Below are 114,762 nucleotides of genomic sequence, written 5' to 3' on the forward strand. Positions count from 1 at the left end.
ACCGAAAAGGGCGTTGAATTCCTGGCCGTCTGCTCGACCAAGCAGGTATCAGATGACCGTGTTGCCCAGCTCGTCTTCTCCATGGAAGGCGCGGATTCCGCTGCCGGTCAGGAAAAGAAAGCCGAACAGCTCAGCGAGAAATATCTCAAGGAACTGCGCGAAAAGGCGACAATCGTCAATCGCTAAACTGACCTGACGGATTCATCCGTATTCATTGGACTATTGACGCGATGTCCGCAGCACCTGTTCCTCCCCTCGCCATCAGCATTGGCGATCCGTCCGGCATCGGCCCCGACGTTGCACTTGTCGCCTGGCTCCGGCGCGACGAGCTTGCGCTGCCGCCTTTCGCCTTGCTGGCAGATCCGCTTCAACTTGCAGAACGTGCGCGACATCTCGGACTTGAAATCGAGATTGCGGTTGTTCCCGCCATTGCTGAGGCAAGCCGCGTGTTTTCTCATGCATTGCCGGTACTTCCGCTCGACAACAAGCTGACGGATAGCGTCGGCAAACCCTTGCCGGAGAACGCTGCTGGCATCATCGAAGCCATCGAGCGCGCCGTCGAACTCACGCTGAAAGGTGAAGCTTCGGCAGTTGTCACCTGTCCGATTTCAAAGAAGCCGCTTTATGAAGCCGGGTTTCATCATCCGGGCCACACGGAGTTTCTGGCAGAACTGGCCAGCAAATATCTGGGCAAGCCTGTCACGCCAGTCATGATGCTGGCCGGTCCGCAGCTTCGCGCCGTTCCAGTCACCATACACATTCCGCTTTCCGAAGTGCCGGTCCGTTTGAATACTGTCGATATCATCGAAGTTTCGCGGATCACTGCCACTGAGCTGCGGGAACGGTTCGGCATTCTGTCGCCGCGTCTCGCCATATCCGGGCTTAACCCGCATGCGGGAGAAGGTGGGGCCATGGGGAAAGAGGATGACGCCATCATCCTTCCCGCAATCGAGGCATTGCGCCGTGAAGGAATAAACGCTCGCGGGCCCCTGCCCGCCGATACGATGTTTCACGCGCCCGCCCGCGCGACCTATGATGCTGCGGTCTGCATGTATCACGATCAGGCCCTTATCCCGGCCAAGGCACTTGCATTCGATGAGACAGTGAATGTGACCTTGGGTCTTCCCTTCATTCGCACGTCGCCGGATCATGGCACGGCTTTCGATATTGCTGGCAAAGGCATTGCCCGCCCGGACAGCCTTGTCGCGGCCATTCGTCTTGCACAGGAACTGGCTGAAAACGCAGCCAACGCACATTAACGAGTACAATGGCATGAGTATTGATGGCCTTCCCCCGCTTCGCGAGGTAATTGAACGGCACGATCTGATGCCGAAGAAATCGCTCGGCCAGAACTTCCTTTTCGACCTCAATCTAACATCGAAAATCGCCCGTCAGGCGGGTAATTTGCAGGATCAGCCTGTTATTGAGGTTGGCCCAGGCCCCGGCGGTCTGACCCGAGCACTTCTTGCGCAAGGCGCTTATGTCACTGCAATCGAACGCGATGAACGTTGCCTGGATGCGCTTGCGGAGATCGAAGCGCATTATCCGGGTCGTCTGCGCATCATTTCCGGTGACGCCCTTGAGCAGGATTTTGCAGCACTGTTTCCAAACGGGCCGAAGCCGCGCATCGTTGCCAATCTGCCTTACAATGTCGGCACGCAGTTGCTGCTTAACTGGCTGCTGGTCGAGCCGTGGCCGCCCTTCTATTCATCCATGACTTTGATGTTCCAACGGGAGGTCGCCGAGCGTATCGTCGCGACACCGGACAGCGATCACTATGGACGTCTGGGTGTGCTTGCCGGATGGCGAACAGTTTCCAAGATCAGTTTCGATGTGCCGCCGCAGGCATTTACGCCGCCGCCGAAAGTCATGTCGTCGGTCGTTCATATTATTCCGCGTGAAAATCCGCTGCCTTGCAACGCCAATGCGCTTGGACAAATTACGCAAGCTGCCTTTGGACAACGCCGCAAGATGCTGCGCCAGAGCCTGAAACCTGTTGGCGGCGCCGAGCTTCTCGAAAAGACCGGCATCGACGGAACGCGCCGTGCAGAAACGCTCAGCGTCGAAGAGTTTGTCGCGCTGGCAAACGCCCTTCGCCCACTCAAATAGTTAGTGATGACGGCTGCTTTTCCCCGAAGCTGACTTCGTGGCTTCGGGTGCAACGGGCATGACTGGCAGCTTCATTTCGTTGACGATCTGGCCCACATGGTCGATTTCTTCACGGAAGCTGTTCAGGGATGAGCCGGTCAGTTTTTCGCCAGCATTGAGACGCGCCGTCAACGGATCGACATATTGGTCGCCAACCTTGAGCTCGTAATAGAGGTGCGGGCCGGTCGAATAGCCCGTCGAACCGACATAGGCGATCACTTCTCCCTGCTTCACGCGATCACCGACCTTCAAGCCCTTCTTGGCCGATGAAAGATGCGCATATGTCGTGCTGTAGCCGCCCTGATGGCGTATGCGGACATACTTGCCATATCCCTTCTGATACGAGATCAGTTCCACCACACCGTCACCCGCCGCAACGATAGGCGAGCCGATCGGCGCATCATAATCGACACCATTGTGATGTTTGCGAACATGCAGAACGGGATGGATGCGCCAGCCGAAACCATCATTGAGACGGCCATTCGGCAGCGGCTTCTGCATGAGATATTTCGTCATGGACGAACCGTCTTCATTGAAATAGTCGGCACCGTTATTGCCTTCATGACGGTACAGGCGGCGGCTCTTACCGTCTGTCGTGAACTCGACGAAAACCAGTTCCGGTTCGGTCTCTGCGCTTTTGCGGAATAGAAGGTCGATCAAATCGGGCTTTTTGCCGTCATTCAGCGAAATACCATTCTGCGAAGCCAGCTTCTCGACTTCACCGACGATTGTTTTCGGTGCACCTGCCTGCTCCAGCCGCGATGAAATGGAGCCGCTATTGCTGACCGCATTTTGCGGATGATAGGCTGTCAGCATCGCATCGCGCGACAGGCGCGCAAAAAGGCGCTCATTGCCGGTGGCTCGGAAAACGCCATCGTCGGCGCGTCCATAGATCGCCTTGTCGATATCGCCATGCTCGAAGCGTGCAAGCGCGATATGCTGCTCTCCATCGGCGTGTTGCCTCGATTTGTCGACCAGTAGTTCAAGATTGTCTCCGGGCACCAGTTCTGTGCGTGCCAGGGCCTCCTCAAGCCGGTTGCTGTCTTCGACCGCAATCCCCGCCGCCTGCAACAATGCGCCCAGTCGCTCACGCGACTGCGGTGCGACAATAATCTCGTGAACCTTTGCGCCCGAAGCGACAGCCGGTTTGGCGAGGCTGACATTCACAGGAACACCCCGTTCCAGCTCTTCCTCTGGCCGTTTCGGCAAGGATTTCGGTACGGAAATCCCTCCGCGCAGCGTGTCGTCCAAGGCAGCACGGCTGGAACCTTTGAGATCGAGCACCACATGCTGATAGGTGTATAGACGCGCATCACCGTCCTCGACGCCTTCAGCGATGTCAATACGCCGCGATATGCGGCTGGTCGGATCGCCATTCACCGCTGGCGTCAGACGCGCCTCTTTCGTCGCGGCATGATGCTGAGCCAAGGTCGCCGGATTGACCATGACAGGTTGCGAAGCGTGACCATGGCCTACAAGTCGCCCGGTCGTAAACAGAAACCCACCTCCGGCTATGGCCGTTGCTGTGATCAGCGCCAGACAGAACCGTAGATGCGTATGCAGGGAAAACCGGACCTGCCGGAATGGTTTCAAACTGTGGGAAGAAAGCGGTTCGCCCTTCAGGGCCGACTTGAAGGCCGCAAAATCTGGCTCTGCCGTCGCAGCAACTTTTCTTTCGTTTGCTGGCGCTGACCAGAAGACCATTTTGAACAATTCTCCACCACTGGATTATCGGCGGATCAGTGGTAAAGACAGCGGCCAAAATAAGGCTTACGGCGGGATATCCACCGTAAGAGAATCACATTCTGTGAATTCTGAAGATCGGGTCTTCAGAGCGCCGTGCGTCCACTTGGACGCACAAAGGACGCTCTAACTTATTAATCTACGCATCGTTCTTTCCGAAAATCGATTACGATTTTCGAGCCGATGCCGTAGCCCGCCCCCGGCGATGTTCGACCAGCATCGACCACGTATAGAGCGCAAGCCCAGCCCAGATCAGCGCGAAAGCACCCAGCTGCGCATTTGAGAACGGCTCGTGGAAGATGAAGATCGCAAAGAAAAACAGCATCGTCGGCGTCATGTACTGCATGAGACCGAGTGTGGTATAACGCAGCAGCTTTGCACCACCCGCATAAAGGATCAGCGGAATAGCCGTGAAAGGTCCGGCCAACAACAACATCGTCACATTGAATGCCGGGCCCGTAGAGAAATGGTCCTGACCGTTTGCGGCGAGCCATAGCACATAGCCGAGCGCCGGAATACACAGGATGAGCACTTCGAGCGTGAAGCCCTGCAGAGGTGGCATGGGCAATGATTTGCGGAAGAAACCATAGAGGCCAAAAGTCAGCGGCAGCGCCAGCGATACCCATGGCAGACCGCCTGCATTGATCGTCAGCAAAAGCACAGCTGCAAAAGCGAACCCGACAGCGACATACTGAACCTTGGTCAGCCTCTCGCCAAGAAACAGACCGCCGAGAACGACATTGAACAGGGGATTGATGTAATAGCCAAGTGCTGCACCCATCACCTGATCGTGGGCAACAGCCCAGACATAGATCGACCAGTTAATGGTGATCAGTCCGGCGGTCAGGGCAGCCATGGCCAGCATGCGCGGCTGGCGCACGGCATTGAGAATATCCTTGAACTGCCCCAACACAAGAAGGAGCGCCAGCGCGACCGGAACCGACCAGATCACACGGTGCGACACGACTTCCATCGCCGGGATGTGACCGAGTGCCTTGAGATAGAACGGGAGAGCGCCCCAGAGCCCATAGGCTCCGATAGCCATCAAAAACCCGCGCGACCCGTCAGACAGGCGCGTATCGGTGATGGTTTGATCGGACATGCCTCTCTCCTCGGCGAACTAGAGCATTTCCAGCACAAGTGTGAAGCGGCTTTGCGTAGGATAATGCGACAAAACAAGTAGTTAGAGTGGTTCCGACGGTTCTGTTAAAAAACGGGGACAACTCTAAAGTTGCTCGCAAGCTGATTACGGCAGGCGAAGCATCGAACTTCACCTGCTATGCGCTCAACAATCCATAAAATCCATTCAATTAAACTGATCGAAGCATCAATCGTCGTGAACAGATGGATTTACTCGGCAGCAGCCAATCCGGCCATCGAACGGTTCTTCATCAGCTTGTAATTGACCGAATCCATCAGGGCCTGGAAGGACGCATCGATGATATTGTCCGACACGCCGACCGTGCGCCAGCGGGCGCCGGTCGCATCCCCGGATTCTATCAGAACGCGGGTGATGGCGGCTGTGCCGCCATTGAGGATACGCACCTTGAAGTCCACCAGTTCAAGATCCTCGATCTCGGCCTGAAAACGCCCAAGATCCTTACGCAACGCAATATCGAGCGCGTTGACCGGACCATGCCCTTCGGCGACCGACATGCGAACCTCGCCATCGACCTCCACCTTGACCACGGCTTCGGAAACGGTCTTCAACATGCCGTTGGCATCGAAACGACGCTCGACAAGGCAGCGGAAGGATTCGACCTTGAAGAATTCCGGCTGCGGCGTCAGCATGTTGCGCGCTAGAAGTTCGAAACTCGCATCCGCGCCTTCATAGGCATAGCCTTCCGCCTCACGCTCCTTGACCAGCGCGATCAACGTGTCGAGACGGACATCGTCCTTCGCAACGCGGATACCCCTGCGTTCCAGTTCGGCGATGAAGTTGGATTTTCCGCCCTGATCCGACACCATAACTCGCCGGCTGTTGCCGACTGTTTCCGGCGGTATATGCTCGTAGGTCTGTGGTTCCTTAAGCAGCGCCGAGGCATGAATTCCGGCTTTGGTCGCAAAAGCGGAAGTACCGGTATAGGGTGCCTGCTCCGTCGGCGGACGGTTCAAAATGTCATCGAAGGCACGCGAGATCCGCGTGATCCCCTTCAGCGCGGCAGGCTTGATACCCAATTCAAAACGCTCGGCCCAATATGGCTTCAACGCAAGTGTCGGGATCAGCGAAACGAGATTGGCGTTGCCGCAGCGTTCGCCGATACCGTTGAGCGTACCCTGCACGTGGCGAACACCCGCATCGATAGCCGCGAGCGAGACGGCAACCGCCTGCTCGGTATCGTTGTGCGCATGGATGCCAAGGCTCTCGCCAGGGACCACTGCCGTCACGGCAGTGACGATTTCGGCCACTTCAGATGGTTGTGTACCGCCATTCGTATCGCACAGCACAACCCAGCGCGCACCGGCTGAATAGGCCGCCTTGGCACAGGCCAGCGCATATTCAGGATTGGCTTTATATCCATCGAAGAAATGCTCACAGTCGACCAGCGCTTCCCGCCCTGCCATGCGTGCTGCGGTGACCGAAGCCGTAATTGACTCCAGATTTTCCTCATTGGTGCAGCCGAGTGCGAGACGGACATGATAGTCCCAGCTTTTGGCGACGAAGCAGACTGCATCGGCTGAAGCCTGCAGCAGACTGGAAAGACCAGGATCGTTGGATGCAGAGACGCCCGCGCGCTTCGTCATGCCGAAGGCCACGAACTTGGCGCGTGCAGTCTGGCGACGCTTGAAGAAGGCTGTGTCAGTCGGGTTGGCACCCGGATAACCACCCTCCACATAATCGACGCCCAGCTCTTCCAGCAACGCGACAATCGACTTCTTGTCTTCCACAGAGAAGTCAATGCCGGGCGTTTGCTGCCCGTCCCGCAGCGTGGTGTCGTAGATATAGATGCGTTCGCGTGCCATTGTGCCTGCCTGTCGGTGGGTCTGCGGTCCGGTCAACCTTGCTGTTGCGGCCAGCTTTCAGTGTCGTAGTCGGGATGCTGATAGGAAATCATGGTTCTTACAAATTCGATGCTCTCCGGATCACGCTCCGTTGCATAGCCGGGAAGGCTTGCAAGTTCCGGCACATAGGGAAGCTGCTTCTCGATGCCCCACTGGACTGTCGGCTCGATTTCCTCCGGCGCATCGAATGCGCCGATGGCGAGCGCGATCCCGTCGGGTGCCTCGTAAGTAAGCGGCGTGCCACACTCAGGACAAAAGCCCCGCTGCACATGATTGGACGAACGGAAGCGCTTAGGCTCGTTGCGCGTCCATTCCAGCTTCGCATCACTTACCGACACCAGAGGCGCATAGAAATTGCCGAACGCTTTCTGACACATGCGACAATGACAGATCGATGCGGAGCCCATCGCACCGTCAACGCGAAAGCGAACCGCACCGCACTGGCAACCGCCGGTATAGATCGGTTTGTTATCAAGCGTCATGTCATCCTCCCTATTCAACAGCCTGTTAGCCTACCACATCCCAACTGGTTGTGCGTTCGCCCGTTGCCGGGTCCTTGCCATCCTTGAGCTGAACACCTTCCTGAAGCAGTTCATCGCGAATGCGGTCAGCCTCGGCCCAGTTTCTCTCATTGATGAAGCGCAGGCGCTCCGCAATACGTGCTTCAATGGCCTCACTATCCACTTCGGCCTTTGCAAAGACCGGAATGTCTTCAGCCGAAACGAAATGCGGATCGAACAGGCCCAACAGAGCCATGCCCTCGCCCAATCCGGCAACATCGCGTGCCTTGAAAGCCTTGCGCAACGCCGTGATTGCCGTCCAGCTGTTCAGATCGTCAGACAGGGCCTCGACGACCTCACCAACTGCAGTCAGCGTTTGCGGCAATTCGAAACCCCTGTCGCGCAGCAAGCCATACCAGCGATGCAGTTCATCGGCAGATTCTGCCAGACGCTGCGCCGTCCAGTTGATCGGCTCGCGATAATGCGTCTGCAACATCGACAGGCGAGCCGCCAGACCGACCCAGCGATCGCGCGCATCGACGTCGTCCCAGACACCCAGTTGCGGCAGACCTTCGTTCAGCACATCGCGAATGGTGATGAAATTGCCGAGCGATTTCGACATCTTCTGCCCTTCGACCTGCAGGAAACCGTTATGCATCCAGATGCTTGCCATCCGCTCGGTGCCAAATGCGCAGCATGATTGCGCGATTTCGTTCTCGTGATGCGGGAAGACGAGATCAATGCCGCCGCCATGAATGTCGAACTGGTTCTTCAGCGGATCATCGCATTTCAGGCCACCGCCAAACGGCTCAAGCAGCTTGGCCATCGACATGGCCGAGCACTCGATATGCCAGCCCGGACGACCCAATACCGAGATCCCCGCTGGAGAGGACCAGCCCGGCTCGCCCTCCTTCGACGGTTTCCACAAGACAAAATCCATTTCGTCCCGCTTGTAGGATGCTACGTCGACGCGGGCGCCTGCCAGCATCTCATCCAGTGAGCGGCGAGCAAGCGCGCCGTAGCGCGGTCCCTTCCGTTCGTTCATTGCGGACGGCGAGAAGAGAACATGATCCTCGGCCACATAGGCCACACCGAGTTTCACCAAACGATCGATCATGGCGCGCATCTCGTCCATGTGCTCGGTTGCACGCGGCTGAACGCTCGGCTGTAGATTGCCGAGCGCGGTTACGTCAGCCTGAAACTGTGCGTTCGTGCTTTCCGTCACCCGACGAATGGCTTCATTGAAGGATAGATCAGGGTAATCGCGCGCGGCGCGTGCATTAATCTTGTCATCGACATCGGTAATGTTGCGCGCATAGGTGACGTGTTCCGCGCCATAGACATAACGCAGCAAACGGAACAACACGTCGAAAACGATCACCGGACGAGCGTTGCCTATATGCGCGAAGTCATAAACCGTCGGTCCGCAGACATACATGCGCACATTGTCGGCATCGATGGGAGAAAACTCCTCTTTCGTGCGGGTCAGCGTGTTGTACAGACGCAGTTGCGGCGCATAAGCCATTGTAAATATTCCCCAAAAAGACCTACTGGAACCGTTCCGCTCAAACAATATGCGGCACTGCTCCAGCTACTGTTTTCACGCATTATCCCACGCAAAACCGCTTCGCACTTTTGCTGGAAATGCTAAGCGCAACTGACCGCAGCCGACTGACCGGGGCGTTATCATCCAATTTTTATGAAAGGGAGACGAAAACGGCCGGGCCAGCAGGCTGCTAGCCAATAATAATCGCACAAATACAAATGATCGTGGTCGGCGTTTTCATGATTGCACTTATCCTCAGAGGGAGTGCCTCCGTCAAGAGCTTTCGCTAAGTGCCTGTTCCAAAAGTCACCCTGCCCTACCGCAAACACCCGGATCGCCGTGTTTGTTGTATTTTTGCAACCCGCGAGCGCCCTCTCCAGCGTTAACCGGAAAACCGCAAAACCGGCTCCAAACAGCCTTCATTCGGTCTCAATCAATCACAAAATGGTGAGCAGGCATTATCGAAAGGAAGGACCAATGTCTAAGAGTGAACTGCAACCTCGCCAAGACCGACTGGTTGATAAATACCGCGAAATCGGACCTGCCGTGCTTGTTGCAGCATTGCTGAACGCAACGCAGCGCAGCAGCGACGGTCGTAACGACAATCGCCGGCGTTCCATTCTCGCCGTCAAGAAGACAGGCTGAAGAAGCTGATATCGTTCAGCGCCTGGAGCATTTCCAGCAAAAGTGCGAAGCGGTTTTGCGTAGGATAATGCGACGAAAAAACCCTTGGAGCGCCGCAGGCTCGGCGATCAAAGTCGGTGGATGCGTAACACATAGCGCCAGTCCAGCAAGACTGGCGGTCACTGTCAGAACATCGAAAGCTGGCCGCCATTTCCGTCATCGGATTCGGGCTTGTTCTTTCGTTTCGGCACTGCACGCTCCGAAGAAGCCTGCTCCTCTACACGTTCCTGCAAATCGGGCGTCGTGTTGGCGACCTTGTTGACCTTGTCCGACACCGGTATCGCTTCAAACAAATCATCCTGCGCCGGACGCATGATATCCGCCACTTCTCGCGGCAGAAACCGCTTGCAATCAAGCCAGCGGGCAAAATCTTCCGGCTGCACGACGACCGGCATCCTTTCATGGATCGGCCGCAACAAGCCGTTTGCGCTTGTCGTCAATATGCCTCCGGTATCGATCTGCGATCCATCCACACTGCTCCATGTCTCGATCAAGCCGCCAAAAGCGACAATGCCGCCCTTGCGCGGCCGCACCCAATAGGCTTGAGCCTTATTCTTCCCTTCACGGCGCCACTCATAGAAGCCCGATGCCGGAATCAAGGCGCGCCGGTGGTTCAGCGCCGCGCGAAACGAATTCTTCTCCGCAGCCGTCTCGGAGCGGATATTGAACATGAGCGGCCAGTCGTTCGGGTCTTTGACCCAGGACGGAACAAACCCCCAGCGCACGAGCATACCGACGCGATCCGGCCTGTTGCTGCCCGGCGGCGGCGTTTCCCCGCCCAGAATGGTCAATATGGGCTGCGTTGGTGCGATATTATATCGTGGAGGAAAATCCTCTGCGATCAATGCGGCCACGAAGGCTTCCAGCTCTTCCCGGCTTGCAGTCAATGAAAAACGTCCACACATAGTGAGCATGTTCAAGCTTTTTGGTGAGCGGTCAAGGGGTGCTTTTCCATAGCCAACTGGTGTAGCTTGAGCATCATGAAAACAGTTCCCGTATTTCCGATTCCAGCCAAGGTTCATGGTGTTTCGCTGATCTGCAGACGCGAAGGGCGGTTTCTTCTGGTCGAGCGCGGGAAAGAGCCGTGGAAAGGCTGGCTTGCTTTTCCGGGTGGAAGTATCGAACTGGGCGAAACGTCCGAACAAGCCGCGATCCGTGAACTCAAGGAAGAAACAGCGCTTGATGCAAAGGCCCTGTCGCACGTCATAACCGTAGATCTGGCGCTTGAGGGGAAAGCGTATGACAAGAGCTATTACCTGTCCGTCTTCCGGGCCTGGCAGGTTTCTGGTCAGGAAGTCGCCGGAGACGATGCTGCATCGATTCACTGGCTGACGATAGAAGAAATGGCGTCTGCAAGGGTGACGGACAGTACCCTCGATGTCGCCCGCGCGGTGGCGGAAAATGAAGACAAGCGCTTGGATATTAATCCTGTTTAGCGATCTGCCTTGAAGAGGCCCCTATTTATAGCAATAGCTCATTTTCAGGTGAGAGGTTTTTGATTGAAAAGCATTCCGTTTTTTCGACCGGCTATCTGCTTCTCGATCGCTTTGTGGGTCGGGGCGGCATCTCCGGCTTTGGCTCAGGACGCGCCCTATGAAGGGAAGATGTTGCGGCTCGCAGAAATTCTCGGCTCGCTTCACTATCTGCGCAATCTTTGCGGCGAAGCTGGCAGCGAATGGCGCGATCGGATGGACGCGATTGTGTCGGCGGAAAAGCCTTCCGAAGCCGAACGGGTACGGCTCATTTCGAGCTTCAACCATGGGTATCGCGTGTTCAGCGACAATTACACCCGCTGCACCCCTTCGGCGCTTGCGGCGATAGATCGCTACATGAAGGAAGGCGAGGACTTGTCGAACGAGATCATCTCGCGCTATGGAAATTAACCAATCATTCACTCTTGTGCGGATTGACAGCATTAGTTCGTTCAAATCCGTGATAATCTGTTAACACTGTCTTAAGAAGGCAGTCACGTTGCAAGGTGGTAGAGCTCCCGCGAAACGGTGAGACACCGGCATTGCAACAGAAAGGCGAAAGCCAGGATGAAGTCTATGGAACATGCACCGGCCGATCTGGACGAAATGATTGCGCGCGAGAAGAAACTCGTCGCAATCGAATATCATAACGAGGCCTGGGCTGACGGTATCTCCGAAGGTATCGAACCGGAAATCCTTGCTGAAGCAGCCTTCACGACGGCGCTTACCGAACTGATCCGCGAAGCAGGCGACGACTGTGCGCTGGAGCTGATCGAGAAAATGCGTGAACAGATCGTAGCGGGAACCTTCCTGCCGCAGCGCATTCTTCAATAGCACTGGTAGAACGCCGGTCGCGGGACCAGACCGGCGCAGCAGTTCCCTCCCGGCGTCCCTCTTCTAGCGCCAAATGTCATTCCCGATCCGGAACTCCGCCTCTCCCCGAACTTTATTGGCCGGGATAATCCTTGCCTGCGGCATCGCCTTGCCTGCCGCTGCCGCCAGTTCATTTGACATTGCACTGGCCGATCAGTCAGATTTCCTGCCACGGCCAGGTGCCCGCGCGGTTGCGGATGAAGGCAACAACCCTTCCCCCATTCCAGCGCCCGGAGCACTTCCTCGCGCGGTGCCACGAGTATCGCCGGACAATGCGCCTGCCCCGGCTGCATCCTCCAAGCCCATGCCGGAAATCCACCGGGATTTCGACAAGCTGCCCGAACCCGTGCGGTTGACGCGTGAACGCATGCTGGAAGCAGCACGTTCCGGTGACATCGAGAAACTGCGACCGCTCCTTGGCGCCGAGGACAAGGCCACCCAACTCTCGCTCGAGGACCACGAGGAAGACGTTATCGATTTTCTCAAATCGCTCTCGGGTGACGAAGCGGGCCGTGAAGTTCTGGCTATCATCGTCGATCTGTTGGATACGGGCTATGTGCATCTGAATGCAGGCAAGGACGACGAGGTTTATGTCTGGCCCTATTTCTACGCCATGCCCCTCGACAGACTGACGCCGCCGCAGATCGTGGAGCTTTTCGAAATCGTCACCGCCGGTGATTTCGAGGATATGAAGAAAGCAGGCGGCTATATCTTCTACAGTATCGGTATCGGGCCGGACGGTAGCTGGCGCTTTTTCACTGCGGGTGAATAGTCAGACCCCGAAACGTACCCGGCTCGGCGGCTCGTTGTAGATGCGTTGCCAGACCCGGCGAAACTGCCGTGCGGAAGCAAAACCCGCTTGCGCCGCTACATTCTCGATATCGAGTTCGGAATTCAAAAGCATCTCGCGCGCAAGGCTGATCTTGAGACGATTGACATAGTCGGTCACCGTCATTCCGGCATATTCATTGAACAGACGCGAGAAGTTGCGCGGACTCGCACCGCCAATATCCGCCAGTCGTTCCACCGACCATTCCGCCGCCGGATCGTGTGCGATGGCATCCTGTGCGCGATGCACGACCGGGTTCATATGGTTCCGTCCCTCGAGCCAAGGCGATAGCTGTGGGTCATTGCCGCTGCGCCGCAAATAAACGACCAGATAACGCGCAACCGCCAGCGCCGTGGCGTGATCGGTCAGTCCGGCAACAATGTGCAGCATCAGATCGATGCCTGCGGTGATGCCCGCGCTCGTCAGCCTTTCACCATCTTCAACGAAGAGCCTGTTTTCATGAACACGCGCGGCTGGGGCCAGCCGTTCAAGTTCGCCAAGCGTCAAATGGTGCGTGGTGCAGGAATAGCCGTCGAGTAATCCCGCGCGCGCTGCGAGCAGCGCACCGGAACAGATCGTCACCAGCCGCACACCGGGACGCACCGCCTGGCGAAGCCATAGAACGATTTCTTTTTCCAGAACGGCATCAGCAGATCGGTCGATCTCCGCATTTCCGAGCGGAATGTCAGCCGCACCCGAAACAATGACCAGTGCGTCATGTGGCAGGGCCTCCGGCAAAGGTTCCACCCCCGCCACCGGCAAGCCAATGGAGCTGAGCGCGGTTGGGGCAGGCCCAATATAATGAACCTCGAACCGCACCTTATGCTGTTCAAGATTTGCCTTGCGCAAAACCTCCAGCGGTCCCGCCACGTCGAGCAGAAGCACACGTGGCGGGATGACGACATAAACCGGAACTATCCGGGTAATGTCCGCATGGTCACTCATGCTGCCTTCCGCTCTCCCGGCGCAGCCAGCGCCTGTTCCACGGTTACAATACGGGCAAAACGATTGGCCAGAACAAGCTCGGTGCGAGCCTTGATATCGGCAGCGCTCCACTCGCGACCGCTTGCGTCCATCATGGGAAAGGTCAAGGTCGCTTCACTGACGAAATCGACATGATATCCAAAATCTGATGCCTGCCGCGTTGTCGTCTCGCAGCATTGCTCGGTGCGAATGCCGGAAACCAGCACGCGGCGGATACCGTTGGCAACTAGCCACACGTCAAGCCCGCTTCCAACCAGTGCGCTGTGACGACGTTTGCGGAAAACTGCATCGGGTTCAATCGACAGGGGCGAAATCGCCTTCACCAGACCCGACGCTTCCGAGAACGGGCCTTCACTCTCGACATGAAAAATCTGCACCACCGGAATACCGGCACGCTTGGCGCCATCGATCAGCGCCTGCTGGCGTTCAATATAGGCACCAACCTCTTCGTCCCGGTAGTAAGGCCGGTGGCGGAATGACTCCTGAGCGTCGATAACCAGCAAAGCTGTATCTTGAGCGGACATTTTTGTTCTCCCGATAAAAGACTATAGGGAGAGAATACGCCTTGCAACCGGGATCAAAAGCCACCTGACGGACAATCAGGGGACAGATCACGCCAATATGTTACAAGCTCCGTATCTTAAAGAAGATCACCAAGCGGAGACGCATATTTCGCTGGCGTAAACTCGACGACATCATAGGTTGCCAGTCCGTGACGCCTGAAAGGGTCAAGCCTCAATATCGCGTCCAGTTCGCTCTTGCTGACCTTACCGCTTGCGAGGATCACGCCGCCGTCTCGTGGATTTTTCGGCCCGGAAGCCAGAAAAACGCCATCCGCATATTGCCGGTCCAGAAACTCCCGATGCGCTTCGAGGTGCCTCCCGATCTCCTCAAGAGGCTTGATGTAGGTCAGGTTGACAACGAACACGAGACGACCTTCAGCGATGCGGCAATGCTTCGAGGAATTCTACCGGCTCGCCCTTGTTGGCGTTCACGATTTCCGCTTCCCACATTACCTTGATGCCACGCACGAAAGTGCCAATCGGCCATCCTGTGACAGTCTTGCCGTGATAGGGCGTCCAGCCAGCCTTCGAACCCGCCTGCTCATGCGTGATCGTTTCGCGGCGCTTCATGTCCACGATGGTCAGATCGGCATCGTAGCCGACCGCGATACGACCCTTGCGGGCCATGCCGAAAATGCGGTTCGGGCCGTGGCTGGAAAGATCGACGAAGCGCTCCAGCGAAAGCCTTCCAGCATTAATATGGTCGAGCATGATCGGCACCAGCGTCTGCACGCCTGTCATGCCCGACGGGGAAGCCGGATAAGGCTTCTGCTTTTCCTCCAGCGTGTGCGGAGCGTGGTCGGAACCGAGCACATCGACGATACCCTGATCGATGCCCTTCCACACGCCGTCGCGGTGACGCTTGTCACGGACAGGCGGGTTCATCTGGATGAGGTTGCCGAGTGTCTTGTAATCGTCTGCCGACAAGGTGAGATGGTGCGGCGTTGCTTCGCAGGTCGCGACATCCTTATGATCTTTGAGGAAGTCGATTTCTTCGGCGGTGGAGATATGCAGCACGTGAATGCGTGCGCCGGTATCGCGGGCGATGCGCACAAGCCGTTCCGTGCACTGAAGTGCTGCAACTTCGTCGCGCCAGACCGGGTGGCTCGACGGATCGCCCTGCACGCGCAGGCCTTCGCGCTCCTTCAACCGGAACTCATCTTCTGAGTGAAAGGCCGCGCGACGGCGCGTATTCTTCAGGATCGAACGAACGCCATCATCGTCTTCAACAAGCAGATCACCGGTGGACGACCCCATGAAAACCTTGATCCCGGCAGCGCCCGGCAAGCGCTCCAGTTCGGCAACGTCGTTTGCATTGTCGCGCGTACCGCCAACCCAGAAAGCGAAATCGCAGTGCATGCGATGGCGGCCACGACGAATCTTGTCTTCCAGCGTCTCGGCGGAAGTGGTGAGCGGCTTGGTGTTCGGCATTTCGAAAACGGAGGTCACCCCACCCAGAACAGCGGCGAGTGAACCGGTCTCGAGATCTTCCTTGTGTTCAAGGCCGGGCTCGCGGAAATGGACCTGGCTATCCACCACGCCGGGCAGAATATGCAGGCCCGTGCAGTCGATCACCTCACCTGCCGTATGTGTGGAAAGAGAGCCTATGGCAGCGATGCGACCATTGCGAATACCGATGTCGCGTTGGCCTATACCGTCGTGATTGACGATGGTTGCACCCTTCAAAATCGTATCGAATGTTTCGGCCATAGTTGTCTCCTGCCAGATTGATAGGACTTGCGAGCCTTTCCATTGGGGCTTACGTAACGAGGGCGCGAAAGGCAAGGACGAAGCGATGACGACGGCAGTTGAAACGGTAAATCTTTCAAACAGGGCTTTGGTTCACATCACGGGCGACGACGCGGAAAAATTCCTGCAGGCCGTGATTACAACCGATCTCGACAAGCTTGGACCGGACGATTTGAAACCGGGAGCATTGCTCGCTCCGCAAGGAAAGATCCTGTTCGACTTTCTCATCTCACGCATTGATGGCGGCTTGCGTTTCGATCTCCCCGCAAGCATTGCCGCTGATTTTATCAAGCGTATCACCCTCTACAGGCTGCGCGCAAAAGCCGAAATAACGCAACTACCAGAATCGCTTGTCAGTGTTTCCTGGCAAACAGAATCACATCCTTCACAGAATGATTCAATCAAGCGGGACAGCCGCTTTCCGACCGAGCTGAACGTACACCGGATTTACGGTCCGGCCGATGGCACGACCGATGAAAGCGCATGGACAAAGCTGCGCGCAGAGTATGGCATAGCGGAAGGCGAAACGGATTTCGCTTATAATGACGTATTCCCGCATGACGTCAATTTCGACCAGACCGGCGGCGTTTCCTTCCCGAAAGGCTGTTTCATCGGGCAGGAAGTCGTGTCGCGCATGCAGCATCGCGGTACGGCTCGGCGGCGCGTTCTGGTGGCACACTCCGATGGAAATCTGCCTCCGATGGGTACGCCTATTACCGTTGATGGGCGCGAGATCGGCACGACAGGAAGCTCCGCTGACACTATCGGCATCGCGCTTGTGCGCATCGATCGCGCCAAGGATGCGATAGATGCGGGTAGTCCGATTCTGGCTGGCGAAACGCCCATAACACTCACCTTGCCGCCTCACGTGCGGTTCGGGTTTCCGGAAGCTGAAGCGGGTAACGCCTGATGGCAAGCGCCGACCGATCTTCCGGCAAGACACGTGCCTGGCAACGCATGTTGTCGGGACGCCGTCTCGACCTGCTTGACCCCTCGCCGCTCGATATTGAAATCGAAGATATTGCTCACGGCCTTGCCCGTGTTGCGCGCTGGAACGGTCAGACTGTTGGTGAGCATGCTTTTTCGGTCGCACAGCATTCGCTGCTCGTGGATCAGATATTCAACCGGCTGGTGCCCGATGCCAGCGTTGAATGGCAGCTATTGTCACTCCTGCACGACGCACCGGAATATGTGATCGGTGACATGATCTCGCCCTTCAAGGCGGTGATGGGTGGCAATTACAAGATAATCGAAACGCGGCTGGAAAACGCAATTCACCTGCGCTTCTCGCTGCCGGTAACTGTGCCTGCGCAGCTCAAGACGCTGATCAAGCGCGCGGATCAGGTTGCCGCTTTCTTTGAAGCCACGCGACTTGCCGGTTTCACCGAGACCGAGGCCGTTAAATATTTCGGGCGCCCGCGTGGCTTCGACCCCGCAGGGCTGGATATCGCACCGCGCCCCACACAAGACGTGCAGATGGATTTCCTGGCGCGATTTGCGGCATTGGACAAGGCACGACACCCCCGATGAGCCGGATCGTCGTGACGCCCTTGTCGCAACTGGCAACACAACTCGCATCGCACCAGCCCAGCCATGTCGTGACGCTTGGAAGCGAGGCCCCGGCGGCTCTGCCTGATGGCTACGATGCCGTCCGTCTGTCGCTGACATTCAACGATATTATCGAATTGCGCGAGGGGTTGGTCGCCCCCGATGAAACCCATGTGCGGGGACTTCTGAACTTCGCGAAGAGCTGGTCCATGGATGCGCCTTTGCTCATCCATTGTTATGCTGGCATTTCTCGTTCTACGGCCGCGGCTTATATCATCGCTTCGGCTTTAAACCCGGCGCTGGATGAAAGCGAGCTTGCCGCGCTTGTTCGCAGCCTGTCACCATCTGCGACGCCGAATATCCGGCTCATATCGCTCGCAGACGAAGTTCTGGGGCGAAACGGACGAATGACTGCGGCCATACGCGCAATCGGACGCGGAGCGGATGCCTTCGAAGGTGAGGTTTTCAGCTTGCCTGCGAGACATTGATCGCTCGCCCGAGAGCATTCAAAAACCCGCCGCGCGCATCAGGCGGTGTTACAGCACGCGGCTCCCAGACATGCCGCATCAGAAAATAGCCGGTCATCGTGAAGGCATGATCGATGTCGTCATAGGACGACGCGCGAACAGCAGTATTGTTGACGAAGCCGGGCAGCAGCAGCAGCTTGTCGGCCCAAGGCGCCCCGGCATCACGGCAGACCGCGCGCCCGGATTTCGGCGACACATAGATCAGGTCTTCCTTGACGCCTGTTGCCGCGCATTTCTTGAGATCAAGGCCGAAGCCCAGCTCTTCAAGCATCATCACTTCGAAACGCAGCACCAGTTCGCCAGAGGCCAACGGATCGTCAAAATGTTCGATGATGAGCCGCAATGTCTCATAGAGGCCGCGATGCGGATCGCGTTCCGGCAGGAGACGCAAATGGGAAGCCGCCAGTTGGATACCGTATAACGCCACTGGCGTTTCGATGAGGCGGGCGGCGGCAAATTCCAGCGGTTCGATGGTAAAACTGCCCATATGCTCGTCCAGCCGCGCCCACCATGTCACGTCCACATGATTGCCCGGCTGTAGCAAAGGCTGCATGCGGCGGGAACGCCCGCCGCGCACCATACCCATATGGCGGCCATGCTCACGGGTCATCACTTCCACGATGGCGCTTGTCTCGCCATGGCGTCGTGTCCCGAGAATTATGCCTTCATCGCGCCATTCCATGGCCGCCAGTCTTATAATTTAGGTTGGAAAATCAAGACCCATTTCACGATAGCGTTCCGGGTCGTTGCCCCAGTTCTCACGCACTTTCACGAAAAGGAAGAGATGAACCGTCTGTTCCAATATCTCGGAGATTTCCTTGCGCGCGGATTGCCCGATTGCCTTGATCGTCTCACCCTTGTGGCCAAGCACGATCTTCTTCTGGCTTTCGCGCTCGACATAGATCACCTGCTCGATGCGGACTGATCCATCCTTGCGCTCTTCCCAGCGTTCGGTTTCCACCGTCGACGAGTAAGGCAGTTCTTCATGCAGGCGCAGATAGAGCTTTTCGCGCGTGATTTCGGCTGCAAGCTGCCGCATCGGCATGTCGGAAATCTGATCTTCCGGATAATACCAAGGACCGTTCGGCACGTTCTCTGCGAGATATTTCGCAAGATCCTTGCAGCCCGATCCGTTCAGCGCCGAGATCATGAAGGTCTGGTCGAATGCGACCAGCTCGTTGGCCTTGCGGGCAAGGTCCAGCAAAACCGGCGGATCGACACGATCAACCTTGTTGAGCACCAGAACTTTCTTCTGGCGCACGTCCTTCATGCTTGAAAGCAGCGCTTCGGCGTTCTCGTTCAAACCGCCTTGCGAATCGAGAAGAACGAGAATGATGTCGGCATCTTTCGCACCGCCCCAGGCCGTGGTGACCATGGCACGGTCGAGCCTGCGCTTCGGCCGGAAAATACCAGGTGTGTCCACCAGGACGATCTGCGCCTGATCTTCAATGAATATGCCGCGCACAAGAGCGCGTGTCGTCTGCACCTTGTGCGTGACGATAGAAACCTTCGTTCCCACAAGCTGGTTGACCAGCGTGGATTTCCCCGCATTCGGCGCCCCGATCAACGCCACGAAGCCGGACCGGGTCTGGCCTGCCTCGTTTTCGCCGTCAGCCGGCGTCGTCCGATTGTTCATTTTTTATCCTTCCAGACGATATTTCCTTGCAGAACGCCGCCGTCCCCTGCGTACGGCATTCCGGATACGACAAAACCGCCGACGAAAGCGACACATCGTAATTGATTGATTATAACCGATCTCGACTTAAAAAACGCCAACTCTTGCATCAAGCGGAATCGTCGCGCTTCCAGACGCCTTCGCGATAAAGCATCGCTTCCGCCGCATTCTGTTCGGCTATTCTTTTGGAACGCCCCTCACCCGTTTCCGTGGCAAAGCCCTTGACCGTAACCTCCACCGCAAACAGCGGATCATGGTCCGGACCGGTGCGGCTTATGATGGCGTATGAAGGATGGACGTTGCCCTGCTGGTGTGCCCATTCCTGCAATTCCGTCTTGGCGTCACGGCGGGCAGCGCCCGTTTGCAGAGACCGCTTCTCCCAGTAGCGCTTGACGAAAGGCCGCACGGCCTCCAGTCCGCCATCGAGATAGATCGTGGCGATCAGTGCTTCGACAACATCGGCGCGGACATTCAAAAGACGCTTGTCATTCAGCGACTTGATATCGGAACCGGTATGGATGAGGTTAGCGAGACCGATCTCATCGGCAATCGCCGCACAGGTTTCTGCGTTCACCAGCGCATTGAGGCGAACCGACAGTTCACCTTCGGATGCGTCCGGAAACTCATCGAACAGCATTTCCGCGACGGTCAGTCCCAGAACGCGGTCACCGAGAAATTCGAGACGTTCATAATTTGCGCGCGATGGCGCCTGCACACTTGAGTGGGTGAGCGCACGATCCAGCCGTTTCAAATTGAGAAAACGGTGTCCGGTGCGCTCCTCCAGGATTGCTGCTGCCTGATTTGCCGAAGCCATTTCAGTTTCCGGTTACAGCTGTATGCGGCGCGGCATTGACTGAACTGAACAGTCGGCCAAAGCGAACATCAGTCGGCCATTTCCAGATTTCCAGCGGGCTCGCCTTGTCGGCAATGGAGAAGAAGATGATGTTTGCGCGCCCGACAAGATTCTCAAACGGAACATAGCCAACGCCGAAACGGCTATCGAGCGAGTTGTCACGATTGTCGCCCATCATGAAGTAATGACCGGCCGGAACCTCGAAAACACGCGTATCGTCACCGATGGAGTTTGGCGACAGATCAAGCGTGTCGTAGGTCACGCCGTCCGGCAAGGTTTCACGATAGACTTCGACGGGGCGGTTCTGTTCGGTGACATCGGGATTGTTGATCGTGCCGATGCGATCGCGCTTGACCGCCTGATCATTGATATAGAGCACACCACCGCGCATCTGCACACGATCACCCGGCAGGCCGATCACGCGCTTGATGTAGTCGACGGAAGGATCGCTCGGCAGCTTGAACACCACCACGTCACCACGCTTCGGTTCGGCACTCCAGATGCGACCTGAAAACAAATCCAGTCCGAACGGCAGTGAATAGCGCGAATAGCCATAGGCATATTTCGAAACAAACAGATAATCGCCTTCGAGAAGCGTGGGGCGCATGGAGCCCGACGGTATGCTGAAAGGCTGGAAAAGAAGGGTGCGGATGACCAGTGCCAGCAGCAGCGCCTGCACGATAACGCTGATGGTTTCGCCAAGGCCGCCGGATTTTTTTGTCTCACTCTTGCTGGACACGCTCATTGTATCTCCGCTTCCGATAACGCGATCTAATAACGACTATGAATGCATGACGCAATCAGGCCACCGGCAGAACGCCGGTTTATCGCACGATTATGAGCAGGAGTTTACCTGTCACAACCACAACTATTTCGTCTCTGTGCCTGATCCAAAAGTCGCTATGCCTTGCTGCAAATGGCATTTTTCTGCGCTTCCGGTGCTCATGTACCTTTAAGTACACTGCGCTCCGGTTCTCGAAAATCACCATTCTCGCTGCGGCCTGACGCATTTTGATTCAGACACTCAGGCAGGGCTTCGATGATCACGAACGCCTGCGCGAGAGGAAAATCATCGGTAATTGTCAGATGTATGGCGGGGCGTGTTCCGGCGGGCAAGAGTTTCTGCAGCTGCTTTGCGGCACCACCGGTCAAATGCATGGTGGGCTTTCCGGAAGGGGCATTGACCACGCCCATGTCCCGCCAGAAAACGCCCTGAGCTATGCCAGTTCCAAGCGCCTTCGCACAGGCTTCCTTCGCCGCAAAGCGCTTTGCATAAGATGCAGCACGCTGCTTGCGCCCGTCCGATTTTTTCTGCTCGACCTCGGTAAAAACCCTGTTGCGAAAGCGATCGCCGTGTCGTTCCAGCGCGCTTTCGACACGACGAATATCGATGAGATCGCTGCCTATACCGACGATCATACTTTCTGAAGCTCCTGTTCGCGGTGCAGGCGATGTTTTTCGGCAAGGCGTTCGATACGGCGACGGCGGAAGGCCGAAACGGCAAACCGGGTAACGAAATAGACCACGACAGCGAATGCTGCGCCCAGAATCGTTGAGCCGAATAGCATCGGCTTCAAAAGCGGCGTCCAGATTTCATCGAAATGCATGGTTTCCAGTGCCCGCCCGAGATGAACTGGCGGAGCATCGTCGATGCTTCCATTCATGATGAAGCGGCCCAGCTCGAATGTGCTGCCCCAGATGAATGGCAGGGTCAGCGGATTGGCAAGCGTCGTGCCAAGTGCCGCGGCGGCAATATTTCCGGCAAGGAAATAGGCCAGCACGATTGCGATGATGAGATGGAAGCCAAAGAAAGGCGTGAACGCCGAAAACACGCCCACGGCCAGACCGGCTGCGACAGCATGAGGCGAGGCAGTGATGCGCAGAATCCGCTTTCCACCGTACCGGAAGGAACGGGAGAAGGAGCGGCGCGGCCAGACCAGAAGCCTTAAGCGCTCTTTTCTGGTCGGAGGATTACGGCGTTGAAACAGCATGCGCTTCTATTAATGCTCTCCCATCGCGGAGACAATTGTTATTATTCGGCCAAAACTGCGGCGTTGTCGCTGCGCTCAAACGGAACAGTGTCCAGTCGAGGCAAATAAAACCGCGGCGAAACACCGAGCATCCTGCGGAACATCGTCGTGAAAGCGGAAACGCTGTCATAACCCAGATCCAGTGCCACGCTCGTCACCGCCTCCCCTTCTGCCAGGCGGGGAACTGCCGCAAAAAGACAGGCCTGCTGGCGCCAGACTGAAAGGCTTACGCCAGTCTCCCGTTGGAAATGCCGGGTGAACGAGCGCCGGCTCATCGCCATCCTGTCCGCCCAGTCATCAATTGTGGCGCGCGAAGAAGGCTTTTTCACGAATTCACGACACAGTTTCTGCAAGCGCGGATCCGATGGAAAAGGCAGGCCCAGCGAGCGTTGCGGCAATGTGTGAAGGTCCCGCAGGATCAGTTCGATTACCAGAGCATCGCGACTATCCGGTTCCGGCGTGCTGTCCTGCGTCGTTGCATCCGTTATGAGGCACGCACCGCATGAGATCGGTAAGCCCGACCACGTGGAGATAATCCGGTACGCCCGAGACGGCATCGACGCAGATGTAAATCGATCGCATAAAGACTTCGCCGAGGATTTCAACCGAGTGCTCCACACCTGCCGGTATCCACATGGCGTGGTCACTGGGAATCATCCAGCGTCCAGCATCCGTCGTCACCAGCACCACTCCTTGTGAGGCGCAGAGAAGTTGTGCCCGGCTATGGCGGTGGCGCGGCACAAAATAGCCGTCGGGATAGCGTGTCGGCAAGGCAATCACTGGCCCGCTCATGCCCTCCAGCATGGCAATACGCTGCTCGTGGAACTTCTGCAGCTCCTCGCTTCCCGGCAGTAAAAGCCCCGGCGGAGACTTTGGTTTCATTGCAGTTCTGCCCTGCGTTTGGCCCACTCTCGAAACTACTGGACCAAATCACGAAAGCGGGCGAGAGGCAATAGTCCTATTAATGGCTTGCTGAGAATGGGTCGCGACATTCGCTGGCGGAATGAATTTGACGTTTGAATCGGACAAGTACCGGTTCAGACGTCAAATTCATGAATTTTCGTTGGTTCCTCATCAACACCCCGTAATTTTCTTGAGGGTCTTGTTTCCTGTTTTCGGATGGTATCTGCAGGAAATATGCCTGAGAGCCTGGATCAAAAAGCGTCATGTGTGTGCGAAAATGGTGATCTTCGAGTACCGGAGCGCAATGTACTTCTAAGCATGGTCCCGAAAAGTTGCAGACTTTTCGGGTAAGACTACGCACCAGAGAAAGCTACATGAGCACCGGAACGCAGACAAATTGCCATTTGCAGCCACACAGGGCGACTTTCGGAACAGGCTCTGAAGACCGGCTTTCATCTTCGGAGAAGTAGTATGAGCATGAGTGCTGCACAGCAGCCATCAAACAGCGGCGCGGATAATACTGTCCTCGCTATTATTCTGGCCACAAGCATGGGCCATTTCCTGAACGACATGATGCAGTCGCTCCTTCCTGCCATCTATCCGATGCTGAAGGATAACTACAGCCTGTCATTCTGGCAGATCGGCCTCCTGACATTCACTTTCCAGATGACGGCATCGATCCTGCAGCCGCTCGTGGGTATCTATACCGACCGCAAGCCGATGCCTTATTCCCTGCCTTTCGGAATGGGCTGTACGCTTGTCGGGCTGATCTTTCTGGCAACGGCACATCACTATTCGATCTTGCTTCTGGGGGCGGCTTTTGTTGGTTTCGGCTCGTCCGTCTTCCATCCGGAAGCAGCTCGCGTGGCGCGTCTGGCCTCGGGCGGGCGTCATGGCTTTGCGCAATCCCTGTTTCAGGTGGGCGGCAATTTCGGCTCGTCGATTGGCCCGCTTCTGGCAGCGTTCATCGTTCTGCCTTTCGGCCAGATCAGCGTGTCATGGTTCTCCGTCGCCGCACTGATCGGCATGATGCTGCTCTGGTATGTCAGCAACTGGTATAATCGCTACCGGATTGCCAATGCCAGCAAGGCGAAGCCCGACAAGACCCTTCCGCTTCCACGCAACAAGGTTCTGGTGTCCGTTGGCGTTCTGGCAATGCTGGTCTTCACCAAGTACATCTACATGGCCAGCCTGACGAGCTACTACACCTTCTACACCATTAGCCATTTCGGCGTGACGGTGCAGGCATCGCAGCTGCTTCTGTTCCTGTTCCTCGGTGCGGTAGCTGCGGGAACGATCATAGGTGGCCCGATCGGCGACAAGATCGGTGCGCGCAAGGTGATCTGGGCATCTATCCTCGGCGTCCTGCCGTTCACGCTGGCCCTGCCCTATGCGAACCTGGAAATGACGGCGATCCTGACGGTTATCATCGGCCTGATCCTCGCCTCGGCCTTCCCGGCAATCGTGGTGTTCGCACAGGAATTGCTGCCGGGACGTGTCGGCATGGTGTCGGGCCTGTTCTTCGGCTTCGCTTTCGGTATGGCCGGTATCGCTGCTGCTGTCCTCGGTATTGTGGCCGATAACAAGGGCATCGAGTATGTTTACAACATCTGCTCGTATCTGCCCCTGCTCGGCCTGCTGACGATTTTCCTGCCTAAGCTGGAAAAGAACCGTCAAGCCTAATCCATATGAAAAGCGCACAGCCCGAAAGCCATTTAAGCTTTCGGGCTGTGCTCAAAATAGTGGAGCACCGCACGTCCCCCAACGGCGGTGCTCCCATGCTACTGACCTTTTGACGGCCCGGTGCAGCAGCATTCTCTTGATAGAGCATCTTCCGCTCTATCTCTTTGTTCCAACGCAAGTTCAGACGGCGAAACTGAAGCCGTGCATCGTCTCCCTGCGAAATTCATCGAAAGCAGCCGCAACCAGACGGATCAGCGGCTTGCCGTCGCTTGTTGCGCTGATGACACCACTGCGGACTTCCACCAGACCATCAGCCACCAGAGGCCGCAACAAGGCCAGCTCGTCGGAAAACTCCACGCCCGGCGCCGTGGTATTCAGATCGACCCGGAAATTGCACATCAGGGCTGTGATGATTCCGGCACGGATACGGTCACTTTCGCGCATGGCATAACCGCGAACCGTTGCAAGGTCGCCCGCTTCAACCCGCTTGGAATATTGCTTCACGTCCGAGATATTCTGGGCATAACCACCGGGGAATTGCGAAATCGATGACGGTCCGAGACCGATCAATGTCTGGCAGCGATCATCCGTATAGCCCTGGAAATTCCGGTGCAGCGTTCCATTGCGCGCAGCGACGGCCAGATTGTCATCCGGCAATGCGTAGTGATCGATCCCCACCGGCTCGTAGCCGAAACCGATGAAGCTGTCCGCCACCACACGTGCCTGAGCGAAGCGCTCGTCAGCATCGGGCAGAAGGCTTGCATCGATCAGGCGCTGATTGGCGCGCCGCTGCGGAAGATGCGCATAGCCATAGCAGGCAACACGGTCAGGCTTGAGCACCGCAACCTTTTCACAAGTCTCACGCAATGTCTCGACGGTCTGCAACGGCAGGCCGTAGATAAGATCGAAGTTGAGGCGATCAATGCCGACTTCCCGCAGCAGAGTTGCAGCCTTAGCAACCGTTTCTATCGGCTGAATGCGACCGATGGCTTTCTGAACCTCGGCATCGACATCCTGTACGCCGAGGCTGGCGCGGTTGACTCCCATGAGCGCAAGCGTTTGCACCAGCTGTGGGGTAACCGTGCGCGGGTCAAGCTCGATGGCGTGTTCCATCTCAGGCGCAAAATCGAACGCAACGCGCAGAGCGGCCAGAATGCTCGTAAACTGACGCGGGTTCAAAATTGAGGGCGTACCACCGCCCCAATGAAGATGGACGACACTGGGCCGTGCTGTCAGGCTCTTGCTGACAGTTTCGATTTCGCTGAGCAAAGAAGTGCAGAAGTTTTCGACCACGTCGTTGCGGACCGCCATCTTGGCATGACAACCGCAATAATGGCAGAGCTGCCGGCAATAAGGCACATGGATGTAAAGGGAGACGCTTTCTTCCGGCCCGATCTGGCGCAACCAACGATGAGTCGTATCGACCCCCACAGGCATGAAATCAGCAGCTGTCGGAAAGGACGTGTATCTGGGAACCGCCAACGCGGCGTAGCGTCTTATCGCTTCTTCATGCATAGCGCGTCCACCTTAAGCGTCGGGCGCTCCGGCGAGGCCCTGCCGGATATGCGCGCACCAGAACCGGGGCGACATTCCGCGGGGCAAGACGGCATGATGCGGCAAGGAAGCCCGCATGCATGACAGCCGATATTGCAATTCCCAGCCACAACAGCACCTGTTTTCCCCATTTTGAACGTGCAATCCTGCAACGGATCGCATCAATCTCTATGATCAGGAATAGGCTGTTCTGCCGGGTGCTGCATTGATTTGAATCAACGGAAATACACCCGGCTTTTAGGGATGGCAGCTTGAATTCAGAGGTTTTCCGGGTCCATTCCGGCAACGGCCGCCAAAGACCGGCGGGACAGGATCTCAACCGTATTGGCGTCAAGCAACTGGATCAGCCCCTGAGTCTTCAGCTTTGTGAAGCTCCGGCTGACAGTTTCAATGGTTAGGCCGAGATAATCGGCAATATCGGTACGGTTCATCGAGAGATGCACCGGGTTCGGCTTCTCGCCGCGCTTTTCAGCCCGCGCGGACAGCACCAGCAGAAAGCTCGCAAGCTTTTCCACCGGTGCAAGGCGCCCGAGAACCAGCTGATGGTCGCGCGCCGTGCGAAGAGCTGCCCGCGTCATCTGGTGCAGACGCTCCTTCAATTTCGGGAAACGCTCCATCAGATCATCCATCTCTCTGGTGGAGAAGGCGCACAAAACCGACGGTACGACCGCTTCAGCAGACTGGGAGTACGTCTCGTCGTCAGCCAGACCGAGATAGTCGCCAGGGAACATGAAACCTGCAATCTGCCGACGTCCATCCGGAAGCGACGTGTAGATTCGCAGCATGCCGGAGGTCAGGCTGAAGACACGGCGCTTCGGCTCCCCCTCTTCCACCAACTGCTCATTGGCATCGAGACGCTTAGACGTCATGATTGCTTCGAGAGCACCGAGATCGCCGTCGTCAAGTGCCGCACAAACCGCCGTTCGTCGGACATCGCAATCCACGCATACCCCACATGGCGCACGGTAAGGCGATCTGGGGTCGAATCTGATAGGCGCTACACTCACGATGGAACCCTGTTTGTGGAAGCTGGAAGAACGTTTTTGCAGTTACCCCTTAAATAGGTAACTAGAACGCGTCCCGCAAAGCGGAATTTCGCCGCAGGGGTGTATCGTCCCCCGCAGCGTTTCAAAAGCCGTCGGTGTACTTGTTTAAATGTTGCGGCTACCGGGCTTCACAGCCGGAATTGCAGCAAGCTCCGGCGGCAATTTATCCGCAGGATAGGCCGGAACTTCATATTCGGCGAGAGCAATCAGCCTCGTGCCAACATCCGCCTTGCCCGCCGAGCGGTCGACGATGCAGGCCGCAGCCACAACTTCAATGCCGAGGTCCTTCATGCAGTCGATCGTTTCGCGTATGGAAAGTCCGGTCGTGACGATATCTTCCACGATAACGACTCGCGCGCCCTTCGGCACATCGAAACGACGCAGGCGGAACACACCGTTCTCGCGCTCTACCCAGACCGACGGAACACGCAGATGGCGTGAAGTTTCGTAGGAGGGAATCAAGCCACCAATTGCCGGACCAACCACATAATCGATAGGTCCAAGATCTGCCGCCTGGATTTTCTCTGCAAGCGCTTTGCATAGCTTTTCCGTCTTGTCGGCATGCATGAAAACACGCGCCTTCTGAAGGAAAACAGGACTGCGCAGGCCTGACGTAAGAATAAAGTGGCCTTCAAGGATCGCTCCCGCTTCGCGGAAGACGGCAAGCACATCTTCGGTGTTCATCTTAGTCCTATCCGTTCACGCGTTTCGCGCCGCTGACGCTCGCGCTTTCTTTCAATTGGGAAATGATACGGTTGAGATGCTTGAGGTCCCAAACCTCGACATCGATAATCATCTCGGTGAAATCCGGTGCGGTGCGTACCATGGAGAGATTGTGAATATTCGCGTCGTTAGCAGCCACGATCTGCGCGATCTCCGCCAGAGAGCCGGGCGAATTGATGGCCGATACGCTGACGCGAGCCGGGAAACGCTCACTCATCTGATCATCGATGTCCCAGCGCACGTCGATCCAACGTTCCGGCTGATCGTCATAGGCTGTCAACGCAGGCGACTGGATCGGATAGATCGTTATACCGGCGCCGGGCTGCAGGATACCGACGATGCGATCTCCTGGCACGGCCCCCTCCGGGGCAAAGCGCACCGGCAAATCCGAGTTGGTGCCGCGTATCGGCAGCGCCTTTTTCCCGGGCTTCGCCACGGCATCCGCATCGGTCTTCGCTGCATCCTCACTGCCCTCAGGCACCTTGAAGATCATGCCGGCAGCGTTCTGGATGTTGAACCAGCCCTTTTCGCCAGTCTTCGCCGGACTATTCTGCGATGTGACGCGTGTGTCCTGATAGTCCGGATAGACCGCCTTGACCACATCGGTGGACGGTAGCTCTCCGCGTCCGACTGCGGCCAACACATCCTCTACATCCTTGCGTGCCAAACGCGGAAGTCCTGGCTTCAGAATATCCTTGCTGAACGGCTTACCGGCACGTTCGAATGCGCGTTCCAGAATGCGCATGCCAAGCCCCGAATACTGTTTGCGGACAGCCGAGCGGGTCGCGCGGCGAATGGCTGCGCGCGCCTTACCGGTTGCAACAAGCGACTCCCATGCCGCAGGGGGAACCTGCGCCTTGGAACGGATGATATCGACCTCATCGCCGTTCTTCAGTTCGGTCATCAACGGCATGATGCGACCATTGACCTTCGCACCGACGCAGCTGTCACCGATATCGGTGTGAACGGCATAGGCGAAATCGATCGGCGTCGCACCACGCGGCAGAGCAATGAGGCGGCCCTTGGGCGTGAAGCAGAAGACCTGATCCTGAAAGAGCTCTAGCTTAGTGTGTTCAAGGAACTCTTCCGGATTATCGCCTTCTGAAAGCTGCTCGATTGTCTGGCGCAGCCATGCATAAGCATTGGTCTCGGTCGACATTTTGTGCGGATTATTGGCGCTGCCACGATCCTTGTAGATCGAGTGGGCTGCGACACCAAACTCCGCAATCTCATCCATTTCGCGTGTGCGAATCTGCAGCTCGATACGCTGGCGCGACGGACCGATGATGGTGGTATGGATCGACCGGTAATCGTTCTGTTTGGGTGTGGAGATATAATCCTTGAACCGGCCTGGAACCATAGACCACGTCGTATGAATGAGACCAAGCGCCCGATAGCAATCCTGCGTCGCGTCGACCATGACACGAAAACCGAAAATGTCGGAAAGCTGCTCGAATGACAGTCCCTTGGTTTCCATCTTGCGGAAAACCGACCACGCCTTTTTCTGGCGGCTCTTCACACTGGCTTTGATGCCGTGCTTCTCGAAAATCTCGGAAAGATCCTTTTCGATCTTCTGCAGCAGCCCACGGTTTTTCTCAAGAAGCTCGGCCAGACGATCCGTTACTGCGCGCCATGCATCCGGATTGATATAACGGAAGGCCAGCTCCTCCAGCTCTTCGCGCATATCCTGCATACCCATGCGGCCAGCGAGCGGCGCATAGATATCCATCGTTTCCTCGGCAATACGCAGGCGCTTGTCTTCCCGCATTACGCCAAGCGTACGCATATTATGCAGGCGATCAGCCAGCTTCACCAGAAGCACGCGGACATCTTCAGAAATGGCAAGCAGAAGTTTGCGCAGGTTTTCCGCCTGCACTGCCTTCTTGGAAACGAGATCGAGCTTTTTGAGCTTGGTCAGCCCTTCAACGAGTTTGCCGATTTCAGGGCCGAAGAGCTGATCGATTTCCTGCCGAGTGGCCGTCGTATCTTCGATCGTGTCGTGCAGGAGCGCGATTGCAATCGTCGCTTCATCCAGATGCATATCGGTGAGGATCGCAGCGACTTCGAGCGGATGGGAGAAATAGGGATCGCCGGAAGCACGTTTCTGACTGCCATGCTTTTGCATGGCATAGACATATGCCTTGTTGAGAAGCGCCTCGTTCACGTCAGGCTTGTATCGCTGAACACGCTCCACAAGCTCATATTGGCGCATCATCTACGAGAACTCCCTTTCGAAACCGGTACTTGTACCTGCACACATACCGGGCATTGTGACCCAAAATCGCCGAAAATCGAATAGTTCTCGACGTTTAGGCTTAATTTTCTGCCGACAATATTAATTTCCGGCAGAAATCGCTCGTCATCTGGTCATTCTAACCGGCAACAAGCATTCAGAAACTTCTCGACCAGTCAGTGTGTAAACCGTCGGCGCATAAAAACATGCGCCGCGACTGGAAAGTCGCGACGCATGCACTATAGAGAAATAATTCGAACGACGATTAGAAGTCGTCGTTCTTCTCTGGTGCGACGAGGCCTTCGATACCGGCGAGCAGCTCTTCTTCCGACATACGGTCGAAAGCAACCACATCTTCCTCGGCAGCGTCTGCAATGCCTTCTGCAACTTCTTCCGAAGAAGAAGCAATCTGTGCAGGCGCAGCGGCTTCTGGCTCGTCGACTTCCACATGCTTCTGCAGAGAGTGGATGAGATCTTCCTTCAGATCATCTGGCGACAGGGTTTCATCAGCGATTTCGCGCAGCGCAACAACAGGATTCTTGTCGTTGTCGCGGTCGATGGTGATCTGTGCACCCTGGGAAATTTGGCGAGCACGGTGACCAGCCAGCAGAACCAGTTCAAAACGGTTCTCGACCTTATCTACGCAGTCCTCAACAGTGACGCGGGCCATGCGCGGTCCCTTTCATTTCTCGAACTTTATTGGATTTTCCCCACATAACGCTTGTGGAGCCAAATTACAAGCAAAAGCGGAATTGCTCGTGCCTCACCTCATGAAATCTGCCAAAAGAACGTCAATTTCATGGATTCACCCGATAAAACACGGCGGCGCGTCAAAACGGCACAATATTTTGTAAGCCAGAACGGGATTACTGAGACAAGACTCCCTTATAGGTAATTTTGTGCAGGTAAATAACAACCCATGGTTGCTTGTTTTTCTGTGATATATCCTTAGAAGGCAATAAACGCATTGGTAAAATTTGATACCACCCGCCGTTTAGAAAACAAACTGATAAGCGGTCGTCGGTCCACTCCCGTCCGGCCGTAGAGTGGATATATTGCACGATGTTCGATTCTCGTGAAAAAATTGCCCTTTTTATTGATGGCGCCAATTTATACGCCGCCTCGAAAACTCTGGGGTTCGATATTGATTATCGGAAGCTTTTGAAGGCATTTCAGAAGCGTGGCTATCTGCTTCGTGCATATTACTATACGGCATTGGTTGAAGATCAGGAATATTCCTCGATCCGCCCGCTGATCGACTGGCTGGATTATAACGGCTACAAGGTCGTCACTAAGGCTGCCAAGGAATTCACGGATTCCACCGGGCGTCGCAAGGTGAAGGGTAATATGGACATCGAACTGACAGTCGATGCCATGCAGCTCACCGATACAGTCGACCATTTTGTGATTTTCTCAGGCGACGGCGATTTCCGCTCACTTGCCGAAGCACTTCAGCGCAAGGGCCGCAAGGTTTCGGTTGTCTCGACCCTCACCACCCAGCCGGCCATGATTTCCGATGAATTGCGCCGCCAGGCCGATCATTTCATCGATCTGGTCTCGCTCAAGGCTGAGATTGGCCGCGATCCGTCGGAACGCGCACCGCGCCGCCAGGATGACGATCTCGACGACAGCTATTGACGCCGTCGTCGAGCCGGTTCATGCAGGGGCATGATTTCCGAACCATCTCCCAACTGTGATATCTGCCCCAGGCTGCACGCATTCCTGCAGGAATGGCGCCGCAAGGAGCCGTCGTGGCATAATTCACCGGTTCCACCGTTTCTGCCAGCGCATGATGACGATGTTCGGCTCCTGATTGTGGGGCTGGCGCCAGGTTTGCGCGGCGCCAATAGAACCGGACGCCCCTTCACCGGCGACTATGCCGGTGATCTGCTCTACAGCACACTGTGTGAATTCGGTTTTGCCACTGGCAAGTTCGAGGCTCGTCCTGACGACAGTTTGCGCCTGCTGGATGCCAGCATCGTCAATGCGGTGCGCTGCGTGCCGCCGGAAAACAAGCCCATCGGCGCCGAGATCAACAATTGCCGACAATTCCTGTTGCCGATGCTGACCCGATTTCGGAATCTGCAGGCAATCGTCACACTGGGAACGATTGCGCATCAATCGACGGTTCGTGCACTTGGTGCGCCGGTTGCGCGACATCCCTTCGGTCACGACCGGGCAAGCGACATTGGCAGCCTGCGCATTTTTTCCAGCTATCACTGCTCGCGCTATAACACCAATACCGGGCGGTTGACGGATACCATGTTCCGAACCGTATTCCGGAATGTACGCGACTATCTGAATCAAAAGAGCGCCTGAGGCGCTCTCATACTTTGCTGATCTTTATCCCTTATCCCGCATCAAGCGAGCCTTTTCACGATTCCAGTCGCGCTTCTTTTCCGTCTCGCGCTTGTCGTGAGTCTTCTTGCCTCGCGCCAGCGCCAGTTCCAGCTTCGCGCGACCCCGATCATTGAAGTAAAGCTTCAATGGCACCACGGTCATCCCGTCGCGTGATACCGAGTTGAACAGGCGGGACATTTCGCGTTTGCTGATGAGCAGTTTGCGCAAGCGCCGCGGCTCGTGGTTGAAACGATTGCCCTGCGTATATTCCGGAATATAGGAATTGATAAGCCAGAACTCGCCATTCTCAAAGCTCGCATAGCTCTCCGCTATGTTGGACTGATTGGCGCGCAGCGACTTGACCTCGGTGCCGGTCAGGACGAGACCGGCTTCGAGCGTATCTAGAATTTCAAAATTGAAGCGCGCCTTGCGGTTTTCCGCGATGATTTTGCGCACAGGAGAATTCTTGGGCTTGTTCATGATGGCACCATATAATGTGCAATGCCTGAAATGAAAACGCTCCCGAAGCTACGGGAGCGTAAAAATCAGCGAAAGCGGTAAACTTGACGGGTCAGTTGACCAGACCCGCATGCTTCATGGCCTGATCGATCTTCTCTGCCGTCGCGGCTTCCACAGTCACCATCGGCGAGCGCAAGACATTTTCCACGCGGCCGAGGCGCGACAGCGCATATTTCGGGCCTGACGGGTTTGGCTCGATGAAGAGTGCCTTGTGCAGCGGCATGAGGCGATCCTGCAATTCGAGTGCCTTGGAGAAATCGCCGGCCTGACATGCATCCTGGAATTCGGCGCAAAGACGCGGCGCAATGTTGGACGTCACCGAAATGCACCCTACCCCGCCATGGGCGTTGAAACCAAGAGCCGTTGCGTCTTCACCGGAAAGCTGGATGAAATCCTTGCCGCAGGTTGCGCGTTGTTCGGATACGCGCTCGATCTTGCCAGTCGCATCCTTGACGCCCACGATGTTCTTGTGATCGCGAACGAGTGCGCCCATCGTTTCCGGTGTCATGTCGACGATCGAACGACCGGGAATATTGTAGATGATGAGCGGGATCGAAATGGAGCGGGCCACACGCGAAAAATGTTCGTAAAGACCACGCTGGTTCGGCTTGTTGTAGTAAGGCGTGACGACGAGAACGGCATCAGCGCCAGCCTTTTCGGCATGTTGCGCCAGTTCGATCGCTTCCACAGTATTGTTGGAACCTGCACCGGCGATCACGGGAACGCGACCAGCTGCAACCTCAATGCAAACCTCAATGACGCGCTTGTGCTCGTCATGCGACAGGGTCGGTGTTTCACCAGTCGTGCCGACTGGGACGAGCCCTTTGGTGCCTTCTTCGATCTGCCAGTTTACAAATGCGCGAAAGGCTTTCTCGTCGAACGCTCCTTCGGAATCGAATGGCGTGACAAGCGCGGTAATTGAGCCCTTCAGCATTAGTGAACTCCTGAAAAAAGAAAGACTGGACCTCATTCCACCGATCAGCTTGGGATCACCCTGGGGCTTCTGACCGGGTTGAGGCGTTGCACAATAGTCTTGCCACACGAGTGGAGCAAGCGGGGTATACAGGCAAAACAAGGGCAATACGGCAGTTTTGCGACAAAATTTAAAGCGATCCCCAAGCTCCACCGGCTATTCGCTCGATTGCCTTTAGAAACATCGGCGGCCCGAAACAACCAAGATGCGGCAACACCGAAGCGATAACGCTTTAGTAAGGATAGATTCATTCCTTGAGCCTATCCTCATCATTGAAATAGCCAGTCAAAAACCGGGCTAAGAAAAGCCGGATTTCAACAACATATTGCACATCAACCAAGTCTTTGTTCTAGTTAGCCAATGTCAAAACAAGTCGCAGCGATATCCCTGAAAAGAAAAGCTCTCCTCGCGAGTTGCTTTGTTGCGGTTGCTCTGCAGCCGGTGATTTCGCTCGCCCAATCCTCGCTGCCGTCCGGCGTTCCCACCCCGCTTGCGCGTCCCTTTGCACCGACGACGACACACCAGTCGCCGATGAATCTGGTGACACCGAAACCGCGTCCGGCCACGCCTGATCCGGTCGTGACGTCAGCAGTCAGCCGCATGGAAAACCCGGCAGCGATTGGTGGAACGCTGAAAAGCGGGCTTGATGCCCTTTCCTCCCGTGACACGGCAAGTGCTATCGCATTCCGCAACGGGATGCCTCGTGGTTCGCTTGACCGCCAGATTCTGACGTGGGCTATCGCGACATCCGGTCTTGATGGTGTGCCGAGCGCTGAAATTGCAGCGGCGGCAACAGATTTGCGCGGCTGGCCGGGGACATCGGTTCTGCGCCGTAACTCTGAACGGGCCTTGTTCAAGGAAAATCCAGCTCCTGCGACCGTAATCGCAACATTCGGCAATACGCGCCCGCAGACTACAGACGGCATGATACTTCTTGCCCGCTCCTATGTCAGCACTGGAAATGCGGGCAAAGCGCGCGAACTGCTTTCACCATGGTGGGCTACACAGCGCTTATCAGCCGATGACGAGCAAAAGATCCTGAAAGAGTTCTCTGACGTTCTGACGCGCGAAGATCATCAGCGCCGTATTCTGCGTTCTCTTTATAATGACCGTATGCAGTCCGCAAAACTGCTTGCAGGTCCGGCACAGGCCCAATCGCTTCACAACGCTTATGCGGCAGTAGCACAGAAGTCTCCGAATGCCGCCAAGGCGATAGCGGACGTCGACCGCACGTGGCAGGGAAACGCCGCCTATCAGTTCCTGAAGATTCGCTATCTGCGTCGCGCCGAACGCTATAACGAGGCGACAGACCTCATGCTCAAGGCACCACGTCAGGCGTCGGCGCTTGTCGATCCGGATGCCTGGTGGGTCGAACGCCGCATCCTGTCACGGGAACTGCTCGACCTTGGCAAACCGCAGCTCGCCTACAAGCTGGTTTCGGCCCACGCCGCCGAATCGCCCACAATGGCCGCAGAAGCGGAATTCCATGCCGGATGGTATGCACTGCGCGCCCTGAACCAGCCGAAGACGGCTGCGCCACATTTTGCCAAGATCGCAGAAATCTCCTCGCGTCCGATTTCGGCGTCTCGTGCTTTCTATTGGCTCGGACGGTCGGCCGAAGCAGGTAGCGGTGGCGATGCGCGCGACTATTATCGCCGCTCCGCCCATTTCGGCACAACATTTTACGGACAGCTTTCGGCAGCCAAACTGAGCGAAAAAGCACCTGAGCTTATCTATCCAAGACCAACGGAAGCGGATCGCGCGCGGTTTGCGGGCCGTCCCGCCGTGCAGGCAATCAAGCGGCTGGAACAGGTCGGCTATAGCAGTCGCGCAACGACGCTCTACAATCAGCTTTCGCAGGAACTCGACAGTGTCGGCGAACTGGCTCTGCTGGCGGTCATGGCCGAGCGCAACGAGAACCACTATCTGGCGCTGCGCGTCGGCAAAAATGCTGCATTGCGAGGTCTTGATGTTGGTGCTCTCTCGCATCCGCTTGGCGCAATTCCCGCCAATGCCAATATAAGCGGATCAGGTAAGGCTCTAGCCTATGCTATTGCCCGGCAGGAAAGTGAATTCAACGTCGGCGCGGTTTCAAAAGCTGGCGCACGCGGTCTGCTGCAACTTATGCCAGCAACGGCCAAAAGCGTGGCGACCCGCAACGGCATGAGCTTCTCCGCGCCACGCCTCACGACGGATGCAGGGTATAATGCGACGCTTGGCGCCCATTTCCTCGGCGAGCAGCTTGACCGTTTCAATGGGTCTTACGTTCTTACCTTCGCCGGTTACAATGCAGGCCCTCGCCGCGCATCCGAATGGGTCGAGAAATATGGCGATCCACGTGGCAAGCCTATCGATCAGGTCGTCGACTGGATCGAACGTATCCCCTACTCCGAGACACGCAACTATGTTCAGCGCGTGATGGAAAACTACGAAGTCTATAAGGCCCGCCTGACCGGAAGTGCGGATATACAGACCGATCTGATTTACGGTCGCCGCTAGAGCGGTTCCGGTTAAAACGAAGTCGCTAGAACCGCTCTATCTCTTTGTTTTCACGCATGTCTTTATCCCAAAACCGGTTCCCACTTTTGGGAGACATGCTCTGAAATATCTCGCGCCTATATTGAGATGGTAGAAATGCTCTGAAATGAAAAAGCAGGCTATTCGCCTGCTTTTTTTGTCCGTCGTGATTTTGGTTTAGCAGCTGTTTTGCCGGGCTTTTCCGATTTCCTTGCGCTGGCTTTATTTGCTGCATTCGCCAGTTTCGTGGCTTGTGCGATCCAATCCTCGCGCTCCACGCGGCGTGGAAAACCTATACTCCGTTCGATCCAGCGTGATTCGTCATCGTTCCAGCTGGCAATCTGGTCGTAGTGAAACACGCCGATCCCGTTGAGCAGCCCCTGAACTGCCCCACCAATACCCTTAACGACTGTGAGATCATCAGGCTTTCCAAGGCGTGCAGCATCTAGAAGCTCTGGACGCCCCGGATCCTGATCCGGTTCCGTATTCACATCCGGCTTTTCCGTTTGCGAAGGCCAATTTCCGACGACTTCCGCGTCCGGCACGGCTTTCATTTGAGGCTTCTCTGGTTCGCTCGGCTGGGGCGAAGCCTTGGGTTCTGCAACCTTCTCCGGTATTTTGGTCTGCGTCACCGCTTCCGGCTTTTGATCGACAGGCAATGTAGCATGCGCCGCTGCAATGATCGTGCGCTCACGGTCTGGTATCGACGCACCTCTGCGCCGCACGAACCGGCCCAAAAGACAGCCTATAACGAAAGCGATGGCGACAAGAACAGCCAGTTGAACAATCAGCAACGGCATATGGTTTCCTCGTACTCCAAATTACTCAAATCCGACGAACATATTCGCCGTCAATTTTCCCCGCCCCAATTCGCCGCCACTACTTCGGACCGGTCAACCAGCCCACGCCCGCACCGATAAGAACCGCCGCAACGAGAACCGGCCAAAACGATACGGCTAGATAAAGCATTGTCAGGCCCGCCTTCTGTTCCGGAAACGGAAGATATGATCCGCTATGCCTATTCATAAAGAGAAAGGAAAGGCCCGAACAGGCGGACTGTCAATTCCGAACAGAAAACTAACGGGGGATGAGGATCCAAACTTGCTCAGCCTCACCGCGATTTAATCTACGGTTCGCGAATTTCGGCTCGTTCCAATTTCAGGCCAAAGGGCAGCGGCTGGTCCAATTGGGCTTGTATCTTTCGATAGCCGGCATTGTCTGCAGTCTCGCCCTTGATCGAGATATTGAGATCGGACATCTCGATCTCCCCTTTCGTCAGGTCAGAAACGAGTTGCAAAGCAAACTCCACCGAATCAACAAAGTTTGCGGGACTGCCTCGCCCTACAGCCATCTCGTCATCGAGCGGAATGCCAGGAGCCGCGTTTTCGGCCATCGTCATGATACGGTCTCTAACGTCGTTGTCCGGTACTGAACCAGACAGGACTATGCCGTCGGCACTCTTCTTTATCTGTAGCTGGTAGGGTGAAACGAGCGGCAGAACACTCGTCAGGTCGGTGATCTCCCGAAGCCCTCTTACCTTTTCAAGCGCATCCCGCGCAGCGGATTGCGTATCTGGATCGGGCGCTATGCCTTTCAGCGTGACGTCACGACCATCGACGTCGAAGCCGGTCCATATAAAAGGCGTGAGTGCTTCGCCAGTACGTGTTGCGATGTCCGTCTCGACCCGGTCTGCACCAAACCAGAGCGCAAGCGCTGTCAGCGCTGCGGTCCACGTTACACCGGGCCAAAACCATTTGAACATATCGTGGCGTCTCCACGCTGGAAATCATCGGATGCAAAGCGGCGAACACGTCCCGCTTTCTATTCGTACAAAGACCGAGTTTCCCGCAAAGGCAAGATCACAAACGTAAAAATCGGCAAACAAAAAACCCGGCAGCGATGCTGCCGGGTTTTTTTGAACAATCCCAAAGGGATTAGAACGAACGCTGGAAACGAACCATGCCCTGGAAGGCGTCTTCGCCGTTGAGGCTCGTGTTCTTGTCTTCCCACTTGGTGTACGAAACTTCCGGGGTGATCGTGAAGCCCGGAACCAGTTCGTAAGCAACATTTGCGGTTGCTGCGAAAGTTTCGGAGTCGTCATAAGCGAGCTGCAGGTTGAAGGTAGCCTTTTCGGTTGCCTTGAATGCAGCGCCACCCCAGACAGCCCAATCGCCGCCCCACGTGCCGTAGAACGAGTCGATTACGCGGTAGGATTCACCAGCAACGTTGGTCGCGTAATGGTCGTCGTTAGACTTGTAGCCACCCTGAACCCAGAGCGAGAAACGGTCGGTGATGTTTACGTCGCCGCGAACCTTACCGGCCCACTCTTCGTTACGAGCGTCGTAAGCTGCAACAGCTGCAATGGAACCCCAGCCGCCAGCGTACTTCAGACCGCCAACGATGTGCGGCGTGTAGTCGTTCAGCGTTACGTCAACGTCAGCGTCGCCGTTGCCGCCTTCTTCGAGCGACAGGATGGCCGAGAAGCCGTTGCCGCCGGTGAAGGTGTAGCTGATGAGGTTGGTGCGGTAGCCGCCAGCGAGGATCACGTCGTCGTTGATGACGTTGCCGAGGTAACCAGGGAAGGTCACGAAGGCCGATTCATCGAGACCAACGCGCAGGCCACCGAGCTGAATGTAAGCGTAGCGCAGCGAGCTGTTTTCGTTGCCCGATACTGGAGTGGTTGCTTCACCGTTACCGCCGCCGGTCCAGTTGTAACGCAGCTCGGTGAAGGTCTTCAGAGTGCCGAGTTCGGTTTCCGAAGCGGTCGAGAAACGGAGCGTTGCACGGGCCTGCTTATCCCAAGTGTCACGGTCCAGGTCGCTACGTACACGAGCATATACGTTGTCGCCGCCAGCTGCGTCGTAACGAACATAACCATGGATACGCAGGCAGGTTTCGGTGCCTGGGATGTAGAAGTAGCCAGCGCCGTAAGCATCGCAGACGCGGACATATTCAACGGCTTCTGGCTCTGGTGCGACGATTGCGTCGGCTGCCTGAGCGCCGGAAGCTGCAACCAGAGCTGCAGCGGAGCCAAGGAGAAGGCTCTTGATGTTCATTTCTGACCTCCAGTCAAAGTTAAAAATGGGTCTGGGCATTCTGATTTGGCTGAAGGACAACCTGTCCCCATCCCCTTTTGAAAAAGTCGCCCCGAAGCGCTCCTTCTTCTGGATGTGAAGATACTCGCCCGCTTTCTCGTTTCAACATCGAATGCACTCTCCCAACCTTTCTCGTGCTTCTATGAGGGAGGGTTGTTGCAGAAAAGACACGAAATTGCCCATTTCAGGGTGGGCTGTTTAGGGTTTATTAACATGAGTGAACGCGAATTAACGGGTCTTAACGCTTGAAAACACGCGATATTTGGCATCGTCCCCGTTTTCAGCCCGCGAATCCATGACTTCCCGTGCTCCGAGTGGAGAATATGTCAAAGCACCGTCGCGTACTGCCACATTAGCTGATTTGGGTGCGAATCTTTCTTGTTATACAGCTTGAAATGAGGCTGCCGACGCCTGGTGAAAGCGGCCGATTCCACGCATATTTCTGATTGCGTATATATAAAGTGCGATAATTCGCAGGAAATTTTACCAGTTGGCGCGCAATTCGCTTGAAATGACAAAGCGTACCGGCTATCTCGCCCTTACCGGAGAGGTGGCCGAGTGGTCGAAGGCGCTCCCCTGCTAAGGGAGTAGACCTCATAAGGGTCTCGTGGGTTCGAATCCCATCCTCTCCGCCAGCTGCCTCAAGCAAATCTCTTCACAAAAATCAGATCCAGATTGCCTCGCGATATGCGATTCCGTGCTTTTACGCACCGTTTTCGACGCATGTTGGATCACTTCCGATTTGCTGACTTTTTGAGTTTTGAATCCGCAAATTCCATAACGCATTGAAAATACATATTTATTGTAGAAGCCTTCGATTCTTGACTGGAGGTCAGAAATGAACATCAAGAGCCTTCTCCTTGGCTCCGCTGCAGCTCTGGTTGCAGCTTCCGGCGCTCAGGCTGCCGACGCAATCGTCGCGCCAGAGCCAGAAGCCGTTGAATATGTCCGCGTCTGCGATGCTTATGGCGCCGGCTACTTCTACATCCCAGGCACCGAAACCTGCCTGCGTATTTCCGGTTACGTTCGTTACGACGTAAAGGGTGGCGATGATGCCTATTCTGGCGTTGAACTGGGTGGCTGGGTGAAGCGTGCACGTTTCGCACTGCGCACGCATACTGCGACTGAAACGGAACTGGGTACTCTTCGTACGTTTACCGAAAACCGCTTTCAGTGGGACGCCGTTCCAGGAAATCTCGGTGACACCGGCTTTGAAGGCTATGGCGCTGATCGTCAGTCGACCACGCTGCAATTCGCTTATATCGAACTTGGCGGCCTTCGCGTAGGTCTCGACGAATCGTCGTTCCATACGTTCACTGGCTATCTTGGCGATGTCATCAACGACGATGTTGTAGCTGCAGGTGCTTATCGTACTGGCAAGATTTCTTACACCTTCACCGGTGGTAACGGCTTCTCGGCGACTGTTGCTCTGGAAGAAGGCGGCGAAGGCTATGTTGTCAACGACTATGTTCCGCATGTCGTTGGTGGCGTGAAATACGCCGGTGGCTGGGGTGCAATCGCAGCTGTAGTTGCTTATGACTCCGTTATTGAAGAATGGGCAGCCAAGGTTCGCGGTGACGTAAACCTCACCGACCAGTTCTCTGTCTGGGTGCAGGCTGGTTATTCCTCCGAAGAGTCTAACGATCAGATGTACGGTCAGTGGGGCGGCGACTGGGCCGTTTGGGGTGGCTTGAAGTACAAGGCCTCTGAAAAGGCTGTCATCAACGTGCAGGCTGCATACGAAGACTGGGGCAAGACCGCAGTTACCGCAAACGTTGCCTATCAGCTGGTTCCAGGCTTCACCATTACGCCTGAAGTCTCCTACACCCGTTGGGACGATGACCATCCTCTGCGTGTTACCAAGGATGCATTCCAGGGCATGCTTCGCTTCCAGCGCTCGTTCTAATAAGAGCGACGTTGAAAAATGCGCCAATGGGAAACCGTTGGCGCACATCCATTTAAAACACCGCTTACGATTAAGTGACACGATCCTTTCGAACAGGGAATTTCGAAAAGGATCGATAAACGAGGGGAATTCGGGGACGACAGAAAGCTGGGGGCAAACATGGTCTTTTAGAAAGGTCTAATCATGTCTCCGCATAAAGTTAGCTCACTTATCTTGTGCTCCGGGAATTATTTCATTAGTTGTATGCCTCATATATCAAAGGGGGGCGTGCAATGATCGTCGTTGGGGAAACGAAGATCGACACGGGCGACAAGTTTGCGCCGATAGTCGACTACCACTTAAAGTATACATCCAGCAAAAGTCCGAACCACCGGCTCGTCGAGCAATTTTCAGTGGCGGAACTGACGGGGAAATATATCAACATCCTGTGGGATGATGGATCACACAAGTATAATGTGAAGTCGTTTCTAGGCGAGATTGATGAGATTTTGAAGAGTGAACGCTTTTCAGGTTTCGATCAGCAAATGCTTGATTCCGTCATCGGTTCGCTTCGTGAGCGTGGCAACAGCAATGCAACCATCAATCGAAAGATGGCTGCGCTGAGCAAGCTGCTGCGAAAGGCGCACAAGATGGGAGATATCTTTAATCTACCGGAATTCGTCCGGCAGAAGGAGCGTGTGGGACGTATTCGATTCCTTGAGTATGAGGAAGAAAAGCGCCTTTTCGCCGCGATCAAGTCGCGCTGTGAAGATAGTTATCGGCTTTCCCTTTTCCTTGTCGACACGGGCTGCCGCCTTGGAGAAGCAATCGGTGTCACCTGGAACGATGTTCAGGATCAGCGGGTTACGTTCTGGCTCACCAAATCAAATCGCAGCCGCACTGTCCCACTCACCCGCCGTGCCCGCAAGGCTGCACATATCCCGCATGAGAAGCTCAAAGGCCCCTTCTCCATGCTCAATCAGGTCCGGTTCCGCCAGATCTGGAATGAAGCGAAGATGGAAGTCGGTCTTGGTACGGACGATCAGGTCGTTCCGCATATTCTACGTCATACCTGCGCATCCCGTCTCGTCCGGGGCGGGATCGATATCCGTCGTGTTCAGATGTGGCTGGGGCACCAGACACTCCAGATGACCATGCGTTACGCTCATTTGGCGACACATGATCTCGATTCATGCGTGAAAGTGCTCGAGGTCCACTAAAACGCATCTCGGAATGGGTAAACCGGTTTCGGACAAGGTGCGATATGGTTGAATGTTTGGAACGTCGATCTGGTTCAATCAGATCGACAGGCGTTTTTGATGGCTCCGGCACTGCGCGTTGGGCTTCTGGTTGTGAAACACCGACGGTGCGCACGCGCCCCTGAGGCGTGCAGATGTTCGGGTTCCGACCCGTTTCACTCTGCAGATCCTTATCGTTTAACTCGATTGGCGGACAGCAAGCCTGATCGTTCGCTTGGATTATTCAATCGACTAGAATCATTGTGATGGCACCAGTCACTGCAAGTTGCTATGCCTTCCGAGTTGGACAGGCGTAGGTGGATAAGATTTTCTCCAGCTCTTCGACTGCCCTCCTCACACGTTGATGGACTGAGAATCGACTGGAAATCGCCATGGGATCGCCTCGCCTTACACCACTCGTCGCAAGCTTGCCTTCTACTGTTCCTTTTATCGGCCCCGAAACGGTGGAGCTACAGCGCGGAAAGCCTTTCAAGGCACGGGTCGGCGCGAATGAAAGCAGTTTTGGTCCAGCGCCGTCTGTCCTTGATGCAATTCGGACCGAAGCGAGCGAAATCTGGAAGTATGGCGATCCTGAAAACTATGAACTGCGCCATGCCATTGCCGCACATCACGGCGTAAAGCCGCAACACATTATGCCGGGAGCAGGTGTCGACGCCTTGCTCGGGCTGGTAGTCAGACAATATGTTCAGGAAGGTGACAGGGTCATCAACTCGCTGGGCGGCTACCCAACCTTCAACTACCACGTTGCGGGTTATGGCGGAAACCTGGTTACTGTTCCTTATATCAACGACAAATCGGACCTCGACGGCCTGCTCGATTCGGCCCGCAAGCAAGATGCTGCAATTCTGTACCTCGCCAATCCGGACAATCCGATGGGAACCTGGCATATAGGTTCGGACATTCAATCCTTCATCGAGCGCGTTCCTGAAACCACCCTCCTCATTCTGGATGAAGCTTATTGCGAAACAGGGCCAGCGTCCGCCTTCCCGCCTTTTGAAACCGACCGACCCAACATTCTTCGGATGCGCACCTTCTCCAAGGCCTATGGTCTAGCGGGAATCCGATGTGGATATGTTGTCGGCAGCGCCGAAACCATCAAGTCTTTCGACAAGATTCGCGATCATTTCGCAGTGAATCGCCTTGCGCAGGCAGCAGCCATCGCCGCCCTCAAGGATCAGGCTTATCTGCGTGACGTAGTCGCGAAAATACAGGCAGGGCGCGATCGCATCGCTGCAATCGCTGAGGCAAACGGCCTTTCGGCCATCCCATCCGCTACAAATTTTGTCGCTATCGATTGCGGCAGGGGCGGAGCATTTGCCACTGCGGTTCTGAATGGACTGATAGCGCGTGATATTTTCGTACGCAAACCGGGCGCCCAGGTTCTGGATCGTTGCATTCGCGTAAGTGTTGGCATCGAGCAGCAACTCGATCTCTTCGAAGCAGCCCTTCCTGCCGCCTTGGAGGAAGCCCGGAAACACGCGGATTCTCGCGAAACTGCCTGAACGGTGGAGACCCATATGAAGATTCGATCCGACAGTCGGTCTCAGAACATTCTTTTCAGCACGCTTGCCGGGCTGTGCGGTGCCCTTGCAATTGCCGCTTATGCGGGAGCCGCCCATGGTGGAGAGAACCATCTGGGCAACATCGCTCCCCTGCTCCTCGGCCATGCGCCCGCATTTCTGGTGCTATCTCTCATTGTACCGTTCAGCCGTACCGCTTATCTGGGCGGCGCATTACTTGTGATCGGTCTCGCCCTGTTCTGCGGCGACCTCTTCATGCGTGACATGACAAGTGACCGGATATTTCCAATGGCCGCGCCGATAGGTGGATCGTTGATGATACTTGGCTGGCTCGCAGTCGCGGTCGCGGGCTGGTTCTCACGAACCAAATAAGAAGGGGAAAATAGGCCCCTTCTTATTCGAATAATCCTGATCAAATCAGGAATTGCCTTTCAGGCGTGCATTGCAGAGGCTGTAGTAACCGCCACCTTTTTGAATCCACTTCAAACCACCCAATGCATTGGCATCTTTCAGCCTATAATACTGCTCGAGGCAGGTGTGCATACGAGCCTTGCCAGCTGATTCGTTCGAAAACTTTGCAGAAACTGCCGTTGGAAATTTGACGCCTCTGGGCGCCGCAACCGTTGGGGCAGTTGGTTCACTGGTACCGTCGGTGCTGAAGGCAACTGGATCTGCACCAGGTCCGCATTCAGCCTTGCGGAAATCGTTCCATTTTGCAACATTGTCAACACCAGCGTCTTTTGCCGCCTGATACTTGGCGCTGCACTGCTTCATCGTTAAGCCCTTGGCGCTGTCATCAGCAGCAGTGCTTTTTGCCGTTTTCTTAGCTGGAGAAGCAGGTGCAGGAGCTGCGGCGGCATTTGCACCGCATTGCGCCTTGCGGAAATCGTTCCATTTCATGCCGCCAAGCGTGCCAGCATCTTTGGCAGCTTGATATTTCGCGCTACATTCCTTCATTGTCAGGCCCTTGGCACTGTCGTCTGCGGCAGGGGCGGCTGCACTCTTGGTTGCCTTTTTGGCTGGAGCTGACGGTGCTGCGGCAGCATCTGCGTCGTCTCCACATTGCGCCTTGCGGAAATCGTTCCATTTCATGTCGCCAAGCGTGCCAGCATCTTTGGCAGACTGATATTTTGCGCTACATTCTTTCATCGTCAGGGCGTTGGCGGGCGATGAAAAGGCAAATGCAGCAGCACTCATGATCATGGCGGTGCCGGCCATGGCGGTGATGGTTCGAATTGACATCTTGTCACTCCCTATCGAATGCAGCTCTTTCGATCACTCGGTACCTTTTACGCCTTGCGATCTTACTAATATAGAGGAACGGTAGATGTCATTGTTGCTCTGACCCGTTCCGTTTATACGCCAACATTGCGCTCCACAAAGTTGACTGTCAATCATTCGGTGAATATTACCTTCAGCTCAATACAAATTTTCTAACGGGCTTTCTTTGCTCGTTATGGTCATGCAGGTGGCATGAAGTAAAATTATAGTACTTCCTACCTCATGTCCGATTTTTATTCGAACAGAGTTAAAATCCGGAGACGATGCAGGTGATAGAGCGGATCATGATCATAGGCGGCGCCGGTTCGGGAAAATCAAGCCTTGCGCGTAGGCTAGGCGAGATTACCGGCTTACCGGTCATTCATATCGATACCCTCTACTGGCAACCGGGCTGGATAATGCGCCCGCGTGACGAGATCGGCCGTCTTACCAACGAAGCAGCAGATCAGGACACATGGATATTCGAGGGCAATCATAGCGAAACTATGATTTATCGTGCATCGCGAGCCGATACTCGTTTTTCTCGATATATCGACCGTGCGTCGCCTGTGGCGTGTATTCAAAAGAACCATAATCCATTACGGACGCTCACGCCCGGATATGGCGGAAGGTTGTGTGGAGCGTTTCGACTGGGGCTTCCTGAAATGGGTGGCAGGCTATCGCAAGAACGGTCGCATTCGCGCACTGGCCTTTCTGGAAGGTGCGCCTCAGCATCTCGCCAAGCGTCATTTGCGCAGCCCGCTTGACGTCAAACGCTTCCTCGCGCAGATGACGCACGAAATAAATCAAAACAAACAGCCGTCGCAATTGCGATAAATCTACAAACACGACCGTGAAATAACAATATTTCAAGCCGTGCGAAGCGTCGAAACGGCTGTTATATTTAACCGTCTCCCAAGACTTGACGCCGCGTGCTTTGACCCAACCCTCTGCACAGCGCGAATGCATGACAAGCCGGAATTCATTCCGGCACCGTAATCTATTTGCCGGATTACCGGCTTCTCGCTGTTCTGGAGTTTCCACGTGGCCGATATCGCTGATAACGCCGCCCCGCTCATCGATGCGTCGAAAGCCGCCGCATCAGACCGTCACCGCCTCTATGAAGATGCGATGGCTATGCTGATCGGCACGTCCTTCATTGCGCTCGGCATTACGCTTTATAGTCAGGCTATGCTGATGACCGGCAGCACGGCTGGTATCGCCCTTCTCATCCAGTATGCAACAGGCACGGAATTCGGATTGCTCTATTTCCTGATCAATCTGCCATTCTATTATTTCGCCGCGCGTCGAATGGGTTGGGCGTTCACCATCAGAACCTTTGTCGCAGTGGCCATGATGTCGGGCTTTGCTCGACTGATGCCCATGAGTGTCGATTTCTCAAGCGTCAATCCGCTCTTCGCAGCACTCATGGGCGGCACCCTGATGGGTATGGGGGTGCTGGCACTTTTCCGGCACCGCTCCGGCGTCGGCGGCGTCAATATATTGGCGCTCTATCTACAGGACGCTTATGGGATAAGAGCCGGCTGGTTTCAGCTCGGCCTCGATGTCCTTATCATGCTGATCTCGCTGTTCTTTATCCCGTGGGAAAACATGGTGCTTTCCCTGATCGGGGCGATTGCCATGAACCTCATCATCGCAATCAACCACAAACCGGGCCGGTATCTCGGTATAAGCTGAGTCAACAAAAAAGCCGCCTTGAAGGTGGCTTTTTTCATAACGACTATCTTGCCAGTCAGTGGGCGGTCATCCACTCACGCGCACCGCGCAGCGCTGCTGCCAGTTCGCCCTTGCTCATCGTCGCTGCCACCTGATTGCGCATACGGGCGGCCTTCTCGCTGCCGCGGATGGCGGCAATGTTCAGCCACTTGTGGGCTTCCACCACGTCGATCTCGCAATCACGGCCGATGGCAAATTTCATGCCCATTTCGAGAAGAATGCGATCCTGTGCGACTGCGTTGTGCGTATTCGAGAAGCTCTGAAACTGTGCCATTTTTCTCTGTCCCTGTTAAATCCCGAGAACCGTCCAGTCTTTATTTTCAAAGCCTGATTTCATTGCTTTGAAACTGCCGTCTCTGTCGTTCCGTTCATGCTCTCAAATCTACGGGAAAGGGTTGAAATGCGCGTTAAACCAGATGCTTAACGAGCAACCAACAAAATCCGAACAAGGGGTAAACTTGGGATTTTGTTAAACACGCAAGTGTCGCCGATTGCTGGATTTTTGCAAAAATTCGATTCAAATCCGCACGGTCGAACGAAACCAGTTGCTAACTATAGACAACATTCGAATGCGGCTGTGTGTGTAAAAAGGGCAGTATTTCAGGTGCCAAGCGAGACACAAATATCCCTCTTCCGCTTCGCCAAAAACTGGTTTACGTTTACGTTTGCGTAAGCTTGACGGATGTTCGAGGAGGGCTTCTGTCTCAAACTTCAAAACGCATCACAGCGGTTTCATCGTTGCGACCGGCAAAGCCGGGACTGGCGGCGATTTGGGAGGAAAGAATGATCCGCACACTTATTCTTGGAATGACGCTTGCAGCCACTTTTGCCGCCCCTGCCCTTGCCGACGAAGGGATCGTCGGCACGTGGAAGCGCCCGAACGGCACGATCATCAGCTATGCGTCCTGCGGCGCCAACAAGTTCTGCGGTACGGTGCAGACCGGCGAGTACAAGGGCAAGTCCATCGGCACGATGTCAGGCACGGGCGGCAGCTACAAGGGTGAGGTCAACAAGCTCGACGAGGGCAAAACCTATACCGGCAAAGCCAGCGTCAAGGGCAACACGCTTTCACTTTCCGGCTGCGTGATGGGCGGCCTGATCTGCAAGAGCGAGAGCCTCACGCGCCAGTAATATTCAGTGGCATCCAGAATAAGAAAGGGCAACCTCGAAGCTGCCCTTTCTTTTGATCGCTTATTCAGCGTGCCTGTTGGCCAAAGAGAATTTTCTGGGCTTCCTTGTCCGTCGCCAGATTGGATTTTTCTCGCTCTTCTTTCCCGACAAGCAGACCACGCTGAACCGCAGGGCGCGCATTCATTGTCTCATGCCAGCGCTTCAGATTCGGGAAATCATCCAGGTTCTGGTCGTAGTTCTTATGGGCATTGATCCAGCCGATCGAAGCCATGTCGGCAATTGAATATTCGCCTGCAATGTATTCCTTGCCTTCAAGCTGCGTGTTCAACACACCATAGAGACGGTTAACCTCGTTGGTATAGCGGTCGATGCCGTACTGAACCTTTTCCGGCGCATAGACACGGAAATGCCCGGCCTGCCCGGACATCGGGCCGAGGCCACCCATCTGCCACATCAGCCATTCGTCAACTGCGACGCGCTTGCGTTCGTCGGTCGGATAGAACTTACCGAACTTCCGCCCGAGATACTGCAGTATAGCTCCAGACTCGAACACCGAGATCGGCTGGCCGCCCGGCCCTTCCGGATCGATGATGGCGGGCATACGGTTGTTAGGAGCAATCTTCAAAAAGTCCGGCTGAAACTGATCGCCCTTGCCGATATTGACATACTTGACCTCGTAGGGAACGCCCAGCTCTTCCAGCATAATGCTGATCTTGAAACCGTTCGGTGTCGGCCAATAATACAACTCGATGGGCTTGGTCTGTTCGGCCATGGGCTCTCTCCCGCTGATCCTGACGTTGAGCGGGACTTATGTTCCCGCATTCCAATGATGGAAAACATAAGTCCCTTTCCAGCAGGCACAAGAGCCACACACCGCAATAAACGGAACATCAATATTTTTGAACGCCGCATGAACGACCCTCTCAGGGAGGGTTCAGGCGCAATGGCTAAATTGATGAGGGAGAACAGAAATCATTACGGCTTTGGGGGCCAACCGGTATGCTTCGACGTTTAACAATTGTCTGCCTGATGATCGCTGGCTTTGCCGCTGTTGCCAGCATTTTCGCTGACCAGAGGTACAACCTCTACCGGGATCAACCGGTAATCGGACCTGTCGCCGCGTTCACCCAGAAGCCTGTCGGAGAGCGGCCATGAAAAAAACCCGGACCATCGCCGCAATCGCCCTTCGGGTTTTCTTTTTCACCGCCATTTTCACCGGTCCGGCAGCCACCTTCGCCTACACGCAGATTGGCCAGCATTCCCAGATGAGCGGCGTCGGCCTCGTACTTTATGTAAGCCTGCAGCGCGCCGCATAAACTGGGTCATGTAACGGTCATCGGTTTTGCTATACTAGTGTCCTGATTCTGAAATTTGCATTGGGAATGATATCAAGCGAGATGCAAATTTCAGAATCAGAAGGACACTAGCAGCTTGGTTTCCTAGTGTCGTTTCGATCTCGAAGTTCGCTTACGACTACGATATCGAAACACAGGCGAACTTCGAGATCACGACACTAGGCCATGACACAGCGAATCGAACATCCATTTTTGACCGAGATCAAAACACCTCCGACTGTTGACCCGGAGGTTTTCAACGACGCCGGTGCGGCGGTTGCCGCCCTGCAAAAACTATATGATCGCAATACCGCCTTCCTGCGCGATGCGTTCGAGAAGGTTGCGCGCGGCGAAATTCCACCGCAGCGTTACCGCGCTTATTATCCCGAGATCTGTCTATCCACATCCAGCTTCGCTCATGTGGATTCACGGCTGGCCTATGGCCATGTCTCGACGCCAGGTGATTATTCCGCAAACATCACGCGGCCCGACTTGTTCGATCATTATCTGAACGAGCAGATTCGCCTCCTGATGCGCAATCACGGTGTGACCGTGACCGTGAAGGAATCGTCGACGCCGATCCCGATCCATTTTGCCTTCAAGGAAGGCACCTATGTCGAGGCTTCCGTCGCCAACGCCTTCACGCATCCGCTGCGTGATCTGTTCGATGTACCCGATCTGGCGGCGACCGACGACAAGATCGTCAATGCCGATTTCGAGCCCGCCCCCGGCGAACCGATGCCGCTTGCACCATTCACTGCCCAGCGCGTCGATTATTCACTGCATCGGCTGGCGCACTACACGGCGACAAGCCCGGCGCATTTCCAGAACTTCGTGCTGTTCACAAACTACCAGTTTTATATGGACGAGTTCTGCGCCTATGCGCGCGAATTGATGGCAGAAGGCGGCGGCGGTTATGAACAGTTCGTTGAACCGGGCAATCTGATTACGCGCGCGGGCGAGACCGAACCAAGCAGTGGCAGCCCTCTGCCCCGACTGCCGCAGATGCCAGCTTATCACCTGCAACGGGGCGACCATTCGGGCATCACGATGGTCAATATTGGCGTGGGACCGTCCAACGCCAAGACCATAACCGACCATATTGCGGTGCTTCGCCCCCACGCCTGGTTGATGCTTGGTCATTGCGCTGGCCTTCGCAACAGCCAACAGCTTGGCGATTACGTTTTGGCACACGCCTATATGCGTGAGGATCATGTTCTCGATGACGATCTGCCCGTCTGGGTGCCATTGCCGGCACTTGCGGAAATTCAGGTTGCGCTGGAAGAAGCCGTCGAGGAAATCACCGGTCTCGAGGGATATGACTTGAAACAGATTATGCGCACCGGCACGGTCGCGACCATCGATAATCGCAACTGGGAACTGCGCGACCAGCGCGGCCCGGTCCAGCGTCTTTCGCAGGCGCGTGCTGTCGCACTTGATATGGAGTCAGCGACAATTGCGGCCAATGGTTTCCGTTTCCGTGTGCCTTACGGCACCCTGCTCTGTGTTTCCGACAAACCGCTGCACGGCGAACTGAAACTGCCGGGCATGGCGACCGAATTCTACAAGCGGCAGGTGGCGCAGCATCTGCGCATCGGCATCCGCGCGATGGAAAAAATCGCGGCCATGCCGGATGAGCGGCTGCATTCCCGCAAGCTTCGCAGCTTCTACGAGACGGCTTTCCAGTGACACTAGGGGAATAGGGTAGTAAGGCAGTAGGGCCATATGTTGGTTAGCAACATATGATGCTCTTAGCATACTGCCTTATTTCCCAACTTCCCAATTGCCTTCAGCTCCATCATCGCGCCGTATTCGATAGCTAGAGGCATTTCATGTCGAAAAGCCGTGAAAACCTTTCATTCCTGTTGCTGCTGGCTGCTGTCGCGTTGTCGGTTCCGCTCGTGCTGGGATTTCTTGGAGCGGTGCACCCGGCTCTCGATTCCTTTTCGCATTTTCGAGCTCATCTGTCCGTCCTGCTGGCAGTGCTGACCATTCCCTTGCTTTTCACCAAGATGCGGCGTGAGGCGGCGATGCTGCTACTCTTTGCCGTCATGGCTCTAAGCACGACTGTTGGTGCTGCACGCGATTTCCTGAGCGGCTCCACCGGCGCCCATGCGCAGGAACAAGGCGGCGCACGCTACCGTCTCGTCCAGATCAATTTGCGCGAAGACAATCCCGAACCGAAACGCATTCTCCAGATGATCGCGCGGGAGAAGCCGGACGTCATCACCTATGAGGAGGCGAGCGACCAATGGACCAAGTGGCTCACCATTCTCCAAGGCTCCTATCCCTACCATCTCAATTGTGCTGATGATCCCAACACATGGGGCGTGGGCATCCTTTCGAAGCGGCCTTTCAGCGAAGATGCACAGACGGCCTGTGTCGGCGATGGTTTGCTCGCAATTGCGCCGATCAATTTCGGCGGAACGACCGTGCATGTCGCAGCACTGCACTTTTCATGGCCATGGCCGCGCTGGCAGCCCTATCAACTCCGCTACATCGAACCAGAACTGCAGAAGCTGAAAGGCCCTCTGGTCGTCGCCGGTGACTTCAATGCAGCGCCGTGGAGCAATGCCGTTCGCCGCGTCGAACGTGCCTCAGGCACCCGCCATATGACCGGTATTGGCGGCACGTGGATGACGCACCTACTGCCTGTTAAGCTCGCTCCTTATATCGGCCTGCCGATTGATCAGATACTCGTAAGCCCTGAAATCGGAGGGGCGGAGGTTTCGGCTCGCGAAGATGCCGGCTCCGATCATCTGCCAGTGCGGCTCGATTTTTCCGTTCCACCACCCGTTCGGCCAGATGAAGAAGAACCGGAAACCCAGTCCGTCATGCTGCAATAAAAAAGGCGGTCCCAGACCGCCTTTTTCTCGTGTCATCACGTAAACATTACATGTTCACGTAAACAGGTCCCTCACCACCTTGTGGCGGCACCCAGTTGATATTCTGGTTCGGGTCCTTGATGTCGCAAGTCTTGCAGTGCACGCAGTTCTGAGCGTTGATGACAAACCGCACATCCTTTGCCTGCGGATCAGCTGCGGAGTTGCCGTCGGCATCCACCCATTCATAAACACCCGCAGGGCAGTAACGCGTCGACGGACCAGCGAAGACGTCGTGTTCGGAAGTCTGCTGCAATTTCATGTCGCGAACCTGAAGATGCACAGGCTCGTTCTCGTCATGGTTCGTGTTCGACAGGAACACCGACGACAGACGATCAAAGGTCAGAACGCCATCCGGCTTCGGATAATCGATCTTCGCGTGTTTTGCAGCCGGCTCAAGCGACTGCGCATCGGTCTTGCCATGCTTCAGCGTTCCAAAGATGGAGAAACCGAAAAGCTGGTTGGTCCACATATCGAGACCACCGAGCGCCACGCCGGCAATCGTGCCGAACTTCGACCACAGCGGCTTGACGTTGCGCACCCGCTTCAAATCCGTGCCGATCAGGCTTGAACGCCAATTGTTCTCGATCTCGACCGGCTCGTCATTGGCGCGGCCTGCGGTAATTGCCTCGGCGATCTTGTCGGCAGCGAGAATGCCGGAAAGAACCGCATTGTGGCTGCCCTTGATGCGCGGCACGTTGACCAGACCAGCCGAGCAGCCGATGAGCGCTCCACCCGGGAACGACAGCTTTGGCACCGACTGGAAGCCACCTTCGGTAATCGCACGTGCGCCATAGGAAAGACGCTTGCCACCCTCAAAGACATCCTTGATGGCCGGATGCGTCTTGAAACGCTGGAACTCTTCAAACGGCGACAGATACGGGTTCTTGTAGTTGAGATGCAGCACGAAACCGACCGCAACCATATTGTCTTCCAGATGATAAAGGAACGAGCCGCCGCCCGTCTTCATGTCGAGCGGCCAGCCGAAGGAGTGCTGGACCAGACCCGGCTTGTGCTTGGAAGGATCAACCTGCCATAGTTCCTTGAGGCCAATACCGTATTTCGCCGGTTCACGGCCTTCGTCGAGCTTGAACTTGGTGATCAGCTGCTTGGCAAGCGAGCCGCGCGCGCCTTCGCCGACCAGCGTATATTTGCCGAGCAGCGCCATGCCGCGCGTGTAGTTCGGCCCATGCGTTCCGTCGCGCTCGACGCCCATATCGCCAGTGGCGACGCCGATGACCGCGCCCTTGTCATTGTAGAGCACCTCGGTTGCTGCAAAACCCGGATAGATTTCTACGCCAAGTTCTTCGGCTTTGGTGCCGAGCCAGCGGCAGACATTGCCCAAAGACACAATGTAATTGCCATGATTGCTCATCAGAGGCGGCATGGCGAAATTCGGCAGGCGTACTGAACCTGCGGGCCCCAGCACGAGGAAATGATCGGCAGTAACCGGCGTCTTGAAAGGGTGCCCCTCTTCCTCGCGCCAGCCCGGCAGAAGCTGGTCGATACCTACCGGATCAACGACAGCGCCGGAAAGAATATGCGCGCCGACTTCCCCGCCCTTTTCGAGGACGACGACGGACAGCTCTGGATTCGCCTGCTTCAAACGGATTGCCGCAGCAAGGCCCGCAGGGCCTGCGCCGACGATCACAACGTCGAATTCCATGCTCTCGCGTTCGGGAAGCTCCTGGTTTACATATTCTGGGGCTTCAGACATTCATCCCTCCGTCCGGTGTAACATCGTCTTCTCACTAAGGTAGCCCAGACGACGCATCCAATTGTTTTTGTGCATGATCTAATCGCGAATACCCATGAACCGACTGCCCGTCAGCACTGGCGGTACGAAAAGATCGCCGTTTCCCCGTATTCTGCCTTACCCTGTCGCAGAGTTGGAGACTGCCGCAAATGCGTCCAATTGTCCAAAACAGGCGTCCTACGTCCTCAAATTGATTTACCTTAACGTAAACGTCAAATTCATTCCATTCAAGAAGCCGCGATGAAGATTTGTTTGTGATGGTAGAAGAAGCATGTCCTCGTGTCATGTCAGGACCATGTTCGCACCTTGCCTGGCTATATGCGCATCAAACAGGGTATGAACTGTCACTAACAGGCCAAACGAACCCTAAATCTAAACCGGGCTCTTGCATTCACCTGCAAAATTCGCCACCTCAGAGGTGAGGTAGATAATGGCTGATAATCGCGAACCGCTGGATATTGAAGGTTTGCTCCGCTTCTATGCGGAGGCAGGCATTGACATGCCGCTTTCCGAAACGCCGATAGACCGGTTTGCAGAGCCTCAACGCCCTGCCTCTTCGCAGCCAACCGCGCAGATGCCGAATTCACCTGAGCGCGCCCGGCAGCAACAACCGCGCCCAGCGCCGGCCCCCGCCCCCACCAGCAAGCCTGTGCAAGCCGCAGCCGACCTTCCCGATACGGCGCAGATTGCGCTCGCACGCGAAGCGGCGGCACAGGCTTCAACGCTGGAAGAATTGCGGGAGAAGCTTGCGGCATTCGACGGCTGCAACCTGAAATTCACGGCGAAGAACCTTTGTTTCGCCGATGGTGATCCGTCATCCGACATCATGTTCATCGGTGAAGCGCCCGGACGAGATGAGGATATGGAAGGATTGCCGTTTGTCGGAAAATCCGGACAGCTTCTCAATCGCATGATCGAATCCATCGACCTGAAGCGAGAAAGCGTCTACATCGCCAACACGATCCCGTGGCGTCCGCCCGGCAACCGTACGCCGACGCCGCTTGAGACGGAACTTTGTCGGCCATTCATCGAACGACAGATCGAGCTTGCCTCACCAAAAGTTCTGGTTGCCCTGGGCGGTCCTGCGGGCAAGGCCCTCACCGGCGCGACGGAAGGCATCCTGCGCCTGCGCGGCAACTGGAAAATTCATCGTACGCCCAACGGCCTCGAAATTCCCGTCATGCCGACCCTGCATCCCGCATATCTTCTCAGGACACCTGCACAAAAGCGTTTTGCATGGCGCGATTTTCTGGCTGTGAAGCTGAAATTGGCCGAATTGATTAGTTGAAATCTCCGTAGTTCAGTGGCATCGGCAGGCGGTGCAGGCGGCATTGTCACCAACATGCCGCAAACTTGTTCTATTTCGCCGCTTGCCAAACCGCCTTTCGGCGACAAGTAGCCCTAAATTCAGTTTCCCCATGGGATTTCACTGTGGAGTTTTTCATGGCTGGCCAGCTCCTGCCCATAGCTGCTTTGCTTGCAAGCACCTTTCTTATGCTGCTTGCCGGTGGCCTTGCGGGTATTCTTTTGCCCCTGCGTGGTGGCATGGAAGGCTGGTCGACCACGACCATCGGCTGGATGGGCACGAGCTATTCCCTCGCCTTCACGATCGGCTGCATTGTGGTACCGCATCTGGTGCGCCGCGTAGGTCACGTGCGTGTCTTCTCATCGTTGGCGACGCTGCTTTCGATGGCGCTTCTTTTCCATGCTCTGGTCGTCAGTCCTGTCGCATGGATGATCTTTCGTGGCGTCGCGGGCTTTTCGCTCGCAGGCAGCTACATGATTATAGAAAGTTGGCTGAATGAGCGCGTGACCAATGAATCGCGCGGTCGCATCTTCTCGATCTATATGATCATCACCATGCTCGGCCTGCTGTGCGGGCAGTATATATTGCCGTTCGGCGATGCGGGAACACAGACGCTCTTCATCATTTGCGCCATCATTTATGCAAGCGCACTGCTTCCAACCGCCCTTTCAAGCGCGCAATCACCCAATCCGCTGACACAGGTCTCGCTCGATCTGAAAGGGCTTTACCGACGGTCGCCTGCTGCGGCCGTCGGTTCGCTGATTGCAGGTATCGTCGCAGGCACATGGAATTTCCTCGCCGCCATTTACGGTGAGATGAATGGCCTTTCCACCTTCGGCATCGCGACCATGCTTGCCTGCGCGATGGTGGGCGGCGCGATCTTTCAGTATCCGCTGGGTCGGGGGTCCGATTTTGTGGATCGTCGCTATGTCATGGTGATCGCCGGGGTCATCGGCTTTGCCTTGTCGATGGTGATGGTGCTGTTCCACCCCACATCGCCCTTGGCGCTCTACATCATGATGTTTCTGTTCGGCTCGGTGATCTATCCGATCTATAGCCTCAACGTTGCCCACGCCAATGACTATGCGGATGCCAGCGAATTCGTAAAGGTTTCCGGTGGATTGCTGATTATCTACGGCGTAGGCAGTGTCATCGGGCCCGCCCTTTCGGGTCCGTTGATGGACCTGATCGGTGCTCCGGGTTTCTTCGTAACCATGGCCATCGCTTACGCCTCGTATGGCCTGCATGCCTTCTGGCGCATCCGCCGCTTCGAGCGTCCGGCCATCAGCGACCAGAAGACCGAGTACAAGTTCCATACGCCAGACGGACAATCCACGCCGGAAACCATGCAGCTCGATCCCCGTGCTGAAGGCACACCCGGTCAAAGCTAAATTACTGCGTCTGCGGTGCGTTCACCTTGTGCGGCGCGATGGAAAGCTTGTGCTCGCGATAGATGATGAAACCGCCTGCAGCCATGACGACGGCGCTACCGGCCAGCATTTCGAAGGTCGGAATATCGCCAAACAGCAGAAAGCCGATGGCAAGTCCCAGCAGCATCGATGTGTATTCAAAGGGCGCAATCGTCGACATTGGGGCATGGCGATAGCATTCGGTCAGAAGAATCTGGCCGACACCACCGGCAAAGCCAGCACCGACCATCATGGCAAGCTGCGACCAATTCGGTACGATCCAGCCGAACGGAAGGCTCGCCAGAGAAATGATACTCGCGGATATGGAAAAATAGATCACGATGGTCGATGTGCGCTCCGTCTGAACGAGACGGCGCACAAGCATCATGGCCACCGCGGACGTGACCGCAGCACCCAGAGCGGCAAGTGCGCCGATGGCCTCGTCATTCCCCATGCCGCCGCCAGAGAACGCCGTCATCCGTGGCCAGATGATGACCATTACACCGCCAAGCCCGATGAGAACCGCGCTCCAGCGATAAAACCGCACCACTTCATGCAGGATGACTGCGCCCAGAATGACGGTAATCAGCGGCGAAGCGTAATTGATCGCGATTGCTTCCGGCAGTGGCAGCTTGGTGAGAGCGAAAAAGCTCATTGACATGGAACAAACGCCCACCAGCCCACGCCAGAAATGGCTGAAACCGTTCTGGGTGTGGAACACGCCGGAAAGTTGCCCACGCCACGCCAGATAGAGCAATATCGCGAAGATTGCGAAGAAAGACCGGAAGAAGATCAATTGTCCGACCGGCACACCTTCAGCCGCTTTCAGCAAGGTGGACATGGCGACAAAAACGGCAACGGAAGCGATTTTGAGACCGATGCCGAGCATCGGATTCGTTTCAAGATGGGCAGCCTCGACAGGCGCGCTCGCGTGAGCGTTCACAACGCAATTCCTTAAAACCATAAAGCGAAGGTTCGCCCAAAGTATCCGGGCGTGTTTTCTTATTCCTGTTTGTGACACAGCACCAGTAGCACAAAGGTCCGGCTGAAAATTATTTGGTAAAGCGCCTGCTGTGCCACAAAAGGCTGGTTACTTGTTCTGGAATTGAGTTTCCCTTGGTCTCAATTCCGGGTACGAATCCAGCATCGTGAGTTAAAGGAGAGAGTTTCGCTATGCGTACTGAAACCGGCCAGACATTCCGTCTCGAAGATTACCGTCCGACCCCTTACGCCATACCCGAGACGAAACTGGACTTCTCACTGGAACCGGAAAAAACCCTCGTCCGTGCGACCCTTACGATTGAGCGCCGCGATGGCACCCTGACTGGTACGCCCCTGATGCTCGACGGTGACGAACTGAAACTCGTCAGCATTGCCATTGACGGCAAGCCACTGGCCGATAACAGCTATGTCGCAACGCCTGACCAGCTTGAAATCAGCGACCTGCCTGAAGGCAAGCGCTTCACGCTTGAAATCGTGACGGAAATCAATCCGACAACCAACCGCCAGCTATCCGGTCTTTATCGTTCAAGCGGCGTTTATTGCACGCAGTGCGAAGCAGAAGGCTTCCGCCGCATTACCTATTATTATGACCGCCCGGATGTTCTGTCAGTTTATACGGTGCGGATTGACGCCGACAGGCAAGCTGCGTCCATTCTCCTGTCCAACGGCAATCCTGTCGACAACGGACCAGTCGAAGGTAAGTCGGACCGGCATTTCGCGATCTGGCACGATCCGCACCCAAAACCGTCCTATCTCTTCGCTCTGGTTGCGGGGTCGCTCGGCGTCGTGAAGGATCACTTCACCACACAATCAGGACGGCCGGTCGATCTGGCGATCTATGTCGAGCATGGCAAGGAAAGCCGCGCGCTCTATGCCATGGATGCATTGAAACGCTCCATGCGCTGGGACGAAGAGAAGTTCGGGCGCGAATATGACCTTGATGTTTTCAATATCGTTGCCGTTTCCGATTTCAACATGGGCGCGATGGAGAACAAGGGGCTCAACGTCTTCAACGACAAATATGTGCTGGCCGATCCTGAAACCGCTACCGACGTTGACTATGCGGGTATTGAGGCTGTCATCGCGCATGAATATTTCCATAACTGGACCGGCAACCGCATCACCTGCCGCGACTGGTTCCAGCTCTGCCTGAAGGAAGGCCTGACGGTCTATCGCGATCACGAGTTTTCCGCCGATGAGCGCTCCCGCCCGGTGAAGCGCATCGCCGAAGTGAAGATCCTCAAGGCGCAGCAATTCCCGGAAGATGCCGGGCCGCTCGCCCATCCGGTACGCCCACGCGAATATCGCGAGATCAACAACTTCTATACGGCGACCGTTTATGAAAAAGGTTCGGAAGTCGTGCGTATGATCCGCACGGTCATCGGGCCTGAGCTGTTCCGCAAGGGTATGGACCTTTATTTCGAGCGCCATGACGGGGAAGCCGCGACGATCGAAGATTTCGTCAAGGTTTTCGCCGATGTTTCCGGTCAGGACTTTTCACAATTCGCACTCTGGTACGATCAGGCTGGAACGCCGAAGGTGGAAGCCGCTTTCGCCTACAATGCGGCTAATGAAACCTATACGATCGAACTGACACAGTCGCTGGGAGCCACGCCCGGACAATCGGTCAAGAAACCAATGCACATCCCTATTGCCTTTGGCCTTATCGGACCCGATGGCAAGGATATGGTTGCAACGTCCGTGGAAGGCGGCGATGTGCGCGGCGATATCATCCATCTGCATCGCTCATCCGAAACAATTGCCTTTCATGGCATCAAGGAACGCCCTGTACCGTCATTGCTGCGCGGCTTCTCGGCTCCCGTAAATCTGACAGCGCCTTTATCGGACGAGGATCGTGCTTTCCTTGCACTGAACGACAGTGATCCGGTTGCCCGGTGGCAGGCACTAACCGGGATTTTCAGTCAGGCTCTGCTTGAAGGTGCCAAACGTGTTCGCGGCGGTCACGCAGCGGTCGTTGACGACAAAACCATCGAACTTGCTGGAAACGTAGCATCCGACGAAACGCTTGATCCGGCCTTCCGCGCGCTCTGCCTGACCTTGCCAAGCGAAAGCGACATCGCACGCGAAATGGGCAGCAATGTCGATCCGGATGCGATCTTCGTCAGCCGGAATCACTTCGTCGACGTCATTGCCGCCCGTTATGCCGGTAGCTTCGCCAAGCTCTACGATGCTCTGAAACAGGATGGGGCTTTCTCGCCAGATGCAGGCGCAGCGGGCAAACGTGCCTTGCGGAATGTGCTGCTCGATTATCTGAGCCGCAATGAGAAAAGCCAGCAACGCGCTGCCACTCAGTTTGCCGTCGCAGACAATATGACGGACCGCTTTGCAGCCCTTGCTGTGCTGGTGCACCGCTTTGGCGATACAGACGAAGCAAAGGACGCACTGGCAAGTTTCGAGCGCCAGTTCGGCAAGGATGGTCTTGTGATGGACAAGTGGTTCAGCGTGCAGGCGAGCCGTCCCGGTGTTGAAGCCTTGCAAGCTGTGCGTGATCTCACGAAACACGCCCTCTTCTCGCTCGACAATCCGAACCGCGTCCGCTCGGTGATTGGTTCGTTCTCCGCATCCAATCCGACCGGCTTCAACCGCAAGGACGGTGCGGCCTATGAGTTCTTTGCAGATACGATCCTGTCGATAGATTCCGAGAACCCACAGCTCGCGGCCCGGCTATTGACGGCGCTTCGCTCCTGGCGTTCGCTCGAAGATGCTCGTCGCGAGCATGCAAGAGCAGCTCTGGCGCGTATTTCGGCTGCGGGCAAACTGTCGACCGACCTGCGCGATATCGTGGACCGCACTCTCGCCTGATTCGCGACCTATCCTGATCGTCGTGATGATTCGTTCGTTCCGGTTGTTCAGCCAATCATCGGAACGAACCTTTCATGCTAACAGACGCAGAGGCGGCGACCAGTCCGCTTTCATGAGTCTTTTCATGCCTTTATCCGAATCAGATGCTATGCCGATTCCACTTAAGAGCTTGAGATTCATGAATAAATCGACTGATAAAAAGCCCGATTTTTACGCCTCGTTAACGAATTCGCTGGACAGCGCGAATCACTTTTGATTCATTGATGACATTCGGAGGTGGCGTATTCCGAATCACTTCACTCGCAGGGAATTCACGAGGGACCACTATATGGCGAGCACCGACGCGTATGGCGCGCCGGCGGGGACGCATTGCGAATCCGGTCGGAAAAGAAGGAAGGGCAAGCTCTCGGGCCATGTCAGTCTTCTTGCAGGTCCGGCCTATGGCAAGTTCGTCTCAATCGAGCCTATCCTGCGCCGTCTCGTTCCGGCACTCATCATCATTTTTCTGATTATTCTCGGCGTTGCGCGCGTCTTCTCGATGCTGGCGTGGCGCGAAGATATCGAGCAGCAGCATAAGGCCTTTCTGTCGGCAGCGACTGCCAATCTTGCGCAGATGATCGAACGTGTTGCCAACGGCACCGACGCCGGGGCGCAGATCGCCGCCAAGGACATTCAGGACACGATGGCGGAATTCCGCTCTCGCGGGCTGTCCTCGTCCGGCATGACACTTGCCGTGATCGATCCTCAGTCTTCAGTCGTAGCGATATCAGGTCCGATATCCGATCTATCCGGCAAGCCGGTCGATACGATCCTTGCAGAAGCGCAGCCACTATTCCTGTTTGCAGAACGCGCAGGCGTGCTGAAAGTCATGCTGCAAGGTGAACCGGCTTTCGGCGCCTTGTCGAAGCCGATGACTGTGCCCTATTCCGTTATCGCTATCGAACCGGAAAGCACGATCTTTGCGGAATGGCGCCGGGCGGTGTCACTCAACGTGACGCTGTTTGCGGGTACGACCGGCGTGATGTTCGCCATTCTCTATGCCTATTTCAGCCAGGCAGCGCGAGCCCGCGAGGCCGATGATCTTTCCGGCCAGATCCAGCGCCGTATCGATATGGCGTTGGGTCGTGGTCGCTGTGGCCTGTGGGATTGGGACATGGCACGCGGTCGCATCTACTGGTCGCGCTCCATGTATGAAATGCTCGGCTACGAAGCGCAGGATGCCGTGCTGCCGTTCGGCGATGTGGCCGCAATCATCAATACGGAAGATGGCGACCTCTATTCCATCGCCGAACAGGCCGCTTCAGGTGATATTTCGCATGTCGACCGCGTTTTCCGCATGCGTCATGCCGACGGTTCATGGGTCTGGATGCGTGTTCGCGCCGAAATCGCCGGCGAAGGCGATCTGCATCTGGTCGGCATCGCCTTCGACGTCAGCGAACAGCACCGTTTCGCGCAGCAGACGGCGGAAGCCGACATGCGCATCCGCGAAGCGATCGAGAATATTTCGGAAGCCTTCATCCTGTGGGACGCCAACAATCGACTCGTCATGGCGAATTCCAAATTCAGCGAATATGCAGGTCTTCCGGTCTGGACGCTGAAGCCCGGTGTACCGCGTAACGAAGTCGACGCCCATACGCGGCCCTTCACTTTCGAACGCCGCATGGCCAATGAACACAATCGCGCCGGTGGCCAGACTTTCGAGCGCCAGCTCAGCGACGGACGCTGGCTTCAGGTCAACGAACGTCGAACCCAGGACGGTGGTCTCGTTTCGATCGGCACTGACATTACCCAGCTCAAACTGCATCAGGAACGCCTGGTCGACAGTGAACGCCGTCTGATGGCAACCATTCACGACCTGTCCATTGCACGCAAGGGTGAGCGGGATCGTGTGCGTGAGCTGTCCGAACTTGCGCGCAAGTACGGTCAGGAAAAGGAACGCGCTGAGGCCGCTAACCGCGCCAAGTCCGAATTCCTCGCCAATATGTCCCACGAGCTGCGCACGCCGCTCAATGCGATTATCGGTTTCTCGGAAATGATACAGGCAGGCACGTTCGGTCCGCTTGGCTCCGACCGCTACGAGGAATATATCAACGACATCCATACCAGCGGTAACTTCCTGCTTAACGTCATCAACGACATTCTCGACATGTCGAAGATCGAGGCTGGACATTTCTCGCTGGACCGCGAGGAGATGGATCTCTGTCCGCTCATCAATGAAACGGTGCGCATGATCTCGCTGCAGGCGGATGAGAAGAATATCGCGGTCAATACACGTATCGAAGATGCGATGCAGCTTTATGCCGACCGGCGCGCGATCAAGCAGGTGCTGATTAACCTTCTCTCCAATGCGGTGAAGTTCACATCCTATGGTGGACAGATTACGGTACGTGCGCGCAAGACCGGCTCGGCCCTTTTCATGACGATTCAAGATACCGGTGTTGGCATTCCAAAATCGGCGATCAAGAAAATCGGCCAACCCTTCGAGCAAGTGGAAAACCAGTTCACCAAAACCCATACCGGCTCCGGCCTCGGACTTGCCATCACCCGTTCACTGGCTGAGCTTCATGGCGGCTGGCTTCGTATTCGGTCAACCGAAGGCGTCGGCACCGTGGTTTCAGTCTGCATCCCAGATCGCAAGCGCGGTCATGCTGGAAATAGTGCGGAAATTCACGCCGCCTAGAGCGCGTTTCGATCTGATTGAATCAGATTGGCGCTCTAAGTATTTGTTTTAACGCACACTTTTTCCGAAAACCGTTTCACACTTTTTCGGGATGTGCTCTAATCAGATATCCAGGAGCTTCTCGAAGCTCGCCCGCACTTCGACGGCGACTTCTGCCAGATGATGCTCCACGCGCTTGATATCTGGCATGTCCGCTGCACGGCACAACAAGTCGATCATGCCGGGAATGAATTCGTCGCGGCGGGCATCACCTCCAAGACACAAACGGATCGTCTGGCTCAAATTGGTATAAAGACGGTGTGCGCCGACAAGATTATCGGCGAGCGCCGGATCCGCAAAGGATGGGTCGAGGGCCGACAGAATTTCCTCGGTCTCCAAAGGTCGCGGCTTTCTGTCGATCTTGTTGGCCAGCACGGCAAATTGCGCAATGAATTCCAGATCGACAATGCCACCGGGCTTCAGCTTGAAATCCCAGTCATCGGCGGGTGGCTTTTCCTGATAGATGAGCTCGCGCATCTCACGCACATCCTTGGCGATCTTCTTCAAATCACGGGGCGAGACAAGAACCTCGTCGATCACGCTTCTGATGTGATCCATAAAGGCTTCGTCGCCATGGATCGGGCGCGCGCGGGTCAGGGCCATATGCTCCCAGGTCCAGGCTTCGCTGCGCTGATATTTGCCAAAGGATTCGATATGGGTCGCGACCGGTCCCTTGTTGCCGGAGGGACGCAACCGCATATCGACTTCATAGAGCACACCTTCCGCCGTCGGCGCAGAGAGTGCTGCAATAAGCCGCTGCGTCAGGCGGATATAATATTGCGAGGGAGCCAGCGGCTTTTCACCGTCGGATTCGTCCGTCTCCTTGTCGTGATCGTAAAGCAGGATCAGATCGACATCGGAGCCAGCGGTGAGTTCGTGGCTGCCAAGCTTGCCCATGGCAAGAAGAGCAACCTTGGCGCCCTTCACCTTGCCGTGGCGCCGTTCCAACTCCGCTTCCACGACCTCGAAGGCCTTGCCAATCATCAGTTCGGCGAGATCGGAGAAAGCGCGACCAGCGCGCACACCGTCAATGGCGCTCGTCAACAGGCGAATACCGATCAGGAAGCGATGCTCGGCAGCGAATATGCGCAGCCGGTCCAGCACTTCCTCATAATCGGTCGCGGGTCCAAGGAACACGCGAAGACGCTCTTCCAGATAGGCACGCGTCGGCATTTCGGAGAAAATCGCAGGATCCAGCAAACCATCGAAAACATGAGGGTTTCGCGTGATGATTTCGGCAAGCCTGGGTGCTGCGCTCATAATCATCACGAGGAGATTCAGGAGGCGGACGTTGGATTGCAGCAGGCTGAAAAGCTGGATGCCTGCAGGCAACCCTTTCAGAAAACCATCAAAGCGCAAGAGCGCTTCATCCGCACGCTTGGTCTCGGCAAAGGCCTTGAGCAGAGCTGGCGTAAGCTCGGTCAGGCGTTCACGGGCTTCCGCAGACTGTGTGGCGCGATAGCGCCCGAAGTGCCAGGTGCGGATCACCCGACATATATCGCTCGGACGCTCATAGCCCATGGCAGCGAGCGTCTCCAGCGTGCCCGGATCATCCACATCGCCGGTAAAGACCAGATTTCCGGATGAACTTCCAAGTTCGGGAGCCTGCTCGAACAATGCCGCATAATGCTTTTCCACGACCTTGAGCGCGTCGAGAAAAACATCGGAGAAGGCCGCCGGATCTGCATAACCCATCATATGGGCGACACGCGCAAAGCCTTCATCATCTTCAGGCAGGATATGTGTCTGCTCGTCGGCAATCATCTGGATGCGGTGTTCGACGTCGCGAAGGAAATAATATTCCTTCGCCAAAGCATCGCGTGCCTTGTCGGTGATCCAGCCCCGCTCTGCCAGTCGTGCAAGCATCGGCACCGTCTGGTTACCGCGCAATTCTGGAAAGCGCCCACCCGCAATGAGCTGCTGTGTCTGAACGAAGAATTCGATTTCGCGGATACCGCCTCGCCCGAGTTTCACATTGTGCCCACGCACAGCAATATCGCCATGGCCTTTGTGGGCGTGAATCTGACGCTTGATCGAGTGCACGTCGGCAATGGCCGCATAGTCGAGATATTTGCGCCAGACATAGGGGGAGAGTTCCGCCAGAACCTGCTTTCCGGACTCGCGATCCCCGGCGACCGGCCGCGCCTTAATCATGGCCGCGCGCTCCCAATTCTGGCCGCGCCCTTCGTAATAATGGAGTGCCGCACCAACAGGAATGGCCAGCGGCGTGGAACCGGGGTCCGGTCGAAGGCGAATATCGACGCGGAAGACATAGCCGTCGCCGGTGCGGTCCTGCAGAATGCGAACAAGGCGACGTGTCAGCCGCGAAAAGGTTTCGACGCATTCATACGGATCGCCAATGGCCGGTCTGGTTTCATCAATGAAGACAATGAGATCAATATCGGACGAATAGTTGAGTTCACGTGCGCCGAACTTGCCCATGCCGAGAACAATCCAGCCGCTGTGCATGTCAGGATGGTTTCGGTCCGGAAGTTTGATCTTGCCGGCACTGTCGGCATCGAGCAGCAGAAACCGAACGGCAGTGCCCGTGCATACCTCGGCCAGATCGGTGAGCCAGCCGGTGGTTGCTTCTGTATCGAAAATGCCCGCCAGGTCACAAAGTGCAATGAGGACATGTGCCTCGCGCTTCAGAATGCGCAGGGTGGTCATGAGGGAGGCTTCCGTCACGTCTGCACTTGCAGCACTGGCCGATATTTCCGACAAAATATCCTGAAGCGCCGCCTCTGGCGTTTTCGATTCAATGCGATCAAGAATACGCGGATGGCGGGTCAGTGCTTCGCGAATGAATGGCGAAAGATCGAGAACAGCGGAGAGAAAACGCGCGGCTTCCGCCTTTTGCAACAAAGCGACAACGCCCGGAAGCTCGTCTTCTCTAGCGCGTGCAACAAGATCGGCGAGGAAGGATTCCGCCTTTGAAGGATCGAGCGGCTTCAAAGCACGAATCTCTCTCTCGAAGAATAGTGCTTTTGCGTTTTCTGCCGCCATGATCCCCTCTTATGTCACGCCATTATTCGACCTTGTCCGATGGCAACGGGAACTCCAGCACAGCGCGCAGGCCCGGATCGTTGCCTTCAAGACGAAGTGCGCCACCGTGCAATTTCATTACAGCCTTGGCAAGACTTAAACCGAGTCCCGAACCGGGCTGCGTTCGGCTTTCCTCAAGACGGACAAAACGTTCTGTCGCCTGTTCGCGCTTTTCTTCAGGAATACCGGGACCGTTATCGGCAACGATAATACGGACCCAGTTCTGGTCTCGCTCCATCGACAGACTGACGGTCGCCGTCCGCTCTTCGCCACCCGCATATTTGCCCGCATACTTAACTGCATTGTCGACGAGATTGGAAATCGTCTGCCCGACCAGTTCGCGATTGATGTGAAGGGTCACCTCGTCGAGATCGCCAAGTGTCAGGCTCACGCCCGCATCTTCAGCGACGGGTTCATACATTTCAGCCACATCCCGGAGGATCGGCGCCACCGGCATGTTTTCCAGATTCTCGGATGAATAGCCTGCCTCAAGGCGTGAGATCATGAGGATGGCGTTGAACGTCCGGATCAATTGATCCGACTCGCTGATAATGTCTTCCATCGCCGCACGGTATTCGGGCCCGGCCTTCTTACCGGAAAGAGCCTCTTCCGCACGGTTGCGCAGGCGCGTCAGCGGTGTTTTGAGATCATGCGCGATATTATCGGAAACCTGTTTCAGCCCCTCGTTCAGTTCCAGAATTTTACCCAACATGACATTGAGATTGCCCGACAAGCGGTCGAATTCATCGCCGGAACCGTTGACCGGAAGCCTGCCGGTCAGATCGCCGTCCATGATGCGCTGCGATGCCCGCGAAACTTCATCGATACGCTTCAAGGCGCGCCGACCGACAAAGAGCCAGATCAAGAGTGCTCCAACGCCCATGATACCGAGGGCCAGCATCAGCGACCGGCGAACGACGTCCCGGAATTGTTCCGGTTCACCCAGATCGCGGCCGACCAGAAGCCGCATACCGTTTGGCAATGCGATCACAACCGCAATGGCGCGATGCTCCGTCTCGGTGCCCTGCTCGCCATAGCGCCTGTATTTGAAACCGCGCTCGATGACACCGTCGGTGTCCAGAACACCAGGCTCGACGCTTTCCACATTGCCCGCAAGGATGCGACCGGTCGGATCGGCCACCAGATAGAGATAGGCGCCAGGCTGGCGTGAACGATAGTCGATTGTGCGCACGAGCTGCGGAATACCGCCTCGTGCATAGCTTTTGCCGATGCTGCCGATTTCTTCGCCCAGAGACTGCTGGGTCTGCGCAGCCAGCATGGAGGCCGACAGATTGGTCATGTAGAAGACCAGCGCTACGGCGCCGACGATGAACAGCAGCAGGTAAAGCGTTGATAGTCGAACGGCGGTGGTGCGCATGAGCGCTGAAAAGCGGCTCATCAATCCACCTTGGCGGCTGCGGATTGTTTTGCTCGTCCGGCCTTCAGCATGTAACCAGCGCCACGCACCGTATGAAGCAGCGGAACGTCAAAGCCCTTCTCGATCTTCGAACGCAGACGCGAAATATGCACGTCGATGACATTAGTCTGCGGATCGAAGTGATAATCCCAGACGTTTTCGAGCAGCATGGTGCGCGTGACGACCTGTCCGGCATGACGCATCAGATATTCGAGAAGACGAAATTCGCGGGGCTGGAGCGTGATGTCCACATCCTGGCGGCGCGCCGTATGCGCAAGCCGGTCAAGCTCCAGATCACCGACGCGGTAGATCGTATCCGCCTCACGTGGGCTGGAACGACGCTGCAGGACTTCGACACGAGCCAGCAGCTCGGAGAATGCATAGGGCTTGGTCAGGTAGTCGTCACCACCAGCGCGCAAGCCGGTAACGCGGTCATCCACTTCGCCGAGCGCGGAAAGGATCAGGACCGGGGTCTCCATACCCTTGGCGCGTAAACCGGCCACGACAGACAAGCCATCGCGCTTCGGCAGCATGCGGTCGACTACAAGGACATCGTAGCTTCCATTTTCGGCCAGCGTATAGCCGGTCTCACCGTCACCGGCGATATCAGCGGAATGTCCGGCCTCGGTGAAGGCCTTCTCCAGATAGCGGGCCGCTTCGCGGTCATCTTCAATAACGAGAATCTTCATGGCGCTACTATAATACCGTTTGATGATAAGGCGATGCCAGGCGGAGAGCCGCCTGGCATCGAATTGCTCAGAGTCTTCACGGACTGCCGGTCATCATCCCTGATCGATCGGCAGGGCCACGAAGCGGCTCTGATCGTTGCTTTGCAATTGCAGCAGCACTGCCTTGCGACCCGACTTGGCGGCTTCGCTGATGGCGTTGTTGATATCCTTTGCGCTCTTCACCGTCTGGTTGTTAACGCTCATGATGATATCGCCGGAACGAACACCGCGGTCGGAAGCATCGCTGTCAGGATCGACATCGGTGACCACCACGCCGTTACCATCTTCGGATGGCGTCACGGTCAGGCCATAGGAGTCGAGTGTCTCGCTCTGGCTGCCGCTGCCATTGTCGCCCGAAGGGCTGGCCGCCTTGCCAAGATCGCCAGGCATCGCCTCGATGGTGATGTTGATTTCCTCGGCCTTGTTCTTGCGCCAGACGGTCACTGCCGTCTTTTCGCCCGGAATGATGCCAGCAACCTTGCGGGCAAGATCGCGCGGATCCTGCACGGTTTCACCGTTGACAGCCGTAATCACATCACCGGCCTGGATACCGGCCTTGGCAGCCGGACCATCCTTCTGCGGCGAGGCGACGAGTGCGCCCTTTTCCTCGGCAAGACCAAGCGACGATGCAATATCCTTCGTCACCGGCTGAATCTGGACACCGATCCAACCACGTTCCACAGAGCCCTTCTTGATGAGCTGCTCAACGACCTGCTTCGCGGTCGATGCCGGAATTGCGAAGGCAATACCGACGCTGCCGCCGGAAGGCGAGAAGATGGCGGTGTTGATACCGATGACCTGACCGGACAGGTTGAAGGCCGGACCACCGGAATTGCCCTTGTTCACAGCCGCGTCGATCTGGATGAAGTCATCGTAAGGACCGGCACCGATATCGCGGCCACGAGCCGAAACGATACCGGATGTCACTGTACCGCCGAGGCCGAACGGATTGCCGACAGCCACGACCCAATCGCCGACGCGAATCTTATTGTCATCGCCAAACGAGACGTAGGTAAACTTCTTCTTCGGATCATTGACCTTCAGCACAGCCAGATCGGTGCGCGGATCGGTGCCGATCAGCTTGGCGTCAAGCTCGGTCCCGTCGTCCATCACAACGCTGTAGGCATCGCCATCGGAAACGACGTGGTTGTTGGTCACGACATAACCATCCTCGGAGATGAAGAAACCGGAGCCTTGGGCGACAGGCCGTTCATGTCCAGGACGCGGACCACGCTTGCCGGGGCCACGGCGATCAGGACGGGCGTCAGGGCGTGCATCACCACGCGGGTCCATTCCGAAATCGCGGAAGAAGCGCTTCAGCGGATGATCGTCCGGAAGCTGGTCGAAGCCGGGAGGGCCCGAGAACTGGCCGCCGCGGTCAGCGGTTTCCTGCACGTCTTTCTTCACGCGGACGCTGACGACAGCCGGACGAACTTTCTCAACCAGATCGGCAAAACCGACGGCTTGCAACGGCGGAGTGACTTGCACGGCGTCGGCACGCGCGTCATTGAGCGCGCCGAGCGGGCCGGTAGCGACAAAACCACCGGCGAGAGCAGCCGACAGTGCAATCGCGGCAACGCCCTTGCGATAGTTGGAAATCCTGGCTCTGGACATTTATTTCTCCTTACGAGCAGTAATCCGGCCGCGCTCCGATCTTTCGGAAACGCAACCTGTGAAACCTTTATAGAGCGTAAGATAGCTGGGGCTACCTTACCGCGGCGTTTCCACAACATGAAAGTTTCGTAAGGTTGCGAATAACAATCGCAGATGACGGAAGGTTATTTGCCGTCCAGCAGACGCGAGAGTTCCGTCTGTTCGCTCTCCGTAAGCGGCTTAGGTGCTTCGCCTGCCTGCTTGCGTCCGCGAAAAGCAAAGACCAGCGCTGTGGCACCGATCAGAAGCACAACAACGGGGAAGCTCCACAGAAGAACAGTGCGCGCATTGAGACGCGGTTTCAAAAGCACGAATTCGCCGTAGCGGTCGACGATGAAGTCCATCACCTGTGCGTCGGTATCGCCTTCTTTCAGCCGGTCGCGAACGAGAATGCGAAGATCACGGGCAAGTTCAGCATTGGAATCGTCGATGGATTCGTTCTGGCAGACCATGCAGCGCAGTTCGCCCGAAATTGTGCGGGCGCGCTTTTCAAGCGCTGGATCCGGCAGGACTTCATCCGGATTGACCGCAAGCGCCGCCGTCCCTTGAAGAGCCAGAGCGGCGCCGAGCAGAAGTGCCGCAAATGCCGACCGCTTTCTCATGCTGCGGCCTCCGCTTCTTTCGACGCGGACTTGCGACTGCGTGACGGTGCGCCCACCCGCAGGCGACGATCTGCCAGCGAAAACAGCGCACCCACCATCATGACAAGGGCGCCATACCAGATGAGCGTCACGTCAGGCTTCCACCAGATGCGCACCACAACCGATCCATCACCTGGTTCATCTCCAAGCGCGACGTAGACCTGACTGAACCACAGCGTTTTGATGCCTGATTCAGTTGTCGGCATCTGGCGCGCCGGGAAAAATCGTTTGGACGGTTCGATTTGTCCGAGGGTGCGCGCGCTGGAATCGAGCAAGGTGAAAGTGCCTCGATTTTCGGTGAAGTTCGAGCCGGTCAATGGGCGGAGGCCCTCAAAGCGAAGCGTATAATCCTGCACCTTGGCTGTGTCGCCCGGACGCATGATCAGCACATTCTCCGTGCCGAAGGTGGTCACGCTCACAATACCGAGCAGCGTCACGCCAAGCCCGATATGGGCAAGTGCCGTGCCGAAAACCGAACGCGGCAAGCCCTTGAAACGGGCAAACGCCTTGCCCGCGGAAACCTTGCCGATGCCTGCCTTGAGGACGAGGTCGGTCAGGCTGCCGAAAATCAGCCATGCGGCAAGTCCGATTCCACAGGCTGCCAGCACCGATTTCGCCGATGTGCTCCACAAAACAATTGCTGCGGCCAGAAGCGAAAGCGCGAAGGCGGCCATCAGCCGTTGCGACACCCCGTAGAGATCACCACGCTTCCAGGCAAGCAGCGGTCCGAAGGGAACCGCAAACAGAAGCGGGATCATCAGAGGGCCGAACGTCATGTTGAAGAACGGCGCACCGACGGAAATCTTGTCACCGGTCATCACTTCCAGCAGCAGCGGATAAAGCGTGCCGATCAGCACGGTCGCGGCAGCAGTCGTCAGGAACAGATTGTTGAAGACAAGCGCGCCTTCGCGCGAAATCGGATGGAAGATGCCCCCCGCCGTCAGGCTCTGTACGCGAAGTGCGAAAAGCGACAGCGACCCGCCAATGAAGATTGCAAGGATCGCCAGGATGAAAAGACCACGTCCCGGATCGGTGGCGAAGCTGTGAACCGAGGTGAGTACCCCGGAGCGAACAAGAAAGGTGCCCAGCAGCGACAGCGAAAAGGTGAGGATCGCAAGCAGCACGGTCCAGATTTTCAGCGCCGAACGCTTTTCCATCACAAGTGCGGAATGAAGCAGCGCGGTACCAACCAGCCAAGGCATGAAGGATGCGTTTTCAACCGGGTCCCAGAACCACCAGCCACCCCAGCCAAGCTCGTAATAGGCCCAGTAGGACCCCATCGCGATGCCGCCGGTCAGGAACATCCAGGCGACCAGTGCCCACGGACGTACCCAACGCGCCCACGCAGCATCGAGACGGCCCTCCAGCAGAGCCGCCACGGCAAAGGAGAAGCACACCGAAAAACCGACATAGCCGAGATAGAGCAGCGGTGGATGGATCGCGAGGCCGATATCCTGAAGGATTGGGTTAAGGTCACCACCCTCCATCGGAGCCGGGAAAATGCGGGTAAACGGGTTCGAGGTGAACACGATGAACGCCAGAAAGGCAACGCCGATCCAGCCCTGCACGGCAAGGACATTGGCGCGCAGTGTTTCAGGCAGATTGCCGGAAAATGCAGCCACCAGCGCACTGAAAAAGGTGAGAATGAACACCCACAGCAGCATTGAGCCTTCGTGATTGCCCCAGACGCCCGTGATCTTGTAGAGAAGCGGTTTTTGCGAATGCGAGTTCTCGACCACATTCAGAACCGAGAAATCCGACACGACATAGGCATGAATCAGGACTGCCGATGCAAGACAGATCAGCGCAAAGACAGCAATTGCGGTTGGCGCTGCAACTGACATGAGCTGCGTATCCCGGCGATGCGCGCCGACCGCCGGCACGATCGATTGGATAATCGACAGGGCCAGTGCCAGAACCAGAGCGAAATGACCGATCTCGACACTCATCTGCAGTCTCCATTAAGCACCAGCCGGATCATGGGTCCGATACGGGATGCCCTAATTTTTATTTGCCTTCCCAGACGCCCTTTTCCTTCAGGCTGTCGGCAAGGTCCTTGGGAACGTAATTCTCGTCATGCTTCGCCAGCACATTGTCGGCACGGAACACTCCATCGTCTCCAAAGCGCCCTTCGGCGACCACGCCCTGCCCTTCACGGAAGAGGTCAGGCGGAATACCTTCGAACACGACTTTCACGGTCTTGATCGTATCGGTCACCGTGAAAAGCAGTTCGCTGCCCTCGCGACTGACGGAACCTTCCTCTACCAGACCGCCGAGACGGAACCGGGAGCCGGAAGCCATATCCTGCTCCGTCAGATCGGCAGGCGTACGGAAGAAACGAATATCCTGGCTGAAAGCCATCAGCATCAACCCGACCGCCACAGCCAGAACCACCAGCGCGCCGCCGATCAGGATCAGGCGCTTCCGTTTTCTCTGGCTGACGGTACGGGCAAAATTGCCGGTCGGTTTCATGCCGCGTGCATTGTCGTCTGCGGTCGCGCTCATTGTTGTGCGTTCCCTGTCTCTAGTCCAAGACCGGCTGCGAAACTTTGAAGGTTCGACCGGCTTTCGCCCTGAAGGGCAGTCATTCCGCGATTGAAAGCGTCCAGCGCTGCATCGCGGCGGTTGAGGATCATATAGGAGCGCACCAGGCGCTTCCAGCCTTCGACATCCCCGCTATTCTGGCGAAGACTTTCATCAAGACGTTGAACCATGCCTTCGATCATCGCCTGCCGGTCTTCCGGGCTGAGCGACGAAGCCGCATCGACGTCGTCCGCCGTCGGTCCCTTCGACTGCTGTTCGCCGCCGGTAGCGGGATCGCGAAGCCGGGCGATAGCCTGTTCGATCTGACCGCGCCACGGCGCATCGGCGGGCGCTTTGTCGAGAAATGCCTGCAGGCGATTGGCAGCCATATCCATACGACCGTCCTGCATCTCGCCCTGTGCAAGGTAGAATTGCGGGCGAACATCATTCGGTTCGAGCTCGGCGGCTTTCTTGAAAAAGCCTTCAGCCTCGGCGGTCACAGTACCGCCCGAAGCGGTCGCCAGTGCTTCACCCAACCCCAAAACGCGCGGAAAATTCTCACCGGCGATGCGAATGGAACTGCGATATGCATTGACTGCATCAGCGGCACGCCCCAGCCGCAAGTAGATCGGCGCCAGCACATCCCATCCGCGCACATCGCCGGGGTTCTGCGCCAGATGCGCTTCGGCGCGCGCCACCAGCTCATCGACAGAGCCACGATCCGCATTGGCCGAAAGCCGTTCGGCGAGCGGCATGGACGGCATGTCCGGTTTGCCGAAAAGCGGATAGATACCCCAGGCGATCAGCGGCACGGCGAGCACGGCCAGGAAAGCCAGCAACCGACCCGGTGCAGCCTTGCCTGCGGCCTCGGCTGCTTCCTTGCCTGACTTCTCAGCATTCAAAATGCGACGTGATATTTCAATGCGCGCCTGTTCGGCGCTCTGCGGATCGATCATGCCCCGCGCAGCATCGGCCTCGACCTCGCGCAACTGATCCCGATAGACCTCGAGATCGTTCTTTTCAGCGGGCAAGATTGCCTGCTTGCGCCGCGTGAGAGGCAACAAAACAGCCAGAGTGGCTGCCAATGTCAGTAATGTTGCAATAAGCCAGAATTCCATGGCTACGACTTAAGCGCAGCCAAGGGAAAAACCAACCACTACCTTCAGTAAGTGAGCGCCTAGGGCAATTCGCCGCAAAGGCAGGGTTAGGAATTGGAACGCCTTTCAATCTGATTCGATCAAATTGAAAGGCATTCCAATTCTTTGTTTTGGCGCGCATCCTGTCCGAAAACTGTCCCGCACTTTTCGGGATGCGCTTTAGGTGAGCGGCGTCCAGCTACCGTCCGGATTGCGACATGCCGTTCCACGCGCAGTCTGCTGTGATCCGCCAATATTGAAGCTGTGCGAATACTGGCGGCAATTCTGCGATCCGACCTGATAGGGCTGCGCCGCGGTCACGTCACCAGAATTCGATCCGCTGCCGTTCCAGGACACGGCCTTGCCTGCCGGTGAATATTCAAGCGCACGATATTCCGCCTCCAGCGCCTTCTTGCGATCGGCTGCGTTCAACTGATTTGCAGAGCTGCCGAGAAGGCCGTTGCCGAGCGACGTCAACAGGCTGGTTTCGGGCTTCTGTGCTGATGAACCACCGCCCAGCGAGCCGAGACCAGTTCCCTTGCCGCCACCCGTTGTGCCGCAGGCAGACAATGCAAGCGACAAGGCGAGCATCATCGAAGTAACTGAAATTGGGTGAGAAAACCTGGATACCATCATCATAACAACCGGCCTTCATAAACAATTAGCATGCACACTATATCTGCATACGGCTTTTCAATTTAATCTTCTAGTTCGCTTTCAGGCAAAAACAATCGTCAATCTTGTGTCAACGGCAACACGACCCGGACACCCAAGCCACCGAACGAACTCTTGCCAAGATGCAGGCTACCGCCATATTCGCGAACAGTGTCCTGTACGATCGCCAGCCCAAGCCCCGTTCCTGGTTTCGTTTCATCGACACGGCTGCCGCGCTTCAGCGCCGCCTCGATCTTGTCCGATGCCAGACCAGGCCCGTCATCTTCTATCAGGACTTCAAACTGTCGTTGTTCCCCAGAAGTAGGGGCAAGCCTGATGTTGATACGTTTACGGCCCCATTTACCTGCATTTTCAAGGAGATTGCCGACCATCTCTTCCAGATCCTCCCGTTCCCCGGCAAAAACCGCGTTGGGCAGGTCATTCCTGAAGGTAACGCTGAAAGCTGGATTGAGTTTCGCGGTCACGCGCTGCATACGTTCGAGAACCGGGGGCACGGGCGTGCGAAAGACCACGCTGTCCCGTTGTGCCGCGATGCGCGCGCGTTGCAGATAATGCTGGATCTGAACCTGCATCGCCTCGCTCTGCTCCTGAACGATGCGCCCGTGTTCGCCACCCATACTCCGCGCCTCGTTGACCAGCACGGAGAGCGGGGTTTTGAGAGAATGCGCAAGGTTGCCGACCTGCGTTCTCGAACGCTCGACAATGCGGCGATTGTTTTCGATCAGCGCGTTCATTTCACTGGCGAGCGGTGCAATTTCGACAGGCAGCGAGGCGTCGAGCTTTGACGAGCGTCCCTCGCGAATATCAGCCAACGCCTGGCGCACCTTGTCGAGCGGGCGCAGGCCGAACAGGATCACGGCTGCATTGATGAGAATACTCCCGATACCGAAGATCGCCAGATAAGTTGCGAGGCTGGTTCTGAAATCGGATATCTCGTTCAGAACCTCGCTGAGATTGCCCATGACGCGAAAGCGCGCCACGCGGTTGGCATTGTCCAGAACCACTTCAGTTTCGACGATGAAAAGCTCCTCGCCGTTAAGGCCCGGCAGGGTGTAGCTACGCATGAAGGAGCTGTCGAAGGGTGCCTGCGTGATCGGCATTTCCGGAACGAAACGCCCGATCAGCGAGGGCGACTGCAGTTTTCCGGTCAGGTTTGGCGTGACGGGATCGACTGACCAATACCAGCCGGAGAGCGGACTGGAATAGCGCAACTCACCCAGTTCCGGACGTCCCTGCAACGAGCCCTCGCCCGACGTGCTGACGGCACCGACAAGGCTGAAAAGATGGGCGGTCAGCAGGCGTTCGAAATTGCTGCGTGCCGCATCGCCATAAAGCGACCCGATGAAGGTGGCCACCACCACAAGTGCTACGATGACCCAGATCGTCGAAAGGGTGACAACGCGGACCGCGAGCGAACGAAGAGGAGGAAAGACGCGAAGAAGCTTCTTCAGTTGTCGTTGCCTTTCGTTTCGCCCTCGACCTCCCCTTCGGAGCGGATGCGATAGCCCATGCCGCGCACCGTCTCGATCAGGTCGACACCCATCTTTTTGCGCAGGCGACCGACAAAGACTTCAATCGTGTTGGAATCGCGATCGAAATCCTGATCATAAAGGTGCTCGACCAGTTCAGTACGCGAGACCACCTCGTCCATATGATGCATCAGATAGGATAGGAGCCGGTATTCGTGCGAGGTAAGCTTGAGCGCGACGCCGTTGACACTCGCCTTCGACGTTTTCGTATCGAGATAGAGCGGCCCGCAGACAAGTTCCGACGAAGCATGTCCCGCGGCACGGCGGATCAGCGCGCGCAGCCGCGCCAGCACTTCCTCGATATGGAAAGGCTTGGCCACATAGTCGTCGGCACCCGCATCGATACCGGCGACCTTGTCGCTCCAGCGGTCGCGGGCAGTGAGCATTAGAACGGGCATGGTGCGCCCGCTGCGCCGCCAGCGCTCCACGACGCTGATGCCGTCCATGCGCGGCAGGCCGATGTCGAGCACCACAGCATCATAAGGCTCGGTATCGCCGAGATAATGTCCTTCTTCGCCGTCATAGGCGCGATCAACCACGTAACCGGCCGCAGCCATCGCTTCGGAAAGCTGCCGGTTCAGGTCCTTGTCGTCTTCAACGATCAGGATACGCAAGCGGACATTCTCCCTCAATTCATGAAAAACAGCAGTAAATGCCGTTGTTATTGAGCGGGAACGGCCACTTCAACGCGGCGCGGACGCTCACCATCACGGCCCGGCACGAGCACGACGACCACGCACATGGGGCGGCCGTTCTGAGTCGTGGCGGTTGCCTTGGCAAGCTGGCCGCCCTGCTGGGCAGCCACCTGTTCGCCGACCGCCGCACAATCTCCGGCGGCAGCGACTATGAGATTGGACTTCTGCGGCGCAGTGATCGGCAAGGCACCGGCATCGACCGGCAGCAAGCCAATACTAACCGCGAGAAGCGCGAAAACTTTGAGTACAGAGTTCTGTTTCATCATGCCGCCTTATATAGCGCCCGAGAGCTGAACGATGCATGAACAACCATTCGTCTTCCGGGCCCAAAGGAAAATTCAGCCTCTGACTATCACGCTTTGTGAAATTATGAAATGCGTGAAGTTGCCCCGATACGCCCGATTATCGTAACAATTCCGGCAATTGCGGTCGCCAGTTGCAGCAGAACATCCGTTAAGGCACCCTGATCGATCACATCGGTCGCCACGCCGAAAATGCCCGCAAGTGAGAGAAATAGCGCGACGAGACCAGCCCAGACCGTGCGCGAAAGATACCATGATTTATCTGCGTTCATATTTTATCCCTATCAGTTGATGGTTGCAGCAACGTCCAGATGCGCAAAATCGCCCGGACCGCTCTTTGCGCCGATCATTGCGACACGAAACTGGAATGCCGTATTGCCGATATCGACCTGCCTTTCGGCCAATCCATAAATCCATGAAGGCGCCAATGTCTGGGTACTTCGTATCAACGTTCCATCCCGCCAGATTTCGATGCGATAGGCCTCACGCTCTTCGCCAAGCGGAATATCCTCGCCAAGCCAGTCGTCGGCATCGATACGCCCGCGCCTGATCCAGCCAAAAGACAGATCGCCATTCGCCAGCCGCCCCCCCTTCGGATGAACCGGGCTGAGTGGACGTAAGCCGCGCATGCCGCCGCTCGACCGAACCGTATCGAAATACTCATCCGAAAAAGCCTTGCCAGCCGTTCCCACACGCCAGTTGAGTTCAAGGCTGATTTCTGACGCCTGCAGACCGACAGAAACAACCGAGCCATCCAGCAATATGAAGGGTGTCTCGGCTTCCTTCAGGACCGACGCGGCCCGCTCTGTCCCAAGCTGTCCGCGCAAGAGACGGCGAAGCTTCCAGCGGTTGAGACCGATTTCCTCCGCATCCAGAAACTGGAACACTTCCCATTCACCATCAGGTGCTCGCAACAGAGCCGTGTTGGCTCCGTTCAGTATCTGCGCCATTGGCCGTGATTGTAGCTCGCCCGAATAAAGCACAACCTCAACGGACTGCCCCTCGATCAAGCGTCCGCTCGGAGCGCCTTCAAGCGGTGCAGTCAACTCGCCCATGATTGCCCGGTCCTGCACGATGGTGCGTTCCGTGAAACCATCTTCTGAAGGTGACGCGAACACAGCCGCGCCGCGCCATGGCTTTGCATGACAGGCAATGCGGAATTGTCCGGCTGCCTCCTCCGCGCCGGGCCAGAGCGGCAAATCAATAAGATGAAAGATCGGCTTCATATCGAGAGCCGGGCCGCCGCCGGGGCTGGTCGGCGTTTTGCCGTGATCGGCAAAGGCGATGTTCGGTGCCAGCGCGATTGCGCGGACAGTGCGGATTTCCCCGTCGTCCAGACCCGTGACAACATAGTTGCGCTCGCCGCCCATAATACCAAGCCGTACGCGATCTCCCACGTGAAGCGCGGCCATCGACCATGGCAGCGCAAAATCCACCGAACGCCGCTCCGCATAGCGCCGCGCTATCCAGGCTTCGGCGAGCGCCGTTGCCTGCCCCTGTTCCATGACACCGGAAAGGCTCAGCGTTTCCGTGCCCTGCCCCTCCTCACGGCGGACCGAAGCACCAGTAATCTGGAAATCGCGCAGCGGATCGTTGCAATAAAGCTCCGCCACGGAGGGCAGGTCATCGCGATCTTCGATCGTGACCGTGAGCGCTTCCCGGTCATCCGGCTGAACGTAATCAGACAATTCGAGCCCCGCGCCCGCACGCGTGATGCTTTTGAACACGAAGCGCCCAGCCTGTTCATAACCATGAACGCCAAAGACATTGAGCAGTGGCTCCAGCACGCCCCGCGCGCTCGATGGCTCACTGATGATAAACCCTGAAAGATAGCCATCGGCACCGGCGCAATCAGCTTCCGGCAAGCCAAAATCCTTGAGGATGCCTGCAATCAGTTCGTCCAGCGATACACCGCTGATGCGCCCGTTCAGCCAATGGCCGAGACGCCAGTTTTCCGTATCGCCCCACGTGTCGGCAGCCAGCGGGAATTCTGGAAACGGCCTCGTATCCCAAGACCAGAGATAGATGCGATCCTTATCCAGCATCCGCCCGCCATAGAGCGGGGAAACCGGATTATTGTCCTGCCAGTGGCGATAATGCGCGCGCAGAAAGCGATCCATGCCGATATCCGCGCGTGACCCGTTGGAAAAATACGGTGTTGCGTTTTCTGATGATTTCGGGTCAGGGAAAACATTCGGCTGGTTCGGCCCCTTGTCGACTGCGGGACAGCCAAGTTCAGTGAACCAGAACGGCTTCGACTGCGGTATCCACGCCGTCGGTTGCGCAGCTTCGGCCCCTGCAATGCGGTTATAATGCCGGTTGCTCCACCAGCCTTCGAGGTCTTTGTAGCGATAGACCCATGGCTTGCCCGCCAGACCATCCGTAATAGGCGAACGCCTGCGGGCCTCGCGGTCTTCGGCATTTGCGTAATACCAGTCATAGCCCTCGCCTGACGCGACGTGACCCGCCAAGCCATCCAGATCATAGGCCGTATCGAACCCATCCGGATTGCCATTGTCGAGATCATGATCGCGCCAGTCGGCAAGCGGCATGTAATTGTCGATACCGATGGCATCGATGGCCGGGTGAGACCATAGCGGGTCAAGATTGAAGAACAGGTCACCGCTGCCATCCTGCGCCTGATAGCCGAAATATTCCGACCAATCAGCGCCATAGGTGATCCTGCAGCCAGCACCGAGCCTTGCCCGCATTTCGGCGGCCAGCGTGCAGAGATGCGCGACGAAGGGAAAACTGTCCTGTCCATTGCGGATGCCGGTGAGCCCACGCAGCTCCGACCCGAGGAGAAAGGCGTCCACGCCCCCCGCCTGTTGGGCCAGCTCGGCGCAATGGTTGAGGAAGCGGCGATAGCCCCATTGTCCATCGACAAAGGCCTGCACCTGTTCGCCAGCAGCGGGTGTCTTGTCCGGCGAACCGGCGACGCCAACGGCAGGATGACAGGTGATGCGCCCGCGCCATGGATAGGCAGGCTGGCCGATGCCGCCATAGGGCGACGACAACTGATTGCCTTCCGGCACATCCATCATGATGAAAGGGTATAAAGTTACCTTGAGGCCACGCGCTTTCGCATCGCGAATGGCGGCGATCACGCTTTGATCGGATGGCGTTCCACCATAGGCCGCCCCCTCGCCGATTCTGGAGATAAGATGCGCGTCGGCTCGCGACACATTTTCTACCTTCCAGACATGGCTCGGCTTGCGGGCTGAAAGCGCGGTAACACCGGGACGAATGCGGCAGGAACCGGCACGCAAATCGTCGCCGAACCATGGCAGCACAATCGCAACATGGCGCAGGTCAGGACAAAGCGTTTGCAGCTCGTCCATTGAAGCGTTCCAGTCGCTGTGCGCGCGCAGAATATTGCGGTTGATCCAGCGCTTCTGACCGGCGAGCGGTTCGTCACTCACCGGATCAGGCGAGAGTCCGAACTCCGTCGAACCGGGGATCAGCGCCACCGCCCGGACGGATTGCGCAACCTTGCCGATGGGCCGCATCACTTCGAACTGGAACTGCGGCAGACGATTGCCGAACCGGTCGAGCGGAATGCGCTCGAACACCACATAGGCCGTGCCGCGATAGGCAGGCGCGTTTCCTGCCCCCTGTTTCGCCTCGATCAGCGGATCGGGAGCCTGCGTATCCGTGCCGCGATAAACACGCATTTCAATCTCGGTGAGATCGAGTTCCTGTCCGTCGGCCCATATGCGGCGAATGCTGGCTATCGAACCTTCCGCGACAGCATAGGCGGCATTGCCGAAATAGCTGTAGCTGGTGACTTTCGGTCCGCCCTTGCCGCCCTGGCGTTCCGTGGTCTTGTGTTCCTCGAAGCGGGTCGCCCAGATGAGCGTGCCGGAAACCCGGACAGTGCCATAGACGAAGGGCAGAGCCGCGCCTTCTTCGGCGGTGGCGACACGCCCGCCGTTCAGCCGCGCACCTTCGACATGACGTGTGGAATTGATGAGCGCATTGTCGATGGCATAGCCGCCCATCGCGCCAAGACCCGCGCCGATAGCAGCACCGACAGGTCCGAAGATGCCGCCGACCGCAGCACCTACCGCTTGCAAAACGATTGTGGCCATGAATCAGATTTTCCGTTCGGGAAAGATGAAAATTCCAGCGATGCGATTGCGCCATTGCGGCACCAGCACTGAAGCCATCACGCTATGCCCCTGATAGGCATGGATGAAACGGTTATCATGCGCCATGATGCCCAGATGCTTGGCCGCAAGTCCGGCCCGCCAGCGAAACACAACAACGTCGCCGGGCATTGGTACGGGAGAAGCCCGCCGGATCATGTGGCGGGACGCTGCCTCCAACATGGGATCGCCGGTCGAGACTTCAGCCCAGTCAGGCGCATAGACGGCGGGTGCTTCGGGTTCGTCCCCGTAAAGCGCCCGCCACACACCGCGCACCAGACCAAGGCAATCGCAACTGATACCGCGCGCAGAAGCGCCATGGCGAAAGGGCGTACCGATCCACCGTTCCGCCTCGGACAGAATACCTTCCGCGATTGTCATGGAACGAGTGCGCTCCCGTCATATTCATTGCCGCCATTGACATAGGCATAGGCCGCGTCATTGCCCGGAAGATGGGGGAAACCGCGAAAGTTCGCACCATTCGCGAACCTGGCCTTGCAGGTCGCAAAGCTCTTGTCGCAACCGGCTATGATGCGAAATGTATCTCCTTCGGAGATCGGCAGCACAGGCGATTCGGCCAGTTTGAGAACTTGCCCGGCATGAGCGGTCACGCGGACGCTCCGATCAGCATTCGCACCGTCAGTCCAGCAAAGCATACCTCCCGAAAACCAGCCGGGCGCGAAGCTGTCCAGACCTGCCACAGTCAGGCTCAGACCATCCGCCGCCAGCACTGTTCCTTCCGCAAAGTAACGCGGATCGTTGACATCGACGCCGCAACGGCTGTCGCCCAGACTGGTATCGCAATGGCGCAAAACGCGGCGCCCGCGCACCGCGTCGAACGCTGCTGCAGCCCCTTTCAGTTCCATCACAAACCGACTGCCGGACCGGCTGATCTTGCCCGCCGTCCACCGACGCAGAAGCATATGCTGTCCGGGTTCCGACCAGTTCACCAGATAAGCCTCGATGGAGGCACCGTCATAGCGGCCCTGCTCGATATCGCTATCGCTGATCTTCGCTGACGACAGAACACCCTCGACCTCGCCGCCTGCCGCCGACAGGCCGAGCGCGGTTGAGGCTTCGCTGCTGTTGAGACCGGTCAAGGGTTCGCAGGCAATTCCGCCCACCAGCAATGTGCGATCATGATCGGTAAAGCCCAGAACAACGCCGTCGCTTCGCCTGATAAGCCAGGCGAAGCAATGGCTTGTCACCTCACCCTGCAAATGTGATTCAAGTTCTGCCGGAACCGGGATCATATCTTCACCTCTATGATCGGGATCGAAGGAATTTCGCCCGCCTGAAACGAGGCGATGCTTGCCGTCAGGCGATCCGTATCGAAACGCACCGGCACATCGAACAGAAATCCGGCGGTGATGATTGCGCCCGGCGTCGGCACGTAATCCGGTGAAAGTGTCACCGTTCCAGCGGTGTGATCGACCGTGAAAGCTTCGCCTTCGGGCAGGATCACGCCATCTGCTGCAACCAGCACGGAACCGGCAACGGGATGTGTGATCGGGCGATCGTAACTCTCATAATGCTTGGCAAGCTGAAAACTGGCCTTCGCCCCATCGCCGACACCGATCGGCTGATCGCTCGCTTTGGGCGGGGCGCTGCTAATGGCTGACGAAAAATCGAAAGGATCGCGAAACCGGAATGCATGAAGCGACCCGCGCCGCGCTTCGAAGAAGGCCAGCACCTGCCTCAAATCATCCAGCGAGCGCAAACCGGTTCCGGCATCAAAATGCCTGCGGGAATGCGCCCACCGGGCATTACGCTTTTCCATGCCGGAGGTGAGTGTCACGATCTCATTGCGCCATTCCGGCCCACCCGTCGCCCCAAAGGAAACGCCGAGCGGGAAGCGCACATCATGAAAGGCTTCGATCATGCTCTTGTTTCCTCACGCACGATCTGGTCCGAAAACCGGTTCCCACTTTTCGGGATTATGCTCAAAGTCTCCTTGCGCCGCGACGCACTGCGCCTGCCAGCATCGTCGAAAGCTGCGCTTCCGACTTACGGAAGGACGAGGCATCCGGCGACGTCATGTTGAACACGACCTGCACCGGCTTGCCGCCACCGCCCGTCGCGACGCCCAGGCGACCATCCGCCCCACGTGCAAGCGGCAGGATGGCTTCGGCACCCGCCTCGCCCGTCAGGCCGAGCGAGCCGTTGCCCATGCCGAAATAGGTCGGGCTCGACACCACGCCGCCCTTTGCAAACGGCATGATGCCGCGAATACCGCTGAAAAGCCCGCCCATCATCGATGAGGTGAGGCTTTGCAAGGGCTGCGTGCCTGCTGAAAGCGCAGTCCCGGCCAGATTGCTGGCGAGGCCGCGCAGCACGTCTTCCAATCCCTTGCCGGATGTTATTGCACCTTTCAAAGCAGAGCTCAGGCTGTTCCCGAAGCTCGACGAGCGCTTTTCGAGATCGGTCAAAGCGCGGTCGAAGGCGCTCGTATCCGCGTTGACGGATACGGTAACGGTTTCATCTGTCATAATTCACCTGTCGGGAAAGGTGCGCATCAGCGTTTCGAGTGACTGGCGCGAAGGCGCGTCGAAAACCGGCGCGGCTGGGCCGAGTGCGGCGTTCAGTTCACGCGGCGTCATCGACCAGAATGCCTGTGGGGAAAGCCGCAGTAGACCGAACCCCGCCCGCATCACCTCATCCCAGGGAAATGGCTTTTGCGATGAAGGTTTCGATTCAACTGCGGCACTCAAGGGTTTGGCGCGGAATCCTTTTCAGGCGATCCGAAAGTAACTGTCAGCAGCGAGGCGACAATACGGGCAAAGCCTGCGGCACCGCCTTCTGTGCGCATGTCGGCCACGTCATCCGCGCTGACCGTATGACCGCCACCGCGAAGCCCAGCGCAGAGAATGCGCTGCATGTCGCGCGCCGACAGCCGCCCCGTTGAAAAGCGCGCTGTCAGATCCGAGAGATTATCGACCTCAAATGCCGATTCCAGTTCCGCCAGAGCGCCAAGCGTCAGGCAGAGCGTCCAGTCACGGTCATCCAGTCTGGCCGCGACTTCGCCGCGATGGCGATTGACCATCACAGTGCTTCACCGAAGGTGATGAGGCTTGCCGATTCCAGCGCGATCTCGAAGGTCACTTCCGCATCGTGATTGCCGCCATATTCCAGCGCCGTTATCTGGAACGGCCCGCTGATCGTGCCGAAATCCGGCAGGACGATCTGCCAGTCGCGGATCTCGCCCTCGAAGAATATCCGGCGGATCAGCGCATCGGAGGCTGCATCCTTGAAGATGCCCGATCCGCTGACCGATGCCCGCTGAACCCCGCTGCCCGCAAGCAATTGCCGCCAGCGCCCGGCGGCGTCGGCGTCCGTCACATCCACGGTTTCGGCATTGAACGCGATACGCTTGGTGCGCAAGCCCGCGCAGGTTTCAAACGTGCCGTCGTCGCGCGCCGTTTTCAGCAAGATGTCCTTGCCTCTCTGTGCTGCCATTCAAATCTCCCTGAAATTCAGTCTGCCGGTTCGGTCACGGCGCGGTAGCGCATGGTGCCGAGATAGCTGCCCAGTCCATCGGTATTGCGCGCCAGAACTTCGGTCAGCATCAGGTTCACAAGCCGGTGCCCGTTCACCTCGACCGGCTTTTCGTCGAGCGCCGTTGCGATCTTTGCCGCAATGTCCAGCACACGCTTGCGGCCGCTTTCCTTCGCCCAAATCTGGATATTGAGAAAATGCTCGCCACCCTTTTCGGTCGACGTATCCCAATCGCGGCTGGCGGTCTCGCCGAGCGTCACATAGGGAAAGGGTGTTTTCGGCGGAACATGGTCGTAGATGCGTTCTCCGCCAATCGATTCAATGAGTTCGTCATCCTTCTTCAGAGCCTCAAACAGAGCCTTCTGCAATGCTGCTGCGCCATTCCTCATGCTTGCCCCCGCCTGCATTTTTGGCTTTAAGAATGCCGGTATCGCGTGATCCCGACGCCTGTTGAACCGCAATGGCTTCCCCAACCGACAACGCTTTCCAGCGCAGCGCGCGGACGAGACCATCGAATGTAAGTTGCATTGAAATATTCATCGCCCCTGCTCGTTCGCCAGACAGACGAGATAGCGTTCGCTTTCATCGGGATCGTGGATCGTGCGGAGCGAAAAGACCCGTCCGGCCTTGCGCAATCGCATGGCGGTCGAGACATCCCGGCGGAACCGCAACAGGATGCGGTGAGTCACTTCCGGTTGCGGGCGTGTACCGAAATCCTTCTGCGATGTGGAAAGCGGTTCGATCCGCCCCCAGACCATGCCGACCTCGGACCAGTTCTCGACATAACCGCCCATGCCGTCTGCCACCGGCTGCATCGCCTCCAGCACCAGCTCGGATGTGAGCTGGCCCGGATCGATGAAAAGGACGTTGTTCATAAAGACACCCTCTTCCAGCTATCGATCATCTGGCCGATGACCGGCGGGAAGGAGCGTGATGCGGCATCAGCATCAACACCGGCGCGCGATTCGTAAAGATGTGCCACGAGTGTCAGGATCGCATGTTTGAGAGCGTCCGGAACCTCGACACCGCTTTCCCCGAAACCGGCCACAAAGTCGACTTCAAGGCCGATAAATTCGACTGCATCCGGATATTGCGCCATATAAAGACGCTGCGGCCTGCGCCCGTGATGCAGGACGAACTCTTCTGGAGAAAAGCTGATTGCGGTTCCGTCCGGCCTATACGCCACAACGGTCGTCACCGACTTGACGGGATATTTGAACAGGGCAAGGCGACTCGAGCGCGGCCAGCGATCGACACGCAGGCGCCAGGTCTGGTCGATCAGCGACAGGCCGGTTTCAGCCTCGATGATTTCGCGGGCGGTCGCGATGAGACGATGCAGAATATCGTCTTCGCTATCAGTGGAAATTCGCAAAAATGCGCGCACGTCAGCTATCGTCACCGGCTCCAGCACCGGTGGCGTGACAAGAAACATTGTCATGGGCTTTCCTCTAAATGATAACTTTCAAATCAGACAGTTAAACACGAACTCCGGGTGGAGATTCACCCGCTTTGGAACTGGAAACTACCTGCCAAAACCGGCAGGATAGGCCCGAAATCCCCTGAGAAAACTGACAGCTTCGAAGCGGTCAGGCGGCGAATTTCAGCAATTTGATCGCTTCGAAATCCTGCACCCCGCCACCGACGCGCTTCGTGGTGTAAAAGAGCACGTAAGGTTTGGCCGAATAAGGATCGCGCAGCACACGCACGCCGATGCGATCCACCACCAGATAGCCGCGTCCGAAATCACCAAAGGCGATGGCCGTGCTGTCGGCTGCGATATCCGGCATATGCTCGGCCTCGACCAGATCGAAGCCCATCAGCGAAGCCTTTTCGCCAACAGCGGATGGCGGCTGCCAGAGATAATTGCCGTCCTTGTCCTTGAGCTTGCGCAACACGCTCTGCGTCTTGCGGTTCATCACGAAGTTCGCATTCTGGCGATAACCGGCCCGAAGCCCATAGATGAGTTCGATCAGCTTGTCCGACGGGTCTTCTTCCGGCAAGGCACCCGCAACGCCGGTTGAAATATGGCCGATCTTGCCCCACGCCCAGGCATTATCCGCCACGCTCTCGTAATTGAGGAAGCCGCGCGGCTTGTTGACGCCATCGCCATTGACGAAGGCTGCCCCTTCCTGTTCGGCGAAGGCTGCTTCCACTTCCTCGGCAATCCACTGTTCGACATTGATCGCCGCATCGTCGAGGAGCGAGGAAGTCGCCGCCGGCATGGCGTAGATTTCCATGGTCGGGAACTGCAGTTCGGCCAGCTTTGCCGATGCGGTCTGCGGACGCGCATCGGTTTCACCCACCCAGCCCGTGGCCGGGCCGCTGACCGAGAACGGTTTTTTCAGAACCGCACCCGAAACCTGCCGCACACTGGAAATGCCGCGGATCGGCGACAGCACTGCAAGCCTGCGTCCGATCTCGGTTTCCAGTTCTGCAGGCACCAGATAGCCGCCATCCGGACCGGATGCATAAGAATGCGCCTTCTGCTCGATCCCGCGCAGCGTCTGCTCGTCGCCACGGCGAACATAGCCATCGAAAGCCTGCTTGTGCTCGACATTTACAAGCGGTGCACCGCCGCCCAGCGGCGGACGCGCCTGCTTGAGAACATGCTGGTCGAGCGCCGCTTTCTGCTCGTCAAGCGCGCGGTTGATGCGGTCAACCTTGTCGCGCAGCAGCACATCAGCATCCGCTCCCTTTTCAACCCTCTTCAGCCGTTCGTCATTGGCCTCGCGAAACGCCGAGAAGGCCGTCATGAACTCGTCGAAAGCCTCGGATACGTCGCCGTCATTGTGGCCAAGCGCCTTCGTTTCCACGCTCTTGGTTTCGAGCGGGATGGTCTGGTTTTCTTCCATTTAGGTCCTGTGGTTTCGTTGTTTCAGATCGTTCTTGCAGCATCGCGCATACGTTGCGCGAGACCTTTATCCCCAGACGACAGGCGAGCGTCCCGCCCCTGCCCCTGACCAGCAAGCGCCGCAAAGCCCTTGGCTATGACGGTTTTTGCGGCAGTTCGGCTCAGCCCCGCATCCCGCGTGAGCCAGCGTTCGAATTCACGGATCGTCGGCAGTGTCGCCTTGACGCTGCTGACCCGCGCCTGCGGCAGCATCGGAAAGGTGACGACCGAGATTTCCCATAGATCGGCTTCGATGATATGGCGCAGGCCGGTACGGGCATCCTTGCGCGCCTTGACGGTGCGAAAGCCGATGGACAGGCCATCCAGCCCGCCGCCGCGCATCAGTTCCAGCGCATCACGCGCCCGCGCCACGCCCTTGGCCAGCCTGCCCTCGACATAAAGGCCACGCGCATCCTCGCGGATCGCGGTCCAGACACCAATCGGCTCGCTCGCATCGTGCTGCCAGAGCATACGCACACCCGACACGCCACCCTTGGCAAGCGAGCGGGCGAAAGCGCCCCGTTCGATCACGTCATTGCCCAGATCCGGCAGGCCGAAGACACTTGCGTAACCCGAAAAGCTGCCATCCAGCTCGACATCTTCGATGGCGAGAGCGGCTTGTTTCGTTTCCAGCCGCATATCATGCATCGCCATTGAGCCCCCTTTCCTCGGGCAGAATTCCGGGGATAGGCGCGTATTTCAGCCGTTCGGAGAACCGCTTGAAGATGCCGAGCGCCGACCAGGCAGCAAGACTTGCCGCAGCCGATCCCATCAGCATCAGTTCCGCCCGGCCGAGCAATCCGCCGAGCGCCAGCGTTTCGGAAATCTTGACGCCTGCGGCACCGCCGAAAACCATGCCGCAAATGATGCCGACTGCAAAACGGATCGCCGCTTCCCGCTTTCCGTGCGGCAGCATATAGGCGAGCGAGACTGCGGAACCGGCCACCGCGCCCGCCATCTTGGCAAACCATATCCATGTCGTCTCCGACGCAAGCACTGCATCTTGCAAGTTGGTCATGACGGTCTCCTTTCCGGACGCGGCTGATAACCGACCGCATCGCGTTTTTCTTCGTCGGTGAGGAACGACGCATCCGAAATGCGCCGCCACAGCGATTCCCGCTCGGATGACAGCCCTTCTATGCGGTCGATATCGTGATCGAGCCGAAGATCGTCGCCAAAATGCGGGCCGAGCCAGCCGCCGAGAGCCTTGGCGGCACGGCCTATCAGCGGCAGCACCGTCAGCCGGTAAAAGGCGCGATTGGCCTCGGCATAGTTGGCAAAAGTATTGTCGCCCGGAATGCCGAGCAGCATCGGGGGCACACCGAAAGCAAGCGCGATGTCGCGGGCCGCACCATTCCTGGCTTCGATGAAATCCATGTCCTGCGGGCTGTAGCCCATCGCCTTCCAGTCCAGACCACCTTCCAGAAGCAGCGGACGCCCGGCACCCGATGCACCGGTATAGCCCTCCTCCAGTTCTTCCTTGAGACGCGCGAACTGTTCTTCCGTCAGATTGCCGCCATCCTTCGGCGCATAGACCAGCGCACCGGAAGGCCGGGCCGAATTGTCGAGCAGCGCCTTGTTCCAGGCGCCTGCCGCATTGTGAAGGTCCAATGCCATGAGGGCTGCTTCCAGCGGCGGAAACCCGTAATGGTCATCCAGCGGGTGAAACAGCTTGAGCTGCAGGGCAGCAGCCCCTTCGCTTCCAAGCGAAAGCCGCCTGCCCGCATTTCCCGAGCGATAAACCAGCGCCTGCGGCCAGCCGTCAGTGTCGGTCTCGACGCTGACCCGCTCCGGACGCAGGAGATGCAGTTCCATACGACCGCTCGGCAGATCGACACGCTCGATATAGGCATTGCCGGAAATTAGCAGATGTCCGTAAAACCGCTCGAAAAATGTCGCACCGTCCAGCCCGCATTGAGGGCGCGCAACCAGATCGAGCAGCGGATGCGTTTCATGTTCGGTTGCGCCTTCATAAAGCAGCCACGGCACGCTGCTGGCCGCTTCCGCAATCATGCGCACACAGCGATGCGCGACCGGATTGCGCATGAAGCCTTCACGCGCCAGCGACGTATAATCCCGCGCAATCCACGACGCGCCATGATCCATATGCAGTGCGACAAAGCCGTTCGCCATTTTGGTCTGACGCGGGGCGTCGGACTTTATGGCTGATACGGGCGTGTTTCGTCGCCCCGGCCATTTTCGGACCCAGTTCCATGCCATTTGATGGCTTCTCCAATTGTACGAGCCTGTTCCAAAAGTCGTCCTGCGTGGCTGCAAATGGCAATTTGTCTACGTTCCGGTGCTCACGTACCCTTAAGTACGCTCCGCTCCGGTACTCGAAAATCACCATTTTCGCGCACACATGCCGCTTTTTGATTCAGGCTCTTATGAGTATTCAGCCAAACCGGCGAATACGCGGTTTGCGTTCGGTGCCGAGCATCAGTTCGCCCAGCGCCCAGACCAGTGCATCCAGCCGGTCCGGCGACCGCCCGCTGGAAAGACCACTGGTTGCGAAGTCGCACATTTCATCCTCCAGCGCCGGAAACCGTCCGGCATGGCGAATGCGTCCCTATTCGTAGAGAGCGGCCACAGGCTCAGCCCGCAGAAACTTGCTCCGCGAGGCGTGGCGCTTGAGAACCGGCACGCTGGCATCTTCCGCAGCCAGCACCGCCGCCACCATATCGCCGCCCTGATTGACCTCCGCGACGATGGCGTCGGCCTGATGCGCGTGAAAAAGCGCAATGGCCTTTCGCGCCCATTGATGCGGCTTTGCGGCGTTCATGCTGGCATCGCCAAGCACATGGCCGTTTCCTTCATCATCAAGACCGGCTACGACAATGCCACAGGCATCCGACGCCTTGCCCGACGAGGCAGGCGGGTCGATCGCCACCACGATACGCACCAGTTCCGGTGTTCCGGCCTCGAAACTTCGCTCGATGAGGTCGCGTGACCAAAGGGCGTCGGCGCGCTCCTCAATCAGTTCACCGTCGAGTTCCTGTCGCCCGAGACGCGTCCCGGCATAACGTCGGTTGATGGTCTGCATGAAGCCCTGCGCCAGATTGGCCGCGTTTTCTTCCGTCCGCATATGCGTCATCGAAACAGAGGCGTCGCTGATCAGGGTTTTCAGGAGCGGAACCGCACGCGGCGTCGTGGTTACGACCTGGCGGGGAAAGGTTCCCAGACGCAGGCCGAATTGCAGCATGTCCCACGTTTCCTGTGGGTTTTTCCATTTCGCAAGCTCGTCGCACCATGCGGCGTCGAACTGGGGTCCGCGCAGGCTGTCGGGGTCTTCCGAAGAATAAAGCGACGCCACCGCGCCGTTCTCCCATAAAAGCCTGCGGCGTGTTGCTTCATAGCGGGGGCGCGCCAGCCGCGACACGGCCAGAATGCCGGACGGTCCGTCCACCATCACCTCGCGCGCATCGCCAAGGGTTTCACCGACCAGCGCGATCTGCCCCGATGCTGTCCGTGCGAAAGGCGGCAGCCCCAGCGCCATGCCGGATGTCCATTCCGCCCCTGCCCGCGTCTTGCCGGAGCCGCGCCCGCCCATGATAAGCCATGTGCGCCAATCGCCATAGGGCGGCAATTGCGCATCACGCGCCTGGAACAGCCACTCCGTCTCCGCTGCTTCCACTTGCTGCGGCGTCAGGCCCGCCGTCCAGAATCTCCCGCGCCCGCCTTTCTGCAAGTTCGTTTATCCTCCTGTTTAATCGCGTCAGCGCCTTGCGTGTTTCGCTCAACGAGGCAACCGCATTGCTGGCGGAAGGCTGGGCGGTCGTCTTCTCCTCGGCAGTCAACTCACCGACGGATTTGACCGCGCGGGCAAGTGCCATCAGCGCTTCCGAGTTGCTCTTGTCCGGCAGGTCCCCGCCTTCGAGCAGCCGTTTAAGCTCCGTCTGCAGACGCTCCAGAATGGCATCGCGTGCCCGCTTCTCCGCATCAGGCTTTGCAGATGAACAGGCCAGGTTCAGACGATTGAGACGATTGAGATATTGGCTTACCGAGACAGACAGCAGTTCCGCCATGTCCGCGGGGTCTATACCGTGTGCAATCTGCAACTGATGTGCCAGGCGAATGCGCGCTTCTCCGCGCGCCGGCTTTTCCACAATTTTAAGCTGCATGTCCACAATTTTCACAATTGCTTTAAAAGACATAACCCCAGAAAGCCGATATAGCCTTCTGGGGTTATGCACACCGGTATCGGCTGGGGGTATATAGCGTAACCAGCGCCAGTCACAATTTTTCGACTGTACATGAAACCTATCAAAGCACCGTTACGCCGTCAAGGACTATTTTCCTATTATTTGAATTTTATCCTACATACAAAAAGCCGCCAGCGTTTTAACCATTTCACATGAGGTATAGCTTATTTATCTGCTATGATAGATGGGCGAGTTCCGCCTGTCTCCGAAACCAACCGTGCCGAAGTCAGTGTTCATGCGTAAAACGGCAGAAAAAGATTCCGGAAGCTTGAAGCGCAAGCCATTCAGGGTTTCGCGCCTGATCGGGCTCGACGCATGGATCGATTCCACCCTCTACAGCCTACGTTACAATCTTGGCGAATGGTGGGAAAACATCACCATTTTCTCACGCCGTTTTCGCGTGCGTGGTTTCCGGCGTTTCGTGGTCGAAGTTCTCGATGAGGGGTTCACGCTCGGCGTCGGCGGTGCGGTTCTGATGCTGGTTCTGGCCCTGCCAGCATTCGAGGAAACCAAGAAGGACTGGCGCGCGCAGGACGATTATGCCGTCACTTTCCTCGACCGTTACGGCAATGAAATCGGCCAGCGCGGCATTCTCCATCGTCAGGCCGTGCCTATCGATGAATTGCCGGATCATGTCATCAAGGCCGTCCTCGGCACCGAGGACCGGCGCTTTTTCGACCATTACGGCATCGACTTCTGGGGCCTGACGCGCGCGTTCAGCCAAAACATGCGCGCCAATGGCGTCGTTCAGGGCGGCTCGACCATCACCCAGCAGCTCGCCAAGAACCTTTTCCTCTCCAACGAGCGCACTATCGAACGCAAGATCAAGGAAGCCTTCCTCGCGCTCTGGCTGGAAAGCAATCTCAGCAAAAAGGAAATCCTGCAGCTTTACCTCGACCGCGCCTATATGGGCGGCGGAACCTTCGGTATCGCAGCCGCTTCGGAATTCTATTTCGGCAAGAGCGTGAAGGATGTCTCGCTGGCGGAAGCCGCGATGCTGGCCGGTCTGTTCAAGGCGCCGGCCAAGTTCGCGCCGCATGTCAATCTGCCCGCAGCGCGTGCACGCGCCAATGTCGTGCTTTCCAATATGGTTGAAAGCGGTTTTCTGAGCGACGGACAGGTGGCCGTTGCGCGCCGTCACCCGGCAAGCGTCATCGACCGTGCCAAGAATGAAAGCCCGGACTACTTCCTCGACTGGGCTTTCGAGGAAGTGAAGAAAGTCGCCGCCCACATTCCGCAGCACACACTGATCGTTCGCACGACACTCGACCGCAACCTTCAGAAGGCAGCGGAAGAATCGCTCGAATATCATCTGCGCCAGTTCGGCAAGGATTATAATGTTGCAGAAGCGGCAACCGTCGTCATCGCCAATGACGGGTCCGTCCGCGCACTGGTCGGCGGGCGGGACTATGGCGAAAGCCAGTTCAACCGTGCCACCAAGGCATTGCGGCAGGCCGGTTCGTCCTTCAAGCCTTATGTCTATGCAGCGGCGATGGAAAAGGGCCTGACGCCCAGCACCATCGTTTCGGACGCCCCGATAAGCTGGGGCAACTGGTCCCCGCGCAATTATGGCCGCAGTTTTGCGGGCCGTGTGGACCTGACGACAGCCCTTGTCCGCTCGTTGAACAGTGTACCCGTCCGGTTGGCGCGCGATTATCTGACCACCGCCCCCATCGTTGCCCTGACCAAGGCAATGGGCGTGGAATCGCCGATCTCCTCGCACAAGACCATGGTGCTCGGCACATCGGAAATGACGGTTATGGATCAGGCCACCGGCTTCAACGTGTTTCCGAATGCGGGAATGGCGGGCAACCGGCATGGCTTTACGCAGATCGTTTCCTCTGAAGGCAAGGTGTTGTGGGATTTCAGCCGCGATGCCCCGAAGCCGCACAGAGCGCTATCGGAAAAGGCGGCACTCGAAATGAATTCCATGCTGGTGCGGGTGCCCGAACGCGGCACCGGACGCCGGGCGGCATTGCCGATGACGCGGGTGGGCGGCAAGACCGGCACGACGCAGAATTATCGCGATGCATGGTTCGTCGGCTTCACCGGCAATTTCACGGCCGCCGTCTGGTTCGGCAACGACAATTTCACCCCGATGAAGGAAATGACGGGCGGTGTTCTGCCTGCCATGGCCTGGCAGCGGATGATGGCCTATGCGCATCAGAACATCGAACTGAAACCCATACCGGGCGTGACACCACCGTTCCCGGCACCGCCCAAGAAAAGCGAGCCGCAAGTGGCGAATGCCAAGCCGGAAGAAACCATGGCCGCACCGCCACGCGTACTCTCGCCCATGTCGACAAAAGTTATCAAGGAGCTGCATGACCGCTTCCTTGCGGCCCCGCCTCTGCCTAAGATCGCCGAGCGCACGAAAATTTCGGTACTCTGAGGGGCGATGTTCAAGAGGATATTCAACACGGCGATTGTGCTTGTGCTGGCGCTGGGCGGCGGCATCTGGAGCGTCGACAAGGTTCTCGACCGCTTTGAGGGTTTCGGTGAACTCCGTGTCGGGGTCTGGGGTGCCTATCCCGCAGCGGGCACGCCCGATGCCGACCCCTATTCCAAGGCCCGCGCAGCTCGCAAAGCCTATCTGCCGCTCGGAACTGCAGAAGGTCTTCCCTTCTATGCGCGCAGCGACAATAGCGGGCGCACGCTGCAGCGCGGTTGTACCTATCGCCTGAACGGCATGACCCCGCCTGCCCGCTTCTGGACCCTCTACCCCGCCACGCCTGATCTCGAGCCGATTAAGCCGCGCGAAGGATTGCAGGAAGCATTACATTCCCGCGAAGTGCTTTACGGCGATGACGGCAGCGTCACGATCACAATCGGCCCCGATGCAGCACCGGGCAACTGGTTACCAGTCGAAGGCAGCGGCGACTTCGTTCTAGTCATGACGCTCTACGACACGCCTGCCGCATCATCCTCCGGGCTCTCTGATCTGGTGATGCCAGGCCTCGCTCGTATCGCGGGTGCAAACAAGGGAGCGTGCCGTGGCTAGAATTGTCCACCTCCTTCTCCTCGGCATCGTGGGCGCTGCGATTGTTCATATCGCGGTTCTTTTCCTCGTTCCCTTCTATTCAGACAAGAACGCATGGTCACGGATCGAAGCTGGAAGCGAGCCATACCGTTTCCACCGGCTGGACGAGAAAACCGGCCCGGTCAGTGACAGCGATCCGCTCGTCCAGCAAGCCACCTGCCGCTTCGATCTCGCCGATGGCCCCGTACACATCACGACAGGAGCAAATGTGCCCTATTGGTCGCTGTCGATCTATGCGCCGAATGGGGACAATCTCTATAGCCTGAACGACAGCGTTTCCAACGAACGCAAGCTCGACCTGATTGTTGGTGCCGACCCGATCGGCATGGCAAGCCTGCGTTCAGATGGAACGCAGGCTGACGCCCGTTCAATCCTGATCGAGCAGAATATCGGCGAAGGTGCCGCCGTGCTGCGTGTTTTCGTGCCTGATGTGACTTGGGACACGGAAGTGCGGCGCTTCTTCAACGACGCACAATGCGCGCCCTTCGAAGGGCTCTGAAAACCGAAGCCAATGGCGTGTCTTTATGGCACGGTTAATGAGTTGCTAAGGCTTCATCGCTACTATTCGGAACACCGACCCATGCGGGGAGCATTTCCACGCCAACCGGCTGCTGCCGGATTCGTGATCTGCAATTTGGGGCGGGCGAGTTGTGTGCCTACCGGAGTATTCTGCGTGACAAATGAACAGTTCCGCGCCCTGGAGGATATTTCAGGCCACCGGAGCCCGTCGAATTCAAAAGCGGGGAAAGCCAAGGCGGACGACCTTCTGGCGGCCGCGATTTCGGCGTTTGCGGGTATCATGCGCCCCGGACGGCAGGATATGCAGCAGCTTGATGATCTTGCCATGCCGCTTCTCCAATGCGCTTCCACCCGAGGCAAGCGACACGCAGCCAATGCGCTGGCACAATTGGAGGACGCGCCCCGTCGTCTCATTCTGGCACTGGCTGACGAGCCCGTCGAAATCTCCGCGCCTATTTTGCTGCGCTCTCCCCTTCTACGCCCTTCCGACCTCGTCGAAATCATCGGCAAAAACGGTCTTGCCCATGCGCGCGCCATTGCGCGGCGCCAGTCCGGCGACGTTCTTCTGCAAGGCGTGCTGCGCAGTTTTGCCGATCCGGTCATCGACCGCACACTGACGCTTCAGGAAAACCTCGCCAATATCGAGGCCGAACCGCTCGAAAGACCGGACGTGCCTGATCTTTCCGCAGCCAGCACACCGCTGATGAAGGAAGACAGTTCCGAACGGCTGGCGCGCGCCCTGCAACAGCCTTTCTTCGAGGCAGGCGCCATCACCGGCTCGCAGCATCTCATCGATACCGCGCTTCTGATCGATAGCCAGTTTTTCCGCAATGCGCTGGCCGATGCGCTCGACCTGTCCTTCGAACGGTCCGACGCGATCATCGGACAGTGGCCGGATTCGCACCTGCCGATTGCGCTCAAAGCGCTCGGACTGTCGCCTGCGGAATGCTATCTCGTCATGACGGCCATTCTGGGCCCTATCGACACCAATCGCGATAGCCTGCGAGAGTTTGTGCATATTTATCGCTCCATCGACCGCGAAAAGGCGATGGCGCTCGTGCGGCGCTGGAAGGCGGAAGACATGTCGGCCATGCTGCGCGGCAAACTGCGTGAAATGGCCGAATCCGAAGACGACACCCCGCTCGTGGATGCCGCCAATTCCGATCACCCATCGCTTCAGCGATCCGTGAAATAGCCTGTACCGATTAGCGTTTCAGTACGCTTCTCCGTCCTGCGAAATCGAGAACAGTTCCGACGCATCGGCAATGTCTTCCAGTTCGACCAGCCACAGGTCCGGGTCGAAGCGGGTTTCCCGCGCCATGCGGTCGCTTGCCGCCATGTCATCGGCGTCGTGAAGAATGCGCAGAAACATGCGCTCCCCGTCATTATCCTCTTCATAAGAGGTTTGCGGTGCAGGCGAATATAGATCGCAGGTGCCGAAGCGCGAGCTTACCTTGATGAAGATGGCGCCCGCCTCCGGTGAACCGCGGCGGGCGAGATAGGCAAAGCCACCCGCGCCCTGCACCTTGCGGATCAATGCCGAAACCCAGAAATCGGATGTCAGGCGCATCGGGAACCCATCAGCTTATAAGGCCGATCTCGCGCATCTTCGCGATGAGTGTCGCGTCGATTTCGCCGGTCACAGGCATGCTGAACAGTTTCTGGAATTCGCGCACAGCTTCCTGTGTCGTCTTGCCCGGCTGACCGGTCACCGGCACGGTGTCATTGCCGAATGCCTTCAACCCGGCCTGCACGCGAATAATATCCTGTGAGGTCACTTTCCCCGATTGTACGGCAGGCGTTACTGCCACCTGCTTTTTCGGTGCCGGTTTTTCATAAGATGCGAGAGCGGGTTTCGGCTTTGAATCCGTTTCCGTCTTCAAGACCGCGGGCTGCGGACGCGGCGTCGGAACCGCGACCTCGATGGCTTTGGCAACCTCGTCCTGAGCCGGGACACTGTTTTGTACACCGGCCCGCAATTGCGCGGGGATGTTTGCCTCCTGCACGCCAAGCTTTTGCTGCAGGGCGCGCCAGCGCTCCACTGCTTCGCGAGTCTGTGGCCCGGTGAAACCATCCACCGGCCCCTTGTAGACACCAAGCGTCGACAGCCTCTGCTGCAGACGTGCGATTTCAAGATCGGCATTGGGCGCAAGTGCCGGCAGCATGTCGTCAACCGACGCGCTCATATTCAGCCGGTCTGCAGACAGGCTGGCCGCCTCCAGCGTCGGGGCCGCCTCATTGTTTACGGGTTCGACAGAAGCAGTTCCGGTCGATTTCGGCACGCTGTCGCTTGCTGCTGTTCCCGGCAGGACTGCGCGCGGCGTCGGTTTGAACACGAAATCCGGTCTGGTGCGGAAGAACACGGCGTTGTGCGCCTCCGGCTGATACCAAAGCGCATTCGCAGAGACGAAACTCATCACCACCAGAAACGCTGTTGCCCCGCCGGTCAGGACGGGGTTGCGGACGATGAAATCTCCGGCAGCAATCGCCAGCACCGAAGCCGATGTAAAGAAGGAGCGGAGGAGCCGCGATCCGAGACTACGCCGTTTTGCGGGTTTGCGCATTTTTCTGCTCCCGGATTTCGTCGTTCTGCCAGTCATTAAGCCTTTCCCCCTGGTGACGATGAATATCGATCACCGTGCCAAGTTCCTGATATTCGTCTTCTCCCATGACAAATTGCGGACCTGCCACCGGAAGGCGGATCGTGACGATCGTGCCTTCGCCGGGGCAGCTTTTCAGCAGCATCGTTCCCTGATGCAATTCCACCAGCCCCTTGACCACCGAAAGTCCGAGGCCGCTTCCCTCCTGTGCGCGCGTATAGTTATTGTCGGCACGCACAAACGGCGTGCCAATGCGCTGCATATCTTCCGGTTCGATTCCGATGCCCGTATCCGACACGCTGATTTCCAGCATCGGGCGACCGTCAGTCATCACGCGGGTCGCATCGATGGTGACGCAGCCACCGCTTTGCGTAAACTTCACCGCATTTCCGGCCAGGTTGAGCAGAATCTGCTGGACGGCCCGACGATCCGCTACCAGTTCACCAATGCCGGTGCCGACGCGATGGCAGAAGGCAACGCCTTTCTTTTCAGCCTGCGGCAGCATGACGGCGGTGCACATTTCGGCCGCCTCGAGAAAAGCGAAGTGCTGCGGGTCGATGCTGTAATTGCCGGTTTCCAGACGCGAATTGTCGAGAACCGCGTTCACAAGTTCCAGCAGATAGTGGCCGGACTGGTGAATGAGGCCCGCATATTCGCGCTGCTTCTCATTGGCGAGCTTCCCGCCCATTTCATGCGACAGCATATCGGAAAAGCCGATGATCGAATTGAGTGGCGTCCGCAGCTCATGGCTGACGGCGGCAAGCAGGCGGCCCTTGCCGATACGCTCTGATTCCAGTTCCGCTTTCAGCGTTGCGATCTCGTCCAGAAGCTTCTGCTCCCCTTCGAGCGAACGGCCGATCAGCGTAATGGCGTGGGCGCTTGCAGCCCCCTCAAGGCGATAGGTGCGGAAGAGCATATTGCCATCTTCGATGGAACGCAGGCGCACATCGATCTTGCGCGAAGCAGTGCCCGCACGAAGATCGGCCAGAAGCGAAAGATACTGCACACGGTCAGCCACATGAACGCGGTCGATCAGGGCAGTACCTTCCAGCATTTTAGGCTGTACGCCCAGAAGCTTCGCCGAATTCATATCGACCGAAGACACCACGCCATCCGAATCGAGACCAAACTGCACGTCGCCTGCAGCAATTGCGACTTGCGGCGCGCTGACATTGATCTGCGCGGGCTTGGAGGCACTCGCAAAGCCACGCGCAACAAGGCTCGCCGCATAGAATACGAGAACAGCGACGGACACATAGCTGCCGCCGGAAATGGCACCACCGCTTGCCGTCGCAAAATAGCCGAGAATCATGGCCGCGAATGCAGCACCTGCTGCGGCAGCGCCGGGCTTGCGGGTCACAAACCAGACCTCAAGCGGCAGAGCGGCTGCCATCAGCCACAGAACCGCATTGCCGGACGAAAAGGCGCCGATAGCGGCAAGACCCGCGCCATAGGCAGCGAAGTTCAGGCCAGCCAGAGCAGGCGCAGCGACGCCCATCAGCGACAGCGCACAAAGGATCATGGCGATGCCTGCAAAGCTGACGCTGAGAATCGCAAATTCCGTAAAGCCGGGTGTTACAGCGGAAGCAAGCAAGGCGGCACAAAGCAGGACCGGCACGGTGATGACCGAACCGATGACACGTATGGAGGCCGCATCGGGATTGGATACCCAGCGGCGGCAGAAACGTTCGAAAAAACGGCTGATCGCCTGCACGCTGGTGCGGGCGGCATCGGCTGTTTTCAAAAGAATGGCGTTCAACGTGCCGTACTCACTCAATACTCTTGCATGATCGAAACCGGAAAACCGTTCGCCGTGACGACACTCTTCCAGCCAGCAACAGATTGCAGCCGAGGCTTTAAAGAAACGATAAAACGGGACCGTCCAAAGCGGATAAGTGACGCGCCGGGTCTGCTTTTCTGCCTATGGTAAACAGAGAGTAGCGATCAGGTGGGTGAAACTACCACGATCACACAATTCTGACGTTCAATGGTCGCATTATGAATCGTTCAGTTACGGAATCTTTTCGAATTCATCCGACATTGGCGCAAACCAAAGGCTCTTAACAGCAAGAAGGCAATGATCCGTTTTCTCCTCAAATCCGTATTCTGGTTGTCGTTGGCATTCATCGTGATGCCGCACTTCTTCGCTGCGGATGAGCAAAACAAGCCGCAGGAGAAACCAGCCCTTGCCGAGACAAAGCGCGAGCCGGATTCAATCGACCAGCTTCTTGCCAATGGCAAAACCGCCGTGGAACTGGGCAAGCTGTGCATCGATAATCCGTCTTTCTGCCAGAACGGAACATCGCTTGTTTCCAGCGCCGGAAGCGGCCTTCTGGAAGGAAGCCGCGCTGCCCTCGAATATCTAAGCGACCGCTTCGGCACCAAGCCGCAATCACCTGCAAAAGCGGAGCCAACAACCGCCGAACCTGTACAGGCCGCGACCGGCATTCCCATCCCGACATCGCGGGAAGAAGCCCTGCGCGCACTGGACCGCCACTCGACCGGCGCGATTACACGCTAGAGCGCTTTTTTAACGCGCATCTTATCCGAAAACCGTTTCACACTTTTCGGGATGCGCTCGAGTTTTCCGTGACCTTGCGGCGTTTCATGACTATATAAGCGGCAAGAAACTTCTTTCAGGCGAATACCATGACCACGACCATCGATAGCATCATGTCCGATTTCGAATTTCTCGACGATTGGGAAGACCGCTATCGCTATGTCATCGATCTCGGCAAGGAGCTACCACTCTATCCCGACGATGCGCGCGATGCGGCGCACAAGGTTAAGGGCTGTGTCAGCCAGGTCTGGCTGAAGACGTTGCCGCAAAGCGGCAACGATCCGGTCATCGAGTTTCTGGGCGATTCCGATGCGCATATCGTGCGCGGTCTGGTGGCCATCGTGCTGGCGCTTTATTCGGGCCACAAGGCTTCGGAAATTCTCGCCGTGGACCCGGAAGCCATTCTGAAAAAGCTTGGTCTTGACGAACATCTGACGCCGCAGCGCTCCAACGGCCTGCGTGCCATGGTGGCACGCATTCGCCGTGAAGCGGAGCTGGCGAAAGAATCAGCCTAACAGTTTCTCGACCGACAGGGCTGCTGCCAGCAGCCTGTTGTCGGTACCGCCACGTGCGCTGAGCATGAAACCGGTCGGCAGTGTCATGCCGGGCATCGGTATGCTGATGCTACAGAGGTCAAACTGGTTTCCAACCTGCGTATCACGCAGGAGCAATCCCTCCACACGATCATATTCAGCTTCATCGTTACTGACCGAGGCAATCGTCGGCGCAACAATCGGCGTGGTCGGCGTTACAAACATATCGAAGCCGCTCAGGCGCTCATCCATCTCACGAACAAGCGTGGCGCGCGTTTCCATGATTCCGCGATAGGTTTCCATCGGCACCTTGATGCGGACGGACAGCGGGCGCTTCACACGGATATCAACATTGGCATCCGGATCGCCAAGCCAGGTCGATGCGTGGACATGGCTTGCCTCGATCCCGGCGATGGAACCGACACGTGTTACTTCGCGCAGGCGCTGGATCAGGTCATCGACCTCCAGGTCCGCAATGATCGCTCCCGCCTTTTCGAGAAGCGCGACTGACGCCTCGAAGTGCTTTGCGACATCCGGCTCCATATCGGCCAGAAGATAGCCCTTCGGCAGCGCGACGCGCAGCCCTTTGAGCGGCAAGGCGTCCGGCAACACTGGCGTTTCACCCGCCATGACCGCATCGGTGATAATGGCATCGGCCACCGTCCTCGTCAGCGGACCGATGGAATCGAGCGACGGCGCCAGCGGAAATACACCGTCAAGCGGAATGCGCCGGGCGGTCGGCTTGAAACCGACAATACCGTTCAACGCTGCCGGAATACGCACCGATCCGCCCGTATCCGAACCGATGGCGATTTCGCTTGTACCTTCTGCCGCCGAGACGGCAGCGCCCGACGACGACCCGCCCGCAACGCGCGTGGGATCAATGGCATTGCCCGGCTCGCCATAATGCGGATTGAGGCCGACCGGCGTGAAGGCGAATTCCGTCATGTGGGTTTTGCCGACGATAACCGCTCCCGCGTCGCGCAGACGCCGGACAATCGCGGCATCCCGTGTCGCCGGGGCAGCGGCGCGGCGAACAACCGAACCGGCAAGCGTCGGCTCTCCGGCAACGTCGAAAAGGTCCTTGATCGAAACAATACGCCCGTCGAGCGGTCCGAGCGCACGTCTGTCACGAAGACGCGCATCGGCTGCATCCGCCTCGGCCCGCGCCTGTTGTGCATAGACTTTGCTGAAAACACGCTCGCTCCTAGCTCGCGCTTCCAGTCGCGACAGGATGCTTTCCAGTCGATCCCGTACCGAATTCATGTGATTTCTCCCCACTTCCCCAACGGGTACAAAGTCCCTTTGAGAAAGAGGCGATAGCCCCACCCCCGAAAGGTGTCAATGAGGGTGTCACCTCATATAGTCTGTGGTCGCATCTGCGGTCGATAGTCGTCGGTTCCCCAATGCAGGACCGCGCCTCTGCCCCGTTCCTTTTCCAGTTGAGGGTTATAATGCCTGTGCAGCGTGGCCAGACCGACCTTGAGCAGCATCTTGGCCGAACGCACGGGCCATTGCCGCTCGCGCTCCACGGTTTCAAGACCTTTCAGGAAGCAGCAGATATCGACCAGAACGCCGTTCAGTTCCGGCCCGACCGCCTCCAGCGCCCGCTCGACACGGATACGGCTGGCAAGTGCAATATCGGTCAGCTCGGCCATGCCGCCCGGCCCGCTGCGCCCGCCTCCGACACTGGTATCCCAGCGCATTGTCACAGACGGCATCAGCGATCCGCGCGTGAAGTCGGCGCGCAGCCTTTCACCGGCAAGAAACTCGTTTTCCGAGATGAAGGTAGAACCGTTCGCATTCTTGCGTCTGTAGAGCATGGCGAGCGGCGATTCTTCCAGGTTGATTTCGACCCTTTCGCCCTGCAGGTACTCGATGGTCTGCGTGTTTCCTGCCAGACGGGGTAACGGCTTGCCGTCCTCCTTCGACCGCTTTGCGCAATGCCGCGATGCAACAAGACGCTCCTCGTCCCAGCACAGCAACCCCTTCTTCTGCATGACCTCCAGTTCGGCACGGGAAGCGGCGATGGTCCCCTGATCCGTGGCGAGCAACACATGCGTAGCGCGAACCGAATCCTGAACCTCGCAGCCTCCATTCTTCAAAAAGCGCATGATTCTCGCTTCAGACACCGACAACTGCTTGGTCATGCCGCCAACCTCCAGGCCGTGAAAGCACTTTGCGCAATCCGCTCGAATGTCGAGACGATTGCATCGAATTCGGTATCGTCGCGCATGTCTTCCACCAGATGGCAGGCATGCATCACAGTTGTCCGGTCCCGCGCAAATCCGGTGGCCACTTCACGCATCGCCATGCCGAAAGCTGTATGCGCGACATACATGCCGATCTGCCGCATGCGGGCGACCTCCCGCCTACAACGCAACGGAGAGCGCAGCTCAGTACCGGAAACACCGAACATGGCCACGAGCAGATCGATAAGGGCATCGCACAGCACCATATTCTGCTGTTGCCGCGATCGGTCGGCGACGCCCTCCACCCTTTCGATACTAAGGCGTCGCCCATGCCGCGCCGCAAGCAACTTCAACGCTTCGAAAGCTTCCGCCCGCGTATGAATGACATCCGATAGTTCCAAAGACATTCATCTTTCCTCGCCAGAATAGGAATATCTTCTTATACGGAGGAAAATGCAAGTGTGGATAAGTTTCGTAAAATGAATTGCCGTCTTTGGTTAGTTACGGCAGTTCTAACATAGACTAAAGCCTTGCCATCACAGCATTAACCCGCCTCTATCAAAGGCGATCCATCACCATTTTACAGAAAAATCCGGCAAAATCTAGGAATATTATCCAACGCCATTTCACGTGGCTCATGCTCACTGGTATCGAGAAATGAGGGATTTTCGCCATGGAAGCAGATCTTAAACATGCCCGCGCACTATTTTTTGTCCGACAAAAGCAGAATCAACTAACGGCCATGCAGCGTATTGCTTTGCAGATCATTGCGGGCATCGATCGGGATGAAGTTCTCAAAGCACCGCAAGAGGAGAAGGAACGCACCAAACGGCGCCTCACACGTCTCATGGAAAAAGAGCGGCTAAAAGGCACGTGCGGTCACTGGAGTTATGACCTGAACCGGCACATTGCATTGAAACAGGCTTTCGACCGGATCGGTTGAAAAGACCATCAGCTTCCGGAAATTCTTAAAAACCCAAAAACAAAATGGCCGGTATCGAAAAGCGTGAGCTCAACAATACCGGCCATTTTGATAACACTTACAAGAACAGATGTGACGAAGCGTAACCTGCTCGGGAGTCAGGTCGATTAAGCCTCCTTAGGCTTGCGGCCCAGGCCCATCTTCTTTGCCAGACGCGAACGAGCAGCAGCATAGTTCGGAGCGACCATCGGGTAATTCGGGTCAAGATCCCACTTTTCGCGGTACTGTTCCGGCGTCATGTTGTAATGGGTCATCAGGTGACGCTTCAGCGACTTGAACTTCTTGCCGTCTTCGAGGCAGATGATGTAATCATCATGAACCGACTTCTTCGGATTGACGGCAGGCTTCGGCTTCTCAACGATGACGGGCGCTTCTTCGCTTTCGACGTGACGCTTGAAAGCGGCATGTACTTCGGCGATCAGCAGCGGCAATTCACCAGCGCGAATCGAATTATTGCCGACATATGCAGCTACAACATCTGCAGTAAGGCTCAGAAGCAGTTCTGCGCTCTCGTCGTGCGTGTCCAGATTTTCCATCAGATTTCCTTTTTACTTCTTATTGTTGCGTAATCGACGACTGGAGATCCCCGCCTGCCATCGTCGTTACGTATTCCAAAACTCTGCCCCATCCGTTCGCGACTGCGAATATCAGTTGATAATGTCATTTGCAATAGAATTGTCAAACCACATTACATTACTGACAAGTCTTTCTTCTTGAATCGGCAAATAGAAAAACTCGAACTCAACCTTGCTAAGATTGGGAAACTTTGAATCGCGATGTGTTCGCGTCGCCGCCCCTGTCATTTATTGAAGGATATGGATGAAGCCGCAGTTCACTGCCGCGCTTCCTTTAATTTGCCCGACCAGTGTTAGCAATAGTTTTCTCCCTCAAGTTTTCTTGTACGAAGCTCAAGACTAACACGTTTCCGCTACGTAGCTTTTGGCCGCAGAATCGGGCCTCAAAAAGGCATCGCTCAAATATATTTCAACGGAATCAACTCGCTTTCGCCTTTTCGGCCAACTATATAAATACCAGTATCACCCGCCAGAAGGCACGGCTTACCGGCCTTGCAGCAAATCGAAACAGTTTTCATTGGAATTGTGGATGTCTCAAAGCTCCTCCCAACTTCAACCGCCGCATGCAGCCAAACATCCGGTCAATGACACCCGCCACGGGATCACACGCACTGACGATTATGCTTGGTTGCGCGCAGACAATTGGCAGGAAGTATTCAAAGATCCGTCAGTTCTGGCCCCCGAAATTCGTTCGCATCTGGAAGCAGAGAATGCTTATCAGGCAGCCCTGATGAACGACACGGAAGTACTGCAGAAAACGCTGTTTGCCGAAATGCGCGCTCGCATCAAGGAAGACGACTCGTCCGTTCCCGCCAAGGATGGTCCATTCGCCTATGGCGTGTCCTATCGCACCGGTGGCGAGCAGCCCTATTTCATTCGCACGCCACGTGACGGCGGCACGGAAACCATCCTTCTTGACGGCGATGTCGAAGGCAGGGACAAGGCCTATTTTCGCCTCGCTTCGGCCGATCATGCGCCGGATCACAAGCTTTTGATCTGGGGATATGACGACAAGGGATCGGAATTCTACAAGCTGAAAGTCCGCGATCTGTCTTCCATGAAAGACCTTGAGGACATTGTTACCGATACCAATGGCGGCGGCGCTTGGGATGCGAAAAGCGAAGGCTTTTTCTATACGCGGCTCGATGAGAACCATCGACCCTCCAAGGTTTTCTATCATAAGGTCGGTACGGATCAGGCGGACGACCGGCTGATCTATGAAGAAAAAGACCCCGGCTTTTTCCTCGGTGTCGGCGGTTCGGCGCTGGACGATTATATCTTCATCGATATTCATGACCATGAAACGTCGGAATGCTGGCTCCTTCCCGCCAACGATCCGGCGGCGAAGCCGCAGCTCGTCATGGAGCGCAAGACCGGCACGGAATATGACATCGCGCCGGGCGGCGATGTGTTCTACATCCTGACCAATGCGGATGGCGCCAAGGATTTCAAGATTTGTCAGGCACCGGCATCAGCGCCGCAGAAGGAAAACTGGGTAGAGGTCGTAGCGGAAAAGTCGGGACGGCTGATCCTGTCGCACTCCGCCTACAAGAATCATCTTGTCTGGATGGAGCGCGACAACGGCCTGCCGCGCATCGTGATCCGTGATCGCGAGACCGGCGAGCAACACGCCATCGCCTTCGACGAGGAAGCCTATTCGCTCGGTCTTCACGGCAGTGCCGAATATGATACGGATGTGATCCGCTTTTCCTATTCGTCCATGACCACGCCGGAACAGCTCTTCGACTACAATATGCGCACGCGCGAGCGGAAGCTTTTGAAGACGCAGGAAGTTCCTTCTGGGCACAACGCCCAAGATTATGTCACGCGCCGCATCTTCGCAAAAGCAACGGACGGCGAACTGGTGCCGGTATCCCTACTCTATCACAAGGATACGAAGCTCGACGGCTCGGCGCCTTGCCTGCTCTATGGCTACGGTTCCTATGGCATCACTATTCCCGCAAGCTTCAGCACCTCGCGGCTGTCGCTCGTGGATCGCGGCTTCATCTATGCCATTGCCCATATTCGTGGTGGCAAGGACAAGGGTTTTGCCTGGTACGAAAACGGCAAGCGTGACAAGAAGGAGAATACTTTCACTGACTTCATTGCCGCCGCGCAGCACCTTGTCGCTGAAGGCTTCACCAGCCATGACCGCATCGTTGCTCATGGCGGTTCCGCAGGCGGCATGCTGATGGGCGCAATTGCCAATATGGCGCCCGATGCGTTCGGCGGCATCATCGCAGAAGTGCCGTTCGTCGATGTGCTGAACACAATGCTGGACGACACCTTGCCGCTGACCCCGCCGGAATGGCCGGAATGGGGCAATCCGATCACTTCGGAAGCGGATTACAGGATCATCGCGGGCTATTCGCCCTACGATAATGTCAGCCGTCAAGCTTATCCGGCCATATTGGCCGTGGCAGGGCTCACCGATCCGCGCGTCACTTACTGGGAGCCTGCCAAATGGGTCGCCAGACTGCGTGAACTCAAGACCGATGATCACCCGGTCCTGTTCCGTATCAATATGGATGCGGGCCATGCCGGTGCGTCTGGTCGCTTCTCGCGGCTGGAAGAAGTTGCCTACACTTATGCCTTCGCGCTCAAGGTGACGGGCAAGGCGGGCGACACGCTCTGATCCTCGACGTTAAGCATCGCATCCAGATTTTAAGGTGCGATGCTTCTCCATTGGAGAAAGTGTACTATTTCGCTTATAATCTTACAGTATTGCTCAATAGCTATTCTTTTTAAGGAGAGTTCGATGCTGCGTCAGGTCATTGCTGTTTTTCTCACTTCCGCATCGCTCGCGGTTACAAGCTTTGTCGTGCTGCCGATGTCGGCTGAGGCGCAGGTGCGCAAGGACGTCAGCGAATATGCAGGCCAGCGCTGCAATGTGCCGAAAAAAGGCAGCGGCATCATCGTCGGCCAGTTCAGCGGCGTTGACGACTCGCCCTTCATTACCGGCGGCGACGGGCTGGTCCCGATCGACCGTGTCCGGTGCTTCAGCAGTATGTCAGAATGCAAGGGCTGGCTCTATACGATGCAAAGCAAATACACCAATGCCGGGGCCGCTACTCTGGTGCGTTGCACCAAGCGCTGAATCCGAATTGTAAGAACTGCGGTTTTCACGAAGCGCTGCGAATGGCATCCTCCCACCGTTCGACACATCGTCTTCGGTTTGGGAGGATCGGAAATGCAGCAGCAGGCCAGCTATGTTCCCAGCTATGTTCATGGTGCGAGTGACAAGCTTCTCATCGGCAATACGATCGGTCGGCATCTCGACCAGGTCGCGGAGAAATATCCCGAGCGGCCGGCCGTCATCGTCCGGCACCAGAATGTCCGGCTGACCTATTGCGAACTCAGACAACTGACTGACGAACTTGCCGAAGGCTTTCTCGCCATAGGGCTGCGCCCCGGCGAACGTCTCGGTATCTGGTCGCCGAACAATCTCGAATGGATACTCACCCAGTTTGCAAGCGCAAAGGCGGGCCTGATCCTCGTCAACATCAACCCGGCCTATCGGGCACATGAACTGGAATATGTGCTGGCAAAAGTCGAATGCGCAGCACTCATCCTCGCGCCGTCACTGAAGACCAGCAATTATATCGATATCCTGCGCAGCATCGTTCCTGAACTGGATGAAGCCCGCCCCGGTCATCTGATGTCGGAGCGGCTTCCCACTTTGCGCTGCGTGATCCGGCTGGGCGCTGAACAGACACCCGGCATGCTGAATTTCGGCGATGTTGCCCAATCCGGCGATGAGGTCACGCACGAAGAACTGGCGCAGCTTGCCGAAGAACTACAGTTTGACGATCCCATCAATATTCAGTTCACCAGCGGCACGACCGGCAGTCCGAAGGGCGCGACGCTCTCGCACCACAATATCCTCAATAACGGTTTTTTCGTCGGCGAGGCGATGCAGCTTTCCGAACAGGACCGGCTCTGCATTCCGGTACCGTTCTATCATTGCTTCGGCATGGTGCTCGGCAATCTTGCCTGCGTGACCCATGGTTCCTGCATGGTGATCCCCAACGACAGTTTCGATCCCCTTCTCACGCTCCAGACTGTCGAGGAAGAGCAATGCACCGGCCTGCATGGCGTGCCGACAATGTTCATTGCGATGCTCGATCACCCGGAGTTCAGCCGTTTCAACCTCTCAAGCCTGCGCACCGGTATCATGGCCGGATCGCCCTGCCCCATCGAAGTGATGCGGCGTGTAGTGAGCGAGATGCATCAGAGCGAAATCACCATCGCCTATGGCATGACCGAGACAAGCCCGGTCAGTTTCCAGAGCTCAACGACCGATCCAATGGAGCGGCGCGTGTCCACGGTCGGGCGCATTCACCCGCATCTGGAGGTGAAGATTGTCGATGCGGATGGCAAGGTGGTTCCGCGTGGCGAAAAGGGTGAATTGCTAACACGCGGCTACAGCGTCATGCGCGGCTACTGGAACGATGCGGAAAGTTCTGCTGGCGCCATCGACGATGCGGGCTGGATGCACACGGGAGACCTCGCGACGATAGACGAGGAAGGCTATTGCAACATTGTCGGGCGCATCAAGGATCTCATCATTCGCGGCGGCGAGAACATCTATCCGCGCGAAATCGAGGAGTTTCTATTCACCCATCCCGCGATCAGCGATGTCCAGATTTTCGGCATTCCCGACCGCAAGTTCGGCGAAATCATCTGCGCATGGGTGAAGCTGCACAAGGACGGCGAGCTAACTGAGGAAGAACTTGCCGAATATTGCCGGCAGCAGATCGCACATTACAAGGTTCCGGCCCATATACGCTTCGTGGATCAGTTTCCGATGACTGTGACCGGCAAGATCCAGAAATTCGTCATGCGGCAGGTCATGATCGATGAACTTGAACTGCAGGAAATTCGAACGGCGTAACGAGGATCGGGACTACCGATCAAATCGTCATATTCACTAACTAATGAATACTGACCCTAATATTTTCGCTCATGGCGGCTTGCAAAGCGAAGGCGAGAATGCATATTACGTAAACGTAAGATTTTTGGGAGAGTCTCCATGGAAGAACTGATCGCGCGCATCACCTCCAAAGTCGGTATCGATGCGGCAACGGCAGAAAAGGCAGTCGGCATGATCCTCGCCTTTCTGCAGAAGGAAGGCCCGGCAGCCGAGGTCCAGAAGCTCCTGGCTGCGTTTCCCGGCGCTGAAGAAGCAATTGCCCAGGTCAAGGGCGGCGGCTTCCTGTCCGGCCTGATGGGCGGCGTGATGGGTCTCGGCTCCCAGCTCATGGGTGCGGGCCTCGGCATGGGTGAAATTTCCGGCGTAGCCAAGGAAACCATCCGCTTTGCCAAGGAAAAGGCCGGTGATGAACCGGTTGACGCCGTCATTGGCGCAATTCCGGGCCTTGGCCAGTTCGTCTGATCGAAGTTTGCATGCTCGAAAAGGCCCCGGTTTCCAGGGCCTTTTTGTTTTTGTCTTTCATCATTTAACCCGGCCCAGTATAAAACAATAGTATTTCAGTCATGTTTTTCACGATAACGTGAAATCTGTGTAATAATCTCTATAAATTCAAAATGATACTTGCCGCATTGGGGATTTAACCGGTGCGATGATTGCAATGTCCCGGATTGTATCGGATATTTGAACCAAGGGACGAAGTCTGTTCAATTTTTAAATGCGGAGGATCGCATGCGTTTGTTTTTCCTGACTGTCAGCGCTGCAGCGGTAATGGTCGCCGGTGTTGCCCAAGCTGATGTCACAGCCGATCGTCAGGCCATCATGAAGGACCTCGGACGTTTGGTCGGGTCGATTGCACCCATGATCAAGGGCGAGAAACCGTTTGACGCCGCCACCGCGCTTGCCGCGCTGGAAAAGATCGATGCAGATGCCAAGAAGCTCGATGTGGACGCTTTGTTCCCAGCAGGTTCTGATCAGGGCGATACCGAAGCTTCGCCGAAAATCTGGGAAAACAAGGACGACTTCGTCAAGCATGTCGAGAAATTCCAGACGGATGCTGCTGCAGCACTGGCCGCCAAACCACAGGATCTGGATGCGCTGAAGCCAGCCTTCCAGCAGGTCGCCGCCAATTGCGGTTCCTGCCATCAGGCCTATCGCGTCAAAAAGAACTGACATCCACGGTTGACATAGAGCGCACCGGACGGAAACATCCGGTGTGCTAGATCAGTTTGAGCAAATGGGCGGAGCGGTTCCAGCGGCTTCGCGCAGATGTAACTGTCATGCCGAATTACAGCCACAAGAGCGGCCCGCTGTTGCTGGAACCGCCACACGGGAACGGATAGAATGGTCCGAAAACTGGCATATGTCGCAGGCGCCGTGGTCCTGGTTGGAGCCGCGGCTTTCTGGATTCTGACCACGCCGCAAAAGGTGGACGCGACCGTTCTGGATGCGATGAAGCCCGGCGACCCGGTGAAGGGCGAACAGGTTTTCTGGGCGGGCGGCTGTGCTTCCTGCCATGCCGCACCGGGTGCATCCGGTGATGCACGCAAGGTTCTGGCGGGCGGCCATGAATTTGTTTCAGATTTCGGAACATTTATCGCGCCCAATATTTCCCCGTCCGAGCAGGGTATCGGCACCTGGACCATCCAGGATTTCACCAATGCAATGTTGAAGGGTGTCGGCAAGCAGGATGAGCATCTCTATCCGTCCTTCCCCTACACGTCCTATACAAGAATGCAGCCGCAGGATGTGGCAGATCTCTTTGCCTTTATGAAAACGCTGCCGCCATCCAACAATGTCGCAGCACCGCACAAGCTTTCCTTCCCATTCAATATCCGGCGCGGGCTCGGCCTCTGGAAGCAGCTTTATCTGACCGATCAGCCTGCGGTGGAAATCGCAAATGCTTCCGATCAGGTGAAACGCGGTCAATATCTGACTGAAGCACTTGGCCATTGCGGTGAATGCCACACGCCGCGCAATATCATAGGCGGCCTGAACACCGGCCAATGGCTTGCCGGAGCATTGTCGCCGGAGACCGGCAGCGATGGAAAAAGGGGCATTGTACCGAACATTACGCCGGATGAAGCGGGCATTGGCGGGTGGAGCGAGAAAGACATCGCCTATGCGCTGCAAAGCGGCTTTACACCGGATTTCGATTCGCTCGGCGGATCGATGACCGATGTGGTTGCAAACATGGCCCATCTCACCGAGGCGGACCGCAACGCCATTGCTGCCTATCTGAAAGCAATTCCAGCCCAGCCGAACGGCTATCCTGCGCGTTGAAGTTGCGTTGCAGCCTTCGTCAGCCACCGCGTCCAAGGCTTTTCCCCAAGGCTTTTGCTTGTCGTGGCGATAAGCGATGTTTATATCGTAAGTAATAGTTGAACAGAGGGAGCAAGCTGCCTGATGACTGCCGAAGACGCTATTTTTCTTGGCGCGAGCCGCAAGCCTGACGACTCCTACCAGCAGCCGGAATATCTAGCGCTGAAATACGGCAACCGGCACGGCCTCGTCACCGGCGCGACCGGCACCGGTAAAACCGTCACGCTGCAGGTTCTGGCCGAAAGCTTTTCGGCGGCTGGTGTTCCGGTTTTCTGCGCCGACATCAAGGGCGACCTTTCCGGCATCGGCGCAATAGGCGTTCAAAATGACGGCCTTCTCAAGCGCGCGGCGGAAGTGAAGCTCGCCCCTTATGAGATGCGTGCCGCGCCTGTGATCTTCTGGGATATTTTCGGGGAACAGGGGCATCCTGTCCGCGCAACCATATCCGAAATGGGGCCGCTTCTTCTCTCGCGCCTGATGAACCTGACCGACGCGCAGGAAGGTGTGCTGAACATCGCCTTCCGTCTGGCGGATGAAGAAGGCCTGTTGCTTCTGGACCTGAAGGATTTGCAGGCCATCCTGGCCGAAATGGCGGAACGCTCGGCGGAGCTTTCCGGCAAATACGGCAATGTCAACAAAACCTCGGTCGGCGCAATCCAGCGTTCGCTTCTGGTTCTCGACCAGCAGGGCGGCTCGAATTTTTTCGGAGAACCGGCGCTTAAAATTGCAGATCTGATGCGCACCACGACCGACGGGCGCGGCGTGGTGAGCGTACTTGCCGCCGACAAGCTGATGATGAGCCCGCGGCTCTATTCCACCTTCCTGCTCTGGCTGATGTCGGAACTTTTTGAGGAACTGCCGGAAATCGGCGATCCCGACAAGCCGAGGCTCGTCTTCTTCTTCGATGAAGCCCACCTTCTCTTCGACGAAGCGCCGAAGGCGTTGATCGATCGTGTCGAGCAGGTCGTGCGCCTGATCCGATCCAAGGGTGTCGGCGTCTATTTCGTGACGCAGAACCCGCTCGACGTGCCGGAAACGGTTCTGGCACAGCTTGGCAACCGCGTGCAGCATGCCCTGCGCGCCTATACGCCGCG

Annotated in this window: 110 protein-coding genes, 1 tRNA gene and 3 pseudogenes (2 of these 114 cut by a window edge); 44 read left to right on the forward strand and 70 right to left on the reverse strand. The window is 56.9% G+C overall.

The window, feature by feature from the left end; genetic code table 11:
• The 3 genes in view from FIB18_RS05835 to rsmA are tightly spaced (at most 44 nt apart) and all read left to right on the forward strand, a layout consistent with a single transcriptional unit that may run on beyond the window.
• Nucleotides 1-186, forward strand: partial view of a peptidylprolyl isomerase gene (locus FIB18_RS05835; protein ID WP_109987988.1) — the final stretch only. It extends 774 nt beyond the left edge of the window; only the last 186 of its 960 coding nucleotides appear in the window; its start codon lies beyond the left edge, outside the window; the stop codon is at nt 184-186.
• Nucleotides 187-230: 44 nt separating this feature from the next.
• Complete coding sequence (gene pdxA / locus FIB18_RS05840) at nt 231-1,259, forward strand: 4-hydroxythreonine-4-phosphate dehydrogenase PdxA (RefSeq protein ID WP_140019842.1); 1,029 nt, start codon at nt 231-233, stop codon at nt 1,257-1,259.
• Nucleotides 1,260-1,272: 13 nt separating this feature from the next.
• Nucleotides 1,273-2,109, forward strand: a complete 837-nt coding sequence (gene rsmA, locus FIB18_RS05845; RefSeq protein WP_109987986.1) for a 16S rRNA (adenine(1518)-N(6)/adenine(1519)-N(6))-dimethyltransferase RsmA — start codon at nt 1,273-1,275, stop codon at nt 2,107-2,109.
• On the opposite strand, the gene FIB18_RS05850 is transcribed toward rsmA, so the two are convergent.
• The 5 genes from FIB18_RS05850 to cysS form a co-directional block, all read right to left on the reverse strand.
• Nucleotides 2,110-3,852 carry a M23 family metallopeptidase gene (locus FIB18_RS05850; RefSeq protein WP_140019843.1) on the reverse strand — a complete coding sequence of 581 codons (1,743 nt, stop codon included), beginning with the start codon at nt 3,850-3,852 and terminating at the stop codon, nt 2,110-2,112.
• 205 nt (nt 3,853-4,057) lie between these two features.
• Nucleotides 4,058-4,993 (reverse strand): EamA family transporter RarD, encoded by a 936-nt coding sequence (rarD, locus tag FIB18_RS05855; RefSeq protein ID WP_140019844.1) that lies wholly within the window; start codon nt 4,991-4,993, stop codon nt 4,058-4,060.
• A gap of 248 nt (nt 4,994-5,241) precedes the next feature.
• A complete protein-coding gene (cimA, locus tag FIB18_RS05860) occupies nt 5,242-6,855 on the reverse strand; it encodes a citramalate synthase (RefSeq protein ID WP_109987983.1) in 1,614 nt (537 codons plus the stop codon).
• 32 nt (nt 6,856-6,887) lie between these two features.
• A complete protein-coding gene (locus FIB18_RS05865) occupies nt 6,888-7,376 on the reverse strand; it encodes a GFA family protein (RefSeq protein WP_109987982.1) in 489 nt (162 codons plus the stop codon).
• Between the two features lie 25 nt (nt 7,377-7,401).
• Complete coding sequence (gene cysS, locus FIB18_RS05870) at nt 7,402-8,919, reverse strand: cysteine--tRNA ligase (RefSeq protein ID WP_109987981.1); 1,518 nt, start codon at nt 8,917-8,919, stop codon at nt 7,402-7,404.
• A gap of 498 nt (nt 8,920-9,417) precedes the next feature.
• On the opposite strand from cysS, the gene FIB18_RS05875 reads away from it, so the two are divergent.
• The gene (locus tag FIB18_RS05875) at nt 9,418-9,585 is read left to right on the forward strand and encodes a hypothetical protein (protein WP_061347302.1); all 168 of its coding nucleotides are present in this window, start codon (nt 9,418-9,420) and stop codon (nt 9,583-9,585) included.
• Nucleotides 9,586-9,749: 164 nt separating this feature from the next.
• Here FIB18_RS05875 and FIB18_RS05885 read toward each other — a convergent pair whose 3' ends face one another.
• Nucleotides 9,750-10,529, reverse strand: coding sequence for an SOS response-associated peptidase (locus FIB18_RS05885; RefSeq protein WP_140019950.1), 780 nt, complete (start codon nt 10,527-10,529; stop codon nt 9,750-9,752).
• Nucleotides 10,530-10,604: 75 nt separating this feature from the next.
• Here FIB18_RS05885 and FIB18_RS05890 point away from each other — a divergent pair, with 75 nt between their 5' ends.
• From FIB18_RS05890 to FIB18_RS05905, 4 genes are all read left to right on the forward strand, one after another.
• The gene (locus FIB18_RS05890) at nt 10,605-11,060 is read left to right on the forward strand and encodes an NUDIX hydrolase (protein WP_168436528.1); all 456 of its coding nucleotides are present in this window, start codon (nt 10,605-10,607) and stop codon (nt 11,058-11,060) included.
• A gap of 72 nt (nt 11,061-11,132) precedes the next feature.
• Nucleotides 11,133-11,507 carry a TIGR02301 family protein gene (locus FIB18_RS05895; protein WP_407921848.1) on the forward strand — a complete coding sequence of 125 codons (375 nt, stop codon included), beginning with the start codon at nt 11,133-11,135 and terminating at the stop codon, nt 11,505-11,507.
• A gap of 156 nt (nt 11,508-11,663) precedes the next feature.
• Nucleotides 11,664-11,930 carry a hypothetical protein gene (locus FIB18_RS05900; RefSeq protein WP_010661652.1) on the forward strand — a complete coding sequence of 89 codons (267 nt, stop codon included), beginning with the start codon at nt 11,664-11,666 and terminating at the stop codon, nt 11,928-11,930.
• Nucleotides 11,931-12,003: 73 nt separating this feature from the next.
• Nucleotides 12,004-12,741: a hypothetical protein gene (locus FIB18_RS05905; protein ID WP_140019847.1), complete on the forward strand. Its 738-nt coding sequence runs from the start codon at nt 12,004-12,006 to the stop codon at nt 12,739-12,741.
• On the opposite strand, the gene FIB18_RS05910 is transcribed toward FIB18_RS05905, so the two are convergent.
• The 4 genes from FIB18_RS05910 to FIB18_RS05925 all read right to left on the reverse strand — a co-directional run bounded on the left by FIB18_RS05910 (nt 12,742) and on the right by FIB18_RS05925 (nt 16,055).
• On the reverse strand, nt 12,742-13,743 hold the full coding sequence (locus FIB18_RS05910; protein WP_140019848.1) for a GlxA family transcriptional regulator: 1,002 nt from the start codon (nt 13,741-13,743) through the stop codon (nt 12,742-12,744).
• Nucleotides 13,740-14,306: an isochorismatase family protein gene (locus tag FIB18_RS05915; RefSeq protein ID WP_109987977.1), complete on the reverse strand. Its 567-nt coding sequence runs from the start codon at nt 14,304-14,306 to the stop codon at nt 13,740-13,742. Before FIB18_RS05915 ends, FIB18_RS05910 begins: the two co-directional genes overlap by 4 nt.
• Nucleotides 14,307-14,422: 116 nt before the next feature.
• Nucleotides 14,423-14,710, reverse strand: a complete 288-nt coding sequence (locus tag FIB18_RS05920) for a YciI family protein (RefSeq protein ID WP_109987976.1) — start codon at nt 14,708-14,710, stop codon at nt 14,423-14,425.
• 10 nt (nt 14,711-14,720) lie between these two features.
• A complete protein-coding gene (locus FIB18_RS05925) occupies nt 14,721-16,055 on the reverse strand; it encodes a dihydroorotase (protein WP_109987975.1) in 1,335 nt (444 codons plus the stop codon).
• A gap of 85 nt (nt 16,056-16,140) precedes the next feature.
• On the opposite strand from FIB18_RS05925, the gene ygfZ reads away from it, so the two are divergent.
• Genes ygfZ through FIB18_RS05940 form a run of 3 tightly spaced genes read left to right on the forward strand, consistent with a single transcriptional unit; the run spans nt 16,141 to nt 18,130 of the window.
• Nucleotides 16,141-17,004: a CAF17-like 4Fe-4S cluster assembly/insertion protein YgfZ gene (gene ygfZ / locus FIB18_RS05930; RefSeq protein ID WP_235894837.1), complete on the forward strand. Its 864-nt coding sequence runs from the start codon at nt 16,141-16,143 to the stop codon at nt 17,002-17,004.
• Nucleotides 17,004-17,624: a YfbR-like 5'-deoxynucleotidase gene (locus FIB18_RS05935; protein WP_029925250.1), complete on the forward strand. Its 621-nt coding sequence runs from the start codon at nt 17,004-17,006 to the stop codon at nt 17,622-17,624. The genes ygfZ and FIB18_RS05935 overlap by 1 nt, the downstream gene beginning before the upstream one ends.
• Nucleotides 17,621-18,130, forward strand: a complete 510-nt coding sequence (locus tag FIB18_RS05940; RefSeq protein ID WP_010661644.1) for a tyrosine phosphatase family protein — start codon at nt 17,621-17,623, stop codon at nt 18,128-18,130. Before FIB18_RS05935 ends, FIB18_RS05940 begins: the two co-directional genes overlap by 4 nt.
• On the opposite strand, the gene recO is transcribed toward FIB18_RS05940, so the two are convergent.
• From recO to FIB18_RS05975, 7 genes and pseudogenes are all read right to left on the reverse strand, one after another.
• On the reverse strand, nt 18,108-18,851 hold the full coding sequence (gene recO, locus FIB18_RS05945; RefSeq protein ID WP_010661643.1) for a DNA repair protein RecO: 744 nt from the start codon (nt 18,849-18,851) through the stop codon (nt 18,108-18,110). The two genes, FIB18_RS05940 and recO, sit on opposite strands and share 23 nt — an antisense overlap.
• An 18-nt stretch (nt 18,852-18,869) precedes the next feature.
• Nucleotides 18,870-19,805: a GTPase Era gene (era, locus tag FIB18_RS05950; protein WP_010661642.1), complete on the reverse strand. Its 936-nt coding sequence runs from the start codon at nt 19,803-19,805 to the stop codon at nt 18,870-18,872.
• 148 nt (nt 19,806-19,953) lie between these two features.
• A complete protein-coding gene (rnc, locus tag FIB18_RS05955; RefSeq protein WP_010661641.1) occupies nt 19,954-20,658 on the reverse strand; it encodes a ribonuclease III in 705 nt (234 codons plus the stop codon).
• A gap of 1 nt (nt 20,659) precedes the next feature.
• Nucleotides 20,660-21,442, reverse strand: a complete 783-nt coding sequence (gene lepB, locus FIB18_RS05960; protein ID WP_010661640.1) for a signal peptidase I — start codon at nt 21,440-21,442, stop codon at nt 20,660-20,662.
• A 281-nt stretch (nt 21,443-21,723) separates the two neighbouring features.
• Nucleotides 21,724-22,116: pseudogene (gene acpS, locus FIB18_RS05965) on the reverse strand (holo-ACP synthase); the annotation flags it as partial.
• Complete coding sequence (gene bspA / locus FIB18_RS05970; RefSeq protein WP_029925252.1) at nt 22,113-22,688, reverse strand: type IV secretion system effector BspA; 576 nt, start codon at nt 22,686-22,688, stop codon at nt 22,113-22,115. The pseudogene acpS and the gene bspA, both read right to left, overlap by 4 nt.
• 41 nt (nt 22,689-22,729) lie before the next feature.
• A pseudogene (locus tag FIB18_RS05975) lies at nt 22,730-23,579 on the reverse strand (AraC family transcriptional regulator).
• 522 nt (nt 23,580-24,101) lie between these two features.
• On the opposite strand from FIB18_RS05975, the gene FIB18_RS05980 reads away from it, so the two are divergent.
• Nucleotides 24,102-25,313 (forward strand): MFS transporter, encoded by a 1,212-nt coding sequence (locus FIB18_RS05980; RefSeq protein ID WP_140019849.1) that lies wholly within the window; start codon nt 24,102-24,104, stop codon nt 25,311-25,313.
• A gap of 180 nt (nt 25,314-25,493) precedes the next feature.
• Here the strand turns inward: FIB18_RS05980 and hemN are convergent, their stop codons facing one another.
• The 5 genes from hemN to rpoZ form a co-directional block, all read right to left on the reverse strand.
• Nucleotides 25,494-26,828: an oxygen-independent coproporphyrinogen III oxidase gene (gene hemN, locus FIB18_RS05985; protein WP_036585796.1), complete on the reverse strand. Its 1,335-nt coding sequence runs from the start codon at nt 26,826-26,828 to the stop codon at nt 25,494-25,496.
• Between the two features lie 296 nt (nt 26,829-27,124).
• Entirely contained in the window at nt 27,125-27,874 is a 750-nt protein-coding gene (locus FIB18_RS05990; RefSeq protein WP_140019850.1) for a helix-turn-helix domain-containing protein, read from the reverse strand.
• Nucleotides 27,875-28,018: 144 nt separating this feature from the next.
• Nucleotides 28,019-28,597, reverse strand: a complete 579-nt coding sequence (pyrE, locus tag FIB18_RS05995) for an orotate phosphoribosyltransferase (RefSeq protein WP_036585798.1) — start codon at nt 28,595-28,597, stop codon at nt 28,019-28,021.
• A gap of 7 nt (nt 28,598-28,604) precedes the next feature.
• Entirely contained in the window at nt 28,605-30,851 is a 2,247-nt protein-coding gene (locus tag FIB18_RS06000; protein WP_140019851.1) for a RelA/SpoT family protein, read from the reverse strand.
• Nucleotides 30,852-31,134: 283 nt separating this feature from the next.
• Nucleotides 31,135-31,539: a DNA-directed RNA polymerase subunit omega gene (rpoZ, locus tag FIB18_RS06005; RefSeq protein WP_010661630.1), complete on the reverse strand. Its 405-nt coding sequence runs from the start codon at nt 31,537-31,539 to the stop codon at nt 31,135-31,137.
• Nucleotides 31,540-31,931: 392 nt separating this feature from the next.
• Between rpoZ and FIB18_RS06010 the strand changes: the two genes are divergently transcribed.
• Together FIB18_RS06010 and FIB18_RS06015 are read left to right on the forward strand one after the other, a co-directional pair.
• Nucleotides 31,932-32,507 carry a LabA-like NYN domain-containing protein gene (locus tag FIB18_RS06010; RefSeq protein ID WP_012092419.1) on the forward strand — a complete coding sequence of 192 codons (576 nt, stop codon included), beginning with the start codon at nt 31,932-31,934 and terminating at the stop codon, nt 32,505-32,507.
• A 30-nt stretch (nt 32,508-32,537) separates the two neighbouring features.
• On the forward strand, nt 32,538-33,188 hold the full coding sequence (locus tag FIB18_RS06015; protein ID WP_010661628.1) for a uracil-DNA glycosylase: 651 nt from the start codon (nt 32,538-32,540) through the stop codon (nt 33,186-33,188).
• 24 nt (nt 33,189-33,212) lie between these two features.
• On the opposite strand, the gene smpB is transcribed toward FIB18_RS06015, so the two are convergent.
• Together smpB and dapA are read right to left on the reverse strand one after the other, a co-directional pair.
• Nucleotides 33,213-33,689, reverse strand: coding sequence for an SsrA-binding protein SmpB (smpB, locus tag FIB18_RS06020; RefSeq protein WP_010661627.1), 477 nt, complete (start codon nt 33,687-33,689; stop codon nt 33,213-33,215).
• Between the two features lie 91 nt (nt 33,690-33,780).
• Nucleotides 33,781-34,662: a 4-hydroxy-tetrahydrodipicolinate synthase gene (gene dapA, locus FIB18_RS06025; protein WP_140019852.1), complete on the reverse strand. Its 882-nt coding sequence runs from the start codon at nt 34,660-34,662 to the stop codon at nt 33,781-33,783.
• 399 nt (nt 34,663-35,061) lie between these two features.
• Between dapA and FIB18_RS06030 the strand changes: the two genes are divergently transcribed.
• Complete coding sequence (locus FIB18_RS06030) at nt 35,062-37,200, forward strand: lytic transglycosylase domain-containing protein (protein ID WP_174977391.1); 2,139 nt, start codon at nt 35,062-35,064, stop codon at nt 37,198-37,200.
• 158 nt (nt 37,201-37,358) lie between these two features.
• Here the strand turns inward: FIB18_RS06030 and FIB18_RS06035 are convergent, their stop codons facing one another.
• From FIB18_RS06035 to FIB18_RS06045, 3 genes are all read right to left on the reverse strand, one after another.
• Nucleotides 37,359-38,018, reverse strand: a complete 660-nt coding sequence (locus FIB18_RS06035; RefSeq protein WP_012092421.1) for a 50S ribosomal protein L21 — start codon at nt 38,016-38,018, stop codon at nt 37,359-37,361.
• Nucleotides 38,019-38,344: 326 nt separating this feature from the next.
• Nucleotides 38,345-38,980 carry a BON domain-containing protein gene (locus FIB18_RS06040; RefSeq protein WP_140019853.1) on the reverse strand — a complete coding sequence of 212 codons (636 nt, stop codon included), beginning with the start codon at nt 38,978-38,980 and terminating at the stop codon, nt 38,345-38,347.
• Between the two features lie 172 nt (nt 38,981-39,152).
• Nucleotides 39,153-40,274, reverse strand: coding sequence for a porin (locus FIB18_RS06045; protein ID WP_010661622.1), 1,122 nt, complete (start codon nt 40,272-40,274; stop codon nt 39,153-39,155).
• Between the two features lie 583 nt (nt 40,275-40,857).
• Here FIB18_RS06045 and FIB18_RS06050 point away from each other — a divergent pair.
• The 5 genes from FIB18_RS06050 to FIB18_RS06070 all read left to right on the forward strand — a co-directional run bounded on the left by FIB18_RS06050 (nt 40,858) and on the right by FIB18_RS06070 (nt 45,349).
• Nucleotides 40,858-40,948, forward strand: a tRNA-Ser gene (locus tag FIB18_RS06050).
• 203 nt (nt 40,949-41,151) lie between these two features.
• Nucleotides 41,152-42,219: a porin gene (locus FIB18_RS06055; protein WP_010661621.1), complete on the forward strand. Its 1,068-nt coding sequence runs from the start codon at nt 41,152-41,154 to the stop codon at nt 42,217-42,219.
• A 272-nt stretch (nt 42,220-42,491) separates the two neighbouring features.
• On the forward strand, nt 42,492-43,418 hold the full coding sequence (locus FIB18_RS06060) for a tyrosine-type recombinase/integrase (RefSeq protein WP_140019854.1): 927 nt from the start codon (nt 42,492-42,494) through the stop codon (nt 43,416-43,418).
• A gap of 410 nt (nt 43,419-43,828) precedes the next feature.
• The gene (locus FIB18_RS06065; RefSeq protein WP_140019855.1) at nt 43,829-44,959 is read left to right on the forward strand and encodes a pyridoxal phosphate-dependent aminotransferase; all 1,131 of its coding nucleotides are present in this window, start codon (nt 43,829-43,831) and stop codon (nt 44,957-44,959) included.
• A 15-nt stretch (nt 44,960-44,974) separates the two neighbouring features.
• Complete coding sequence (locus tag FIB18_RS06070; RefSeq protein WP_140019856.1) at nt 44,975-45,349, forward strand: DUF423 domain-containing protein; 375 nt, start codon at nt 44,975-44,977, stop codon at nt 45,347-45,349.
• 45 nt (nt 45,350-45,394) lie between these two features.
• Here FIB18_RS06070 and FIB18_RS06075 read toward each other — a convergent pair whose 3' ends face one another.
• Entirely contained in the window at nt 45,395-46,219 is an 825-nt protein-coding gene (locus FIB18_RS06075; RefSeq protein ID WP_140019857.1) for an antifreeze protein, read from the reverse strand.
• 534 nt (nt 46,220-46,753) lie between these two features.
• On the opposite strand from FIB18_RS06075, the gene FIB18_RS25150 reads away from it, so the two are divergent.
• Entirely contained in the window at nt 46,754-47,074 is a 321-nt protein-coding gene (locus FIB18_RS25150; protein ID WP_235823002.1) for a P-loop NTPase family protein, read from the forward strand.
• Between the two features lie 207 nt (nt 47,075-47,281).
• On the forward strand, nt 47,282-47,935 hold the full coding sequence (locus FIB18_RS06085) for a YitT family protein (RefSeq protein WP_140019858.1): 654 nt from the start codon (nt 47,282-47,284) through the stop codon (nt 47,933-47,935).
• Between the two features lie 55 nt (nt 47,936-47,990).
• Here the strand turns inward: FIB18_RS06085 and FIB18_RS06090 are convergent, their stop codons facing one another.
• Nucleotides 47,991-48,248 carry a hypothetical protein gene (locus FIB18_RS06090; RefSeq protein WP_010661614.1) on the reverse strand — a complete coding sequence of 86 codons (258 nt, stop codon included), beginning with the start codon at nt 48,246-48,248 and terminating at the stop codon, nt 47,991-47,993.
• Nucleotides 48,249-48,757: 509 nt separating this feature from the next.
• On the opposite strand from FIB18_RS06090, the gene FIB18_RS06095 reads away from it, so the two are divergent.
• On the forward strand, nt 48,758-49,105 hold the full coding sequence (locus FIB18_RS06095; protein ID WP_010661613.1) for a DUF2147 domain-containing protein: 348 nt from the start codon (nt 48,758-48,760) through the stop codon (nt 49,103-49,105).
• 64 nt (nt 49,106-49,169) lie between these two features.
• On the opposite strand, the gene FIB18_RS06100 is transcribed toward FIB18_RS06095, so the two are convergent.
• Nucleotides 49,170-49,877 (reverse strand): glutathione binding-like protein, encoded by a 708-nt coding sequence (locus FIB18_RS06100; RefSeq protein ID WP_140019859.1) that lies wholly within the window; start codon nt 49,875-49,877, stop codon nt 49,170-49,172.
• Between the two features lie 379 nt (nt 49,878-50,256).
• Between FIB18_RS06100 and FIB18_RS24960 the strand changes: the two genes are divergently transcribed.
• The 3 genes from FIB18_RS24960 to FIB18_RS06110 all read left to right on the forward strand — a co-directional run bounded on the left by FIB18_RS24960 (nt 50,257) and on the right by FIB18_RS06110 (nt 53,285).
• The gene (locus FIB18_RS24960; protein ID WP_167387075.1) at nt 50,257-50,421 is read left to right on the forward strand and encodes a hypothetical protein; all 165 of its coding nucleotides are present in this window, start codon (nt 50,257-50,259) and stop codon (nt 50,419-50,421) included.
• A 204-nt stretch (nt 50,422-50,625) separates the two neighbouring features.
• The gene (locus FIB18_RS06105; protein WP_040129540.1) at nt 50,626-52,128 is read left to right on the forward strand and encodes an AMP nucleosidase; all 1,503 of its coding nucleotides are present in this window, start codon (nt 50,626-50,628) and stop codon (nt 52,126-52,128) included.
• 143 nt (nt 52,129-52,271) lie between these two features.
• Entirely contained in the window at nt 52,272-53,285 is a 1,014-nt protein-coding gene (locus FIB18_RS06110) for an endonuclease/exonuclease/phosphatase family protein (protein WP_012092431.1), read from the forward strand.
• A gap of 46 nt (nt 53,286-53,331) precedes the next feature.
• Here FIB18_RS06110 and FIB18_RS06115 read toward each other — a convergent pair whose 3' ends face one another.
• Entirely contained in the window at nt 53,332-55,038 is a 1,707-nt protein-coding gene (locus FIB18_RS06115; protein ID WP_043062624.1) for an electron transfer flavoprotein-ubiquinone oxidoreductase, read from the reverse strand.
• A gap of 469 nt (nt 55,039-55,507) precedes the next feature.
• Here FIB18_RS06115 and FIB18_RS06120 point away from each other — a divergent pair, with 469 nt between their 5' ends.
• Entirely contained in the window at nt 55,508-56,365 is an 858-nt protein-coding gene (locus FIB18_RS06120) for a uracil-DNA glycosylase (protein ID WP_140019860.1), read from the forward strand.
• A 155-nt stretch (nt 56,366-56,520) separates the two neighbouring features.
• Nucleotides 56,521-57,774 carry an MFS transporter gene (locus tag FIB18_RS06125; protein ID WP_140019861.1) on the forward strand — a complete coding sequence of 418 codons (1,254 nt, stop codon included), beginning with the start codon at nt 56,521-56,523 and terminating at the stop codon, nt 57,772-57,774.
• 1 nt (nt 57,775) lies between these two features.
• On the opposite strand, the gene FIB18_RS06130 is transcribed toward FIB18_RS06125, so the two are convergent.
• Nucleotides 57,776-58,756, reverse strand: coding sequence for a DMT family transporter (locus tag FIB18_RS06130; RefSeq protein WP_210296027.1), 981 nt, complete (start codon nt 58,754-58,756; stop codon nt 57,776-57,778).
• 209 nt (nt 58,757-58,965) lie between these two features.
• Between FIB18_RS06130 and pepN the strand changes: the two genes are divergently transcribed.
• Both pepN and FIB18_RS06140 read left to right on the forward strand, forming a co-directional pair.
• Nucleotides 58,966-61,617, forward strand: a complete 2,652-nt coding sequence (gene pepN / locus FIB18_RS06135) for an aminopeptidase N (RefSeq protein ID WP_140019863.1) — start codon at nt 58,966-58,968, stop codon at nt 61,615-61,617.
• 328 nt (nt 61,618-61,945) lie between these two features.
• On the forward strand, nt 61,946-64,297 hold the full coding sequence (locus FIB18_RS06140; protein WP_140019864.1) for a PAS domain-containing sensor histidine kinase: 2,352 nt from the start codon (nt 61,946-61,948) through the stop codon (nt 64,295-64,297).
• 102 nt (nt 64,298-64,399) lie between these two features.
• Here FIB18_RS06140 and FIB18_RS06145 read toward each other — a convergent pair whose 3' ends face one another.
• From FIB18_RS06145 to FIB18_RS06295, 31 genes and pseudogenes are all read right to left on the reverse strand, one after another.
• A complete protein-coding gene (locus FIB18_RS06145; RefSeq protein WP_140019865.1) occupies nt 64,400-67,342 on the reverse strand; it encodes a bifunctional [glutamine synthetase] adenylyltransferase/[glutamine synthetase]-adenylyl-L-tyrosine phosphorylase in 2,943 nt (980 codons plus the stop codon).
• A gap of 22 nt (nt 67,343-67,364) precedes the next feature.
• The gene (locus FIB18_RS06150) at nt 67,365-68,783 is read right to left on the reverse strand and encodes a sensor histidine kinase (protein ID WP_174977392.1); all 1,419 of its coding nucleotides are present in this window, start codon (nt 68,781-68,783) and stop codon (nt 67,365-67,367) included.
• A complete protein-coding gene (locus FIB18_RS06155; RefSeq protein ID WP_061347250.1) occupies nt 68,780-69,487 on the reverse strand; it encodes a response regulator transcription factor in 708 nt (235 codons plus the stop codon). Before FIB18_RS06155 ends, FIB18_RS06150 begins: the two co-directional genes overlap by 4 nt.
• Nucleotides 69,488-69,580: 93 nt before the next feature.
• Nucleotides 69,581-71,140 (reverse strand): Do family serine endopeptidase, encoded by a 1,560-nt coding sequence (locus FIB18_RS06160; RefSeq protein WP_140019867.1) that lies wholly within the window; start codon nt 71,138-71,140, stop codon nt 69,581-69,583.
• Between the two features lie 164 nt (nt 71,141-71,304).
• Nucleotides 71,305-71,781 (reverse strand): cytochrome c-type biogenesis protein, encoded by a 477-nt coding sequence (locus FIB18_RS06165; RefSeq protein ID WP_140019868.1) that lies wholly within the window; start codon nt 71,779-71,781, stop codon nt 71,305-71,307.
• Nucleotides 71,778-73,769, reverse strand: coding sequence for a heme lyase CcmF/NrfE family subunit (locus FIB18_RS06170; RefSeq protein WP_140019869.1), 1,992 nt, complete (start codon nt 73,767-73,769; stop codon nt 71,778-71,780). The genes FIB18_RS06165 and FIB18_RS06170 overlap by 4 nt, the downstream gene beginning before the upstream one ends.
• Nucleotides 73,770-73,827: 58 nt before the next feature.
• Nucleotides 73,828-74,325, reverse strand: coding sequence for a cytochrome c maturation protein CcmE (gene ccmE / locus FIB18_RS06175; RefSeq protein WP_140019870.1), 498 nt, complete (start codon nt 74,323-74,325; stop codon nt 73,828-73,830).
• On the reverse strand, nt 74,322-75,461 hold the full coding sequence (ccmI, locus tag FIB18_RS06180) for a c-type cytochrome biogenesis protein CcmI (protein ID WP_140019871.1): 1,140 nt from the start codon (nt 75,459-75,461) through the stop codon (nt 74,322-74,324). Before ccmI ends, ccmE begins: the two co-directional genes overlap by 4 nt.
• Nucleotides 75,462-75,659: 198 nt before the next feature.
• Nucleotides 75,660-76,118 (reverse strand): hypothetical protein, encoded by a 459-nt coding sequence (locus FIB18_RS06185; protein WP_140019872.1) that lies wholly within the window; start codon nt 76,116-76,118, stop codon nt 75,660-75,662.
• A gap of 95 nt (nt 76,119-76,213) precedes the next feature.
• On the reverse strand, nt 76,214-77,512 hold the full coding sequence (locus FIB18_RS06190) for an ATP-binding protein (protein WP_174977393.1): 1,299 nt from the start codon (nt 77,510-77,512) through the stop codon (nt 76,214-76,216).
• 89 nt (nt 77,513-77,601) lie between these two features.
• Nucleotides 77,602-78,297, reverse strand: a complete 696-nt coding sequence (locus FIB18_RS06195) for a response regulator transcription factor (RefSeq protein ID WP_140019874.1) — start codon at nt 78,295-78,297, stop codon at nt 77,602-77,604.
• A 47-nt stretch (nt 78,298-78,344) separates the two neighbouring features.
• Complete coding sequence (locus FIB18_RS06200; protein ID WP_112590644.1) at nt 78,345-78,641, reverse strand: hypothetical protein; 297 nt, start codon at nt 78,639-78,641, stop codon at nt 78,345-78,347.
• A 104-nt stretch (nt 78,642-78,745) separates the two neighbouring features.
• Nucleotides 78,746-78,952, reverse strand: a complete 207-nt coding sequence (locus FIB18_RS06205) for a hypothetical protein (protein ID WP_140019875.1) — start codon at nt 78,950-78,952, stop codon at nt 78,746-78,748.
• A gap of 12 nt (nt 78,953-78,964) precedes the next feature.
• Nucleotides 78,965-82,771, reverse strand: a complete 3,807-nt coding sequence (locus FIB18_RS06210; RefSeq protein ID WP_140019876.1) for a baseplate multidomain protein megatron — start codon at nt 82,769-82,771, stop codon at nt 78,965-78,967.
• A 3-nt stretch (nt 82,772-82,774) separates the two neighbouring features.
• Entirely contained in the window at nt 82,775-83,209 is a 435-nt protein-coding gene (locus tag FIB18_RS06215; RefSeq protein WP_140019877.1) for an NlpC/P60 family protein, read from the reverse strand.
• Complete coding sequence (locus tag FIB18_RS06220; protein WP_140019878.1) at nt 83,206-84,081, reverse strand: DUF2163 domain-containing protein; 876 nt, start codon at nt 84,079-84,081, stop codon at nt 83,206-83,208. Before FIB18_RS06220 ends, FIB18_RS06215 begins: the two co-directional genes overlap by 4 nt.
• Complete coding sequence (locus FIB18_RS06225) at nt 84,078-84,710, reverse strand: TIGR02217 family protein (RefSeq protein WP_140019879.1); 633 nt, start codon at nt 84,708-84,710, stop codon at nt 84,078-84,080. The genes FIB18_RS06220 and FIB18_RS06225 overlap by 4 nt, the downstream gene beginning before the upstream one ends.
• Nucleotides 84,711-84,771: 61 nt before the next feature.
• Entirely contained in the window at nt 84,772-85,317 is a 546-nt protein-coding gene (locus FIB18_RS06230; RefSeq protein ID WP_140019880.1) for a phage tail tape measure protein, read from the reverse strand.
• Nucleotides 85,318-85,320: 3 nt separating this feature from the next.
• The gene (locus tag FIB18_RS06235; RefSeq protein ID WP_235894839.1) at nt 85,321-85,539 is read right to left on the reverse strand and encodes a rcc01693 family protein; all 219 of its coding nucleotides are present in this window, start codon (nt 85,537-85,539) and stop codon (nt 85,321-85,323) included.
• On the reverse strand, nt 85,536-85,871 hold the full coding sequence (locus FIB18_RS06240; RefSeq protein WP_140019953.1) for a gene transfer agent family protein: 336 nt from the start codon (nt 85,869-85,871) through the stop codon (nt 85,536-85,538). The genes FIB18_RS06235 and FIB18_RS06240 overlap by 4 nt, the downstream gene beginning before the upstream one ends.
• Nucleotides 85,871-86,284, reverse strand: coding sequence for a phage major tail protein, TP901-1 family (locus FIB18_RS06245; RefSeq protein WP_061347234.1), 414 nt, complete (start codon nt 86,282-86,284; stop codon nt 85,871-85,873). Before FIB18_RS06245 ends, FIB18_RS06240 begins: the two co-directional genes overlap by 1 nt.
• A gap of 17 nt (nt 86,285-86,301) precedes the next feature.
• Nucleotides 86,302-86,712 (reverse strand): DUF3168 domain-containing protein, encoded by a 411-nt coding sequence (locus tag FIB18_RS06250; protein WP_140019881.1) that lies wholly within the window; start codon nt 86,710-86,712, stop codon nt 86,302-86,304.
• On the reverse strand, nt 86,672-86,851 hold the full coding sequence (locus FIB18_RS06255) for a hypothetical protein (RefSeq protein ID WP_235894840.1): 180 nt from the start codon (nt 86,849-86,851) through the stop codon (nt 86,672-86,674). The genes FIB18_RS06250 and FIB18_RS06255 overlap by 41 nt, the downstream gene beginning before the upstream one ends.
• A gap of 8 nt (nt 86,852-86,859) precedes the next feature.
• The gene (locus FIB18_RS06260; RefSeq protein ID WP_140019883.1) at nt 86,860-87,198 is read right to left on the reverse strand and encodes a phage head closure protein; all 339 of its coding nucleotides are present in this window, start codon (nt 87,196-87,198) and stop codon (nt 86,860-86,862) included.
• Complete coding sequence (locus FIB18_RS06265; RefSeq protein ID WP_140019884.1) at nt 87,195-87,761, reverse strand: head-tail connector protein; 567 nt, start codon at nt 87,759-87,761, stop codon at nt 87,195-87,197. The genes FIB18_RS06260 and FIB18_RS06265 overlap by 4 nt, the downstream gene beginning before the upstream one ends.
• 148 nt (nt 87,762-87,909) lie before the next feature.
• On the reverse strand, nt 87,910-89,175 hold the full coding sequence (locus tag FIB18_RS06270; RefSeq protein WP_140019885.1) for a phage major capsid protein: 1,266 nt from the start codon (nt 89,173-89,175) through the stop codon (nt 87,910-87,912).
• Between the two features lie 23 nt (nt 89,176-89,198).
• A complete protein-coding gene (locus FIB18_RS06275) occupies nt 89,199-89,867 on the reverse strand; it encodes an HK97 family phage prohead protease (RefSeq protein WP_140019886.1) in 669 nt (222 codons plus the stop codon).
• A complete protein-coding gene (locus FIB18_RS06280; RefSeq protein ID WP_140019887.1) occupies nt 89,854-90,231 on the reverse strand; it encodes a DUF6107 family protein in 378 nt (125 codons plus the stop codon). Before FIB18_RS06280 ends, FIB18_RS06275 begins: the two co-directional genes overlap by 14 nt.
• Nucleotides 90,228-91,433, reverse strand: a complete 1,206-nt coding sequence (locus FIB18_RS06285; RefSeq protein WP_140019888.1) for a phage portal protein — start codon at nt 91,431-91,433, stop codon at nt 90,228-90,230. The genes FIB18_RS06280 and FIB18_RS06285 overlap by 4 nt, the downstream gene beginning before the upstream one ends.
• Nucleotides 91,434-91,608: 175 nt before the next feature.
• Nucleotides 91,609-92,901 (reverse strand): annotated as a pseudogene (locus FIB18_RS06290) (DNA-packaging protein).
• On the reverse strand, nt 92,807-93,334 hold the full coding sequence (locus tag FIB18_RS06295; RefSeq protein WP_140019889.1) for a hypothetical protein: 528 nt from the start codon (nt 93,332-93,334) through the stop codon (nt 92,807-92,809). Before FIB18_RS06295 ends, FIB18_RS06290 begins: the two are co-directional and overlap by 95 nt.
• Nucleotides 93,335-93,650: 316 nt before the next feature.
• Here FIB18_RS06295 and FIB18_RS06300 point away from each other — a divergent pair, with 316 nt between their 5' ends.
• The 4 genes from FIB18_RS06300 (at nt 93,651) to FIB18_RS06315 (ending at nt 98,169) form a co-directional block, all read left to right on the forward strand.
• A complete protein-coding gene (locus FIB18_RS06300; protein ID WP_140019890.1) occupies nt 93,651-95,807 on the forward strand; it encodes a penicillin-binding protein 1A in 2,157 nt (718 codons plus the stop codon).
• Between the two features lie 6 nt (nt 95,808-95,813).
• The gene (locus FIB18_RS06305) at nt 95,814-96,416 is read left to right on the forward strand and encodes a DUF1214 domain-containing protein (RefSeq protein ID WP_140019891.1); all 603 of its coding nucleotides are present in this window, start codon (nt 95,814-95,816) and stop codon (nt 96,414-96,416) included.
• The gene (locus FIB18_RS06310; RefSeq protein WP_140019892.1) at nt 96,409-96,954 is read left to right on the forward strand and encodes a DUF1254 domain-containing protein; all 546 of its coding nucleotides are present in this window, start codon (nt 96,409-96,411) and stop codon (nt 96,952-96,954) included. Before FIB18_RS06305 ends, FIB18_RS06310 begins: the two co-directional genes overlap by 8 nt.
• 174 nt (nt 96,955-97,128) lie before the next feature.
• Nucleotides 97,129-98,169 (forward strand): DUF2336 domain-containing protein, encoded by a 1,041-nt coding sequence (locus FIB18_RS06315; protein WP_140019893.1) that lies wholly within the window; start codon nt 97,129-97,131, stop codon nt 98,167-98,169.
• Between the two features lie 18 nt (nt 98,170-98,187).
• Here the strand turns inward: FIB18_RS06315 and FIB18_RS06320 are convergent, their stop codons facing one another.
• From FIB18_RS06320 to FIB18_RS06330, 3 genes are read right to left on the reverse strand one after another with little or no spacing between them, the layout of a single operon-like run.
• Nucleotides 98,188-98,544, reverse strand: a complete 357-nt coding sequence (locus tag FIB18_RS06320) for a DUF1491 family protein (RefSeq protein ID WP_140019894.1) — start codon at nt 98,542-98,544, stop codon at nt 98,188-98,190.
• 10 nt (nt 98,545-98,554) lie between these two features.
• The gene (locus FIB18_RS06325; protein WP_140019895.1) at nt 98,555-99,538 is read right to left on the reverse strand and encodes a peptidoglycan-binding domain-containing protein; all 984 of its coding nucleotides are present in this window, start codon (nt 99,536-99,538) and stop codon (nt 98,555-98,557) included.
• Nucleotides 99,513-101,333, reverse strand: a complete 1,821-nt coding sequence (locus FIB18_RS06330) for a sensor histidine kinase (protein ID WP_140019954.1) — start codon at nt 101,331-101,333, stop codon at nt 99,513-99,515. Before FIB18_RS06330 ends, FIB18_RS06325 begins: the two co-directional genes overlap by 26 nt.
• A gap of 318 nt (nt 101,334-101,651) precedes the next feature.
• Here FIB18_RS06330 and FIB18_RS06335 point away from each other — a divergent pair, with 318 nt between their 5' ends.
• On the forward strand, nt 101,652-102,095 hold the full coding sequence (locus tag FIB18_RS06335; RefSeq protein WP_140019896.1) for a hypothetical protein: 444 nt from the start codon (nt 101,652-101,654) through the stop codon (nt 102,093-102,095).
• 128 nt (nt 102,096-102,223) lie between these two features.
• Nucleotides 102,224-102,649: a SufE family protein gene (locus tag FIB18_RS06340; protein WP_140019897.1), complete on the forward strand. Its 426-nt coding sequence runs from the start codon at nt 102,224-102,226 to the stop codon at nt 102,647-102,649.
• Here FIB18_RS06340 and FIB18_RS06345 read toward each other — a convergent pair.
• The 3 genes from FIB18_RS06345 to FIB18_RS06355 all read right to left on the reverse strand — a co-directional run bounded on the left by FIB18_RS06345 (nt 102,641) and on the right by FIB18_RS06355 (nt 105,260).
• Nucleotides 102,641-103,933, reverse strand: a complete 1,293-nt coding sequence (locus tag FIB18_RS06345; protein ID WP_140019898.1) for an amidase — start codon at nt 103,931-103,933, stop codon at nt 102,641-102,643. The two genes, FIB18_RS06340 and FIB18_RS06345, sit on opposite strands and share 9 nt — an antisense overlap.
• Nucleotides 103,934-104,025: 92 nt before the next feature.
• Complete coding sequence (locus tag FIB18_RS06350; protein WP_140019899.1) at nt 104,026-104,817, reverse strand: DUF6456 domain-containing protein; 792 nt, start codon at nt 104,815-104,817, stop codon at nt 104,026-104,028.
• Nucleotides 104,814-105,260, reverse strand: a complete 447-nt coding sequence (locus FIB18_RS06355; RefSeq protein ID WP_140019955.1) for a helix-turn-helix domain-containing protein — start codon at nt 105,258-105,260, stop codon at nt 104,814-104,816. The genes FIB18_RS06350 and FIB18_RS06355 overlap by 4 nt, the downstream gene beginning before the upstream one ends.
• A gap of 272 nt (nt 105,261-105,532) precedes the next feature.
• On the opposite strand from FIB18_RS06355, the gene FIB18_RS06360 reads away from it, so the two are divergent.
• Entirely contained in the window at nt 105,533-105,802 is a 270-nt protein-coding gene (locus tag FIB18_RS06360) for a cytoplasmic protein (RefSeq protein WP_140019900.1), read from the forward strand.
• Between the two features lie 146 nt (nt 105,803-105,948).
• Here FIB18_RS06360 and FIB18_RS06365 read toward each other — a convergent pair whose 3' ends face one another.
• Entirely contained in the window at nt 105,949-106,377 is a 429-nt protein-coding gene (locus FIB18_RS06365; protein WP_140019901.1) for a MucR family transcriptional regulator, read from the reverse strand.
• 568 nt (nt 106,378-106,945) lie between these two features.
• Between FIB18_RS06365 and FIB18_RS06370 the strand changes: the two genes are divergently transcribed.
• From FIB18_RS06370 to FIB18_RS06400, 7 genes are all read left to right on the forward strand, one after another.
• Nucleotides 106,946-109,051 (forward strand): S9 family peptidase, encoded by a 2,106-nt coding sequence (locus FIB18_RS06370; RefSeq protein ID WP_140019902.1) that lies wholly within the window; start codon nt 106,946-106,948, stop codon nt 109,049-109,051.
• A gap of 123 nt (nt 109,052-109,174) precedes the next feature.
• Nucleotides 109,175-109,513 (forward strand): hypothetical protein, encoded by a 339-nt coding sequence (locus tag FIB18_RS06375; RefSeq protein WP_140019903.1) that lies wholly within the window; start codon nt 109,175-109,177, stop codon nt 109,511-109,513.
• A gap of 93 nt (nt 109,514-109,606) precedes the next feature.
• Complete coding sequence (locus tag FIB18_RS06380; protein ID WP_140019904.1) at nt 109,607-111,310, forward strand: AMP-binding protein; 1,704 nt, start codon at nt 109,607-109,609, stop codon at nt 111,308-111,310.
• 138 nt (nt 111,311-111,448) lie between these two features.
• A complete protein-coding gene (locus FIB18_RS06385) occupies nt 111,449-111,811 on the forward strand; it encodes a DUF2267 domain-containing protein (protein ID WP_010661572.1) in 363 nt (120 codons plus the stop codon).
• Between the two features lie 267 nt (nt 111,812-112,078).
• Nucleotides 112,079-112,519 (forward strand): c-type cytochrome, encoded by a 441-nt coding sequence (locus FIB18_RS06390; RefSeq protein ID WP_140019905.1) that lies wholly within the window; start codon nt 112,079-112,081, stop codon nt 112,517-112,519.
• A 171-nt stretch (nt 112,520-112,690) separates the two neighbouring features.
• Entirely contained in the window at nt 112,691-113,629 is a 939-nt protein-coding gene (locus FIB18_RS06395) for a cytochrome c (protein WP_140019906.1), read from the forward strand.
• A gap of 123 nt (nt 113,630-113,752) precedes the next feature.
• On the forward strand, nt 113,753-114,762 hold the 5' portion of the coding sequence (locus FIB18_RS06400; protein ID WP_140019907.1) for a helicase HerA-like C-terminal domain-containing protein. The gene runs 502 nt beyond the window's last position; 1,010 of the gene's 1,512 nt are visible here — the first part of the coding sequence; the start codon lies at nt 113,753-113,755; its stop codon lies off the right edge, out of view.

Origin of the sequence: Brucella pecoris (assembly GCF_006376675.1) — a bacterium.
GTDB classification, from domain to species: domain Bacteria; phylum Pseudomonadota; class Alphaproteobacteria; order Rhizobiales; family Rhizobiaceae; genus Brucella; species Brucella pecoris.

Bases quoted from the DNA above. Each gene is read 5' to 3' on its own strand.
- pdxA (WP_140019842.1), top strand. From the start codon at position 231: ATGTCCGCAGCACCTGTTCCTCCCCTCGCCATCAGCATTGGCGATCCG.
- rsmA (WP_109987986.1), top strand. From the start codon at position 1,273: ATGAGTATTGATGGCCTTCCCCCGCTTCGCGAGGTAATTGAACGGCAC.
- FIB18_RS05850 (WP_140019843.1), bottom strand. From the start codon at position 3,852: ATGGTCTTCTGGTCAGCGCCAGCAAACGAAAGAAAAGTTGCTGCGACG.
- rarD (WP_140019844.1), bottom strand. From the start codon at position 4,993: ATGTCCGATCAAACCATCACCGATACGCGCCTGTCTGACGGGTCGCGC.
- cimA (WP_109987983.1), bottom strand. From the start codon at position 6,855: ATGGCACGCGAACGCATCTATATCTACGACACCACGCTGCGGGACGGG.
- FIB18_RS05865 (WP_109987982.1), bottom strand. From the start codon at position 7,376: ATGACGCTTGATAACAAACCGATCTATACCGGCGGTTGCCAGTGCGGT.
- cysS (WP_109987981.1), bottom strand. From the start codon at position 8,919: ATGGCTTATGCGCCGCAACTGCGTCTGTACAACACGCTGACCCGCACG.
- FIB18_RS05875 (WP_061347302.1), top strand. From the start codon at position 9,418: ATGTCTAAGAGTGAACTGCAACCTCGCCAAGACCGACTGGTTGATAAA.
- FIB18_RS05885 (WP_140019950.1), bottom strand. From the start codon at position 10,529: ATGTGTGGACGTTTTTCATTGACTGCAAGCCGGGAAGAGCTGGAAGCC.
- FIB18_RS05890 (WP_168436528.1), top strand. From the start codon at position 10,605: ATGAAAACAGTTCCCGTATTTCCGATTCCAGCCAAGGTTCATGGTGTT.
- FIB18_RS05900 (WP_010661652.1), top strand. From the start codon at position 11,664: ATGAAGTCTATGGAACATGCACCGGCCGATCTGGACGAAATGATTGCG.
- FIB18_RS05905 (WP_140019847.1), top strand. From the start codon at position 12,004: ATGTCATTCCCGATCCGGAACTCCGCCTCTCCCCGAACTTTATTGGCC.
- FIB18_RS05910 (WP_140019848.1), bottom strand. From the start codon at position 13,743: ATGAGTGACCATGCGGACATTACCCGGATAGTTCCGGTTTATGTCGTC.
- FIB18_RS05915 (WP_109987977.1), bottom strand. From the start codon at position 14,306: ATGTCCGCTCAAGATACAGCTTTGCTGGTTATCGACGCTCAGGAGTCA.
- FIB18_RS05925 (WP_109987975.1), bottom strand. From the start codon at position 16,055: ATGGCCGAAACATTCGATACGATTTTGAAGGGTGCAACCATCGTCAAT.
- ygfZ (WP_235894837.1), top strand. From the start codon at position 16,141: ATGACGACGGCAGTTGAAACGGTAAATCTTTCAAACAGGGCTTTGGTT.
- FIB18_RS05935 (WP_029925250.1), top strand. From the start codon at position 17,004: ATGGCAAGCGCCGACCGATCTTCCGGCAAGACACGTGCCTGGCAACGC.
- FIB18_RS05940 (WP_010661644.1), top strand. From the start codon at position 17,621: ATGAGCCGGATCGTCGTGACGCCCTTGTCGCAACTGGCAACACAACTC.
- recO (WP_010661643.1), bottom strand. From the start codon at position 18,851: ATGGAATGGCGCGATGAAGGCATAATTCTCGGGACACGACGCCATGGC.
- era (WP_010661642.1), bottom strand. From the start codon at position 19,805: ATGAACAATCGGACGACGCCGGCTGACGGCGAAAACGAGGCAGGCCAG.
- rnc (WP_010661641.1), bottom strand. From the start codon at position 20,658: ATGGCTTCGGCAAATCAGGCAGCAGCAATCCTGGAGGAGCGCACCGGA.
- lepB (WP_010661640.1), bottom strand. From the start codon at position 21,442: ATGAGCGTGTCCAGCAAGAGTGAGACAAAAAAATCCGGCGGCCTTGGC.
- bspA (WP_029925252.1), bottom strand. From the start codon at position 22,688: ATGCTGTTTCAACGCCGTAATCCTCCGACCAGAAAAGAGCGCTTAAGG.
- FIB18_RS05980 (WP_140019849.1), top strand. From the start codon at position 24,102: ATGAGCATGAGTGCTGCACAGCAGCCATCAAACAGCGGCGCGGATAAT.
- hemN (WP_036585796.1), bottom strand. From the start codon at position 26,828: ATGCATGAAGAAGCGATAAGACGCTACGCCGCGTTGGCGGTTCCCAGA.
- pyrE (WP_036585798.1), bottom strand. From the start codon at position 28,597: ATGAACACCGAAGATGTGCTTGCCGTCTTCCGCGAAGCGGGAGCGATC.
- FIB18_RS06000 (WP_140019851.1), bottom strand. From the start codon at position 30,851: ATGATGCGCCAATATGAGCTTGTGGAGCGTGTTCAGCGATACAAGCCT.
- rpoZ (WP_010661630.1), bottom strand. From the start codon at position 31,539: ATGGCCCGCGTCACTGTTGAGGACTGCGTAGATAAGGTCGAGAACCGT.
- FIB18_RS06010 (WP_012092419.1), top strand. From the start codon at position 31,932: ATGTTCGATTCTCGTGAAAAAATTGCCCTTTTTATTGATGGCGCCAAT.
- FIB18_RS06015 (WP_010661628.1), top strand. From the start codon at position 32,538: ATGATTTCCGAACCATCTCCCAACTGTGATATCTGCCCCAGGCTGCAC.
- smpB (WP_010661627.1), bottom strand. From the start codon at position 33,689: ATGAACAAGCCCAAGAATTCTCCTGTGCGCAAAATCATCGCGGAAAAC.
- dapA (WP_140019852.1), bottom strand. From the start codon at position 34,662: ATGCTGAAGGGCTCAATTACCGCGCTTGTCACGCCATTCGATTCCGAA.
- FIB18_RS06030 (WP_174977391.1), top strand. From the start codon at position 35,062: ATGTCAAAACAAGTCGCAGCGATATCCCTGAAAAGAAAAGCTCTCCTC.
- FIB18_RS06035 (WP_012092421.1), bottom strand. From the start codon at position 38,018: ATGCCGTTGCTGATTGTTCAACTGGCTGTTCTTGTCGCCATCGCTTTC.
- FIB18_RS06040 (WP_140019853.1), bottom strand. From the start codon at position 38,980: ATGTTCAAATGGTTTTGGCCCGGTGTAACGTGGACCGCAGCGCTGACA.
- FIB18_RS06045 (WP_010661622.1), bottom strand. From the start codon at position 40,274: ATGAACATCAAGAGCCTTCTCCTTGGCTCCGCTGCAGCTCTGGTTGCA.
- FIB18_RS06055 (WP_010661621.1), top strand. From the start codon at position 41,152: ATGAACATCAAGAGCCTTCTCCTTGGCTCCGCTGCAGCTCTGGTTGCA.
- FIB18_RS06060 (WP_140019854.1), top strand. From the start codon at position 42,492: ATGATCGTCGTTGGGGAAACGAAGATCGACACGGGCGACAAGTTTGCG.
- FIB18_RS06065 (WP_140019855.1), top strand. From the start codon at position 43,829: ATGGGATCGCCTCGCCTTACACCACTCGTCGCAAGCTTGCCTTCTACT.
- FIB18_RS06070 (WP_140019856.1), top strand. From the start codon at position 44,975: ATGAAGATTCGATCCGACAGTCGGTCTCAGAACATTCTTTTCAGCACG.
- FIB18_RS06075 (WP_140019857.1), bottom strand. From the start codon at position 46,219: ATGTCAATTCGAACCATCACCGCCATGGCCGGCACCGCCATGATCATG.
- FIB18_RS06090 (WP_010661614.1), bottom strand. From the start codon at position 48,248: ATGGCACAGTTTCAGAGCTTCTCGAATACGCACAACGCAGTCGCACAG.
- FIB18_RS06095 (WP_010661613.1), top strand. From the start codon at position 48,758: ATGATCCGCACACTTATTCTTGGAATGACGCTTGCAGCCACTTTTGCC.
- FIB18_RS06100 (WP_140019859.1), bottom strand. From the start codon at position 49,877: ATGGCCGAACAGACCAAGCCCATCGAGTTGTATTATTGGCCGACACCG.
- FIB18_RS24960 (WP_167387075.1), top strand. From the start codon at position 50,257: ATGAAAAAAACCCGGACCATCGCCGCAATCGCCCTTCGGGTTTTCTTT.
- FIB18_RS06105 (WP_040129540.1), top strand. From the start codon at position 50,626: ATGACACAGCGAATCGAACATCCATTTTTGACCGAGATCAAAACACCT.
- FIB18_RS06110 (WP_012092431.1), top strand. From the start codon at position 52,272: ATGTCGAAAAGCCGTGAAAACCTTTCATTCCTGTTGCTGCTGGCTGCT.
- FIB18_RS06115 (WP_043062624.1), bottom strand. From the start codon at position 55,038: ATGTCTGAAGCCCCAGAATATGTAAACCAGGAGCTTCCCGAACGCGAG.
- FIB18_RS06120 (WP_140019860.1), top strand. From the start codon at position 55,508: ATGGCTGATAATCGCGAACCGCTGGATATTGAAGGTTTGCTCCGCTTC.
- FIB18_RS06125 (WP_140019861.1), top strand. From the start codon at position 56,521: ATGGCTGGCCAGCTCCTGCCCATAGCTGCTTTGCTTGCAAGCACCTTT.
- FIB18_RS06130 (WP_210296027.1), bottom strand. From the start codon at position 58,756: ATGGTTTTAAGGAATTGCGTTGTGAACGCTCACGCGAGCGCGCCTGTC.
- pepN (WP_140019863.1), top strand. From the start codon at position 58,966: ATGCGTACTGAAACCGGCCAGACATTCCGTCTCGAAGATTACCGTCCG.
- FIB18_RS06140 (WP_140019864.1), top strand. From the start codon at position 61,946: ATGGCGAGCACCGACGCGTATGGCGCGCCGGCGGGGACGCATTGCGAA.
- FIB18_RS06145 (WP_140019865.1), bottom strand. From the start codon at position 67,342: ATGGCGGCAGAAAACGCAAAAGCACTATTCTTCGAGAGAGAGATTCGT.
- FIB18_RS06155 (WP_061347250.1), bottom strand. From the start codon at position 69,487: ATGAAGATTCTCGTTATTGAAGATGACCGCGAAGCGGCCCGCTATCTG.
- FIB18_RS06160 (WP_140019867.1), bottom strand. From the start codon at position 71,140: ATGTCCAGAGCCAGGATTTCCAACTATCGCAAGGGCGTTGCCGCGATT.
- FIB18_RS06165 (WP_140019868.1), bottom strand. From the start codon at position 71,781: ATGAGAAAGCGGTCGGCATTTGCGGCACTTCTGCTCGGCGCCGCTCTG.
- FIB18_RS06170 (WP_140019869.1), bottom strand. From the start codon at position 73,769: ATGAGTGTCGAGATCGGTCATTTCGCTCTGGTTCTGGCACTGGCCCTG.
- ccmE (WP_140019870.1), bottom strand. From the start codon at position 74,325: ATGAGCGCGACCGCAGACGACAATGCACGCGGCATGAAACCGACCGGC.
- ccmI (WP_140019871.1), bottom strand. From the start codon at position 75,461: ATGGAATTCTGGCTTATTGCAACATTACTGACATTGGCAGCCACTCTG.
- FIB18_RS06185 (WP_140019872.1), bottom strand. From the start codon at position 76,118: ATGATGATGGTATCCAGGTTTTCTCACCCAATTTCAGTTACTTCGATG.
- FIB18_RS06200 (WP_112590644.1), bottom strand. From the start codon at position 78,641: ATGAAACAGAACTCTGTACTCAAAGTTTTCGCGCTTCTCGCGGTTAGT.
- FIB18_RS06205 (WP_140019875.1), bottom strand. From the start codon at position 78,952: ATGAACGCAGATAAATCATGGTATCTTTCGCGCACGGTCTGGGCTGGT.
- FIB18_RS06210 (WP_140019876.1), bottom strand. From the start codon at position 82,771: ATGGCCACAATCGTTTTGCAAGCGGTAGGTGCTGCGGTCGGCGGCATC.
- FIB18_RS06215 (WP_140019877.1), bottom strand. From the start codon at position 83,209: ATGACAATCGCGGAAGGTATTCTGTCCGAGGCGGAACGGTGGATCGGT.
- FIB18_RS06220 (WP_140019878.1), bottom strand. From the start codon at position 84,081: ATGATCCCGGTTCCGGCAGAACTTGAATCACATTTGCAGGGTGAGGTG.
- FIB18_RS06225 (WP_140019879.1), bottom strand. From the start codon at position 84,710: ATGATCGAAGCCTTTCATGATGTGCGCTTCCCGCTCGGCGTTTCCTTT.
- FIB18_RS06230 (WP_140019880.1), bottom strand. From the start codon at position 85,317: ATGACAGATGAAACCGTTACCGTATCCGTCAACGCGGATACGAGCGCC.
- FIB18_RS06240 (WP_140019953.1), bottom strand. From the start codon at position 85,871: ATGGTCAATCGCCATCGCGGCGAAGTCGCGGCCAGACTGGATGACCGT.
- FIB18_RS06245 (WP_061347234.1), bottom strand. From the start codon at position 86,284: ATGGCAGCACAGAGAGGCAAGGACATCTTGCTGAAAACGGCGCGCGAC.
- FIB18_RS06250 (WP_140019881.1), bottom strand. From the start codon at position 86,712: ATGAGGAATGGCGCAGCAGCATTGCAGAAGGCTCTGTTTGAGGCTCTG.
- FIB18_RS06255 (WP_235894840.1), bottom strand. From the start codon at position 86,851: ATGCAACTTACATTCGATGGTCTCGTCCGCGCGCTGCGCTGGAAAGCG.
- FIB18_RS06260 (WP_140019883.1), bottom strand. From the start codon at position 87,198: ATGAACAACGTCCTTTTCATCGATCCGGGCCAGCTCACATCCGAGCTG.
- FIB18_RS06265 (WP_140019884.1), bottom strand. From the start codon at position 87,761: ATGACAATGTTTCTTGTCACGCCACCGGTGCTGGAGCCGGTGACGATA.
- FIB18_RS06270 (WP_140019885.1), bottom strand. From the start codon at position 89,175: ATGGAAGAAAACCAGACCATCCCGCTCGAAACCAAGAGCGTGGAAACG.
- FIB18_RS06275 (WP_140019886.1), bottom strand. From the start codon at position 89,867: ATGGCGATGCATGATATGCGGCTGGAAACGAAACAAGCCGCTCTCGCC.
- FIB18_RS06280 (WP_140019887.1), bottom strand. From the start codon at position 90,231: ATGACCAACTTGCAAGATGCAGTGCTTGCGTCGGAGACGACATGGATA.
- FIB18_RS06285 (WP_140019888.1), bottom strand. From the start codon at position 91,433: ATGGCATGGAACTGGGTCCGAAAATGGCCGGGGCGACGAAACACGCCC.
- FIB18_RS06295 (WP_140019889.1), bottom strand. From the start codon at position 93,334: ATGCAGCTTAAAATTGTGGAAAAGCCGGCGCGCGGAGAAGCGCGCATT.
- FIB18_RS06300 (WP_140019890.1), top strand. From the start codon at position 93,651: ATGCGTAAAACGGCAGAAAAAGATTCCGGAAGCTTGAAGCGCAAGCCA.
- FIB18_RS06305 (WP_140019891.1), top strand. From the start codon at position 95,814: ATGTTCAAGAGGATATTCAACACGGCGATTGTGCTTGTGCTGGCGCTG.
- FIB18_RS06320 (WP_140019894.1), bottom strand. From the start codon at position 98,544: ATGCGCCTGACATCCGATTTCTGGGTTTCGGCATTGATCCGCAAGGTG.
- FIB18_RS06325 (WP_140019895.1), bottom strand. From the start codon at position 99,538: ATGCGCAAACCCGCAAAACGGCGTAGTCTCGGATCGCGGCTCCTCCGC.
- FIB18_RS06335 (WP_140019896.1), top strand. From the start codon at position 101,652: ATGATCCGTTTTCTCCTCAAATCCGTATTCTGGTTGTCGTTGGCATTC.
- FIB18_RS06340 (WP_140019897.1), top strand. From the start codon at position 102,224: ATGACCACGACCATCGATAGCATCATGTCCGATTTCGAATTTCTCGAC.
- FIB18_RS06345 (WP_140019898.1), bottom strand. From the start codon at position 103,933: ATGAATTCGGTACGGGATCGACTGGAAAGCATCCTGTCGCGACTGGAA.
- FIB18_RS06350 (WP_140019899.1), bottom strand. From the start codon at position 104,817: ATGACCAAGCAGTTGTCGGTGTCTGAAGCGAGAATCATGCGCTTTTTG.
- FIB18_RS06360 (WP_140019900.1), top strand. From the start codon at position 105,533: ATGGAAGCAGATCTTAAACATGCCCGCGCACTATTTTTTGTCCGACAA.
- FIB18_RS06365 (WP_140019901.1), bottom strand. From the start codon at position 106,377: ATGGAAAATCTGGACACGCACGACGAGAGCGCAGAACTGCTTCTGAGC.
- FIB18_RS06370 (WP_140019902.1), top strand. From the start codon at position 106,946: ATGTCTCAAAGCTCCTCCCAACTTCAACCGCCGCATGCAGCCAAACAT.
- FIB18_RS06375 (WP_140019903.1), top strand. From the start codon at position 109,175: ATGCTGCGTCAGGTCATTGCTGTTTTTCTCACTTCCGCATCGCTCGCG.
- FIB18_RS06380 (WP_140019904.1), top strand. From the start codon at position 109,607: ATGCAGCAGCAGGCCAGCTATGTTCCCAGCTATGTTCATGGTGCGAGT.
- FIB18_RS06385 (WP_010661572.1), top strand. From the start codon at position 111,449: ATGGAAGAACTGATCGCGCGCATCACCTCCAAAGTCGGTATCGATGCG.
- FIB18_RS06390 (WP_140019905.1), top strand. From the start codon at position 112,079: ATGCGTTTGTTTTTCCTGACTGTCAGCGCTGCAGCGGTAATGGTCGCC.
- FIB18_RS06395 (WP_140019906.1), top strand. From the start codon at position 112,691: ATGGTCCGAAAACTGGCATATGTCGCAGGCGCCGTGGTCCTGGTTGGA.